This window comes from Roseivirga sp. YIW32 (assembly GCF_057219245.1).
In genome coordinates, this window is sequence record NZ_JBXVVG010000001.1 from 687,226 (window position 1) to 802,568 (window position 115,343).

A 115,343-nucleotide genomic window follows, 5' to 3' on the forward strand; every position below is an offset into this window, starting at 1 on the left:
TCTGCCGATAGGCAGATTCTTCTCCTGATAGCTATCGGGACGTCCTTCTTCCTCCTTCTGAATGACAGATTGATACGAAATCAGGTGAATGATTGAAATGTAAACCCCGACCTTGTTGGTCTTCTTGACCAACAAGCCAATGCACTTTAATACCCGTTGGTGAACAACCCGCCTTTGCCATACCTCCGGCAGATAAACCGGCAGGCAGGCACCAACGATTTGGCTATGGCACGTGTCCCGCAGGGCATGTGCTATAGCCGTTGTTGTGCATAGTTTTTTTAATCTTCTTCAAAAAAGTCGTTGTCTAGCTCTTTTACCTCATACACTGTTTTTACCTGGACGCCCACATTGTATTGCAACATTAGATCGACCAATTTTGCCCCATCAATCAGAATAATCGAATGGTGCGCTTCTCGTGCTTTTTTAATGGCTGAATCGTCAAAAGTGGAGGTTGTTATAAATACACCTTTGCTAGTGTCTCCACTCATAGCTCCAATGAAATTTCTAATATCCTTTTCTCTGACTTTATTTTCATTGTAGCGCTTCGCTTGAGTGTAAATTTTTTCAAGACCTAATTTGTCTTCGTTAATTATACCATCAATTCCACCGTCATTTGATTTAGTGGTTTCAACGAAATCTCCATAGCCCATTCTTTTGAGAAGAATCAGAATCACCTTTTCAAAATAGTAAGGATCAATTTCTTTTAATCTTTCAAGCAGATTTGTCTTTACTTCGGTTTCAATGGAGGAGAAACCAAAATCAATGAGGTCTTGAGGTGAAGCGTTTTCAACATTTACTGATTGAAGTTCTATTTCATTTTCTTTTTCGCTTTTAACCGATTCTCTATGGGTTACAAAGTCTTCATCATTTTGCAAGTCTTGGAGCGGTAAACGTCCAGTAACTAACTGTTTCTTTCCTTTCTCTGTGATTTGTACCATTCCCCTTTTGGGGTATGCAACAAACTTTGCCATTTTTAGATATGACTTTCCCCATAGAATTCTGTCAAGCAGTACGTTAGCTCCAGAGCTCGTTTTCTGATTGAGTAGTTCCTGAGGTAAATCCGAATAGTAAACATCACGAACTTTTGAGGCTAATTCACGACTTTTTAAAGAATCAACAGTATTCAGGATCTCCAATATTGGAATGAAAGTCTCGTGATATTTTGGTAGTTCCATTTTGTCTATTTCAAATTATGCACAACGTATGCTATCGCTTATAAAAGTGAGCGATATATCTCTTATAATTACTTAAAAAATGCGATTAAAGCCACTGCATGCGGTTTTTTATTTTGCGAATGTGCGCTTTGTTATCCGTTTGTAAGCGTTTACCAACGTTTAAAAACGGATAATTCTTAGGGCCTTTTAGGAGGGTTTCGTCTAAGATCTAACTTCAAGCCTCAAGCACCACGCACCACGCCTCAAGCATTGGTAATCCGATCAGCAACGGCTTGTGCGTCTTTATGGTATTGCTCTTCACCTTCCAAGGTCCATGTACCAGTGGTATCGATGTAATAACGCACCGTTTTTTCTACTACCTCGGTATAACCTCCATGAGACTTGAGTAGGGCCTGTACTTCGCGTAAATAGTCTTTTTGATTGAGCTCTCCCGCCTTGAACAGATCCCACTGGCGGTTAATGCGTTTCAAGTCCTCCTTGTATTTAGGGTCCTTGTTTTTGTAAGCCATTAAAAAGAGGGATAAGGCCTTCGCTTCTGGGCTGGGCTTTTCACTGGGTTTGTAAGTGCGTTTTTTCATGGAAGGATTTTTATCAACTCTTACGAAGATACGAGGAGCGATGGAAAACGCCGGTTTATTTTAGAAATCGTTTATTGCATTTATCATGGACCAGGAACTCAACCCCAATTCCTTAAGCATGGCCGTCTTTTCTAAATAGCTTGGGAAAGGTAAATGTGCAATTTTTGATGTAACCGATTAGGGAGATTCCCTTTCGGCTTTCCCACTTTTTTGGCATCTTCAAGCATTACAAATCAACCCGTTATGAAATACTTACTTCAGCAGCATATACGTACATTTTTCACTTTACTTCTCGTATTCTCGCTAGTGGCATGCGGAGGAACTGATACCTCAGAGTCCGGCAATGCCATTTCTAAAGCAGAGATCCGAATGACCGACGAAGGTTACCAGCTATTCGTCAACGACGAACCTTTCTTTATCCAAGGAGCTGGATTAGAATTTGGCAGTATCCCAAAATTGGCGGAACACGGCGCCAATTCCATGCGCACCTGGAGAACGGACAATGGGCAGCGCTCAGGGAAAGATGTGCTTGATGAAGCGCACGAATATGGATTGAAAGTCACCATGGGAATAGATGTAGGCCGCGAACGCCTGGGTTTTGACTATGACGATGAGGCAGCGGTTGCTGCACAATTGGAACGCATTAGGGGAGAGGTCATGGAACTCAAAGATCATCCAGCCTTGATCATTTGGGGAATTGGCAACGAATTGAACCATCATTCAGAAAATCCGAAAGTGTGGGATGCGGTGAATGAGATCTCCAAAATGATCCATGAGATCGACCCGAACCATTTGACCACCACTTCTTTGGCAGGTATGAACAAGGAATACGTCGACTTGGTAGTTGAACGAGCTCCAGACCTCGATATCTTAAGCGTCCAGATGTATGCCGAGATCGAGATCTTGCCTCAGCGTATCCAGGAATCAGGTTATGATGGTCCCTTGATGGTCACAGAATGGGGGGCAACAGGCTACTGGGAGGTAGGAAATACGGAATGGGGCGCGCCGCTTGAAAACAACAGTTCGGTCAAAGCCGACTTTTACAGAAGCCGCTATCGCAAGTCGATCGAATCGCAAAAAGGACAAGTGATCGGTTCGTATGTTTTCCTATGGGGACAGAAGCAAGAGCGTACACCTACTTGGTTCGGTATGTTCATGCCCGATGGAAACGAAACAGAGTCTGTTGATGCCATGCATTACATTTGGAATAATGCCTGGCCAGAAAATCGAACGCCGCGACTGAATGATTTCATGCTGGAAGGCAAAAAGGCCACCGATAACATCAAACTCAAAGCGGGACAATCCTACAGCGCCATGGTGGATGTGACGGACCCTGAAGGAGACGCGCTTACCTACCGATGGGAGATCATGCGCGAAAGTACCACCAACGCCACAGGTGGTGATGCAGAAGAGGTGCCGGAAGCGATTCAAGGATTGATCACCACAGCGCCAGGTGCGGAAGTATCATTCAAAGCGCCAGGACCTGGGGCCTATCGCTTGTTCATCTCAGTGGACGATACACAAGAGCATACCGCGCATGCAAATATTCCATTTTGGGTGGAAAAGTAAGGCACTCTTCTTATTGAAAAAGCATAGAGGAAGGCATCGCGGAAAGGGATGCCTTTCTTTTTTTGACTTCTTGAGCGATTGTTATTGCATAGCGAAAAGCCACATAGGCCTATTGGCTACCCAAGAACGTACGAAAAGCGCTTCCCCATTGGTTATTGTTCAAGTCATTTGGCTGGCCTTCTTCATTGAGCAAAGCATTCTGATCGGCTGCTTCTTTCTTCCATAAACAAGCCATGGTGCTAACGCCTTCTTGTAGCGCTGCATCGAGAAAAGCTTGGGGTTCCATGAGTTCTGCAACATTCCTTACCCCGATTTCACCGATAAGAAAGGGGATTCCTTGATTCTGCAACCGCTCAAACCGTTGAGCAATCTGGTCATAATCAGCGTTATTCAACCATTTTTCATAGGCATGCAGGTCGAAAAGAAGGTTGTCGAAACGACTCAATAATTCTTTTCCATGGGTGAGCACAGCATCTTCCGACTGACCCTGTTCATTACCCGGAACAACTAGGATGTTGTTAAATCCCTTGATCGTTCTGAGGTTTTCGATCATTTCGATCATGTCCTCTCGCCAACGGGCGTGTGAATAATTATTGGCGTTGTTCCAATGATAGGGTTCATTCCATAGTTCGAGCCAGACGTCATCTTGCCCGGCAAAATAGCTAGCGATCTGAGTCATTTTGATCAAATAGTCGTTGTAGAAGACTTGATCTGTGGGATTGAGACCAGTGAAGAGGACTTGTTCTCCCTGGTTGTCTACCCATCCGAAAGGGCAGAGGATGGTCACCATTCCCGCCGCTCGGTTTCGTGCTACGATCTCTTTAAGTGGATGTAACCAGCTACCATCAGCACCTTGCAATGGGGATCCTTCGATGGGCTGCTCTCTTAGGTTTCCAATGAATTCACGCACAATGGTCACTTGCCAGCTTTGCATCAGACCCAACTCCTCTAAACCAAAAGTATGCAAGGCATTGACGCCATTCAGTGTGATGGGCTCGCCATTAAAAAGGATTGATCCTTTTTCAATTGCATAACCTTGTTGAACAACTCGCTCACTGTCATCAGACTGACAGGCGGAAAGAAGAACAAAAGGGATGACAAGTAAGCGGAGGAGTGTTTTTTTCATCGGATACAGCTACAATACAATTGTGATCCTGTTCTCCCTAATCAAAAACAGGTTAATCTCGGCGCTCTGATTATTTCAAAATGATCTTTCCGCCCTCCTTGGTCTTCTTCACCAACGAATAGTAGGAGTAAAATCGAGATCTTGTTGGTCAAGAAGATCAACAAGGGCAGGATTATGATTTGGTCACAACGTCTCGTGCGATCTGGTCTTAGCGAGACGCTAAGACGAGTTGAGAGCTAAGCAATAACTACTTTTCGTATTCGATCTTTTGAATCTTCCAGGTAAAGGTAGCGGCGGGCGTCGTCACCTCTGCCGCTTCACCAACGGTTTTATTGAGCAATGCCTGTGCAATAGGAGAGTCGATAGAGATGTAGTCCTTATTGCCAATGAGTTCTTCATAGCCCACAATGCGAAGTCTTTTTTTCAAGCCTCTGTTGTTTTCAATTTCTATCCAGGCCCCAAACATGACTTTGCCTTCTTGATGGGGGTGGTATTGAACCATTTTAAAGTTGTCGATGCACCTGCGCAGATAGAGCAGCCGGCTGTCGATCTCTCGTAGACGTTTTTTGTTGTAGTGGTAATCGGCATTCTCTGAGCGATCTCCGAGACTAGCCGCCCACGAAACTTTTCTCGTGACCTCGGGACGTTCAACACGCCATAAATGATCAAGCTCTTCCTTTAGCTTTTCCATTCCCTCTGGGGTGATCATTGGAGTTCTCATAGCTTTTGACCAATTGATACTAGTGATGCATTCGGCATTGGGAGAATGTAATCAATACCTCCAACTCTTTAGGTCTGCGCCTTTAGGAGCAACTTTGGCTACTTTTTCCACATATTTTTGGATGAACATCTGGTGATAGCGCAACCTGCTGATGTGGTTGCCATTGTCAGGATCGCCATTCCAGCAATGCTCAGCGCGGTCTCCATAGGCTACCTCACCATTGTAATAGGGGTCAGAGGTTTCTTCCAGCATCTCTTCTGCCAAATAGACCGCATTATTGAGGTAGTAATTATCCATATCGCCACAATACAGATGAATCTTGTTCTTCCAATCCTTACCATGTTTGTCCCAATCTCTTTTTAGTATATAGGATAGGTCATAATTCTCTTTCCAATAGGCGGCTACTTCTTTGTCTATCTCACCAGTGAGTGGGTCCCAGATTCTTTTAGGGTAGCCTTCGTCGTCCAAGGGGGAGTAGGTGGCTTCCCAAATATCCCATTGCTGCCCTGATCGACCTTTCGAGCCTAACACCAACTCTCGATAGTTCATGTCTCGTAAAGTCGCATCCACATTACCCAAATAATCCCTGTGTCCAGCTACGAGTGTTTTCCTGAAGGTGCCTTCATGGTAATAAGCATTCTCATCTTCGTAAATGTTGACCAATGTATAAGCCCTGAAATCAATTGGGTCAGGACATGCGGCGAAGCACATGCCGTACTCCTTTGGGTATTTGACTTGTACGGCCAATGATTCCCATCCACCCGTACTTCCACCGTAGACAAAACGCGACCAGCCTTCACCAATCCCTCTAAATTGTTCCTCGATGTAAGGGATCAGCTCGTAGGTAATGGCATCGCCGTATGGACCTTGCGCTGCACTATTGACTGCGTAGGAGTCGTCGTAATAGGGTGTAGGGTGCTGTATTTTGATCGCAATGACTCTCGGGAAATCAGGTCCAGTCCAGGTTTTGTAGAAGTCGTATGCCTCCTGTTCGACAATGATGTTGTAGCCGTCGACTCCAAATCGCTCGCTGTAAACAGGTTCCAAATCCGGGTCCGGTGGGCTGGTGCTAAAACCACCAAAATCGCTTGGGAAGTGCCCGTGCATAATGGCCAAGGGATACTTGACATTTGGATGGGTGTCCCAGCCTTCAGGCAATAGCACATGCGCTCCTAAGTACATGTCTCGTCCCCAAAATTCACTAAGTAACTCACTTCTTATCTTGATATGTTTGATGTATTTGGTGTCCTCTGGTTCAGCAATTGGAGGAATTTTCTGATCCAATGTGACGCGTAAATTAGGGAGCTGCCCTTGCTTGATCGTGATCTTTTGAGGGGTAGAATAGAGGTTGCCGGGTGCTCGATTCCATTGCTGCCCTTCGCCTCTGTCCATGGGAAGTTTGACTACATGGCCATCTGCGCGATTGAAGGTTTCGTATTTATGAAAAACGACCTGGAGCGTGTATTCGCCTGATGGCAGGTCTTCAAAACGCTGAACTGGATATCCGAATGATTCCTTATCAAATTGTACAGCTTCGTTGGGTTGCCAATTCTCAATATCCATACCGAAACCTTGACCAGTTTTGGCATCATCTTTTAGCATAAACCGAGGTTCCGTACCTTCCTGGTCTGAGATCAATACGATCAATCTGCCATCCAGCGCTTCTTCATAATGTTCTGATGGGAAGAGCACTTGGAGCGGTGCTGAATTCTGAGCGTTCGTACAAGCGAAAATGGTGCTTAGAAGAACAAGTAAGAGTAAAAATGCTTGATGACTTAGGGTATGTGATCTGTTGGACATAGCGATGAGTTAAAAAATGCGTGCATACAATATAAAACAATCCCTGTAAAAAGAATAGACAAGCCACTATCTGCTAAACAAATCACATGAATGAGGCACAGAGCCAACTCACAACTTACACCTCACAACTCGCGCCTCGCACCTCGCACCTCACACCTCGTAACTCATAACTCACACCTCGCAACTCATAACTTAGTATCCAGCCGCCTGTCCGTCTTTGCGTGACTCCGAAGCTCCAGTAAATACTTTCCGCATGAGGTCGACCATAATGGCCTGATAGCCACCATAGATGCCTACTCCTGTGCCAATACGATGTCCCATCTTTCTCAGTTCGCGCACCGTTTTGTAGTCGAAGCCACTTTCGAGATTAAGCGTACCGCCATTGGTCATGCGCGATCCTGTAGGTTGTGAACTGCCCATATGGCGCATGCGTGGGGCATCACCAGCTTCTTGTAAGTTCATGCCGAAATCAATCAGGTTGACGACGATCTGCGCATGTCCCTGAGGTTGCACAGCACCACCCATTAAACCAAAGCTCACCCATGGTTGACCATCTTTGGTAATGAAGGCAGGGATGATGGTGTGGAATGGTCTTTTCCCCGGCGCGTAGGCGTTGGCATGATTGGCGTCTTGCACATTGAACATCTGACCACGGTTTTGCAAAACAAATCCCAGACCGTCTGGTACCATTCCAGAGGCAAATTCATAATAGATACTTTGGATCAAAGAGACCATATTGCCGTCCTTATCCGCCACAGTCAAATAGGTGGTATTGCCCGTTTCAATTTCCAAATCACCGGCAGGGTAGGTGCTGGCTGCTTGATTGGGATCGATCAATGCTCTGCGCTCAGCAGCGTACTCTTTTGAGATCAACTCGTCCACAGGGAGTTTGCTGAATGCGGGGTCAGCGTAGAATTTGGCACGGTCTTCATACGCCAATTTCTTTGCTTCTGTCAATACATGTAAGTATTCAGGACTTCCAAAGCCCATGCTTCTGATGTCATAGCCTTCAAGGATGTTCAGCATCTGCAAGGCTGCGGTACCTTGGCCGTTAGGGGGGAGTTCCCAAACATCATACCCTCTGTAATTCGTGCTGATCGGTTCTACCCATTCGCCTTCATGGGCTGCGAGATCTTCATAAGAAAGAAAGCCCCCATTCCTTTTCATATAGGCATCTATGGTACGGGCGATATCTCCTTTATAGAAAGCATGTCGACCTTCTTTGGCAATCAACTCATAAGTAGTGGCAAGGTCTTGGTTCACAAATACTTCTCCTTTTTGCGGAGGTCGTCCATTGGGCAGGTAGGTTTCGGCAAAGCCGGGAAAGTCTACTTTGTTTTCATAATTGGTGGCCATCTCGTAGGCGATCACCTCCGATACCGGGAAGCCTTCTTTTCCATATTTTATGGCAGGAGCGAGAATGTCCGTCATGGGAAGTTTACCGAATTTCTCATGCATCATGAACCAGCCATCTACGGTTCCGGGAACAGAAACGGGAAGGGGACCAAACAATGGTATACCATTCATTCCTTTTTCTTTGAAGTAGTCGAGGGTGAGGGACATGGGTGATCTCCCACTACCATTGAATCCATAAAGTTTTTCTGTTTTGGCATCCCACACAATCGCGAAGATGTCGCCGCCAATGCCACAGCTCGCAGGCTCTACCAGGCCCAATACGGCATTTGCAGCGATGGCGGCATCCATTGCTGTTCCACCTTGCTGTAAGATCCTGAGGGCCGCTTGTGTCGCTAAGGGTTGACTTGTTGCGGCCATGCCGTTCTTGCCCAGCACCTCAGAACGGGTGGTGAAGGACTCACCTGTCAAGCGATCTTGCGCGTAATGAGTGAAAGTGATCGATAAAAAACACAATAGAGTGAGGAGCTTCTTCATGACGATTTTCTTTATGACCTGAAACTACACAGGAGGGAAGCTTGTTCGAATGGGTTTTCTATTAGCGGGAATGCGAAGTGATGGAAAGTGGAACGTTTTTACAATGGCCTTCTTTAGTCATTTTTTACTTTTGCTTTACCCTCCAATAATACCAATTGGATCCTTCCATTCCCGTAGGTTCCGACAATGTACTTGTATTCGTTCTCATTGACATATTCCCATTTGTCACAGATTGTCTGTCCTTCATAGGTGTAAATGTATAGCAGGTCTTTGCCTTCAATCGTTATTTCTCCCTCGGTAAAACCGCCAAATACATCGTATTCGTAGAATTTTAGTTTTTGAGCTTCAGCATCATAGCGTCGTATGCCATGGTTGCGGTCTCCCCATTGGGTTTGCCCTTCATTGATATAGCCTTTCGACTCAGCAATGATCAGGTTACCTTCTAAAGCCTTTCGGAATGTGGTTTCCTGTTTAAAATCCATTGCATTTCCCCATTTCCCTTCTATTTGCCACGTTTTATTGAGGAATGGATCAAATGCTTTGAGTTGGTCTTCTTGTGTCAGTGTAGCAACGTGCAAGAAAAGCAGAATGAAGCTTACAGCGAATCGAGCCATTTCGGTTGTTGTTTAATGATGAGAGATTGAATAGGGCAGTCGTCGTCATGAGCGCCTTTGAGATAGCTCGTCGCCATTAAGAATTCCTTGGTGGTTTCCTTCCCCATGAATTTGAAGTTCTTTTTGAAGAGTTTGACCCAATCGACGATGGGTAAGGGATGATAAGCATCGAGCCATGCCATAAAACTACCATGAGAAGTTTGCAGCTCCTGAATCCTTTGCGCATTCGCGATAGCAGCAAGCACCTTTGCTCTCATTCGAATGATGCCTGGATTGAGCAGCATTTCATCGACCATGGAGTCGTCAAATTGAGCCACTGTTGCAACGTCAAAATCTGCGTAAGCTTCGCGTATGGTGTCTTTTTTCTTTAAGACAATGTCCCAGGATAAACCGGCTTGATTCATTTCCATGAGCATCTTGCCGAACAATTCATTATCGTCTTTAGGGGGGAATCCATAGCTTTCATCGTGGTAAGTGCGATGCAGCAAAGGAAGGGAATTCGTTCTAACCGCTGTGCAATAGGAGCTCATGTCAATAAAACCAGGCCAATGTGGAAATATACCAAGCTGTTAAAAGAATGGGCCAAAAAAGTAGTTTCATCCGTAGGTTATCGTGCTTGAAAAATCGAGCCTTTGATCCACGTAAAAAGGAGGCTGTTAAAATGGTTTGTAAAACGATAACGCCATAGATACAGAAGTAATAGAGTTCGATGTAGGTGATTTCAGGTGTTTGGGTTCTACTTCGTTCATTCACTTGCGAAACAATCAAAATGAATAAAAAGCCAGCCGCACTTTGTACGACATTCATAACGGTCATACCCGAGTTGTGTTCTTCCTTACGCGAGGAGATGTAAAGTACCAAAAACATGATTAATGCGACGACCATGATGGGAATAATATTGGCGATGATCGGGCTTACAAATAGGCGTTTGATGACTACCGTATAAACAAGATTTGGCCGCGGGCCAATAGGAAGTCCTGAGCCGAAATTTGTTCTTGAGCCAAATTCTTCAAAACTGAAAAATGTCGATACCGTTTTAAATGCGGGAGTATTCAAGTCGCCTTTGAGTCCGGGTTTTGCCGACGGATTTAATACGTCGTAACTTTCTAGGTCAGGTACAAACAGAATGTTTTTGCTGGGGTCTGGATAAATGAAGGACACATTCAATTGATTCTCCTCAAAAGGGAATTGTTCATAGGAGAAGTCTTCTTCTAAGGTTACTCTGAAGTTAAATTCTACCAGTAAATGGTCGCCTTTATCGACTTCATAGGTTTTTGTAATGATGATGGGTCTAATGTCAATTGCTGAACCATTATTGATATAGATATCTACTGGAGCCTCTTTAATGAGTTCCTTTGGATACTTGAGCCAAAGTTTACCATTCAAGCTTCCTTCAAATGATGTTTTGATCTCAAAGGATTCTATGTAGACACCTAGAGGCACTGTGGTGTATTTGCTTCTGGAAGTGCTCAATTCCTCTTCGTTGAAACTTTCTACGTACTTTTTGATAACGGATGGGTTGACCAATCGTTCATTATCACTTTCTAAAAGGGAAAAGTCTGTTACTAAATTGAGGTGACAGATCAGTACAATATTGCCTACCATTACCAATGAAAAACCCGTTGAGGCAATCCATAACTTTTTCTTATTGACCTGTTTCATTCTCAAAATGAGCAGGAGAATTAGGGTAGCAGCTAAGCCGAGCACAAGTCCCAATTGGATAGTTTTTTTACGAAGGAAGTCCGAGTTTCCTAATAGGTCTGCCTCCGCCAACACCATGATGCATTTCCATCCGGTTTGCTTAGAAGTGCTAAAAAAGAATAACGACTCATTGAATGTGTAGGAACTAACGTATTTGGTTACCCCCTCGGTGTTGTTCTTGTACGTGCTGGCGACCTGACTGCTGCGGTTTCCAGCGGGTTCATATAGGCTCAGCAACAGATTCTCTTTATTGGGGTGAGACATAATTATGCCTTTTTCATCCGCTAGAAATCCGTAGCCTGATTCCCCTAGGGTTAGCCCCTGGACAAGATTGGTCACGGTATTCAGGGCAATAGAGAAATCTAATACACCTACATTTTCACCTTTAACTTTTATTGGAAGGGTATAGTCGATCACCATTTCATCGGCTCCCTGGGCATAATAAGGCTGAGACCATTTTCCTTTTTCAGATAAAATTCCTTCCGTATACCATTTGGCCGAAGCTAAGGCCGTATCGGTATAATCATACACTTCCTCGATAAAGATGACGGTGTCTCGGGCATTGTCATAAAATGGAGCGAAACGCTCCTTTCCATTAAAAAAACCAGGCTTGAAAGCGGCTGTGACACCAAAGATATACCGATAATCTGTTCGTATAGATCTTAAATTGTTGATGAGGTCCTTGTCGGTATTGAATGCAATTATTTGTCGTTTCGCAAGTTCTGCCCGTTGAACAAAAGTTGAAACTAGGCTATCAATCTCTTTGGTAAGTGTATTCACTGCCTCCGTTCCTATGCTGATGCTCGTCTCGTCTCTCTTTATCTCAAACCTCTTGTATTCGAAGAAAAAGTAAGCACTTAGCACCAAGGATGTGCACAGCAACGTAATGATGGTTTTTTTGTACGGCATTTCAATAATTACCTCTGAATATAAAAAAAAAGCCTCTACCCTTAATTCAGGGAGAGGCTTTTATTTGTACTGTTTTTATGAAGTTTAGGCCATTGCGCCGTCTAACTTATTGGTTAAAACATTTTTTGGAACCGCACCGATCACTTGATCAACTACTTCGCCACCTTTAAAGACCAATAAAGCGGGGATGGAACGAATACCGTACTTCACAGACAATTCTTGATTGGCATCAACATCTACTTTTCCAACCACTGCTTTGCCATCGTACTCGCCGGCAATTTCTTCAACAACAGGGCCTACCATTCGACACGGACCACACCAGGCTGCCCAAAAATCCACCAATACGGGTTTATCTGAATTTAATACTACTTCCTCGAAGTTACTCTCATTGATCTCTACTGCATTCGCCATTTTACTGATATAAGGTTAAGTTTTAGATTCTTACTGAAAATTAAGACAACAAAACTACTTAAAAAGTTCATTATTTTTTCGTTGTTCCTGTCAGTTAGACTGTCATTAATTGAGCATGGTCAGTCAACGCTTGTAGTTCCTTGATCAATTCATTGTTCGGTTCCACCTTGACTCGCCTTGACATCAAATCAACGCTTAAGTTTTCTCCCTTGTCAAACAATTGGATCTTTAAGTCTGTGTTGCCTTCATGCGTTTTCATGAGCTGCTCTAGTTTTTCGATCATTTCTTGATCCACTAGTTTCGCATTGATCCTAACTAAAATGCCTTTGCCTAGTTTTTCACGGAGTTCGCTCAAAAGTGAAATACTAGCCACTTGAAGCTCCCAATCTTCTGGACTAGGCGTCAATTTGGGATTTTCATTGATCTCCTTTTTCTTTCTCCAGTTCAATTCCACTTTACCTCTAATGAACAAGAACTCACCTGGACGCAAATAGGCAGCAAAATTCATGCATTTTTCACCGAGCAGGAAGAGGTCAGTAGTGGCGTGATAATCTTCAATGCTCAGGACAGCGAAAGGTTTTCCATTTTTCGTTTGACCATTGCGAACTCCATTCACAATGCCACCAATAGCGATCTCCTGATTGGGAAAGCGGTTGATCTCTGAGATGGGTTTGCAAAAGCTTTCGATCTCGATATTGAACTGATCCAAGGGGTGGCCTGAGATGTAAAAGCCAACGATCTCCTTTTCTAGTTTCAGCTTTTCCATTTGCGTAAAGGGTTCCATGTCTGGCACCTTAGGCAGGGGAGTGGCCACAGCGCTGTCACCACCAAACAAGGAAACCTGAGCGGCATCCTTTTCGGCTTGTTTGGAATTGGCATACCGAATGACCTTCTCGATCAAACTTTGCTCTCCCTCGGGCGCATAGAGGTACTGTTTGCGGTGGTAGGAATCAAAACAGTCGAAACCACCGGCTTGTGCCAAAGATTCAAAGTTCTTTTTATTGACTGCTCTCAAATTGACTCGCTCGGCAAATTCAAAGATGTTTTGGTACAGCCCGTTCTCTTTCCGTTCCGCAATGATGGCTTCAATTGCCGCTTCACCGACTCCTTTGATGGCACCCATTCCAAAACGGATTTCACCTTGTAGATTCACCGTGAACTTATAGTTGGATTCGTTGACATCGGGCCCTAGTACCGGGACGCCCATGCGCTTACATTCTTCCATGAAAAACGTCACTTGCTTGATGTCGTTCATGTTGTTGCTCAATACAGAAGCCATGTATTCAGCAGGATAATGGGCCTTTAAATATGCGGTCTGAAAGGCAATGTAGGCATAGCAGGTAGAATGTGATTTGTTGAAAGCATAGGAGGCAAATGCTTCCCAGTCTCGCCAGATCTTGTTTAGTTTTTCTTCATCATGTCCTTTCGCCTTGGCTTGTTCAATGAACTGAGGTTTCATTTTGTCCAGTACATCGCGTTTCTTTTTCCCCATGGCTTTTCGCAGCACATCTGCTTCGCCTTTGGTAAAGTCTGCCAACTTTTGAGAGAGCAACATGACCTGCTCTTGGTAAACTGTGATGCCATAGGTCTCTGCCAGGTACTCTTCCATCACCGGCAAGTCATAGGTAATGGGCTCATCTCCATGTTTTCGTTTAATGAAGGATGGGATGTACTCAAGAGGGCCCGGCCTATACAGTGCGTTCATGGCTATGAGGTCGGCAAACTCCGTGGGCTTTAATTCTTTCATGTACTTTTGCATCCCTGCAGATTCGTACTGAAAGATTCCGACGGTTTCTCCTCGCTGGAAAAGCTCATAAGTCTTTTTATCATCGAGTGGGAAATCATCGGGGACCAAGTCAACATCATGCCGTTCTTTCACATTTTTGACGGCATCTTTGATCAGAGTAAGGGTCTTTAAGCCAAGAAAGTCCATCTTCAACAAGCCGGCGTCTTCCACCACGGCGTTGTCGAATTGTGTACACCACATGTCGGAATCCTTTGCTAAAGCAACGGGTGCAAAATTGGTGATGTCGTCCGGAGTTATGATCACGCCACAAGCATGGATGCCGGTGTTTCGAACAGATCCTTCCAAAACGCGGGCTTGATTGACCGTTTTCGCTTCTAGCGTATTTCCCTCAGCCACTTTCTTCAATTCTTGGGCCAATACGATCTGTTCTGAGCGCAGTTTGTTTTTTAGTTCCTTGTCTGAAAGACTGAATAGCGCTGCTAATTTGATGTCGGGCACCAGTTTGGCTACTCGATCGGCATCGGGTAAGGGGAGCTCTAAAACTCTGGCGGTATCTCTTATCGATGACTTTGCAGCCATGGTGCCATAGGTGATGATCTGGGCGACCTGATTCTTGCCATATTTGTCGATCACATAATCGATTACCTTTTGGCGGCCCTCGTCATCAAAATCAATGTCAATATCTGGTAACGACACCCGGTCAGGGTTCAAGAAACGCTCAAAAAGGAGGTCGTACTTGATAGGGTCGACGTTGGTAATGCCAATGCAATAGGCCACAGCACTACCCGCTGCTGAGCCACGCCCTGGTCCCACGGAAACGCCCATTTCAGTGGCTTTATTGGTGAAATCTTGTACAATTAAGAAATAGCCCGGATAACCTGTTCGTTCAATGGTTTCCAGTTCAAAGTCGAGCCGTTCCTTGACCTCATCAGTGATTTCTCCATAGCGTTTTTCCGCTCCCTGATAAGTTAAATGCCGGAGGTAGGCGTTTTCACCTCGTTTGCCACCGTCTGCTTCATCTTCAGGATGTATAAATTCTTCGGGAATGTCATATTTAGGGAGAAGAACATCTCTTGCTAATTCATACTCTTCGACCTTGTCGACAACCTCATTGGTGTTGCTGATCGCTTCAGGGATATCTGAAAAGAGCTTTTTCATCTCTTCAGGGGACTTGACGTAGAATTCGTCATTCGGGAATCCGTAGCGAAATTCTCGTCCTCTTTTGCCAATGTATTTTTTCGGTTTGTTTACAGATTCGGCATCCTTCACACAGAGCAATACATCGTGAGCGGTTGCTTGCTCTTTTCTGGTGTAATAGGTGTTGTTGGCAGCAATGGGTTTGACCTCGTACTTTTTGGCGTACTGAAGTAGGATCTCGTTCACATGATTCTCTTCTGGAATTTGGTGACGGTTTAGTTCTACATAAAAGTCCTCTCCGAAGTGTTCCTTCCACCAGACGAAGGCTTCTTCTGCCTGGGTCTCCCCAACGTTCAAGATCTTGTAAGGAACCTCACCCCATAGGCCCCCGGTAGTGACCATTAGGTTCTCCTTGTATTTCAGTAAGTCGTTCTTATCAATACGAGGAACATAATAGAAACCGTCCGTATAGGCGATCGATGAAAGTTTGACGAGGTTGTGATACCCTGCACGATTCTTAGCGAGAATGACGGTTTGAAAACCATTGTCCTGAGTTTTCTTATTGCTTCGGTCGGCGCAAATATTGAATTCACAACCAACGATCGGTTTGATACCGGCTGCCAGGGCGGCACGCACAAACTGAAACGCAGCCATCATGTTGCCGTGGTCGGTCAACGCAATGGCTGGCATCCCCATCTCTTTGGCGGCACTTACCAGATTATTCACCTCTGATACGGCTTGGAGTATAGAGAATTGTGAATGCACATGGAGATGTGAAAAGGAAACATCTTCGAGATCTTCAAGGCCTTCCTTGTCAATTTTGCCAGTATCTGCTGCTGCTTTGAGTTCCTCAGCTTTGGCAAAATTAGCCTCATCAAGCTCTGGAGCCTCATAACGGATGTCGACAATGGAGACGCCTGGTGCAGGAGGAATAACCGACTCCTTTAGGAGGCCGAAGAAACACTTGGCCGTAGCATCTACATCGTAAGCTGCATCGTGCGCCTCTTTAAACGAATGACCAAACAGCTTCACATGAAGTTCTGTCAGCGTGGGCCATTTGAATTGACCTCCTCTGCCTCCAGGGATGGCACAAAAGTCGGTGGCCACTAATTTGGTGTCCAATTGAGGAAGTGGCTCCAACGCGTTTTCTAAATCCACGCGCAAGTACTCACATCCGATAATGTTGTAGTCGAACTCAATGTTATGTCCGATGCCATGCTGTGCTTTGCCAACGACTTCTCTGAAGAGCCCTAAAGCCTCCTTTAATTCGATTCCTTCCTCTTGCGCCCTTTCGGTTGTGATCCCGTGGATCTGGACCGAATTGTAGGGTATGGTAAAACCATCGGGCTTGACGATCAGGTTATTTGCCTCGAGAAGGTTCCCTTTCTCATCATGCAGCTGCCAGGCCAGTTGTACGAGCCTCGGCCAGTTATCAAAATCAGTTAAAGGCGCATTGTAATTACCCGGTAAACCTGTGGTTTCGGTGTCAAAGATCAGATACATAAAGACTTAGTTCGATGAGATGAAATTCAATTCACATCCTTGAACTAAAGTACGTATTTGCACCTAAACAGGGAAGCTTAATTGCGCTAAATCAAAAAGACCCTGGCCAGAAAAACGCCAGCGAAAAGTACGGCTAAACCAAAAAGGGTAAAGAAGAAGAACAGATTGACTCTTCGTTGTTTTTGATCGGCATGATTAACGATCATTTCCGATCGCTCAATGACCGAGTTGAGGCGTCGCGAATTGTTTTCATGCGGGCCCGTGATGGATGTTGTGGAATGTCTGAAGGAGTAATTCCCCTCAGGCTCATCATCTAAAGATGATTCAGTTTGTTGTAATGGTTGAAAAGTTGACATATAGGGTTAAACTATGTCCATAGGTCGATGTAGGGTAAATTATGACTAACGGTGCTGGGAACTTTTAAATGAGACCAGAAGAGGTCTGTTAAAAAGTGAGCGAGCGCGAAGAGTAAGCTGTCCCGAAAGAAATGAAAGTGCTGGCAAGGCTTAATTGAGCAGAAGCTTATCTATTAAGGCAATGTTCCTTTTTTCGATATCGGTTAATTTTTCGCTGACCTCACCAATGGGGGTGTACCAACTCTGTTCTTCGAAGTATTCTTGAATGCGCTTCGACTCAAAGATCTGCCCATAAGAGGCTAAGATCTCGTTTTTGATATCTTGCAACTCACTTCTGCTATATTCCGAGAGATCTTCTTCCACTAGTAGTTCCATCGAGGCAAAACCATATTCCCGATCTTCATGAGAGGTCTTAGGAGCGCTCAGCTCCATCAGGAAGCCATCCGATTGAATTTCGAAATACTGGAAGTACAGCAGCAACTCAGTTTCGGCATTGTCCAATGTAGCCGAAGTGTCGCCACGGTCGATCACCGTTTCTTCCTCTCTTTGTATGATAACTATGTTGCCCATCAAAGAACCTTCGCTTGTGGTATGACGTTGGGCTTCAAGATCGATCTCACAAAGGTCAGTGGTTTGAGCAAAATCGATCATAAGTCCGGTGGGATCGAGGGTCACGAAATAGCCAATTTGACAATCTTTTTCGTTCTCAAAACCAAGCAAAAGGCCATAGTAATTGGCGGTTCAGTAGTAGTAGAACAACTGCAGGTCATTTGAATCTTCCAGCTCTTCTATTGCGGTGATCTTAACGAAATCCTTGACCAATGAGGGAATTAAGGTGTTTTCTTTTTCAATGCTATTGATCAAGCGTTTAAAAGCCTCGGTCTGTCCATAGCTAGTGGAAAAACACAAACAGACAAAGAGGAGAGTGGATAAGAATTTTGCCATCTATTTTTTGGTTGAAACAAAAGATAGACAAAGCTACATCGTCTATGAAATAAAACTAGTGAGTTTCGAAAACCATTTCCGGTTCTTCCACATCCACGGTTCCGCGCTCATTGATGCGGCTGAGGAGGACATGCTTACATTCATTGATCAACAAAGGATCGTATTTAGCCGATACTCTTACGTAGTTCTCTGTAAAGCCATGCATCATCCCATCTTCCACATCGTCTTCGAAAAGCACTTCATGGGTGCTGCCTATCTGCGATTCATAAAAGGCTCTTTTCTTTTTGTCTGAGAGAATTCGGAGCATTTTGGAACGACGTGTGCGTTCTTTTTTCGGAACGACTTCCGCCATGTCAGCCGCTGTCGTGTTCGCTCTTTCCGAATAAGTGAAAACATGCAAATAAGACACGGGCAACCCATTGATGAAATTATAGGTATCCAAGAAGTCCTCCTTGGTTTCACCGGGAAAACCAACGATCACGTCAACGCCAATAGCCGCTTGCGGCATCAGCTGCTTGATTTTATTTACCCGGTCCTCGTAGAGTTCTCTAAGGTAACGTCGCCTCATGGCCCTCAAGGTTTTGTTATTTCCAGATTGCAAGGGAATGTGGAAATGCGGGACAAAACGCGCTGACGTACTCACAAATTCAATGATCTCATTCGTCAAAAGATTCGGTTCGCAAGATGAGATCCTGAACCTGTCAATTCCCTCTACCTTATCTAAGGCTTTCACGAGGTCGACAAAGCGCTCCTTTCTTTTGCCTTCTTGGATACCGAAATCGCCGATATTCACACCAGTCAATACTACTTCCTTTTGCTCAGTAGCGGCGATCTCTTCAGCTGACTTTATGATGTTTGCGATACTATCGCTTCTGCTTTTGCCTCGGGCTAGGGGAATAGTGCAAAATGCGCAATGGTAATTACAGCCATCTTGAACCTTTAGAAAGGTACGCGTCCGATCGTTGATGGAGTATGCATTAACAAAGGAATTGGCCTCACTCACTTCTGAAGCCATCACATGCGTTTGCGCTGGTTTTTTGAAGTCATCGATGAGGTCGAGTAGCCTAAATTTTTCGGCGGCTCCAAGTACGGCATCTACACCGGGTATTTCTGAGATCTCTTTTGGTTTCAACTGGGCATAACAGCCAATGATGGCAACAAAGCCATTAGGGTTGATCTTTTGGGCCTCCCGAACAATTTTACGACACTTTTTATCTGCGTTATCGGTAACACTACAGGTATTGATGAGAAAAATATCAGGACGCTCAGAGAAGTCCACCTTCTGGTAGCCTTTCTCTTCAAATTGACGTGAGATGGTGGAGGTCTCGGAGAAATTCAATTTGCAACCCAACGTGTAAAATGCTACCTTCTTCATTACTCAGTTGTGAGTCGGCAAAGATAAGTAAATCACTACCGCAAGTTCAATAAAACACCCATAACTCTTCCATTTTTGTGGTTTCCAGAAGTGTTTTGTTTCAAAATGACCTTCAAAAGGGTTGAAGAACGTAATTTCAATCGAATTCAATAAAAAAATAACCCTGATATAGGATGGATTACGTATTTATTCTACTTTTGACCTGTCTTTTAAACATTATTTCATAAAAATATGTCGAACCAACGTCAAAGAGCATTAAACATCGTACAGCAACGTACGACGGACAGAGTTTTTGCGCCAGCTGATAAGATTTCAGACTTCTTCGCAGACGATGTCTTTACCATCGATAAAATGAGAGCCACTTTGGCTCCGGAAACCTTTAAGAAAGTGCATTCTGCCATTCAAAAAGGTAAAAAGATCGATACGGAAGCAGCCAATGAGGTGGCATCAGCCGTTAAAACTTGGGCCATTTCTAAAGGAACCACCCACTACACGCACTGGTTTCAGCCGTTAACCGGTTCCACTGCAGAAAAACATGATTCATTTTTCGATGCCCATAAAGGAATCGAAGTATTCAAAGGTTCAGCTTTAATTCAGCAAGAGCCCGATGCTTCTTCTTTTCCAAATGGGGGCATTCGATCTACTTTCGAAGCCAGAGGATATACTGCATGGGACCCATCATCTCCCATCTTCATCTGGGGGAGAACACTTTGCATTCCTACCATCTTCGTTTCCTATACTGGTGAAGCCCTCGATTATAAAGCGCCTTTGTTGAAGGCTGTTGAGGCTGTCGATAAAGCAGCGACGAAAGTATGTCAGCTTTTCGATAGAAATGTGAACCGTGTCAGCGCTTCTTTAGGTTGCGAACAAGAATATTTTGTGATCGACCGTGCCTTGTATAACGCACGTCCTGACCTGGTGATGGCCGGCAGAACAGTTTTTGGTCATCATCCGGCAAGAGGTCAGCAGTTGGACGACCATTACTTTGGTTCTATTCCAAGCAGGGTCTACAACTTCATGAAGGATTTTGAGATCGAGTGTTTGAAATTAGGCATTCCTGTGATGACGCGACATAATGAAGTTGCGCCCGCACAATTTGAGGTTGCACCTGTTTTCGAAGACATTAATGTCGCAACGGATCACAATTCCTTGATGATGGATGTGATGAGCCGTGTAGCGGAGCGTCATGACCTGGCAGTCTTGTTCCATGAGAAGCCATTCGCTGGCTTGAATGGAAGTGGAAAGCACAATAACTGGTCGTTGATCACATCTACAGGGATCAACGTATTCCAGCCGAGCACTAGCGCTAGAGAGAATCTGCAGTTTTTGACCTTCTTGGTGAATACGATCATGGCTATTCATGACAATGCAGGGCTTCTTAGAGCAAGTATTGCGTCTGCAGGAAATGACCACAGATTGGGAGCCAATGAAGCGCCTCCAGCGATCATGTCGGTGTTCTTGGGTTCAGAACTTTCTGCAGTTCTTGATGAGCTTGAGAATAACGGGAACATTACCGTTGACAAGGGGGATAACATGTACATGAAATTAGGAATCGATAAGATTCCTCACATTATCCTTGACAACACGGATAGAAACAGAACATCTCCGTTTGCTTTTACGGGTAATAAATTTGAGTTCAGAGCAGTGGGTTCAGACCAAAATGTGGCAGAGCCAATGACTGTACTGAACTTGATCATGGCGAAGCAGTTAAAGCAATTCCATGCGACCGTCACTGACCGTGTGGCAAAAGGGGAGGACAAAAAACTTGCCATTGTCAATGTCTTGAGAGAATACATCAAAGCGTCGAAGCATGCGAGATTTGAAGGAGATGGATATTCTGCAGAGTGGGAAAAGGAAGCGGCCAAACGTGGTTTGCCAAATGTAAAGGATACGGCAAGAGCATTGGACGCTTACATAACGGATGAGGCGAAGAAAACCTTTGAAGAATTCAATGTGATGTCAGCCATCGAATTGGAGGCGAGAAATGAAATTCAGCTTGAGAATTACATTCTGAAGTTACAGATCGAAGCCAGGTTGATGAGCGAGATGGCCATGACACAAGTAATTCCTGCAGCCATCAAGTACCAAAACAAGTTGATCAACAATGCGAAAGGCTTAAAAGAGTTCGGATTAGCAGTCGATCATGTTTCTGCCGTATTGGATAAGGTGAATGGCTACATGGGCACCATCCAATCTGCTGTGGATGCCATGAATAAGGAGCGTGGCACTGTCAACAATATCGAAGATATTAGAGAGAGAGCCATTGCTTACTGCGATAACATCAAAGGGAAATACTTTGATAAGATCAGGGAAGCAGTAGATAAATTAGAGGTGATCCTTGATGATGAGGATTGGCCACTATTGAGATACCGTGAAATGTTGTTTTTAAGATAGTCTTTGAAAAAAGACAAAAGAGAACCACCCTTTGCCAGGGTGGTTTTTTTATGTTCTTTAGTCTGCTAGTTTATCTATTTTTTGCAGGATTTCGTCAGCTTCAGCCGTTTTACGATCACTGGCCGCTCTATCGGAATGAGATAATTTATAGGCTTCTTCGATCAGTTTTTTATATTGTTCTTGAAGCTTTTCTTTTTCGGATTTCTTTTTGAATAAACCAAACATGCGCTTTTTTCTAATCGAACAGTTCTGCAGCGCTCAATGTTTAAAAAATGGAAAGAGAATGCGGGAGCTTACTCGCGTTCTTCCTGTAATTCACCATTGATGTAGCGTTCTCGATCAATGATGTTGCCTGATCTGGAGAAGATCGACCATAGCCCTTCTTTTACCCCTTCTTTTAGTATTCCTTCGGTGAGTTTTCTTCCTCTTTCGTCATAAAAGACCCATTTACCTTCAGGGTATCCGTTTTCGTATTGGCCCTCTGAGAATTTCTTGCCATTCGGTCTATAGTTGATCAAAAGACCATTTCCATTCTTCAAGGTGCCATTTTGGATAACATTTCCTTCTTCGTCCGTATACGGGGTGATCTCGAGAAGTTTTCCTTCCGCCCAGGTTTCTTCTTTCATTACCGTTCCATTCTCATGGAAATATCCCCAAAGCCCGTCCTTATTGCCATTTTTAAATGCACCAATCGATTCAAGCTGACCTGTTCCATAATAAAAATACCATTGTCCAGATTCTTTGTCATTGTTGAATTCTCCTTCAGCGATAAGGTTACCTCTGTCGTTAAAATATTTCCAGATGTCGGTTTTAAAATTGGCTGCGTAAAGACCAAAGTGAGAGATCATTCCATTGTCATGAAAGAACTTCCAGATCCCTGTTTTGATACCTAAGTCGTAGATACCCTCCAAGGCTTTTGCTCCATTGGGGAAATACTCCACATATACACTGTCGGGGAGTCCCAGCCGGTAATGCGTAATGGAAGCAGTGTTGCCATCTTCGAAATAATCAAAGGCAGTTCCGACGGGTTCATCGTCTACATAAGTAATTTTAGAGGCGATCCTTCCGTTGAAATGAAAGGCTTTCCAATCTCCGGTTTTCTTTCCATTGTCATAAAACTCAATGGCAGCTGTATTACCGGGTGCATTGAAGTATTCCCAGCGACCGTCTCGATTGCCTTTTTTCATTTCACCCACTTCAATGGGGATTTCTACATAGAAGTCGTATTTGACCCATTTCCCATCGAGTAAACCGTCTTTATATGTCGTTTCAAGAAGCTTGGCTCCGAATTCATCATATTGCTCATAAGGGCCATTCAATTTGCCGTCCTCGTATCGAGCAGTAATGGCGCGCCGTCCATTGGGATGCATGGTCAGCCAGGTACCTGTTTTGTTTCCATTCTCGAATTCCCCATCGTCTAATGGACTTCCATCTTGGCGGTAGGAAGCCCAATCTCCATGCAGTAGCCCTGCTTCGAAGTTTGCATTCACTGCAATGTTGCGGTTTTTATGAAATAACACATAAGGTCCGTTGAGTGTGTCATTTAAAAAGAGCATCCTTGCTTTTTCGATCTTATTGACGAAGACGATCCATGCCCCTTCCTTTAGGCCCATTTTATATCTGCCTACCTGAACAAAGCTGCTGTCTTCGGTGTGGCTTGACCAAAGACCGTCACGAAGTCCATTCTTGAGTTGTCCCTCAGCTTCTAGTGAAGAATCATCCACTAAAGGGAAAATGAGCTCAAACTGTTCGTCTTGAGCCTTAAGGCTTATGGCAGTAATGAAGAAGAAAAGCGAAAAACGTAGTAAGCGTTTAAAGGGCATAAGTTTATTGCTGGTCACAAGACTTGAACAAATATTAAGCCAAGTCCTTCTTCTTAACGTGAGTTAAAACAAGAAGTTCATTGGATCACCAATCAATTAAAGCAGATGCCCACGTAAAGCCACTACCGAAGGCGGCAAGACAAACTGTCATCCCTTCTTTTAGCAGTCCTTTTTGATTGGCTTCGCTCAAGGCTATTGGTATCGATGCTGCTGTCGTGTTCCCATAGTGCATGATGTTGTTGTACACTTTGTCGTCCGGTAAGTTGAAGTGTTTTTGGACGAAATTACTAATGCGTAGGTTGGCTTGATGTGGAACCAAAAGGTCTATGTCGTCAACGGTACGGTCATTCTTGGCTAATGCTTCATTGATCACTTCTGCAAATCGACTCACGGCATGTTTGAAGACGGTATTGCCATTCATGGTCAAGTTGAAGGTCTTACCTTCTAATAATTCCTTGGATAAGCGGATCTTTCGGCTTGAGCCGGGGTCTTTTACATAAAGTTCTTCTGCATAGTCCCCATCGGCATGCAAGTGGGTGGAAAGAATGCCCTTTGGTTTATCCGTTGCTCTTAGGATCGCTGCACCAGCGCCATCAGCAAAAATCACAGAACTAGAGCGTCCTTCAGTCGACTTATCTAAAGCCGAGGATTGAATCTCCGCGCCGATGACTAAAATGGTTTTGTACGTTCCGGCTTTGATGTACTGCTCCGCTACAGAAAGCCCATAAATAAAGCCAGAACATGCATTCCGGATATCCAAGGCACCGATGCCTTGCAAACCCAGCTCGCGTTGCAATAAAACTCCTGACCCTGGGAAAAAGTAATCGGGAGTGATCGTTGCAAAAACAATGAACTCAATTTCTTCCACGGCAATGTCTGCGTCCTTCAGCGCCATCTCTGTCGCTCTTTTTGACATGTTCGCCACTGTATCTTCACCAGGAGAAAACCAACGACGTTGCTCAATACCTGTCCGTTCAATGATCCACTCATTAGAAGTGTCCATTATTTTTTCCAGATCGGCATTGGTCACAATGTTTTCAGGTACATAATGGCCCAAGCCAATGATTTCCGCGTTCTTCATGCAATCGATTTAAATCCGTCACCAAATAAATAGGTTTATTTGGGTTTTCCGACGAAATACTCAGCTAACATGCGTATTTTTCTGATCAGTGACTGAATAGCTTCCAGAGTTTTCAAGATATTGGTCACCTCAACAAATAAAAGTAACCCTATTGAAATGCGTGCGTATGCAAAGGATGGAAAAGGCATGATGGTGTATTTGAAGTCTTTTAACGTATTGTTCTTGTTGTCCGGTTTGCTGAGCATAGCGGCTTGTGCCCCAAAGGAGGAAGGCCTGACTGCAGATGAGGTTATTCGTAAAGCAATAGAAACGCATGGTGGGGAGCGATATGACAACATGTTGCTCGAATTCGACTTTCGAAATCGTCACTTCAAGGTGAGGATTGAAGATGGAGCCTACGTTTATGAGCGTAGTTTTCAATCAGATGAAGGTTGGGTGCGTGACATTTATCAAAAAGACTCTTTTCAACGCATTGTGAATGAAAAGAGAATTCTGCTGAGTCAGGAGAACAAACAAAACTACCAGAACACGACCAATTCGGTGGTGTATTTTGCCTTACTGCCTTTTCATTTGGATGATCCAGTGATCAATCGACAATTGATGCGTTCTGTCAAAATTAAGGACAATCCCTACTACAAGGTGGAAGTCACTTTTGGTGAAGGAGGAGGAGAGAACTTTGAAAGCACCTACATCTATTGGATTCACCAGAAAAACTTTACTGTAGATTTCCTAGCCTATAGTTTCAACATCAATGGCGGAGGAGTGCGATTCAGAGAAGTCTCTGATGTACAGACGATAAAGGGTGTCCGATTCCAAAATTACCGCAACTACACCATCAATGAAGACTACCCGGCGCATGAATTAGATCGTGCCTTTGAAATGGGGAAACTAGACCTTGTTTCGGAGATCGAACTCGAAAACATTCAGGTCAACTTACTAAAGGATTAATTGAAAAGGGTCAAATTGCCGAATTGGTCTGCTGGAGGCACTTCTTTCCAAAGCTCTTCTTTGTTGAATTCAGGGTCCTTGAGCCGAGGGTTGATCGGATAGGAATGGAAGCGTTCAATTTCTTCGTTCTTAAGAAAATCGAGTAGACTGCCGTCTTGGGTGTCTGGGTTCAACCATTCAATTAATAGATTATCTGTTAAGATCACCGGAACTCGGTCAGCCACATTGGCCATTTTTCCAGTTGCGTTTGTCGTAATGATCATGAAGGTCGAGTGCATTTCATCTTCGTCCGACGTATACTCATTCCAAAGTCCAGCCATCGCAAAGGGTTCGTTTGCGGGAAGTGCAGTACGATAGGGGGTAAGTCCCTTTTTGGAGATGGTTTTCCATGAATAAAAACCATCGGCAAGAACCACGCAGCGTTTGGTTTTGAGGCTATTGCTCAAGGAGGCTTTATGAGGAATATCCGCTAATGGTGCATAAAGCAATTTATCACTAACCGCTTTATTCCGCGTAAAGTCTCCGATTATGCCCCAGTTGAATACGGTCAATTGATCTGGATGTTCACTGGTGATCACCGGAAGGGCTTGGGTAGGTTGTGCGTTGAAGTTGGGTTCGAATGCCTGGAGTTCGTCTAAGAAATACTTTTCTTTTAAAACTTCAGGTGATGTGGTAATGGAGTAGTTAGCAATCATTGGTCGTTGGTCAGTGAGGTTCAAGTTCGTTAAAAAACCAAACCATCCCAAATATGGTAATTTTTCAATAATCTGCTGCAATTCAACAGGTTGTTATTTCACTACTTGTTTAGACAATTTATTAAGTATTGCATTAGTTTGAATATCGTTTTAATCGGGCTATTTTTGGTCGAATAATTTTAGAAAAGCATGGCTGAAGTTGTAAAAATGCCCAAAATGAGTGACACCATGGAAGAAGGTGTGATCGCAGTATGGCATAAAAAAGTTGGAGATAAAGTAGAGTCAGGGGAATTGATGGCAGAGATCGAGACCGATAAGGCCACAATGGATTATGAATCCTATCACGAAGGCACGGTACTTTATCTGGGGGCTGAAGAAGGAGAAGCAGTAGCCGTTGACGGCGTTTTGGCTGTCGTAGGAGAAGAAGGAGAAGATTACCAGTCTCTACTCGGAGGTGCATCTGAACCAAGCAAATCAGCAGAACCAGCAGAAGAAAAAGAAGAAGAAACCACCACAGTTGCAGAAGAAGCTGTTGATACTTCATCCATCAATGCTGAGATTGTTCGTATGCCGAAAATGAGCGATACCATGGAAGAAGGGGTTATTGCGGCATGGCATAAAAAAGTGGGAGACACGGTAGAATCCGGTGAATTAATGGCCGAGGTAGAAACCGATAAAGCCACAATGGAATATGAATCCTACCATGATGGAACAGTGCTTTTCCTCGGTGCTGAAGAAGGCGAATCGGTCAAAGTAGATGGCATACTTGCCATCGTCGGTGAGGCCGGAGCAGATTATCAGGCCTTGATCAATGCGGAAGCGCAGGGTGGTAGTAAGCCTGAAAAGAAGGCGACAGCGACACAGGCAAAAGCCGAACCTCAGGAGGAAAAGACTTCGGCACCAGCAACGACTACTGCCGAGGTAAGCACATCAAATACTGGAAGTTCAGACGGTCGAATAAAAGCGTCGCCACTTGCTAAGAAATTAGCTTCAGAAAAAGGCATTGACATTGCACAAGTAAATGGTAGTGGAGAAGGAGGAAGGATCGTCAAGCGAGACATTGAAAACTTTGTACCGGCCGCTGCACCTGCTCAAGTGTCGACGGCCAATGTGGAAGCTCGCGCCGAAGCCGCCGCTATCGAATTGCCTCAAATCGTAGCCGAGGAAAGCTTCGAAGAGGTGAAAGTTTCGCAGATGCGCAAAACCATTGCCAAACGTCTGGCTGAGAGCAAATTTACCGCTCCTCATTTCTACTTGACCATGGAGATCAACATGGACAAGGCCATTGAAGCCAGAAAAAGCATGAATGAAGTGTCACCTGTAAAGATCTCTTTCAATGACATGGTGATCAAGGCCGTGGCAGCTGCTCTTAGAAAACATCCTAAGGTGAATTCTTCTTGGCTAGGCGATCGTATCCGATTGAACAAGCACATTCACATTGGTGTCGCGGTGGCTGTTGAAGAGGGTCTTTTAGTACCTGTGGTTAGATTTGCAGATAACAAGACCTTATCTCACATTTCAGCCGAGGTAAAGGACTTAGGAAATAAAGCAAAAAATAAAGAATTACAGCCTCAAGATTGGGAAGGCAATACCTTCACCATCTCCAACTTGGGTATGTTTGGTATCGAAAAATTTACGGCCATCGTCAATCCACCAGATTCTTGTATACTTGCCGTTGGGGGCATCAAGCAAACGGCCGTGGTGAAAGACGGTCAGTTGGCTGTCGGCAATGTGATGAAGGTGACCATGTCTTGCGACCATAGGGTAGTGGATGGTGCGATCGGCAGTGCTTTCCTACAAACCTTCAAGCAGTACTTAGAAGATCCAATACGGATCCTTGTTTAACCAAAATTCAAAAGTCCCGTTCATTAATGGGACTTTCTTTTTATACAATGACAAAAATTAGATCAACAACTGTTTTGGCAGTTAAGCATAATGGATCCATTGCTATAGGGGCAGATGGCCAAGCTTCAATGGGAAATACGGTAGCGAAGAGTAATGTAAAGAAGATTCGTAAGCTCCAGGGGGGTAAGATCGTTACGGGTTTTGCTGGATCGACTGCCGACGCCTTCACGCTGTTGGAGCGCTTTGATGAAAAGTTGAATACCTATGGTGGTAACATGAAGCGCGCAGCGATCGAATTGGCCAAAGACTGGAGAATGGATCGCTACTTACGCAAATTGGAATCCATGCTGATCGTCGCCGATAAGGAGGATATCCTCATTCTCTCCGGAACGGGTGATGTATTGGAACCGGATAAGGGAATAGCTGCTATCGGATCAGGCAGTATGTATGCACAGGCGGCAGCGGAAGCATTGGTAAAACATGCAGCACACTTAGACAGTCAGCAAATTGTGGAAGAAAGCCTGCACATCGCGGCAGATATCTGTATATACACCAATCATAACTTAATTGTCGAGAGAATTTCGTAAATTGTATAGGCTGTAAGACCTATTTCTCACGTGAAAAGTAGGGTATATTCATGCTATCATGTAATGACACTGATGAAACACTTCACTAAACTGTTCGCACTTTTTCTGATCGTCATAGTGGTCGGGTGTAACTAATCGACTGTGGTGAATTACCAGGAGCCTTCTGAAGGCAGGTTGCTGTTAGGTGCCACTGTGCATTTGGGCAACGGGGAATTTGTTGAGAATGCGGCTTTGGGTGTGAAGGACGGTTATGTTACCCTCTTGGCAGACGATGCCATCAAGAAATTAGACTTGAAGAAGTTTCAAGTTGATCGCCTAGGACCGGAAGACCACATTTATCCATTTAAGAAAATTGCGGCGTCTCATTCCGGTATTGTATTGGCCCGAGCTGATGCAGATCCGATCAATATTGCCATTAGAGAAAACGAGGTAGAAAAGTGCATTACCATCGGTTGTGAAGCGCAACTTCTCATTTGCCTTGGCAGCATTGAAGACATGGACAAATTCAGAGTCGATTATGTAGTCATGGGCACGGAGAAGGTAAAAATCCTGAAGCAGAGTGACTACGGTGGCTTTAGGGATATTAAATGACACTCCGCTTTTATGAAGAAATTGACCGATGTGAGCAACATCGGTTTTTTTTATGCCTTTGATTTTTCCTTTCAAGCAGTGCTTACCAGCGTAGATCTTTAGATGAGGTTATTTAAACGAACCGATTGATCGGGCTCTTTAAGCACCAATCTTCAATCTAGCGCTTCAGCAATTGACGCATTCAACAGATCAGCAGCTTTGGCCAATTCTTCATAGGTCATGTTAATGGGGGGAGCTAATCGAAAGCTTTCTGGGCAAGACAGAAACCAAAATGGAATGAGGCCATTTGTTAAACAGGTCTCAACGACTTGCTGAACTGTTTCCGCGGAATCGAATTCTACGGCGAGCATTAATCCTTTTCTTCTGATCTCCTTGATGGCCTTGTGCTGAAGCTGTTCTGCTAAAAACTGTCCTTTGGCCTCAACCTCTTCAATCATGTGCTCATCCTCAATGGCCTGAATAGTGGCCAAGGAAGCAGCGCACGTGACCGGGTGGCCACCAAAGGTGGTAATATGTCCTAAAATAGGGTCATGGGTGAGCCTATTCATGTATTCTCGTTTACTAATAAAAGCACCCATGGGCAATCCTCCTCCAAATGCCTTGGCAATCGCGATCACATCGGGTACGATACCGTAATGCTCAAAAGAAAACCATTTACCTGTTCGTCCAAAACCCGTTTGTATCTCATCGACCACGAGTAAGGTGCCGGTGGCTGTGCACCTGTCTCTCAATGCCTGAACATATTCCTGATCGGCTATTCGAACCCCGGCATCTCCTTGAATCAATTCAATGAATACGGCGGCGGTTTTTTCAGTAATGGCCTCTAGGTCTTCGGTAAAATTATGGGTAATGAATCGAACATCGGGGAGCAAGGGGCGATGCCGAAATTTTTTCGTTTCGTTTCCAGAAATGCTCAGCGCACCGTGTGTACTACCGTGGTAAGATTTACGACAAGAGATGAATTCTGTTCTACCGGTTACCCGTTTTGCGAGTTTCATCGCACCTTCAATGGCTTCTGCTCCACTATTGACGAAATAGCTTGAATCCAATTGGGCGGGTAATAGTTGGGCTAATTTAAGTGCCAGTTGGTTTTGAGGCGTCTGGATGAACTCTCCATAGGCCATGACATGCATGTATTTATCCAATTGGTCCTTTATTGCTTTCACCACCTTTGGATGCCGGTGGCCTATATTGGTGACTGCAATGCCTGAGATCAGGTCCAAATAAGCTTTTCCCTCCTTATCATAAATATAGCTGCCTTCAGCCTTCTCCACTTCGATCATCAAAGGGAAAGGAGAGGTTTGTGCCACATGCTCAAGAAAGACTTTTTTAGCATCCATGCACAAATGTAATTAAAGATAAAATTAGGTCTAGATTCTAGATATACATTAGATTTGGAAAATGATAGGGAACCAAAAGTTGGGCAATGCTGAAAATAGGGCGCTGATTTTTGGAGTAGGCTTACTTGTTTTTGCTTTTTACTTTCATCTCGGAATCTATCCCCTTTCGTTGGAAGAACCACGAAGAGCGCTCATTGCTCTGGAAATGATGCTCCATGATAACATTTGGGTGCCTACACAAGCAGGCGAATTGTATCACCGAAAACCACCCGTTTATAATTGGGTATTGATTGTTGCCTATCAGCTGTTCGGTCAAGCCAGTGAGCTGGCCGTCAGGTTTTTTTCAGTTTTTAGTCACCTGATTAGTGGTGTCTTGATCTTCATCTTTGTTCGGTGTTATGTCAAGAAAGAGTTGGCTTTACTGACCGCTTTCAGTTTTCTCGTATCAGTCGACATATTGACCTACTTTTCGGCTCTAGGTGAGATCGATCTGTTCTATGCGTTGATCACATCTTTGTCCATATTTTTGATCTACTATTTTGGTGAACGAAACCAGAATTGGTGGCTTTTTTCACTGGTCTATGTCCTAACTGCCATTGGATTCCTAACCAAAGGACTCACCTCTCTGCCATTTACAGCGATTAGTTTACTGGTTTATTTCATCCATCGCAAAAGGTTTAGGCAACTGATCAGTCTGCCCCATACCTTCGGAATTCTAGTTTTTGCAGGCTTGGTCACTGGGTATTTCTATCAGTACGGCAAATATGCAGAGGTAAGTGCTTGGTGGACCACCTTGCTATCGGAGTCCACTGATAAAGCTACCGGTGGTGGTATTTCATCTTTTCTCAAACAGCTCATCACCTTTCCGCTCGAGACCGTGAAAATATTACTTCCGGCCTCGCTTTTTTTGCCGTTGGTCATGTTGAAAAGTGTACGGAATACGTTAAAAGCACAGCCGTTTGTCTGGTTTTGTACTCTCATTTTCCTTTTTAACTTCCCTATCTATTGGTTTTCGACGGGGGCGAAGGCTAGGTACATATATCCCTTGGTGCCCTTTGGTGTGATTGTACTAAGTTTCCTTGGCGCTTCGGTTCAACACCAACGACTCGATCGCTTCATCAAGGTGTTAAGCGTGATCATTCTAGTGGTCTTATTCCTTGCGTTTATCGCCGTTCCTTTCTTACCCGATTTAGTACCGGTTAACGATGCATTTGCGTATTCCTCAATTTTGTTGCTACTCGTGCTCATCCTTCTTTATGTTCAAATCAAGCGTATTTGTAGCCCATACGTGACCTTATTATTGGCGCTGGTCGTCTTGAAGCTGGGGATTTCCTCTTTTGTACCACAGATCAGAAGAGACACTGCAGATTCTGCTGAGAATAAACGCATTGCGCTTGAGTTAGCAGAAATGACTGCCGGTTCAGATATTGGGCGCTATGATGACTTACGTCTCTCTTTAGGGATGGTTTTTTATTTGGAAAGAGAAAAGAAACGAGTGCTCTACAGTACCAATGAATTGAATAGAGGATACTTCCTTATCCTTCCTGAAGCATTGAATGGCGAAGAGACCAGCTATCAAGTACAGAAAAAGTTTACCTACAGAAATCAAGAGATCTGGTTGATCAAGGTGGACTAGCTTTATGGCAAAGGCATAAAAAAACCCGAGATTCCCCGGGTTTTATTGGTGTTGGTGAGGCGGGCCTATTTTCTTTTGAGCACGCGGTTTACTGCTTTCACAATATTCTTCGCATCAATTCCATATTTTGTCATGAGCTCGTCAGGTGTACCACTTTCTCCAAAGGAGTCATTCACAGCGACCATTTCTAAAGGTGCAGGGTGACGCAAGGCCAGTGTTTGTGCAACTGAGTCTCCCAAACCTCCATTCATTTGATGCTCTTCGGCCGTTACAACTGCACCCGTTTTCTTCACAGAAGCCAAAATGGCCTCTACGTCGAGGGGTTTGATGGTATGAATATTAATGACCTCAGCAGAGATTCCGGCTTTGGCCAGTTCGGCTTCGGCCTCAATGGCTTCCCATACCAAGTGGCCGGTTGCAAATATGGTAACATCTGACCCTTCAATCAGGTGCAAGGCCTTCCCAATTTCAAAGCGTTGACCTGCAGGAGTAAAGATGGGCACTTTCGGACGGCCAAACCTCAGGTACACAGGTCCATGGTGATCGGCAATGGCGATGGTTGCTGCTTTGGTTTGATTGTAATCACAAGGATTGATCACAGTCATATTCGGCAACATCTTCATCATGCCAATGTCTTCTAAAATCTGATGCGTGGCGCCGTCTTCACCTAAGGTTAACCCTGCATGCGAAGCACAGATCTTCACGTTCTTGTCAGAATAGGCGATGGACTGCCTGATCTGGTCGTATACTCGGCCAGTGGAAAAATTGGCGAAAGTTCCGGTGAAAGGAATCTTGCCACCAATTGTTAAGCCAGCGGCTAAGCCCATCATATTGGCTTCAGCGATTCCTACCTGAAAGAATCGATCAGGGTTTTCATCGATGAAGTCTTGCATTTTCAATGAACCGACCAAATCGGCACACAGTGCTACTACGTTTGGGTTAGATCGCCCTAATTCTGCCAGTCCCGCACCGAAACCAGAACGAGTATCTTGTTTTTCTGTAAAAGTAAATTTCGTCATGATTGTCGGTTTAGTAGTCTCCTAAGGTTTCTTCTAGCTGACCCAAAGCGTCAGCAAGTTGTTCGTCGTTTGGTGCCACACCATGCCATTTGTGTGTTCCAACCATAAAATCGACCCCATAACCCATCTCGGTCGTCATCAAATTAAGGATCGGCTTTCCTTTACCGGTGAGGGACTTGGCCTTCTCCAGACTTTCGATCAGCGACTCAATTTGATTCCCGTTGCTTTCGATCACTACCCATCCGAATGCTTCCCATTTCGCTTTCAGGTCTCCCAAAGACATGACTTCATCCGTTGGTCCATCGATCTGTTGCCCATTGTAGTCAACTGTTGCAATAAGGTTGTCGATCTTGTGATGGGCCGCGTACATTGCAGCTTCCCATACCTGACCTTCTTCTAATTCGCCATCACCCATGAGGGCGTAAACCAAATTCGATTCCCCATTCAGTTTTTTCGCCTGGGCGGCACCACAGGCAACCGATAGGCCTTGGCCTAAGGAGCCTGAAGCCACTCGAATACCGGGCAGTCCTTCTTCCGTAGCTGGGTGGCCTTGTAAGCGGCTATTGATTTTTCGAAAGGTAGCAAGCTCGGATACATCGAAGTAACCGGCCCGAGCGAGTACGCTGTACCATACAGGAGAGATGTGACCATTGGACAGGAAGAAGAGGTCTTCTCCATTACCATCGGGGTCGAAACCCTCTTTTCGATCCATTGTATGGAAATAGAGCGCTACAAAAAAATCGGTGCAGCCTAAAGAGCCACCCGGATGACCGGAATTGACTGCATGCACCATGCGCACAATGTCGCGGCGGACCTGCGACGCAATGCGTTTGAGCTCGGGTATAGTTGCTTTGTTCACGTTAGTTGCTTTTGTTATTTCAAAATTTGAGCAGTGTGCTCTTTTGTTTTCACTTTTTCGATGATGTCTTGAATGACGCCATTTTCGTCGATGATAAAGGTAGTTCTTGCTGTCCCCATATATTCTCTACCATACATCTGTTTCTTCACCCAGGTGCCAAATTGTTCATGAATTGATTTATCTTCATCGGCAATGAGTGGAAAGGGGAGTTCGTATTTTTTGATAAAGTTTTGGTGCTTTTTTGCGGAATCCGAGCTGATGCCTACTACTGCGTATCCTGCATTGAGCAACGCCTCATAGTTATCGCGCAAGTTACAGGCTTGTGCCGTACAACCTGGGGTATTGTCCTTTGGGTAAAAATAAAGGGCTAATTTCTTGCCTTTAAAATCGGCTAATTTGACGGGGTTCTCATCCTGGTCGATGCCTTCAAAAGCAGGCGCTTTATCTCCAACTTGTAAACTCATAATTCTCCTAATTTTAATTCGTAAATGGTTTGGTTTCCGGCATTATCTGCCACTACCAATTCAACCGTCCCTTCAAGTGGTTTGTTTTTGTTCAAGCGCTCACTCCAGATCAAATTTCGTTTTGGTTCATAGTGCATCAAGAGCCATTCACCATTGATCTTTGCTTCAAAGGAACTGATGCCTGAAAGATCGTCTTTTATTCGGAAAGATACCCGATTATTCGCGGTAGAAATCAGTTCAACAAGGGGCTTCTTATCATCCTTCAACAAGGTGAATTTACCAAAGCTGGAGGTCCTGAAGATGAACTTGTTCTCTTCAAAAGAGCCTCCCACGAAACTCGGGTACCGGTTATTGTTGACCTGATACACCTGATAGTTTTCGAGGCTGTCATAAGCAGCCATGGGTTGCCATTCGATCTTTATGGCGCCTTTCAACGGGATATTACGTTGTCCGATCTCTAAAAAGTCATTTTCTTCTGTCCATTCATGCATGGCTTGCACATAGAGGGTGTCAAATAAGGAGCTTTTGTCGAAGGTGAGCGAGTAGGTGTCAGAAAGAAAGGCATGTTGTGTCGACGCTGGAATTCGGTCAGCGAAGTTGTAGGTTTTGACATTGCCTTGTCCAAAGTCGATGCGTAGTGGCAAAAAACGTTTCAGATCGATCAGGTAGAAGTGTTCATCCTCCATGGAATAATCAGGTTCAATGACCGTGGAACCTTCTTTTTCGTAGATGGTGATCTTTTCCTGATTGTTGCTAACGGGTTGGTGTACGATCAGTGTGTTTTCGAGCACAAAATAGTCTTGCTTTGACGTCACAATGGGGTTTTGGACTGTTTCGTTCACCTGTCCAACGATCTGGAACGCTAAGGTGGATCGGTTTTGATTGGCATCCTCCAAAACGACCCGAACATTCACAGTGTCGCCCTCTTCGACTTGAATGAGACCGTTTTCTTCGTTGTTGACGTCATAAAAATCCAATGCATTGCCATCGTCTACGTACAGCTTACCGAATCTGGTTTTGGTCGCACTGATCAACTGATAATTGGAGTGTACATTGATGTTTTTCTGATAGGAAAAGTTGATGCTGTCGATGTCTTGTGTGAAATGCAGCTCGTCATCCAAGTAAACTTTAGTGAAGGGTACCCCATTGCGGTTGCTAGCACCATTTTGTCTATCGAAGCTATACAATTCAAGGCCGATGGTACCGATGGCGTGAATGGTTTCGGTGGTGTAAAGCCCGGTGCGCAATGTTGATGTTTTGAATGTTGCATAACCAAATTGCCCGTTTACGCGCGAAGAGGTGTTCATGGTTCTAACGCCAAGCGATGCGGCAACAGGTTTGATGTCGTCTACTACTTCATCAAAGCCAATACGAAGCGGGTCTAAGACCTCCTGGTCAATGCTTCGAATTTCAAAATGGAGGTGTGGGCCAGTTGAGGAACCACTATTTCCGGATTTTGCGATAACCTCTCCCTTTTTGAACGTGAACTGCCCTTTTTTCGGAAAAAGATTCATGGCATACGTTTGTCTCTTGTAATGTTGCTTGAGTACATAATCAGCGATTTCTTCAGAAAATGCTTCCAAATGAGCATAAACGGTAGTGGTGCCGTTGGGGTGATTTATGTATAAGCAATTGCCATAGCCGCCGGGCCCTACGCGGATACGGCTGACATAACCCTCTGCCGCTGCATGCACATTAAGGCCTGTTTTACCTTCCGTTTTAATGTCTAGCCCTGCATGAAAATGACCCGCACGCAATTCTCCCATCGTACCAGAAAGTAAATTGATCTGATCGGGTTTGATAGGAAAGGTGTAATAGCCCTTTTCTATGCCTTCATACTGTCCGAAGAGGTTGAGGGCAAAGCAGCTACTTAATACCAATAAGAAAATACGTTTACTTGATTTCAACACGCAACATTTTTTCATCTTCTATGAAGGCTTCCAATTCATCACCAATGGCAATAGGGCCGACTCCTTTCGGAGTTCCTGTAAATAGAATATCTCCTTTCTTTAAGGTAAAGAACTGCGACACATAAGCAATGATTTGATCGAAAGTATATAGCATCATACTAGAATTTCCTTGCTGTTTGGTGGTTCCATTTTGTTTTAAGGAGAAGTTGATGTTATCTAATTCAAAATCACGTTTACTGACAAAATTGGAGATCGGGGCCGAGCCGTTGAATCCTTTGGCCTTTTCCCACGGCAAGCCGTTCTCTTTTAATTGGGTCTGCAGATCTCTGGCTGTAAAGTCAATTCCTATGCCAATTTCGTCGTAGTATTTGTGTGCGAATTTTTCTTGGATGAATTTTCCCTCTTTGCTGATCTTCAAAAGTAACTCTACCTCGAAATGAATGTCGCTTGAAAAATCAGGATAATAAAAGGGTTGATCATTTCGGAGTACCGCCGTATCAGGTTTCATGAAGATAACAGGCTCAATTGGGCGCTCGTTGTTCAATTCTTTGATGTGTTCGGTATAATTCCTTCCGATGGCAATGATTTTCATCCCGCTTTTCTTTTTAAATGAAATAATATCAAATTTAACACCTGAACGGTAAAGTCGCGTGTCTTCCAGAAGGCAAAATTACCTTTCAGCAAAATTTGACAAACATGAAAACTACTACTATCAAAACCGGTCTGCTTTTCTTTTTAACCATTGCGCTTTTTTGGGCATGCACGAAAGTTCCTTTCACCAATCGGAAACAGGTGACAGGAATTTATGGTACCGATCAGATCCTACAAATGAGTTATCAGGCGTATGGACATGTCCTCGATTCTGTGCAGTTATCGACCGATGAAGAGAAAGTAGCCATGATCAAAAGAGTTGGCGCAAATATTCAGGCGGCGGCAGAATAGTTACTCGCTGAAAAAGGACAGAGCAATGCATTGGCAGGTTTTGAATGGGATTATAATTTGATCGAGAATGATACGCTTGTGAACGCATGGTGTATGCCCGGTGGAAAAGTAGCTTTTTACACGGCAATATTGCCTATTTGTCAAGACGAAACAGGTGTTGCCGTGGTGATGGGGCATGAGATCGCCCATGCCATCGCCAAGCACGGACAAGAAAGAATCAACCAAGGGGCCATCTCTAATACGGCGCTCAATATTGGTGCTGTGGCATTGGGACAGAATCCTTCGTTAGGAGAGAAATTGATCTTTTATGGAATAGGGTATGGGTCACAGTTTGGGATGTTGGCCTATTCAAGAACGCACGAGTCAGAATCGGACGAAATAGGACTGTATTTAATGGCTGCTGCCGGGTATGAGCCCAGAGAAGCGCCTAAGTTTTGGGAGCGGATGTCTGGAGGAGGCGCCGAACCCCCTGAATTCATGTCCACTCACCCGAATCATTCCACGCGGGTAGAACAGCTAGAACAACTGATGCCAAAAGCAATGGAATACTACGAGGCCAGTCAGAAATGATCATTCCTTGATCAATGCCAACAGAGCTTTGGCTTTGATGAAGCATTCTTCGTATTCATTGGCAGGTAGGGCATCGTAGGTGATGGCGCTACCGACATGAAAACCATACTTTTTCGTTGCCAAATTGAGGAAAAGGCTGCGAATCAAGACATTGAAGTCAAAATCGCCATTGGGATCAAAATAACCGGCTGCTCCTGAAAAGGCACCTCTCTTGCTGCGTTCATACACCTCTGTGAGTTCCATTACCTTCTTCTTGGGTGCGCCTGTCATGCTACCCATCGGGAAGGCATATTGTATGGCTTTTAAGGCAGTGGTCTCTTCTTTCATTTCTGCCCTAATGGTGGAGATCATTTGATGAACATGCTCGAAGGTATAGATGCCAAACATTTCCTCGACGATCACAGACCCGGCTTTGGCATTTCTTGCCAAATCATTTCTGACCAAATCAACGATCATCATATTTTCGGCCAATTCTTTTTCGTCGTTGCGCAGAGCGACCTTGAGCGCTTCATCCTCTGCTTGCGTTTTGCCTCGTGGTTTTGTGCCCTTAATGGGTTGAGAGATCAATTGCTGCCCTACTTTTTTCAAAAATCGCTCAGGTGAAGCGCAGAGTATGGCATGTTGCTTAAACTTTTGCAAACATGAAAAGGGTTTAGGCGACAGCGTATTTAATCTCGTATAAAGTGAGGCGAGATCGACCCTTTCGAACTCACCAAAAAAGCCCTGACAGAAATTGATCTCATAAAAATCACCTTCAACGATGTGTTCGATGAGTCGATTGACCGTCTCGATGTAGCTTTTCTTGTCAAACTCCGGCGAGGCCTTACCAAACACGGACGAAGAAGCGGGCACATTATGGGCATTGATCTGCTCGAAGATTTGGTCATCCCCAAGCAATAATTCTGCCTGGTCGCCATCGATTTCGATCAGGTAAGAAGGTCTGAAAAAATTGAGGTCAGGAAAAGCGAGCCTGTCTTGATTGGTGCTGGTTAAACCGTGTAATTCATTTTTCAAGTCATAGCCTAGGTAGCCAAAACACCATTCATTCAAAACGAATTGTTCAAGATCTCCAAAGCTGTTTTGGGGTGACTGCAGTTTTTCTCGAGCACCAATGGCCAGCAGATGTCGGTATCCGTTGTGGGGATACGCCGTGTCATTGTGTTGATGGTAAGAAAAGTAATCGAAATGCGTGTCGGCATAACTGATGGCTTGGGTAATCCACTCTTTTGAAATGATCATGCGTTTCACGGATTTCGAATGGCTGTAAAAATAGTAGATTAAGAGGGTACAAAAAAAGCCTCACCGGTAGGTAAGGCTTTTGATTAATTTCCTCCTTTGCAATTACATAGTTGCCGCTTGCGTTCCAGCTTCTAATTCGAAACCAACGTTGACCGTGTTGTAGATGAACTTATCTTTCGCTTTGTCAGCTACTGAAGACTCATCTTGGTACATTAGTTTCCAATCCGTTCTGTTGATGTTGAAGCTTGCTTTGGCCTTTACCACACCATTTTCTAGGCTCACCCATGCTGGGAACGTAATGTTCTTCGTTACGCCTCTCATGGTCAGGTTACCAGAAATGAAATGTGTTGGGTTTTCCACCATGATCTCACTCAAGGATGCCGGAGCAAATTCTGTTGCGAATTCTTCTTTGTCGTTACCCAATTGCGCTTGTGCAAAAGGTGTAGCACCAGTGATCTCAAATTGAGCAGATGGGAAGTTCTCGGCATCAAAGAAATCGGCAGACATCAAATGACCTCTTAGTTTCTCATTCCATTCTGAGTCAGCGGGTAAATCAAGAACAACCAATGAACTGATGTCGATGTCAAAAGAACCTCCGACAACGGCATCGTTCTGAACCAATACTTCACCACCAGCAACGCTAATGGTTCCGTTGTGCTTACCTGCAGGCTTAGATCCTATCCAAGTCACCACAGAGTTCTCTGCATTTACAGAAATTGAACGAGCATCTTCGGTTTCAGTGACCTGTTGTGCTTCAGAAGTTTCTACAGTATTGCTGTTCGATCCGCATGACCAAACAATTGCTAGCATAGCTAGTAGGGCGAAAGTTGATTTTAAAGTTTTCATATCGAGTATAATTATGTTTTCTTAGGATAAATTTTAATTCAATGCAGTTCTTTTTGTCAAACCACTGTGGTAACTAATGGTTTGAATAAAAAGTTCATGTTGGTACATATAAATTTTTAAATGGCACTGATCAAAGGAGTAAAAGGAGTCAAGCCACGAATCGACAGCACCTGCTGGTTAGCCGATAATGCTACGGTCGTAGGGGATGTGACAATGGGAAAGCACAGCAATTTATGGTTCAATACCGTCATAAGAGGAGACGTATGCAAAATTCAACTTGGTGAGAACTGCAACATTCAAGACAATGCAGTGATTCATGGTACGTTGAATCATTCAGAAACCATTTTAGGGAATAATGTTTCCGTAGGGCATAGTGCCATCATCCATGGCTGTCAGATCGAGGATAATGTGTTGATCGGCATGGGAGCAATTGTGATGGACAATGCCATCATTAAAAAAGGGGCAATGGTTGCCGCGGGTGCCGTGGTCTTAGCCAATACGGTTGTGCCCGAAAACACCCTGTTTGCCGGGACCCCTGCCAAAATGGTCAAGGCTATTGATGAGCGATTAAGAAAAGTAATTGATAAAACGCCCGAGCATTACATCATGTATACGGGTTGGATAGATAAAGACTAGTCAAATGATCAACCTTCCTCATGCGCATGAATATAATGCCTTCTATGCCGGCTATGTACAGGCTGTAGGGGAGCAAGACGTTCTGGTGGCTTTAAAAAAGCAACTAAAATCTGTACCGGACCTGTTGTGGTCTATCAAAAAAGACAAGCAGGACTATGCATATGCACCAGGCAAGTGGACCATCAAGCAGTTGCTACAGCATCTAAATGATGTAGAGCGCGTGTTCACCTATCGAGCATTTTGTTTTGCCAGAGGCGACAAACAGGCTCAGCCTGGCATGGACCAAGACCTTTACCTCATGAATGTTGATCTACGCGAAGTGCCTTTTGCGGGGATGATCGACGAGTTCGTCTCGCTACGCGTTGCTACGATTTGCTTATTAGAACGATTGAGTGAACTTCAATTGGATCAGGTAGGGAAGGCTGATGGACAACCGATCACCGTACGTGCGCTGGCTGCGATCACCGCCGGACATGTTCAGCATCACATCACAATATTGAAAGAACGCTATCTTCCATGAGTATTCTCGATACCAGTAAACAATACGCAACCGAAACCAGATCGCGCACCATCATTCGTTTTCAAGACTGTGATCCGCTTCAACATTTGAATAATGCGAAATATTTCGACTACTTTTTCAATGCACGAGAAGACCAGGTACCTAAACTTTATGGAGTAGAGATCCGCGACCTAATTGCCAAGTTCGATGCCATTTGGGTCGTTTACAACCACCACATTGCCTACCTCAGGTCGGCCATGTTAGGAGAGTGGGTAAGCATTAGAACACGCTTAATTTGGTATAACGAGGACACTGTCGTTGTGGAATACCTGATGTTGGACGAGCAAGAAACGCACTTGAAAACAGTGCTTTGGACAACATTGAAATATGTTAGCATGAAAACTAGCAAGAAAACGGCCCATTCGGAAGAACTTACTGAGTACCTGGAGATCATCCGGCATAAAGGAGTCGATTACCACCCGCAACGCTTTGATGATCGCGTTAAGCAGCTAAAACAAGAGCTGAAAAATGGCTTTTGAAAGAATGATGAATTCTGTTAACTTATTTCACGAAATGAAATACCATTAGTATGTCCGCAAATTTAGGTTTTGATGCACAAGAGATTGAAAAGCTCAAGGAAGAGATGCAAGCTGCCGGTCAATCGTATGTTGTCATAGAGTCAGAAGACAACAATGACGACTTCATGAATTTTTATTTTGTCGGAGTTTATGAAGGGCGCGAGGTGATCTATGATGCGGCACTCTATACCTTGAAGATGCAGCACAATAGTGAGGTGTTTGAATTGGCGCAGCATAAGGTGGCCAAGAAATTTCCCAACTACAAAGAGATCGATTACCAAGAAGACGAAAATGGCGACATTGCTCCTTTAGATGATCTTGACGAGGAGATCGGCCTATACCTCACAGAGGTGATGGATGAGTTAGAGGAAGAGGAAGCCGTGAAGGTTCACGAACACGTAGACGTGGATCCAAAAATTGACTACGGGATTGGCATAGACGCCGGATTGAACGTAGAAGCCATTACACCCGAGGTTATCGAAGGGTTTATTACGGACTACAACAATGCCTCACTCAAACTAGACCCCACACATTATTCTTTTCAATTTCAAGAAGATAACTGATCTCGTAAACAATTCTTCTTTGTATTGATTAGCATGATATGCTAAAAATTGCCTGGGCACCGATTTATGCACACCCTTTACCGAAGAACCATCGCTTTCCGATGGAGAAATACAATTTGCTTCCTGAACAGCTACTTTATGAAGGCACCATCACAGAGGAGAATTTTTTTGCTCCTGAACCGCTCGCTGAAGCCTTGGTTATCCGCACGCATGATGACAAGTATTGGGAAAAGCTGAAGGGGCTGTCGCTGGATAGAAAAGAAGAAAGACGAACGGGTTTTCCTCTTTCAAAGCAATTAGTCGATCGAGAGATTGTCATCATGAATGGTACATTGCAAGCCGCTCAGTTTGCTTTAACTCATGGTGTAGCAATGAATATCGCAGGGGGTACGCATCATGCGTTTACGGACCGAGGCGAAGGGTTTTGTTTGTTGAATGATATTGCCATCGCCTCTCATTATTTATTGGACAATCAGCTAGCCAAGAAAATCCTTGTCATAGATCTGGATGTTCACCAAGGAAATGGCACCGCACAAATATTTGCAGAAGATGGCAATGTGTTTACGTTTAGCATGCACGGCGAAAAGAACTATCCCATGCACAAAGAGCAATCTGACCTAGACATTGCTTTGCCCGATGGCATAACAGATGGTCCCTATTTATCTTTACTTGATCGGCACCTGAAAAAGTTGCTGGACGAACAGCAACCTGACTTTATCTTTTTTCAAAGCGGTGTCGACGTCCTTGCCACTGATAAATTGGGCCGTTTAGGGCTCAGTATAGACGGTTGTAAACTGCGCGACGAACTGGTGCTCTCCCTGGCAAAGGCCCATCAAATTCCCATTGTCGCCAGCATGGGTGGTGGATATTCAGAGAAGATCGCGCACATTGTTGAGGCACATGCCAATACTTATCGTTTGGCGCAATCCATTTATTTTTAGGGATGGAAAGGACAAAAAGAAATTGGTTACTGTTTAGCGCCAGCGGCCTGGCCACCATTGGTTTCGGGCTGAGTCTGATGGGGGAAGCCCTGATTCGCAAATATGAGGCAGTTAGTTGGCATGATTGGTTTTGGATTGGTACCCTGGCTTTGGTCATTGTAAATTCTGGCATCGCCCTATTCGGCAAAGCCATAACACTTCGTGTTCGATTAGACCAGGAAGAGAACAAATAACTTTTTTTCATGGCTTAACGTATTTTATAGGTTGTGATGCTAACTGGTCTCATGCAAATTTCAATATTTGTGTAATAATTTTATTCCCAAGGAGTTTCTTCAATATGCTGAGTAGAGTCTTGGCCCTCGTGGTCTTAATGAGTTTTGTTTTTCAATTATCAGGGCAAGAGCTCATGCATGATAAAATTGACAGCATTAACTCACCCTATGACGAGTTTAACCCGGCTGTTTCACCAGATGGCCAAACCATCTACGTGACCCGAGGCGGACATGCTCAGAATATCGCCGGTGTGATTGATATGGGTGATATTTGGTATGCCAATAAAACAGCTAACGGATGGACACGTCTCAAACACGGAGGATCTATCTTAAATCATCAAGGGTTAAACGGCGTAGTTGGATTTTCAAGCGAAGGAGAACGGATGTATTTGCTGAATTATTTTGATCCGGACGGCAACGGCGGAGGTAATTTACGCAATGGCATAGCGGTTAGCCAACGAGTGAATGGAGAGTGGTCTACTCCTGAACGACTTTCAATTCAATACTTTCAAAATAAGTCCAGCCACTTGAGTGCAACGATTTCAAGAGATGAAAATGTGTTGATCATGGCCATGGAATCTTACGTCTCCGAAGGAAACGAAGACCTCTACGTCTCCTTCAAACAAGAGGATGGCACATGGACTCAGCCTCAAGGTTTGGGCCCTGCAATTAATACCTACGGTCAAGAATTAACGCCTTTTTTGGCGGACGATAATCGCACGCTTTATTTTTCAAACAACACACGAGATGGTTTAGGTGGGCGCGATATTTACATGAGTGTGCGAGAAGAGGGAAGTTGGACAAATTGGTCGGAGCCCATGAACCTTGGGCCTGCACTAAACACTGAAGGCATTGAACGTGGCTTTTACCTACCCAAAGGCAGTTTGACCGCCTATTTTTCAACTACGCAGAATAGTGAGGGGCGTGGTGATATCTTTACATTTGCGCTAGGACAACCACATCAAGTAGAAGAAGATTCCGTGGTATTAGTTGCAGAAGAAGCATCTTCAATGGTTCTGAAAGATAGCCTTTTGCTTGAAGCCGCTCGTGAGGATTCAGTACCCAAACTCCAACCAACAGTACCTGAAATAGTTGAACCCACACCTCCGATGGTTGTGATGACCTTCCAAGTGCTCGATACCGAAACCGATGAGCCGGTGAATGCCACCGTCACCTTATCAGGCAAAGGCGATAAGGTGACCTTCGAGACCGATCAACTCGAAGGTGATCAGAAGTTCATGAAGGCTTTTCCAGAAGGGGATACCATTGTGGTGGACATCCAAGCAGCAGGGTATCTCGATTACAATGAGAAATTCATTGCTGCCGCAACCCCAAGAGGCTTGGATAATGAGTTTGGTACAGCTGTTGAAGCCTTTCGCATGACGCGCAAGCAGGTAGGCACAGCAGTGAAGATAGAGAATGTATTTTTCAAAAGGGGTAGTGCGAGCTTTCTTGAACCCGATATCGCCCATCAGCAGATCGATGAATTGGTTACGTTGATGAATAAGAACCGTGATGTCCATATCCGATTGGAAGGACATACGGACGCCAGCGGAGACGAGAGTCTATTGAAGGCTTTGTCTGAAGCTCGCGTTAAGACTGTGAAACGATATATGGTCAGTCAAGGGATCGAGGAGAATAGAATTGAAGTCGTGGGTTTGGGAGGCACGCGTCCTGTTGCATCAAATGACACAGCGGAAGGCCGTGAAATGAACAGACGCGTAGAGTTTGTGATCATTCGCTAGACTCATAAAACGAGTCGACCATTTCCTGAGGACACCTTACGGGTTTATTATTCTTTCGATCAAGCATGACCCAAACGGTGCGGCATGTGCAAACCAGTACGCCACTATGCTGGTGATAGATTTCCACAACACGGTTGCTCTTTACTCCATCAAATGAATTAATGTAGGTGCGCAAGGTCAGCTGATCGTTAAGAAAAGCTGGTTTTTTATACTCGATATGATGACTCAAAGCAACCCATACATAGTCCATCAACCAGCTGGGCTTTGCTTCTTCTTCCCAATGTGCCTTGGCAACATCTTGAACCCATTGCAGGTATTGTACATTGTTGACATGCTGATTTTCATCGAGGTGTTTGTGTTCCACGACGACGGGCATTTCGAAAACCTTCACTTTGGACATCTCTAGTAGCTTATTTTCCTGATTTCTTCCCGAATGGCGATGCCATTCTCATAAGTGATCTTTTTGATCCAATTCTTGTGTGAATCGTAGCTGTAGAAGGTGGCAAAACGATTCACCTTCGTGCCGGCAATCGTTCTGGATTCATATTCAATTAGGTCATCATAAATGAAGATTTCTCGAAACCGGGACCTGAATTTAGAAGAATCATTCTGCTCATAATAGCCCTTGATGTTGACGCGTAAGGAGTCTGAGATGATTTCAAATTGCAGCTCAGCGGGTGAGCCATCTTGCTCATAAATGATCGTTCGCTGAATGGTGGAGTCCGGATAATTGGAATAGATGATCTTCCTGAGTAACTGATCGCCTTGATAAACATTCACTTCTTTGTCACCCGGTGATTCTTGTTCATAGCGATTGACAAATCGTTTTTGGCTATTCAATTGGTCTTCTCTCGAGTAGTATGATTCTTCGATCAGATCGCCCTGTTGATCATAGGCAAATTCCCAATAATGCTTAAGTCTTCCTTCACCGTGAAATTCACTTTTTTTGATTGGTCGAAAATCGGAGTTATAAGTGACAACTACCTTTGAATGCACCTGGCCGTTTCGCCTGAAGTTGGTCTCAGTGGCAATTAAATGGTCGTCATCATAGGCATAGACCGATTCAACTAGCGGGCTGTTTTTCCTGACCTGCTTTTTTATTCTTCCGTGGTCGTCGTATTCATAGGAAAGAAAGAGATCGTCATTCGCGAAAAAGTTGATCTCATGTTGACGGTCATTCCGGAGTTGAACTTGAATAGACAATTCATCCTTCACAAGTTTGCTCTTGGCCTTGTCATAATTCCTGTAGCTGATCAGATAAGCATTCGGTTGATCATAAAGCTTGCTGTCGAAGGAGAATTCTTCTAAGTCCTCTGCAGGAAAGGAGGGGAGTTGCTCAGAAAAACATAGATGGCAAAGCATTAGGCCTAGCCATAAATAATGACATCGCATGATTAAATATAATCAGAATCCTGCAGCATTGTCGTCGCCCCTTGGGTCAGCGCCCCCTTCGAGGCGGCCATCTGGTAAAACCAGAATAGCATCTACTCTGCCTATGGCGCTTCGTTCAAAGAATTGATGGCCCATTTCTACTAATGTACCTCTTACTTCGGGTGAAAAACCATTGCGCTCGACTGAAATTCCATCAGGAAGCCATTGATGGTGAAACCTCGGCGCGTTTACCGCTTCCTGCATGCCCATGTTCCATTCTACCACGTTCAAAACAGTTTGGAAAACGGAGGTAATGATGGTAGAACCTCCCGGCGTTCCGACAACCATAAAGAGCTCACCGTTTTTGGTGATGATGGTTGGTGTCATGGAGCTGAGCATTCGCTTTTCAGGAGCGATGGCGTTGGCTTCACCACCAACGAGACCGAACATGTTTGGTGTGCCTGGTTTAATGCTAAAATCGTCCATTTCGTTATTCAGCAAGAAACCTGCTCCACCAACATATACTTTACTGCCCATTCCTCCATTCAAGGTGGTCGTAACAGATACTGCATTGCCCATCGGGTCGACCACCGATAAATGTGTGGTTTCGTTGCTTTCGTAGAGTGCGGGATTTCCGGCACCAATAGCGTCACTGGAAGTGGCTCGATTCGGATCAAAGTCGTTCATGCGTTCCAGCATGTAAGCTTTATTCATTAAGCCTTCCTTTGGAACGTCGTAGAAGTCTTCATCCCCCAGATGTTCCGCTCTGTCGGCGTAGACTCTTCTCTCTGCTTCGGCGATCAAATGCATGCTTTCCACTCCATGAAAATCCATGCTTGACAGGTCGTAATCCTCTACAGCGTTGAACAGCTGGCTCAAGGCAATTCCACCACTGGAGGGGGGAGGCATTGAGATAAATTCGTATGCTCTGTACTTCCCTTTGATCGGATCGCGCCATTTCGCTTCATAGCTTTTCAGGTCTTCCAAGGTAATGATGCCTTGCCCTCTTTTCATTTCCTCTACGATCAAGCGTGCGGTTTCTCCCTCATAGAAGCCATCTCTTCCGTTGTCCCGGATTCTTGTCAATGTGGCGGCTAGTTCGGGTATACTGACCACGTCACCTTCTTGCCAAGCAGTGCCTTCTTCTGCGATGAAAAAGTCAGGCTGGACGGTATTGTAGGTGATCAAGGCTTCTCGGTTTCTGTTCAGATTGGCGGCTTCTCTTGCGGTCAAGGCCCAACCATTTGCGGCAAGGTCAATGGCCGGCTGCACTAGCTTTTTCCAATCCATGCTACCGTATTTGAGGTGGGAAGCATAAAGACCTGCAACAGTGCCTGGCACACCCGCGGCAAGGTGCCCCCGAATGCTCGCATCCTCGATCACTTCTCCTTCTTCATCGAGGTACATGTCTTTTCGGCTGTTGAGCGGGGCTTTTTCTCTGTAGTCAAGGGTAGCGATCTCACCGTTGGCCATACGAGCGACTAAGAAACCACCGCCACCAATATTGCCGGCGCCGGGATAGACCACGGCCAAGGCGAATTGGGTGGCAATGGCTGCATCGACGGCGTTCCCGCCTTTTGCCATGATTTCCTTCCCCACAGCACTTGCCAAAGGATGAGCCGAAACGACCATCGCTTTTTCACTGATAAGCCCTCGCTCATTCTTCGGGCTACATGCATACATAAAAGCGCTTAACATGGTCAGGAGGATCAGTTGCTTCATAGAGTAGAATTAATCTTGACCAATGGTCGTTTCAAATAATTTTAAAATGCGTTTGTATTCGTCTGTCCAGCTACTTGGGGTAGTGAAACCGTGGTTTTCGACAGGGTATAAGGCCATTTCCCAATTGTCCTTACCTAGCTCGATCAAGCGTTGAGCAAGACGGACCACATCTTGGAAATGTACATTGGTGTCAACCATGCCATGGGCGATCAAGAGATTTCCTTCTAAACCTTCTGCAAAATAAATCGGTGAGCTTCTCTTGTAGGCAAGAGGATCTTCAATGGGGCTGTTCAGAATATTAGCCGTATAGCCGTGATTGTAGTGCGCCCAATCGGTGACGCTCCGCAAAGCAGCACCTGAGGAGATCACATCCGGATGATTGAACATGGCGAAGAGCGTGATGAATCCGCCGTAAGAACCGCCGTACATGCCTATTCGGTCAGGGTCAACTCCATGCTCACGGATCAGGAATTGTGCACCGTCAATTTGATCAGAGAGGTCTTTACCTCCCATGTGTCGGTAGATGCCCGTTCTCCAATCTCTGCCATAACCGGCGCTAGCTCTATAGTCAATATCCAAGACCGTATACCCTTTGGCCATCAGTAAGTTGTTGAACATAAATTCTCTGAAATAGCTGCTCCACCAATAATGGACATTTTGCAAATAGCCGGCACCATGTACAAAAATTACTGCTGCGCCATTAGGGTTCTCAGGCTTATAAAGCCTTGAGTAAACTTCTTCTCCGTCTTCAGCAGTAAAGGTAGTGACCTCAGGTTGATGCCAGTCGTATTGTTGAAAACCTTCTTTGAGACTTTCAGTCAGTTTTTTTGGCTCCGTATTTGGTTTATTTTCCTGCACATAGAGCTCCCAAGGTTGGTCGATGTATGAGTAGCGAATGGCCAAATGCGACTCGTCTGGAGAAAGGCTTACTTCATTATTGCCATCCATGGTGGTGAGTTGAGTGATTTTGCCGCCTTTGGCTGGCATCGAGTAGAAATGTCGGATACCCGGATGTTTCATGTTGGCCGTGAAATACCATTTTTTACCATCCTCGGAGAGAAAGGGGTCATATACCTCGTAATTGCCTTCGGTCAATTGTTTTTTGACACCACTGGAGAGATCATAACTGTACAAATGTGAATATCCACTAGCTTCTGATTGAAAGTAGATGGTCTTGTTGTCTGGCATGAAACCCAAGGTGCCTGAGCCATATTCACTGCCAATGCCCGGTCCGGCGATCCATGCTTCGTCACGCTGTCGATCAAGGGTAATCAATTCTCCAGTTTCGGGAACCAGGCGCATGATCCAACGATCTTTGTTATCGAGTGAAGCAAAATGGGCAACGGCATATTGGCCATCAGCAGACCAAATGATATCGTTTGCTGAAACGATACGGTCTTTTTTCTCCCATTCCTTATCCGGGTAATCTGAGACATAGTCCGGCAGGTCTTGGATACCTGGTAATTGGCTTTGGTCCAGTAGATAAAAGGAATCGGCTTCAATGTGGTAGATGCCCATCTGGAAAACGCCCTGGTCGCCACCTACTTTTGATCTTGCGTTGAGGTCTGTTGTGTAGCCACTTTGTGTTACGTAGTTGGGTACAATGGTACGTTTTGCGGGATTTTCTGGGGCCTTATAGACGCGAAAACTAACAAATTGACCATCTGGCGATAGCTGGATTTGGCTGGCATTGTCTACCTCGATTTGACTGAGGTAGTCACCTCTGTCATTCATGAAGCGAGAAAAATTCCTTCTTCTTCCACCGCCATCTCGTTGCTCTTTGAGATGTGCTGAGGTTAAGGCTTGGTCTCTTCTAAGCCAATTGTCTTGTTCGCTATTGCCTCCTGAGGAATTGTTATTCTCTCTTTCTCCCTCTTCTTCAGGGAAATTGAAGTTGGTCAGCTGGCGGGTTAAATTTTGGCTCAAGTTGATCAAGAAGAGGTTGTTTTCTGCGATAAAGGTGATCTGATCGTCCTTGTGAAATGCCGGGTTATTCTCAGACGCGTTAGTGGAGGTAAGTTGGGTTTCTTTTCCCGATTTGATGTTCTTGATGAACACATCACCGCCTCTTTCGAAGACAATCTGCTCTTTTTTTGAATCCCAACGGTAGTTAGAGGGCCAACCTTCCAAACGATCATCAGATTTTTCGGCAGTTCCGCCTTTTCTATCGATCACATACGTTGAGGAAGAACGTTCATTCGCTGGGTTCCAGTTAAAGAAAATGCGTTGGCCATCTTTGGACCAGGTTATATTAGACGGAGACGTCCCGATGAACGAATCCGGATCTTGCATGATCTCTTCTACTGTTAGTGCAGTTAAGGGTTTTTGTTGACCATAGGCAACGTGGAATGCAATGATTAAGAGTAAACAGGTTAATAGGTTTTTCATGAGCAGGAATTATATCATCAAACATAGTACAACTTCCTTTTTTTCAAAGTGGCATTTATATGTTTGGTGATGAGAATTTCTAAAAATGGGAATTCTTGTCCCGAAAATGAAGAGAAAAATGGTTGCCTCCCCGGGATATCCATGAAAACAGCCTTTTTCGTCACTAGAACAAGGCTTTGTTAGTTTGCCGCGTATTGGCATTGCTTTGGCCATGGATTGAGAAACGGCTGTCCATGAAAAAGCGAATTTTAGTTATTGACGATGACCTTTCAACGCGTCTCATCCTTCATCAGGTTTTGAACGAGAGGTATGAATTGACCACCTTGGCTAATGGGAGAGAAGCCTTAGAATGGTTGTTGGAAGGAAATGTAACAGATCTTGTGGTCACTGACTTGGAAATGCCTCAGCTGTCTGGAAATGACTTCATCAAGGCCTTATCCGGACACCCTTTGCTAGAGCATTTGCCAGTTATTGTGTTGAGCGGTTGCCCGAAGGTTGAACTAGAGCATTTTGCTGCATCCAGTAGGGTACAGGGTGTCATCTCTAAACCTTTTCATTAGAAGACACTACTTTGGCATATTGCGGTAGCCCTAAAGGTTGAGCTTTCGGCCTAGTTATCCTCCATCTCTTTCAGGTAGCGATAAATGCTTGATTTACCGATATCGAGCTTCTCAGCTACTTTTAGGACATTGTCGTCGTATTTGTCCAAGTAAAAGCGAATGATCTTGAAGGTGTAATCGCGCAAGGTCATTTCTTCGAGAAGGAATTGTCCTTCTTTTCGAAGGTGCTGAAGGTTGATGTCTTCCGCTTGGATGAGACTGTCCTCCGCCATGACGGTGGCCAACTCAACCACCGACTTCAATTCTCTTATATTTCCTGGCCAAGAATAATTCATGATTTTTTCTTGAGCTTCTGGGCTCAGTTTTGCCTTGGGCAGGTTGTTTTCCTTTGCAAAGGCGTCTAAGAAGTGTGTTGCTATGCGCAGTATATCTTTTTCTCGGTCTCTCAAGGGCGGAAGCTCAATGGGGATTCCCAACAGCCGATAATAAAGGTCCTCTCTGAAATTTCCATTCTTTACCTCTTCGGCCAGGTTTCTGTGGGTAGCAACTAAGACCCGCACGTCAAACTTCATGACCTCATTGCCTCCTATGCGCGTTAGTTCTCTCTCTTGAAGTACGCGCAGTAACTTGGCTTGTAGGCTGATGTCCATTTCACCGATTTCATCTAAAAATAAGGTGCCCTCATGCGCTTCTTCGAATTTACCTTTTCTACGCGCTAAGGCTCCAGTGAATGCACCTTTTTCATGTCCGAATAGTTCACTTTCCAACAGTGTTTCGGGAATGGCAGCCACATTTACAGCAACGAAAGGTTTTTGTTTCCGATCTGAGTTGTAGTGGATTGCCTTAGCAACTACTTCCTTGCCGGTTCCGGTTTCACCAGTAATGCTCACCGTGATGTTCGTCTTCACCGCTTTTTGCATCAGCTTGAAAACCTTCTGCATGGCTTTACTATCGCCTATGATGCTTTTTTCAAAGTCGTATTTTTCACTGATCTCCTCACGCAAATGAACGATCTCTTCTTTCATAGAAGCATGCTGCTTTGCATTATTGATCGAATTGAGGAGGCGATCTTTGGTTTCATTATCCTTGGTGATGTAATCGTATGCGCCGAATTTCAATAAGCCTACAGCTGTGTTGATGCTTTCCTGAGAAGAAACGATGATCACTTTGATCTCGGGGTTATATGAAAGTATGGCTTGCAGCACTTCTTCGCCGGGCAGATCGGGCAGTGAGTAATCCAAGGTCACCACGGCAGGGTTTTCATGGAGCCTTGCAAGACAGTCCCTTCCATTTTGAAAAGTTTCAACGACGTGGTCAGGGTTTAATTCTACAATGTACTTGACCATTTTGAGGTAGACGGGGTCGTCTTCTACTATAAAGATCTTGACTTCCTCAGGGGTGTACTCCATGTTCTAGGGCTTAAGTTTTAGATGAATTTATCAATTAATCATTCTTTTAAAAATCGTATCGGGCGCAATCGCGTCGGGGAATTCATTATTTTCGGTCATGTCATTCGCTCACCTCAACATTTTTGATTCATCTACCTTGAACAGTCTGCTTCAAGTGAGAAAAGGTGAGCATCGTTTAGGTCAGCGCGTCAGGCTTTTGGATAGAAAAGTGGAGGACCTACCGGCCTTAGTAAAAAAGGGTGTGCGGTTTGCGATTTTAGGAATTCCTGAATGTATTGGTCCACTGGGCAACGGAGGGAAAGCAGGTGCGGAGAATGCTTTTCGTGCATTCTTGCCCTATTTATTGAATGTGCAGAGCAATCGTTTTTTAGATGGCAAGGAACTAGTGCTTTTAGGCGAAGTAGACTTGGTCGATCTACAAACTGAAGCGCTTCAATTAGACCCCAACTCGGATTACTATTTCCAAAAATTGCACCTGATGTGTGAGCAGATCGATGAACGGGTTCAGCCAATCGTTGAGCAGATTGTAGCACACGGAATAATTCCGATCATCATCGGTGGCGGACACAATAATGCGCTGCCCATTATTTCTGGTGTTGCAGCTCAAATAGGTCCTGTTAATGTGCTGAATTTTGATGCGCACGCAGATTTTAGAGCCCTAGAGGGAAGGCATAGTGGAAATGGATTTTCTTATGCCATGCAGCGGAAGGTGTTGAACGCCTATGCTGTATTTGGTCTTCATCAGAATTACAATTCCGAGAACATGTTGAAGTCAATGGATTCTTCACAAGGAGTGAAGTATACCTTTTTAGAGGACATCCAGTATACTGATAAATTACTGCTTTCTTCCATTGAATTCTTGCAAAGCAGAGATTGTCCCATTGGTTTAGAGGTAGATATGGACGCCATTAGGATGATGCCGAGTAGCGCGCTTTCCCCAAGTGGTTTTTCTTTGGAACAGATGCGCTATTTTGTGAGAAAGACTACAACTGCCTTAAAACCAGTTTATCTGCACTTGGCAGAAGCGGCTCCAAAGACAAAGGAAGAGGAGTTAGTGGCAGGAAAATCTTTGGCTTATTTGGTCACAGATTTTATAAAAAGCAGCTAAAAAAAAGCCTCTTTTGAGGCTTTCTGTTAGTTTTCGTGAATCACGATCTTTTCAATTTTATCCCCTTGCTTGATATCGTCGATGACGTCTAAGCCCTCTACAACTTTTCCAAAGCAGGTGTGGTTTCGATCTAAATGAGCCGTATTGTCTCTGCTATGGCAGATGAAGAATTGGGAACCCCCTGTGTTTCTTCCTGCATGGGCCATGGAAAGCACACCTCTGTCGTGGTATTGGTTGTCGCCATCTAGTTCGCAATCTATAGAATAGCCGGGCCCACCAGCACCGGTGCCATCGGGGCAACCTCCTTGGATCACGAAGTTGGGAATGACCCGGTGAAAGGTCAATCCATCATAAAAACCTTTTTTAGAGAGGTCTGTGAAATTTTTTACCGTATTCGGCGCGTCATTTTCATAGAACTCTACAGTCATTGTCCCTTTTTCTGTTTGAATTTCTGCTGTCATTCGATTATTCGTTTTCTTTGGTCAAAATTAAGCGAATCTTCCGGATGTTCAGAATCTCAACTAGAACAAAACTCAAACTCATCAATTTTTATCCGCCCTTTCTCGGTGCAGGCATATGGGTAAAAAAGATCAGTGAAGATGGTCGTCATATTCAGGTGATCATGAAGATGCATTGGTGGAACAAAAACCTCTTCGGTACTCATTTTGGTGGTTCATTAGCCTCGATGACAGACCCTTTTTATGTGTTTATCTTAATGATGAATCTGGACAAAGGCTATATCGTTTGGGACAAGTCTTCTAAAATCGAGTTCATAAAACCAGGTAAGGGCACCATGTATTGTGACTTTAAGCTCAGTAGTACCCAAATAGAGGAAATCAAGCAAAAAGTGGATCTAGAAGGTAAATACTTACCCATTCTTTCTACTGAAATAAGAGACAAGGAACAGGCACTGGTGGCAAAAGTGCAAAAGGAATTGTATGTAAGAAAAAGGTGAACTATTTCTTGAAATGGTAGAGAAAAATGAACTCCCCGGTAAAGGCAGGTTTCTTTTGGTCTTTCACTTCCAATGCCACATTCAATTGACATTTTGAAATGCCCCTGAGATCAGCCAAGGAAGTCAACAGCACTCGAAGACGGACTTCACTGCCAACTACTACCGCCTGGTTAAATTTTAATTTTTCTATGCCGTAATTGATCATCATTTCGATGTTTCGAATTTCTGCGATCTGTTGCCAGAGGTAGGGTAGCAACGATACGGTCAAGTAACCATGTGCAATTGTTCCCCCAAACTTGCCTTCTTCTTTGGCCCTTTCTTCGTCCAAGTGAATCCATTGATGATCAAGTGTAGCGTCTGCAAACGCATTGATGCGTTCTTGATCGATGCGTAAATAGTCAGAGACACCAATTTCTTTTCCAATGTATGATTCAAACTCTTTGTGGCTCGAAATGATGACTTTTCCCATAAGATGTGATACAAGTGAACGCCTAATTTCTACTTAGTTCATTAGAATTCCAAAGTAAGTTGCAGCTCGGAAGGCACAGGTTTCGGAACTTCTTCGTCAAAGTTTGAAAGTGTAATGCCCAAAAGCCGAACGCCCTCGGCAAATTCTGACCATTGGATATCGCGTAAAAGGCTTTCGGTCAGTTCCATTATCTTTTGTTCAGACGTGATGTGCTCCTCTATTGTCATGCTCCGTGTGATTTGCGTGAAATCCTTGAATTTCACCTTAAGCGTGAGTGTTTTTCCATGTTTTTTGGCATTTGCTGACCTTCTTTGTACTTCTTCTGCAATGAGCGAAAGATTTTCCAACATGGGGCTCAGTTCGGTAAGGTCTTCATCAAAGGTTCGCTCAGCGCCAAGCGATTTTCTACTGCGGTGAGGATTCACAGGTCGATTATCGTTACCTCGAACAATATCATAATAGGAGAGACCGGATTTTCCAAACTTCAGGTAAAGTCCTTCCTTAGACCATTCTAACAGGTCGGATCCTTTATAGATGCCTAGATCTTCCATTTTTTTGGCGGTCACCTTGCCTACGCCAAAGAAATCTTTAATGGATAATTGTTTGAGAAAGGAGTGCACCTTCTCCGGGCCGATCAAGGTCAGCCCGTCGGGCTTGTCGTAATCGCTGGCGATTTTTGCCAAGAACTTGTTGATCGATATACCGGCAGATGCTGTCAAACCAAGTTCTGTTTTAATGCGTTGCTTGATCTCTTTCGCAATCAACGTCGCAGAGGGAATTCCTTTTTTATTCTTGGTGACATCGAGGAAGGCTTCGTCCAAAGAAAGAGGTTCAACCAGGTCCGTATAGTCATAGAAGATCTCCCTGATTTGCTCCGATATCTCCTTGTAACGTTCGAATTTAGGTTTGACAAAGATCAAATCGGGACACAATTGATAGGCACGTTTAGAAGACATGGCCGAGTGAACACCGAATGTACGAGCTTCATAACTTGCTGCAGCCACTACTCCTCGTTCTCTGCTTCCTCCCACAGCAATGGGTTTTCCGAGTAATTCCGGATCGTCTAATTGCTCAACTGAGGCATAAAAAGCATCCATGTCTACGTGAATGATTTTTCTAATTGTCGCCTCCTTCTCCATTTTTCTTGAAAATAGTACAGATTTCTCGAACTTTATGAGGAGAAATAGATTTCACTACACATGAAGCGGTCAAAAAAGGTCTTTTTGATAGTCGCCGTACTTTTTATCGCAGCCACCATTTTTGTGGGCTATGATATTGCGACAAAAACGTCTTTTCCAGGTTCAAAAACATACATGGAAGAGTCGATCGTTCCAGAGAAACAGGATTCCCTTAAGGATAAAGAAAAGCAAATTGGCACAGAAGAAATCAGGTAAAAAAATAGATATCGACCAGATCGATATGGAGCGGATGGAAGAAATGACCACGGAGAATCCGGGGATCATTCCATTCCCACACACTGTAGGTGGTGCAATGATCAAACCCGAGGACAAAGGGAAGATCAAGGGAAGGTCTCTTTCTGCCATGTATGAGCAGACGGAGCTTGACATGAAGCAGATCTACGAACAGATGCAGCTTTTGGCAAAGCAAGCGGAAACCATCCAAACAAGAGTAGAAGTTTCTGAGAGGATATACCAAGCCAAAATGACTTTTCAGCCCTTGATCGGTAAAATCTATCACCTTTACACCAATAAGAAGGGAGAAGATGTGTTGTCGATGGTGGCACCTGCAGAGTGGGGGAATAGCTTACCTTTTCAGGCGTTTATCTGTACGGCTAAATTGCTGTCAGACCATACTTGGGAGATCATTGAAAAAGGAGAATAAAAAATGTCCCGAAAAAATAAGCGGGACGTAGTGAGATAAAAAAGTAGAGTTATTTAATGCCTCAAAGGTAGGTTGCTTTTTTATCCTATTTTATGACTTAGCTCAGCTTATGAGAATAAACTGTTGAGTTCATAATTGATCTTTTCTACAATGAATGCAAAATCTTCGATGCGGCTGACAAAATCCAATTCATTGACATCAATTGTCAACACTTTGCCTTCCTTGTAATTGCTGATCCACTCGTCGTAGCGTTCATTGAGGTGTTTCAAGTATTCGATTCGGATCAATTCCTCATAAGACCGGCCTCTTTTCTGAATATTGGCTACGAGCTTAGGGATATCTGCTTTCAAATAGATCAATAAATCAGGAGGGGTGACATGTTTGATCATGGAGTGATAAAGCTCCAAATAATTTTGATGATCTCGTTCGGTCATATGCCCCGACTGGTACAAGTTTTTGGCAAAAATCTCACAGTCCTCATAAATGGTCCTGTCTTGGATTGAACCGTTGGGAGAGGCATCGATTTTGGCCACTTGATTGAATCTGCTATTAAGAAAATAGACCTGCAAATGGAAAGACCACCTGCCCATGTCTTCATAAAAATCCTTTAAGTAGGGATTGTCTTCCACCGATTCCAGTAACACTTCCCAACCAAATTGCTTTCCGAGCATTTTAGCCAAAGTGGTTTTTCCAGAACCAATATTGCCAGCAATTCCTACGTGCATTGCCATAATTCAAGAGGATTATCGTTGAAATTAAAATTTTACCCGCAAAGATAAGCTGGCATTGAAACCTGGCGCACTAATTCCTGAAGAATATGGACGATAATGTGTATCCAATAAGTTTTCGAAATTGAGGTTAATGCTGAGCATATCGTTGAGCTGATATGAGTTAAGCAGATTGAGTGTATACCAAGCCAATGCGCCATCACTTGTGTAAAGGTGAGGCTTATTCTGTTCTGAAGGGGCTAGGTCTTCGAAAGCAATTCCACCACTAAATCGCATCACAAAGCTGGAACGGAATTTACTTCCCTCATAGGCAATGCCTGTTTGTCCAAAGACGGGAGCGACATGTCGCAAAGGAAGGTCCTCTACCGTGTCTCGCCCTTGTGTATAAGTCACATTTCCGTGAACAGCCAACCCATTGGACAAACGATAACGAAGCCTAGCGCTAAGCCCCCAAATGTAGGCTTCACCGACATTGACCTCAGCAAATACATCACTTAACACTCCGTCATACAGCAGTTGACTTTGGCCATCGAAAGTAAATGGTCTTCTGACCATGGCATTATCGAGTACTGAATAGTAGTTGACCACACCGAATTCGAAACCGTTGTCGAACTGCGCATTGATTCCATATTCAAAATTGTAAGAAGTTTCAGGTTTGAGCTCGGGATTTGGAACAATGACCACACCAGGTTCAGAATCAAAAACCTTTCCAATGTCGTCGATGTTTGGTGAGCGAAATCCGCTGGAGACCAAGGCATTGAGCTTCCAGTTCTTATTGGGTAAATACACTAGACCAAGACTTCCATTCAGCGCACCATTGGCTAAATCGATCTCATCGTAAGGAAAATCATAAAAACTCCGATCTTCGAATTTCGAATTGATCTTAACGAAACTATAGCGCAGTCCAGAAGAAAAGATGAGTTTTTGGCTCAATTCATTCTTTAGACTCAAATACGCTGCCGCCGAATTATAGGTGCTTCCTCCATCAGGGTATCTTGTGCTTTCTGAAGAAACCTGACCTGACACGATGTTTGTTGATTTTGCTCTTGAATCGACTTGGTTTCCAACCAATTCCACTCCATAGTAAAGCTCATTATTGAATCCAAAGGAGCGTTCAAAGTCGATATTCAATGAAAGAACATCTACAAATTCTTCTCTGGTTCTCAGCTGATCACGACCAAATCGCCGGTCGTTTCGACTTTCTTCTACTTGTTGATAGGCCGTAACGACCTTCATTTGATCGAAAAGTTTTGTTGGATAGAAATAGCGCATTTGCAATGAATGCATTTGCCACAATTGAGGGCCATAGTACCATTCTGCACTCCTCAGGTTGCCCTGACCTGTTCTTTCGATCAATCGTTCGTAACGTGGGATATCAGAGGAGTTCGAGTAGTGAAAAGAATAGGTGAGGTCTGAAAAATTGCTTGTTTTCCATCGGAATTTCTGAAGAAAATTGAATTGATCATATCCTGAATGTATTTGTTCGTTGATATTTGAATTGGTCACTACGACGTCTGTATCACCTTGTCTTTGAACGTATTCAAATCGTTTACCAAAATCTGGAAATTCTTCCGTTCTGTTGCTGCCTGTTCTAAGGTCACCAAAGGTTGAGTAGGTAATGCCTGTAAAAGAGCTGAATTTTTTGGTCCCAATTTGAAAATTGAGGTTGCCTGTGACGGCATCCGCTGCTGAGGCATAACGAACGAAACCACTTCCTGTAAAGGCTAAACCGGAGTCGTTGAAACTGGGTTCTATCGTATGAAAATCCATCACACCGCCCAAGGCATCACTTCCGTAGATCACAGAACCAGGGCCGTACACGACTTCCGCTTCTCGAAGATTGTTTGGATCGAGTGTGATAACATTTTGAAGGTTGCCGCTCCGATAGATGGCATTGTTCATCCGTACTCCATCCACAACGATGAGAACGGCATTCGCTGCAAAGCCTCTGATCATTGGGCTTCCACCGCCTAATTGACTTTTTTGAATAAATACTTCACTGTTCATACCGAGCAGGTCGGCTGTGGTCGGCGGTTCGGCATAGGTGATTTCCTTGGCTTCAAAAACTGCGATCTCTTGTGGGATTTCACGTTTATTCTGTTCCCATTTGTTCGCTGAAATGACCACTTCTCCTGTTTCCGTAATGGATTCAACCATAAACAGCCTGAACTCTTGGGCAGCAAGCTTTTGCATGCTCAACTGTACAGGTTTAAAACTCGGATGTCTAAAGATCAAAATACTCCCCGCATCGAAATTGCCTAAGCTGGCCTTACCAGAAGCGTCAGTGACCGCACCGCTATCAGATCCTTTTTCTTGAATAGTGACCTGATAGATCGGTTCGTTGGTTGATTGGTTCAAGATCAAAACGGTCTGTCCTTTCAGAGAGACCAGGGCAAACGAAAATAGAAAGGCTATGAATAGGCGGTTGCTTGTCATCATAAAATCTACACTCACTTTTCAACTAATACTTGTTCTTTTCGAGGGTTTTTGTTCCTTGCGCTTGAATATAGTGTACGAAAATGCCTCTACTCGAAAGTAATTATAAGGGACCGCCATTTTATTATTTGAATGGACATTTTGAAACCATTTTGCCTAGCATGTTCAGAAATGTGAAAGGGGTGGCTTATGAACGAGAACAAATTGACACACCTGATGACGACTTTCTCAACATCGATTGGTTAAGAGCTGGTCATAAGAAGCTGCTCGTGATCTCTCATGGCTTAGAAGGAGGTTCGGATCGACATTATGCAAGGGGGTTAGCCAAGCTTTTTTATGCCAAGGGCTGGGACGTTGCCGCATGGAACAACAGAAGTTGTAATGGTGAGATCAATAAACAAAAGATCCTGTATCATCATGCCGCTAGCTATGACCTACGGTCTGTGATTCAACATGTGGAGAAAGCCAATGCTTATGAAGAAATTGCATTGGTTGGAATTAGCATGGGAGGGGGGCAAACCCTGAGGTACCTGGGCGAGGAAAGTAAGTTTCCCGTACCTGATAGCATCAGAAAAGCCGTTGTGATCTCAGCACCTCTGAGTTTGATCGAAAGTGCCAAAACGCTGAATTACAAAGAAAATAAAGTCTATGAGCAGCGATTCTTAAAAAAGCTGAAAGTCAAGATCAGAGCAAAGGCGGCGCAATTCCCCGAAATTGATATTGAAGGGTTAGACGAGATGTCAACATTGCAAGCATTTGATGATAAGTATTCAGGTCCATTGCATGGATTTAAAGATGCCAAGGCGTTCTACGAGTTTTGTGACCCATACCCTTTTCTTGAGAAGATCTCTAAGAAAGTGTTGATCTTAAATGCCCTCAATGACCCATTATTGGAAGGGAATTGTTTCCCCTATGATCTAGCCAAAAAGTCACAAAACATTTATTTAGAAGCACCGGAAAGGGGAGGCCATGTCGGCTTTGTTCAAAGCGGAAAAGAGTTCACTTATGCTGAACAGCGCACATTAGACTTTCTTAATGCGAACTAGTGGATTCACTCTCGACTTTGCCTGCACCGATAGGAATATTCAATTTGAGAAATAGCCCTCTGTTGTAAGAGTCAATAGACTCATATACACGGCTGAGCCCGTGATGATAGCTAAATCCAATGCTCATGCCTTTCGGGCCAGGTTGGAGTTTATAACCGATGCCAGCCGCCAAGCCGAATGCAAAGGTGTTGATGGCTTCTTTGTTGTAGTCTTTGATGCGAATTTCTGGATCGTCACTGCTTGATTCAAACTCAACAAAAGCTTGGTGCATAAGTCCAAGCTGTGGCCCCGCTTCTACATAGATCCGATTAGGAAAATGATACCTCAGAAAAAGTGGGACTAGAAAATACCTGATCTCTTGATCATAGCTCCCCGGGTCGGGATTAGGAGTGCTTCCTACGGTGACCAGATCATTAACCGTTAAATTTCCGACCCCCATACTTGCTTTGACCAAGGTTCCTGTGTACAGCGACCAAGAGTCTTTTATGCGTATATCAAAATAAAAACCAAGGTTGAATGTGCGATTATAATCATTGGTTTCTAGCCCAGTGACTTGACTCCAGTTGAACCCCCCTTCAAGACCAAATTCCAATCCATCCGAATTCAATTTATCGCCAAGGAGTAATGAGATCAACACTTGCCCTTTCGCCATGTTCAGGCTTGAAAGCAACAGGGAGGTTACCAAAAGATATTTTGATAGCTGTTTCATCCTTGCGAAGATAAATAAAAAACCCGCATTTGCGGGGCTTCTACTTTAGACCAACAGAAGGTAGTCTATGATTCGGGTAGTTGTTCCGATTTCTTTGTTTTTGAGGCATTGAACTTTACTTCTGACTCGGTCATTAGGCGAGTTCTAGCGATAAATCGATAGCCTAAGGGGACTTCTAACGAAAATGCACTGCCTTTTCCTTCGATAATGTCTAGATGGATTTGGCTATAACGCATATACTCAAATAGGTTGGATGACATATAGAATGAGCAATCGCAAACAGTGCCCAATAAGACATCGCTTTCATTGATCATAAAATCTTCAATGGATAAGCAGCTCGGAGCCGAACCATCACAGCAACCGCCACTCAAATGGAAAAGTAATTCTCCATGGGAGTGACGTAATTGCTCAATGGTGGCTTGGGCTTTTGCTGAAGCCGTTACTCTTGAAGTCATTAAAAGAATCCCAAGGCTTTCTTGTCATAGGAGATCAGCATATTCTTGGTTTGTCGGTAGTGAGAGAGCATCATTTTATGTGTTTCTCTACCGATTCCTGACTGCTTGTATCCTCCAAAAGGTGCATGTGCTGGATATGCATGATAGCAATTTACCCAAACACGTCCTGCCTTTATGTTTCTAGATATTTGATAAGCCTGATGCATGTCTCTTGTCCATACTCCTGCGCCTAATCCATAGGGCGTGTCATTAGCAATTTCCAGTGCCTCTTTTTCGTCTTTAAATGAGGTGACACACAACACAGGACCAAAGATCTCTTCTTGGAATACCCGCATTTTATTGTTCCCTTTCAAAATGGTAGGCATGATATAATAACCACCCTCAAGTCCTTCATTATATGCCGCTTTACCTCCTGTTAATACTTCACAGCCTTCCTCTTTTCCAATGTCAATGTAGTTCATGATCTTCTCAAATTGCTCATTTGAAGCTTGAGCACCCATCATGGTTTCAGGGTCTAAAGGATGACCTAATTTGATAGCCTCTGTTCTTTCCACCACGCGTTCGATAAAAGCGTCAAAGATGCTTTCTTGTACCAACAGTCTGGAAGGACATGTACATACTTCTCCTTGGTTCAACGCAAACATGGTTGCTCCCTCAAGGCATTTATCAAAGAATTCATCGTCGGCTTCCATGATGCTCTCAAAGAAGACATTTGGTGATTTACCTCCTAATTCTAACGTTACCGGTTTGATGTTTTTTGCAGCGTACTGCATGATCAGCTGGCCTGTAGTGGTTTCTCCCGTGAAGGCTACCTTTTCTACTCTTGGGCTGGATGCCAATGGTTTACCGGCTTCAATTCCAAATCCATTGACTACATTTAGTACACCTGCGGGAAGGATATCTTCGATCAATTCCATCAAGATCATGATGCCAACGGGTGTTTGTTCTGCTGGTTTCAATACCACGCAGTTTCCTGCTGCTAGCGCCGGAGCCACCTTCCAAGCCGCCATCAATAAAGGGAAATTCCAAGGAATGATCTGTGCGACAACACCTAAGGGTTCCAGCACGTTCATCGAGACGGTCTGGCTATCCAATTCACTCACAGAGCCTTCTTCGGCACGAATGACCCCGGCAAAATACCTGAAGTGGTCAATGGCGAGAGGTAAATCTGCTGCTCTTGTTTCTCTCAAGGCTTTGCCGTTATCCCATGTTTCGGCTCTCGCCAAAACCTCTAAATTTTCTTCCATGCGATCGGCAATTTTCAATAAGATATTGCTGCGTTCTGTCGCGGAAGAAAGGTTCCATGTTTTGGCAGCCTCCCAAGCTGCATCAATTGCTTTTTCGATATCTTCTTCAGTTGACCTGGCTACTTTAGTAAAGGCATTGCCATCGACGGGCGATGCATTTTCGAAATACTCACCTTTGGTAGGTGCTACCCATTTTCCACCAATAAAATTGTCGTATTGGTCTTTGAAAGTTGGCTTCTGTAATACTTCAGCTGTTGTTGTTAAAAAATCACTCATAACTATCTGTTGTTTTAAAAATGTTCTTTAGTCTTTAGTAGAGTTTAATTTTTTGAAAGACTCGTTTTGTAAAATTAAATGGAAGTGCAATCGTTTTCTTGACCAATTCTCTCATTGACATGAACGATTCTACCATAAGAACATGACATAAGTCAGGAATGCTCTAACCACTTCATTGTAAGTTGGTTGCTCATTTTATTGTAGAACATGAACCTGCCTGAGAATTTTTTAAAGGGGCGACGACTTGAAACGCTCGTAGAAAACCAGACCACGTATTCTTTATCAAATGCCGAAATGCATGTGTTTGAAACGCATCAAGAAGCGGAACGGGTGCTATTGCAATTTCACCATACGGTACTCGCCAGTATGTTGATGGGGAAAAAAGTAATGCATTTGAATGACAATGAACCCTTTGAGTTTTTACCGGGGGAGTCGCTAATACTGCCGAAAAATGAAGTCATGTGTATTGACTTTCCCGAAGCCCAGCTCAATAACCCCACCAAATGCTTAGCTATGACCATTTCTGAGGATAAGATCAGTCGGACGGTTGATCTGATCAATGAGCATTCACCTAGAGTGGAAGGAAAGGAGTGGCGTTTTACGGATTATAATTTCCATTTCACAAATGATCTGGCGGTGCATCAGATCATCAATAGGCTGCTTTTTCTCTTTACTGAAAATCATCCATCCAAAGACCTGTTTGTTGATATGAGTCTTCAGGAACTTATCGTCAGATTACTTCAAACAGAGAACAGAAGAATCTATGATCAGGATGCGATACAGTTGAGCAGTTCGAACCGGCTCGCTTTTGTGATTCGATACATCAGAGAACACTTGGATGAGGACTTGACCATTGAGGAGTTAAGTGATAAGGCGTACATGAGTGAAAGTAATTTCTACCGTGTCTTTAAGAATGAGTTGGGCTTATCACCAATCGCGTTCATCAATAATGAACGACTAAAAAAAGCTTCTAGCCTTTTGAAAGACCAACACATCCAAGTGAAAGAGGTGTATATGGCCTGTGGTTTTAACAGCTTGTCTTATTTCAATCGTGTATTCAAAAAGGCTTTTCAAATGTCGCCATCGGCTTATCAAAAACAAGCCTTACTCCCGACTAATTAAGCTTTACACGCACAAGCACCGGAAGATGATCCGAGATATGACGATTGTTGGCCCTTCTGTCATCGATCACTCGGTAAGAAGTAAAACGGACGCCTTTGCCAAAAATATAATCGATTCGTCGGTCTGCTAGTGCAAGCGGATCGAAACCATAAAAGGTGCCAATCGGACCATACACTTTCGAACTGTTTAGGTAGGAATCCTTGAGGTTGTTATTCAGCAGTTTGATAGGAGGGGCACTGGGTTCGCTATTCAGATCTCCAAGAAGCAAGACTGGATTTTGACCAATGTTCATTGCATTGATCTTTTTCACGATCAAAGCAGCGGAATTTACCCGCGCAATTTCACCTACATGATCAAAATGGGTGTTAAACACCCAGAACACATTTTCCGTCTTGCGATCACGAAATAAACCGTAGCTACAGATTCTTGGTAATTCAGCATCCCAACCTTTGGAGATTTCATCGGGAGTGGTCGATAACCAAAAAGTGCCCTCATCTAAGAGAAGCACACGCGTGCTGTCATAGAAGATGGCGGAATACTCCCCCTGTTCGGCACCATCATCGCGACCAACACCAGTAAAGGTATAATCGACTAGTGTGCTATCGAGGTAGCTCATTTGGGCAGACAAAGCCTCTTGCACCCCAATGATCGCAGGTGCATAATAGGAAATCAATTCACTCAATTCTTGCTTTCGGACTTCCCATCGGTCTTCTCCATCATTGGGGTTGTCGTAACGAATATTGAACGACATGATGTTGAACTCTTGTGCATATCCGGTGAATGTAAGAAGGCAAAGAAAGCAAGTGATTATTCTTTTCATTAGTTGAATCGTTTCAAGGCCAGTTCAGCCACGGTTGCACCGATAGAAAGTGAAGAGGTTGCTGCTGGCGAAGGCGCATTGCACACGTTAATGGCTCCCGTTGTTTCAACGATAGCGAAATCGTCTAATAAGCCACCCGTTCGGTCACAGGCTTGTGCACGTACTCCTGCGCCCCCTGCAATTAAGTCATCTTCCTGGATTTCAGGGATCAGTTTTTGCAAAGCTTTGGTGAAAGCCGATTTGGAGAATGAGCGATATAGCTCTCCAAAACCTGTTCGCCAATATTTGGTAGCTACTTTTTGGAACCCAGGCCACATCAGTGTTTCCAGTAGCTCCGGTACATTGACCTGTGTTTTTTTGTATCCCTCTCGTTTGAAGGCTAATACCGCATTCGGTCCTGCCTCTATGCCACCATTGATCATGCGCGTGAAGTGAACACCAAGAAAAGGGAAGTTGGGGTCCGGTACAGGGTAGATCAGGTGTTTGACCAAATACTGTTTTTCAGGTTTCAACTCAAAGTATTCCCCTCTGAAAGGAATGATCTTTAAATCGATTTCGTCTGTCGTTTTTCTTGCGATCTTGTCCGAATACAGACCCGCGCAGTTGATCATGAGTTTGCACTCGTAATTGCCTTGCGTTGTGTTGATCACATGATGTCCATTCCTTTTTTCAATGCCGATGACCTTCTCGTTCAGTTTGATCTCTCCACCAGCAGTGCGGATCTTGTCTGCATAGCGCTCTGCCACAGCGACATAGTCAACAATTCCGGTGTAGGGAACTTTGATGGCTTCGATGCCTTTGACATGTGGCTCGATCTCTTTGAGCTCGTCAGCCGTTATTTTGGTGATTTGATCTAATCCATTTTGCAAGCCTCTTTGATAGAGGTTTTCTAATAAGGGCTGTTGGAAGGCATCTGTTGCCACCACCACTTTACCACAAAGCTCAAAAGGGATGTCTTCCTTTTGACAAAAATCGATCAATTGGTTGTATCCATTGATGCAATTGGTGGCTTTCAAACTGCCGGGTTTGTAGTATAGCCCTGAATGGATAACGCCACTGTTATTCCCTGTTTGGTGTTGACATAGGCTGCTTTCTTTCTCAATTAGCGTGATGCTTAGGCTTGGGTTCTTCTCCAATATGCGGTAGGCAGTGGCTAGTCCAACAATGCCCCCGCCAACTATAATTATATCATTCATAAAATAAACTAAAATGGCAAGTCGTCAGAATCATCAGCGCTCAGCCAATCGGGTTCGTCTGTCGCTGCCGGTAAAGGAGCATCATTTCCAGCACCCGACGCCCCTTGATCTTGCGACTCAGGGGTGATTCGCCAGGCTTGGAGGGAGTTGAAGTATTTAACCTCTCCTTTAGGGTCAGTCCATTTTCTGCCTTTTAAGTTGAAGCTCACGTTCACTAGTTGCCCTTCTGCAAATTGGTCTAGTTGATCACATTTGTCTTGAATGCATTCAAATTTGATCACCTCCGGGTATTGTGGGTTATCGGCGTATTCAACCACAAACTCTCTTTTTCTAAACGACTCTTTGATCTGCTGTGTGGGAAATATTTTCTCGATCTTCGCTTTGATCTCCATTTGTTCGATTTTTTATTCAAAGCAAAAAAACTATGAACCAAGAAGCAAATATTCTGCTTTTAACATGCACAAAGAGTTAAACTTTTCGTTGAACACTGTGTCAAAATATAAACGGTTTCCGTTTTTATTTGTGACAGATGGACATAATTTAGGCGACTATTTCAATTTACCTGAGGCTAGAGCAATACTTGAAACGACTATTCTTCATCTTAGCGCTTGTTTTAAGCGCCACTACGGCGTATGCTCAGACCACTGAGGGTACTGAATTTTGGTTTGGTTACATGGAAAACCTCACCAATGGCGAAACGGTGACTTTGGAATTATACCTAAGTGCCAAAACGGAGGCCAATGTGGAGGTAGTGGCCCAAGGTTTCAATGATCAGTTTACCATACAACCAGGAAATACCGTTCGCGTTGTATTACCCATCTCATTAATGGCCACAGGGGAGGGTTCCTCCAATAAGGCAGTTCAAGTGCGCTCGGATGAGCCCATCTCCGCTTATCAATTGAATAAAAGACGATTCAGCGCGGATGCGGCTGTATTGATTCCAGTGTCTGCACTCGGAAGAGAGTACTACATTACTGCACATTGGGAAAGTCCAACAAGTAATCCAGAAACCCCAGGTTTTTCAGAAGCGATGATTGTCGCGACGGAAGACAATACACGAATCGAAGTGACACCAACTGCACGCACCTTTGGTGGTCGGGCCGCAGGCGCTACTTTTGTGATCACCTTAAATGCCGGTGAGGTTTATCAAATTCAGTCGTCTGGTGATCTGACAGGTACTTATGTTCAAGCCGTAAGCGATAATGAAGAGGACTGTAAGAATATTGCGGTTTTTGGTGGGAGTTATTGGGTGAATGTTGGACAATGTGGTGGTTTTAGAGATCATTTGGTTGAACAGATGTTTCCCTTGTCTACCTGGGGAGAGAATTTTGTCTACGTGCCTTACGAATCCAGATCCGGAGGAGATCTAATCAAGATCATTGCCTCGGAAGACAACACAGAAGTAACCATTTCAGGTTTACCGCCGATTCAACTTAATGCGGGCGAGGTTTTTACGAATCCTGCACTTCGAGATGAAAGAATGATTACCGCGAACAAGCCCATCAGTCTGGCGCAGTTTAGTCGAAGTTCGCAATGTGATGGCGTGGCTGCAGACCCTTTTATGATCATCGTGCCACCCATTGAGCAACGAATCAAGGAGGCTAATTTTAGTGCCTTCACTGTAGCAGAAATCGATCAATATTATTTGACACTGATCACAGAACAAAGTGCATTGATCGCTGGAGTTGAGCTAGACGGGGTTAATGTCAATGCAGAATTTCTTCCTATTGGCAATTATGCGTATGCGAGCATTCGGATTAGTCAGGGTAATCATAACGTAAAGGCTCCGGAAGGAGTAATTGCCTATGTTTATGGTTATGGCCAAGCCGAGTCGTTTGGTTATTCAGCTGGGGTAAGTTTAGAGAACCTCAACCTACAAATTGTGGGTGAAGATGAATTCATCGGTGAAATTGCCGAAGAAGCCTGTGTCAATGCTTCTATAGATTTCGATGCCACATTTGAAATAGAACCTGGTGAAGAACCGCGTTTTGATACCTTCTCATGGGTGTTGGGTGATGGTGCTGTAGCGGAAGGTCAGCAAGTAACCCATACCTACACTAGTCCAGGAGAGTATATCATCACATTGACTGCATCTAAAGGAAATCCAAGCTGTGGTAATGCAGAGACATTCTCTAGGGAGATCACCATCATCGATGTGGAAGCAGATGCCATTCAAGGTCCTGCTTCCATCTGTCCCGATGTATTTGGGGTGGCCTACAGCATCAATGGTCCGGCTGGTAATACCTACGAATGGGAAGTAGTCGGTCAAACGGGCTTTACTGGGCAGGGTACGAATGAGATTTTGGTCGATTGGGGTGCTGCTCGACCTGATGCACTGATCCGTGTGACTCCCATCAATAGTCTCGGCTGTCGAGGTGAGGTCATCACTCTTCCTGTTGTCATCAATAAACGCCTGGAGCCGGCAGACCCTTTGGCATCGAGTCCAACACCTACTGAGGTGTGTTTTTCAGATAGAAATAGTATGCGCTACTTCACGCCTCAAACGAATGGATCAGAGTACGAATGGTTCATTGAAGGAGGAACATTCACCAGCAGCCCCTATAACAATGAGGTAATGGTCGATTGGGGCACAAATACAGCGGGTAGAATCTGGTATCGAGAATTTAATCCGGCCATCTCCGATTGCGAAGGCTTTTCTGATACCTTGAACATCACGATATATCCTGAAATTACAGATTCGGCGGTGGTGACCGATGCCTTATGCCTAGGCGATGCGAACGGAAGCATTTCCTTGTCTGTGCAGGGCGGAAAAACAGGTGGTTATACTGCCGACTGGAATAACGGCATGACCGGTCTCGAGATCTCTGGTCTGATCGCTGGTGATTATACAGCGACCATTCGCGATATCCTCGGTTGCGAAGTCATGTCGCAAACCTACACGGTCAATGAACCGGACGAATTGGTGATCCTAGGCTCGCCGGTACCAACACCCGTGCGTTGTTTCCAAGAAGCGAATGGACGAATAGATCTGGTGGTACAAGGAGGAACTGCGCCTTATACCTTCAATTGGGTGGGTGAGACTACTGATAGAAGTACGTCGGTTCCGCAAATCACTGGGCTTAGGGCAGGTAGCTATCGAGTGATTGTCACGGATGCTAATGGTTGCCAGACGAGTTTCGATAATATTGTGGTCGATGAGCCGCTGCTCCTAGAAGCCGATTTGAATACCTTGATCAACGATCCGGTTTGTCCACAAGCTTCAGATGGAATTGCGTTCGTGGATGCTAAAGGAGGTACGCCTGATTATCAGTTCTTCTGGAGCAATGCCCCAAACGACGATAGCCGAGAAGCCAGCAACCTATCGGAAGGCGAGTATACCGTGGTCATTCAAGACGCCAATGGGTGTACCTCAACGTTGACCATTGAAAAGGGAGAGCGACGACCCAATGTCTTTGTTCCTAATGCCTTCAGTCCGAATGGCGACGGAGTAAACGACGAATTCAAAGCGGTCGCTGATTGTGATGTGGTCTATTCCTTACAGATCTATAACAAATGGGGGGCTATTGTTTTTTCAACGAATGATGTTAATGAAGCATGGGACGGTAATTTTGAAGGTGGTCCTGCTCCTGATGGCAAGTATTCTTATGTGATCTTTTGGGCTGCAGAGATCAATGGGGTGAATATTGAACAAAATATTCGAGGCACCTTGAACATTTATCGCTAGAGAGATTTTTCTATCGCTCGGCTTTCCTTAATTTCAGTTTTCACTGAATCACATACCCATTGGCACTTACGGTTTACAAAGCTTCCGCCGGATCCGGCAAAACGTTCACCTTGGCAAAGGAATTCATAAAGCTCCTGATCAAGCAGCCTCAGGATTACAAACATATCCTCGCGATCACCTTCACTAAAAAGGCAACCGAGGAAATGAAAACACGCATCCTTGAAAATCTTCAAGAGTTGGCGCGAGGAGAAGAAACCGTGATGTTGCAGGCGCTGCTCAATGAACTCGGTAGTGAATTTGACGCACAGAAAGTAAAGCGAAGAGCGGATGAAGCTTATGAGTTGATCATCCACAACTACAGCCGCTTTGAGGTGTCAACCATCGATAGTTTCTTCTCTCGGGTGCTGAAATCATTTGCCCGAGAACTTGACTTGCCATTGAGTTATGAGGTGGAAATGAATCAGGATTTGGTACTGAATGAGAGCTTGGAGAATCTTTACCGCTCACTGGATGAAAAACCGGAACTTCTGAGGTGGCTCTCTCAATTCGCCAAATCAAAGATCGATCAAGACAGAACCTGGAATCTAGATGATGACATCAAAAAATTGGGAAAGCGGCTCTTCTCAGAGGATTTTCAGGAAAACTTTGAGAAAGCAAAGATCTCCTTATCATCATTAGAAAAGGTGATCGACGACCTGAATAAGGAGATCAAAGTATTTGAGAATACCGCCAAGCGTTTTGCTGAAAGGGCTTTTAAGGTCTTAGAAGATAATGGATTGGTTCAGGCAGACTTTAACTACGGTAGTAATGGAGCATTTTCCACTTTCAATGCAATAGAAAAGGGTGATTATGACATCACTACTAAAAAACGTTTCATGCAATCCCTCGAGGGGTCAATGCAATGGGGGGCTAAGAAAAGCCCACATTACGACAAAGCGTGCGAGGTAGGAGAAGCATATTTGGCTGAAATCGGAAGTGCAACCTTGAATTACATAACCCATCAACTGCCGGATTACTTGACCGCTTCGGCGATTGTCAAGAACATCTACACTTTTGGCTTGCTCGAAGCACTATATCAAGAAGTGAAAGCCTATCGTGATGAGCACAACATCTTGATGATCTCAGATACCAATAAGATCCTTAAAGATGTCTTGGAGGTCGCTGATGCTCCCATCATGTTCGAGAAACTTGGAAGTACCTACAAACACATCATGGTAGATGAGTTTCAGGATACGTCCAGTTTTCAGTGGATCAATCTATTCCCCTTGATCGAAAATGCGCTTTCGCAAGGACATGAAGTGTTGATCGTGGGCGATGTAAAGCAATCCATCTATCGTTTCAGGGGCGGAAACATGAAATTGCTTCTCTATCAGATCAGACAAGACCTGAAGGGCTTTTATTCGGAAGAAACGGATAAACATCTTGAGAGCAATTATCGCAGCCTGAACAAGGTGGTGGAGTTTAACAACGCTTTGTTCGACAGATTACCACAAACGCTCAATGGGTTGGACCTGCTTGAAGAGAGCAGCCTCTTTCAATTGGCTTTTGAGGGACATCAGCAAAAAGTAGAGCATGCAGCAGGCGGATTAGTGGAAGCGACCTTCTATCATGATGAGCAATCTTGGAAAACGCAGGCCATCGATCACCTGATCAACCAGATCAGATCGAATGAGCAGCAAGGGTATGGCTTTGGCGACATGCTCATCCTTGTCGATCGAAATAAGGAGATCCCTGACATCGTCATGCGCTTTATGGAGGAGAATATACCCTTCGTCAACGGGGAATCTTTGCGGTTGACACAAAGTGAATTGGTCGTTTTCCTGATCGAGTTGTTGCATTTTCTCCGATCGGAAAAAGATGAGGTCGTGCAACTTAATCTCATTGTCCTTTACCAACGATTGACAAATAGGACTGCCCAAACGGCTTATTTGCGCACAAAAGGAGATCGCTTGACCTTAAAGGAATCGGGTTTTCCTGAAGCTTTTTTAAAGGAGTATCAAAACCTCAAGCAGCTGTCTTTGGTGGATCTGTTGCATCAGCTGTTGCTCCTTTTCGACCTGAAAGACAAGGCGGACATCTACCTGCAGCAGTTCATGGATATTGTGTTGGAGCAAAGCCAACGCGGTCATCATTCCATCACTACCTTTTTGGATTGGTGGGAAAAAGAAGGTGCTGATGAAACCATCAATACGGCAGAGATCAGCAATGCGATTCGAATCCTGACAATTCACAAAGCCAAAGGACTCGAAGCTCCCATTGTCTTTATTCCTTTCGCGAGTTGGAGCTTTTCACCGAATGCACGACTACATCAATTCTGGACAAATCAACTCCCTGACACCTACAAGCAGCTGTCTTATATCCCATTGGACTTTAGTCGGAGTAAGCTTCAGGGCTCATTTTTTGAAAAGGCACTCAGGCAAGAAGCGGAGGAACATGCCTTGGATATTTTGAATAAGACCTATGTGGCCTTCACGAGACCACGGGAGAAATTGTATTTGTCGGCACCTCAAAAACAACGGAATAAAGGAATACACGAACAGTTGCATGCCGTTTTTTCTGATATGGAAATGAAAGAAGCGGTGGAAGAGGGGTTTACCGTTTTTACACTGGGGGAGGAGCACCACAAGTACAGCAAAAAGGAGAGGAAGGAGCAGATCAAGTCATTAAGGGTCTATCCAAGATCAAGATTCCTTGATCGACTAAGTATTCGAAACGATTCGGAGCGCTTTTTCATGCTCCAGGATACGGATCAGGCCAAGGCCATCACACTAGGCAATCAAGTACATGATGTGCTTGCCGATGTGGGTGTCAAAGAAGATCTACCCATGGTGATGAGGAAAAAGCTACAAGCTGGTGAGATCTCAGGTACAGATCTGCAAAATGTACAGTCGCAGATCGAAAAGCTCTTGACCAGCGAGGACGTGAACGAATGGTTCTCCGATGACTACGAGGTGTATAACGAGCGTGTGCTGCATTACAACGGTCAGGAACTGAAGCCAGACCGAATGCTCATCAAGGGTAAAACAGCAATTGTGGTAGATTATAAGACGGGTGAAGAGAGCGGCAAGCACATTGCCCAGGTACAACAATACATGGCCGCCATCCTAGCAATGGGGTATCAGCCAAAAGGCTATTTGCTTTACTTCAATCCCATCAAGGTAAAGGAGGTGCGTTTATGAGGAGCTTTCATCAGCAGTTGGTAGAACATGTGTCTCAAACGGTCGAGCTGTCAGCACTTAAAGACCATTGCTTTGTCTTTCCTACGAAAAGGGGCGGCTTATTCTTCAAGCGAGCCTTGATCGAAAAGTTCGACAAGCAAGACTTTATGCTGCCGGTACTGTACAGCATTGAAGAGTTTGTGGAGTCATTGACTGGAATGTCCATTACTGACGAGTTGACCTTGCTTTTTGAACTCTACAAGATCTACCAACTGGAAGAAAAGGACCTTCAGTTTGATGATTTCTATGCCTGGGGAAAGATCATTCTCAAAGATTATGATGAACTCGATCGGTACATGGCTGATGCCCGCAAGATCTACCGGTCCTTGCAGGACATCAAAGAGATCGATCATCTTTTTGGCCAGTCGGAAGAGTTTAGAGAGATCGTAGAACGTTATCGCACACTAACCGAGCGACAAGCCAAGACAGAGCTTTTGACCAAGTTCAAGCGCATCTGGGAGAATGTTGGTAAAGTCTACGAGGTGTATCAGGAGCAGCTGGTGAAGCAAGAAAAGGCCTATGGCGGCATGCTGTATAGAAATCTAGCGAATATCCTCACGCAGGAGTCGTTGGACCACCGTTTTGTTCAGTATCATTTCTGTGGATTCAATGCGTTGTCAACCTCTGAAGAACTCATCTTCGACGCCTTGCACAAGGGAGGAAAAGCACAACTCTATTGGGACGTGGATGCCTACTACCTCAATGACCCAAAGGAAGAGGCAGGTGGATTTATGCGAGAATACCTATCGAAATGGTCCGATAGTGTGGTCTTCGATGCACAGAGTTTAGCCACAGAAAAGCAGGTTGTTCTTCATGCTGTTCCACAAAGCATAGGACAAGTGCATCTGGCTGCAGAGCAGGTCAGTCAGTTGTTATTGGAGGGTGTTAGGCCCGAAAAAACAGCCATCGTATTGGCCGATGAAAAACTCCTCGTTCCGTTGCTCTATGCTCTACCTATGGAGGAGCATAAGGTCAATGTGACTATGGGATATCCGCTGAAAGCTACGGTGGTCTTCGACTTCTTACTCAGCTTTTTGGACATCATGCTCAAGTCAAGAGAAGAGCAAGGCGAAAGACTCATCCATTTATACGACCTCAAACCATTCCTTTCCAATGCCTATGCAGCCATTTTTCAAGAGGGCTTGTATGACGAGCTAACACAGTGGGCAGTAGAAGAGAAGAGGACCAAGATCTTGGCTTCTGAGCTCAACGAGATGCTCAATTCAGAAGAGTTAAAGCGTCTATTTGAAACCAAGGCCGATTGGGGCTCCATTTATACCGGAGTCAAAGCCTATTTGACTGCCTTGTTCTATCGATTCAAGGAAGAGGATAGAGGTCAAACTGACAGAGAATTCATCTACTTCCTACTGAAGTCCCTCAATCAGTTCAATGATTATTTGTCCGATAAAGGAGGTCTGAGCTTAAAGCTGATTAAGAAGATCTTGCAAGAACATTTCCGTTCGGTGAAGGTACCTTTTGAAGGTGAGCCTGTGCAAGGTGTTCAAGTGATGGGTTTTCTTGAAACCAGGACACTCGATTTTGAGCATGTGGTCGTGGTATCAGCGAATGAGGGAAAGATTCCAGCCGGTAGAAATTTGAATTCTTATATTCCGTTTGGGCTGAGAAGACTCTTCCAATTGCCAACCTTTGAGGAACAGGATGCCATCTACGCCTACCACTTCAAGCGCTTGATCCAGCGGGCCGAGAATGTTCATTTTATCTATGACAGCAGCACCTCCGGCGATTCGACGGGTGAAAAGAGCCGTTTCATTTTGCAACAGTTGAAACTCTACAAGGAACTACCCAATATTCAAGTAGAAGAATTGAAGTACGATGGTCAAGTAGATAAGTTGCCCCAACCTGTGGAGGTCACTATTGAGAAGAGTGCGGAGGTGTTGACCTTGCTGAAACGTTTTACTGTTGAAGGGGATAAAGCCTATTTATCACCCACGTCGCTATCAACCTATATCAACTGTCCATTACAGTTCTATTTACAGCACGTAGCACGTTTTAGGGAGGTTGAGGCCATAGAGGAAGATATCGATGCGCGGAATTTGGGGAATGTGGTCCACCTGGTATTGGAGCTGTTGTACAAGGAGTATGAAGGGCAGACGGTAACGGCTGAAGAGATCAAAGCACTTTCAAAAAGGATTGAGAAGCTGTTAGACGAAGCCCTGAGACAAGAAAAGATCGTACAGCGCCAGCAGAAATTGAGTGGTAAGGATCATGTGACCAAAAAAGTGATGCAGCAAGTCATTCAGAAAGTATTGAACCTGGACGCACAGGATGCACCGTTCGAGGTGGTGGGATTAGAGCAAAAAGGGTTTGAGCATTTGGTTGCTGTATCGGGAGGTTTGAAAGCCAAAGTAAGTGGTACCATTGACCGAATGGATAGAAAGCATGGCATATTGAGAATTACCGACTATAAGACCGGGAAGGCCGACTTTGTCAGTGCCAGAAACAAAGAACTAGATGAGATCCTAGACGAGTATTTCACCAACCCGAAAGTGAAATCCGGCTTTCAAGCCTATCTCTATGCGGTATTGACACAGCCTCATTTCCATGAGTCCACCCAAGTGGGCATTACGGTATTGAAGAAACTAGGGGACGGGACTCAATGGTTAAATGGCGGCAAAGCTTTAGGAGATCTTGAACTGAACGGTTTTGCACAACGGCTTGATGCGATGGTCAAAGAGATCTTTGATCCATCGGTTCCATTTCAGCAGACCGATGATCCTGAGCGTTGTCAGTATTGTGCCTTCAAGAAGATATGCAGAAGGGAATGATCCGTGGTTACTCCATTCTTGCCATGTCAGCCTCCGCCCCAATAAAGCCGAATGAAGCCCAACCATCATGAGAAAGGATCTCGGTAAAGATCTCTTTTGCCCTTTCCACATTGCCTTCGGCGAGGTGCCAGCTGCCCAAGCCATAGTTGATGGCATCATTGGCACTTAATGCGCCATCGGCTGCTGCTGTTAATTCCGCTTCTGATAGTTCTCCTTTGTAGAATAAGCACAAATTGTGGTAAGCAAAATTCTCGATGATGTCCATGTCTTTGTTTATGGATTCAAGGACTTCTTGGGCCGCTTCATCATTGCCTAATCGTCGATTGATCATGTATAGCCAATGGGAATTGGATACGATATTATCATCCATGCGTGAGGCATTCAATGACTTGGTGTAAGCATCCAAAGCAGCTTTATAATCGCCCTTTAAGTAATGCGATAAACCCAAATGATAGAAAATGTTACCATCTAAGGTGCTCACAGGAATATTCCGTGCATTTGGCATTCCATCGGGCTCAATTTCATTTTCCTTCCCCTCTCTTAGCTGAGCGGCTTTTTCAAAGTCGGCAATCGCCTTATCGAATTGTCGAGTGGAAATGTATCGATGGCCTCTATGCCTGTATAGTCTTGCGTCTTCAGGAAATTCTTCAATGCCCATGGTGTAGAAGTCGATGGCTTCTTGGTAGGCGCCTGAATAGGCAATGTAACGACCGAACCAGATCAAATTCTCGATATCGGGATCGCTCTTATAGGCTGTTTTCTTTTCCTCGAGCTGCGCTAAAACAGCTTCACTAGGTTTACTTGCATACAAGGTGTCTCCCAGTAGCGAGATGGCCTCGAATCCAACTTCTGCCTGCATTGTTGACTCCTTTGCGCTTTCCTGACATGCCATAAAAAGTAATAGGGGCAGTGCGATAAAAAATGTATAGTTCTTCATAGTTTTTTTATTTCATCATGTTCAAATGGTCAGCATTGCCGGTCATTTCCCACTGGCTCAGTGCAATCGGAATATTGCCAATGCTATTCAATTGGTCGAAGTAATCTTTTAACTCAAAAGGTTCATCATTCAATTCCTTGATCCTGGCATATTCAGCCATGATCACCTCCATCAGGTATTTACCGGTTACGTAGCTCGTGCCATAACCCGGCTGTCTCAGATACAGGTGTTGTTCAAAGATCAATAACTCTTTTTCAGTTTTCATCCAGCCCCTTGGGGTGTATTCGGAGTGAATGCCTCCGGCTTCCTCCATCGTCATTTCATTGGCATGGGCATAAAGCGAACCTAGGCCTCTGGCTGCACGCTGTGCGATGAGGATATAGACCATCTCACGCACCCTAGGTGATTCGTCGTACATGCCGGCATCCATGAACATTTCTTCGACAGCGGTTGCCATGCCTTCGTTGCGCGAGTCGAAGATGTTATATAACACAGCATTTCTTCTGATCGGGCTCGGGTTGGGCTCGTTGACCATTCTCGCCAGTTCGAACCAATGATAGAAGTGAGAGTAGAGTGGGCGAGGATCGTAGTGCATGGTGATGTAGAAGAAGTTTCGAGTCTTCTTGGGCACGAAGGAGCCTAAATGCTCTCGAAGAGCCGGTTCAAAATAGTCTTTCACCGTCAGGATGTCTTCCTCTTCCAGAAAATCCATGAATTGTCTAGCCGCCTTTTGTGCCAAGCGATCGTATGCCTCCGGAGAATCCGCTTCTTCCAATTCAGGCAAGTCACGATTCCGGTGCTCTTCCAATTTGAGTGCTGACCAGGCCCTGGCCAATTCTCTTTTCAAGATCATGACCTCATCTTCCCAGGTCAGCGGTACCAAACGTACATTTTGGGTGTACCAGGTGTAATTCTCTTTACCGATACCTGAAGGCCCTGTTTTCTCACTGGATTTTTCCTCCAGCCATTCCACAAAATCAACTGTTGACTCTTTGGCCTTTTCGATCGCGGTGATCACTTCCTCATCACTGGCCAATCCGGGCAATGATTTCATATTTTCTAATACACTGGCTTGCGTCTTGATGTCACGTATCCCGGCGATCCAGAGGTCTCTGGCATTCCCGGTAAGATTCACTTTGGCTTGACTATTTAAGGAAGGGATAGAAGCCAATTCGGTAAGCATTTTATTGCGAGCCTCTGCATTCAACGGAAATTCATAGGTCCAGAGCTCTAAGGTGCCATGATGGGTTGGTCCTTCATGCGCCGGGACATCACTTTGGGAGGTCCATACGGACTTATAAAAAGCTGGATCGCGTTCCCAAGGTTTTAGTACGCGATAATTGAAGTCAAACCCATTCATCTCCGCCCAAGTGATCATCCAATCTACGCGTTGTGGAATGGGCCAGTTGGTGGTATCTATTGAAGCGAGCTCTGCTTGAAGTCCTTTAACGGCTGTGTACCTTGTCTTCATGCTTTGTGCACGGTAGTCAGGCGCGCCATTGTACAAGGTGGGTTTTTCCACATTACGCCATGTTTCAAATAGCGAAACAAGGTCTTCATAATCATTGCTGGTATAGCTTTGCGGAGCTGTGTTCTGCTCGCAAGAAAGGATCAGGACGAGACAAAAGAGTGTGAAAAATTTTCTCATAGTTGAAGATTTAGTGAAAACTACCGAATGAAAGCTTTGAAACAAAATCATTTTTTTTGACTAGTCAGTCAGGAAGATCAACAATGCCCCAACAGCAGTAGCGAATAGAATAAAGCATCTGAATAGGCGGTCATTGACCTTTTTCAATAAACGGACTCCAATGAAAAGGCCGATGAAGATGGCAGGCGTAAAGGAAAAGCTCACCGCAGCGGTTTGCCAGTTGATGGTTTCCCAACTCCAAATATGAAAGGGTACTTTGAATAAATTGATGAGTAGAAAGAGCCAGGCAGTAGTGCCAATGAAGGCGTTTTTCGGTAACTGCATGGCCAAGAAATAAAGATTGGCAAAAGAGCCAGCCAAATTACCGATCATGGTGGTAAAGCCTGCCGTAAAGCCCATGGCTCCTGCAAAACCAAGATTGTCAGGAACTGAAGTCGACTTACGTCGATCCCACCAGAACATCATGAGTACAGAAAGAAGGATGATACCCGCCATTGCTTTTCTAAACAGGGACTCCGGGATCTGATCACCTAACCAGGTGGCCACTAAAACACCAATGACCATGGGCGGAAGCAGCTTGAACAAGAAGCGCCATTGCGCATGGCGGTTGTAATAGATCACAGCAAACACATCACCTACGATGAGCATGGGTAACAATACGCCAGTAGAGGCCTTGGCTCCGAAAACAGGGACCAATAGGGCAACAATGCCGATGCTAATCCCTTTGATGCCAGACTTAGAGAGCCCTAGCAAAAAGGCAGCAAGGCTGACGATCGCCACATCTAAATAGCTGAGTTCGCTGAACACAAGGGCAAGTTAGTCGAATTATGTCAAGATCGATTTGATGCACTTCCGAACAATTTGAGTTTTCGACTGTTTTTTATGGGTCGATTGTGGTGAATGATTTTTTAAGAAGAGTATCGACGATGAATTTTTTGAACGAATGATGAAAATTGAACAAAGCCAAGTAAACCCAGCAGTGAACGCCTTTTCAGTGGATAAGGTCGCGCAAGCAAAAGAAAATCAAGCAACAAAAGAAACAAGGACTTCTGATCATGAAGAATGGTACGATGAAGACTATCGTTTGCTTGCGATGAAAACCCTGCAGTTCGAGAGCACTTTCTCGGAATAACTTTCCCGATTTGGGAATAGAGGGCTGTTAAAACCCTTTCAAAAGCCCTAGAATGGCTCTTGGAACGGTATTTGGTCTAAACCTGGCAAACAAATTCGTATGCCATGAAAAACGTAGATCGAATAACAATTTTGCCACGTGTCGGATTATACATCAATTCCGAGGGCCAATTGATTGAACCGACACAAGGGCTGGAAATTACCGGACTGCAATCGGGTCATTTGCCTGATGAATCATTTCTTCACAATGGCCAATGGGAAGACGAAGATTTTACGCGTTTGGACGGCCCATCTACTTTAAATCATTAGGCCATGAAGCAGGACATGGATTTAAAGCAAGTCATTGACCAAAAAGCGGTGGCTTCTCCAGCGTTTTCCTATCAGGAGGCTCGAGAGGACATTCGGATTTCCTTTAAAAGAGGAGGTGTGAAGATCAGTTATCTGGTAGAGGCCGAGGCAATTTGTCAGTATGATATGAGCAAAAAGGATTGGGGGATGTTTTACAAGGTGACCAGCATGGATAACCTGGACTTCTTTGTTCCTGTAGAAGAATTTAAGACCTGGCTCAAGAAACAGGTGAGTAGTGAAGCCACCTTTCAATTGGTATGATGGTGCGTTTGCCCCTGCGCTGGCCCAAGCGTCTCAACTAGTCCAAGCGTCTCGCTTGGACTTCATGCAAAGTAGTATCTTTTTTAAGTGTGAATGTTTAATGGTAATTGCCGCATGTGTTACAATTGAGCTAACTTGGTTTAATTCAAATGGAAGTCTTAGCGAGACGCTAAGACTAGAATGGGGGTGGGCTCGTCAAGGCCCGCGACCACATCGCTTTAAACTAAAAAAACCTCAGATTACTCTGAGGTTTCTAAGCGGAATGGACGGGACTCGAACCCGCGACCTTCCCGAGTTACTCGGGACAGGCATTCTAACCAGCTTCACTAATTAGTTTTTTTATAAAAGCCGCACTCTTTTGTGCTTTTACGAAATTTTCTCGCTGTATAGCTTCTTTCTTAGTGTCAAAGCTTTCTGTGTAAACGAGTTGCCAAGGTTTTTTTCTCGAGGTATAGCCTGACTTTGCTGTATTGTGTTTAATAAGACGTTTTTGTGGATCGGATGAATAGCCTACATAGAAGGAATTGTCCTTTTCACTTTGAAGAATGTAGAGATAAAACATAATGTGTGTGTTTTAAACAAAAAAAGCCCGATCATATGACCAGGCTTTTGCGGAACGGACGGGACTCGAACCCGCGACCTCCTGCGTGACAGGCAGGCATTCTAACCAGCTGAACTACCGCTCCGTTTAAGGTGATGCAAAAGTAGTGTCTTCCTTTTGATTTGCAAACATCACAATGAAAAAATCTTTAGACTTTTTTTGAGACGATTGATCCTAAACTAGGTGAATTGCCTAGCCATTGGTTTCGGTGTGCTACCTAGAGTTTCTGTGGCTTTTCTGTAGACCTTTATGATACACTGAAACAACACCGCCATGAAAAATAAGTCCAACCCTAATCAGGTGTATCCTGTGCCACAGCTCGCATTGGACGTACACCAATCCTTACCACCAAGTGGTCAGCAAGCCTACATGTACATCAACAAGACTACTCAAGAAGAGCCTGAAAAGGACACTGTCTTGAGTCGCCATGAACTCATTAACCGCATTTCGCAATTCGATGCAGAAGACACTGTAATCGAATTAGCCGAGTTGCTTAAAGATGTTGAACGTGTAGCGCACAAGAAGATCAGACTTGCTACCTACAACTCACAGTTTGATATCATTGCCGATGAAGAATTGATGGTTGAGGTACTGAAATATGTATTTGCACAAATTCCTAGCGCTATGAAGCCAGAGCTTCGATTTACGGTTGGTTTTGGAATGGGAAGCGTGCAGATCCAATTCAACGACGATTTGACCAACCATGCATCAGCTCTTGAATTGGTCGCGCTATTCATGAAAAAGGAGCGAGGTTACGTCTGGATGGTCGGCAAGACCCTGCAGTTGGTCTTCCAAGTACATAACAAACTGATGGCAGCTTGATCAGCGCAACTCTTTGTCTTCGTACCAATCACTAAAGGTCTTAGTGGTCTTGTAATTATCTGTTAAAATTCGGTAGACCATATAGATCAGTAATCCTTGGGCGACAAGGAAAGCCAAGTAAATAAATCCGAAAGCGATCTCCGTTGTGCTGAGCAAGGTGTAAAAAACAACGAATATGGTGGCAAAGTAGACGGTGAATTTTAAGGACTTCATAAAAGATAGACCAAATTGACCGCATATTGTTTTGACGATCAGCGGGTTTTCTTATTCGCTGTTCTTTTCAGGGTAATGGTGTACAAGGAATGCTCAATTTCTACTTGTTGCAAAACTTGGTCTTCATAGCGATGACTTTCTTTTTTACCATCGTGCACAAAAAAGTAGCGGTCATCGGCATCCTTCTCGATGGTCAAATATTCTCCTGAGGCAAGGGCAATGGCATGTTTGATCTGCTTGGGTTCCTCAAAGTAAAACAGATCAGCCCCTAGCAGTTCCTGATAGTTAAGTTCCGAGCGGTCTCCGTCTACGGTTAAACTGTAGGTGTCCTCCTTTTGATAGAGGCTCACTTTTGAATGCACGTGGCCATTCTGTTTTGAGACCGCCGTTGATTCTACGAGGATGCCATTTTGGTAGATCGACTCGATCTCTATATCAACCGTTAGTTTGAAAAGGAGATGGGCTTCAATGTGGGTGGTCGACAGAATACTCGTTTTATTGTCGCTGACCTCTTTTTGCACGATCATTTGACCGACTTTTTTTCCACTCAAGAAAGCATCATAAACCAATGTTTGCGCTTGCGCAGAAGAGAAAGCGAAGAGTAACAAGATGAAGAGGAATTTCTTTCCAAAGGAGAAGTTAAGCATAGTGAATGAGTTGTATAATTACAAAAGAGGTCATCAAAGCTGCTCAATACAAGCAAAGGGCTATATTTTTGTTTAGCGTAAGAAGAGTGTCTATTCCATTCACAATCAAGAGATCAGAAAACTAGTCAAGTGTGCCCGTTCATACCACTACCTAATAATGACGTGCTAACAACGAACAGGTCTCGTGCAATAAGGATTCAGCTGCTGTGGCTTGGAATTCGTGATGTACGGGCTTTTACCAAGTAGAGGACTTTAAGTCCCGCGTTGCCTTAAGAATATCGCGCCTGCTGACTTGTCCGCAAAGTTTTCCATTTTGACCTACTACTGGAAAACGTCGAAAATGCGTGTTGAGGAATTTGGATGCCACATCAAGTACATCAGCGGTTATCGGAACAGAGGAGATTTTCTCACTCATGTATTGCGAAACAGTGATCTTCCCATGGGGTAGGTTGTGATAGGCTTCGTCTACCATAATCTTTAGGCAGTCAATTTCTGACAAGATGCCTACAATGCGATCGTTTTCGTCAACAACAGGTGCTCCTGAAATACGGAGTTCAAGAAATGTATCCATTGCTTCCGCAATGCTCTGGTCAGGATGAAACGTCACCACTTCTTTGGTCATATAATCGGTAACCGGTCGGTAGCTGTTGACGGTCTTTTCTTTTTCAGGCATGGGTACTCCAGTAAAATTCATCTCTTCCTTGGTTTAATGTTAAATACAGATAGATAAAATACTGATTTATTTCATATATACAAAATTATTTATTTTCTAACTAGCAATTTATTAGTGTAAAGTTTCGTATAAAATGTTATATAAAAAATAAACTATTGTATGGAAGTGATCGTTGGTCTGAAAAACCTTTAGTTGGGATTACTTCTAAATACAATGCGAATTCTCAAGAACAATGAGTAGGGCTGAACAGAATTATGTGCCTGTAGAATTTCAAGGCCATGACAATGTTTCTTGAACAGGAGAGTAGAAATAGACATTCTTAACAATTTATGTAAACCCTGTTTTACTTTATGAGTGAGGATATTACCTTTGTCTCAAGAGATTATGATAAGAAGACATGTTCGCATGTTTTTGATTAGGTGAAAAGGAGGTGTCATGGCCTCCTTTTCTATTCCACTCATCAAAGGATTCTTGCCAATTCCTTTTCCTAGCTTTACTTCGTAAAAAAATCAATGCCATGCGAGCTATTTTACTTTCGTTTTTATTCATTCTAACAATTTCTGTTGTTCATGCACAGCAATACTTTCCGCCGAGAGGGACTTGGGAGTCACGTGTAGCGGAAGAATTAGGACTAAATGCTGAGCAGTTAGCTGCCGCTGTAGCCTATGCCGAAGCCAATGAATACAGTGGGTCAAGAGACCTTCGAATTGCCATTTTGGAGGGATTCAGGAGGGAACCTTTTCATGAAATCTTGGGCCCAACAAAAAAGCGAGGAGGGCCCGCCGGTGTCATCATTAAAGATGGTTATATCGTGGCACAGTGGGGCGACGTAGATCGCGTGGACATGACCTTTAGCGTCACAAAGAGTTATTTGTCCACGGTGGCCGGTTTGGCCGTAGACCAAGGGCTGATCGCCTCTACTCAAGATAAGGTGGATCGCTACGTGTGGGATGGAACATTTGAAGGCGAGCACAATGCAAAGATCACATGGCATCAATTATTGAATCAATCTTCTGCCTGGTCAGGAACACTCTTTGGCATCAAAGACTGGGGAGATCGTCCACCACGAGACGGTGGGATCGACGACTGGAAATTTGCCCAACCCAATGAGCCGGGGACCGTGATGGAATACAATGATGTTAGGGTCAATGTCTTGGCCTATTCACTGCTACAGGTCTGGAGAAAACCATTGCCTCAAGTATTGAAAGAACATATCATGGATCCGATCGGCGCATCCACTACTTGGCGCTGGTTCGGCTACAAGGATGCCTGGGTCACGGTAGATGGCCAACAAATGAAATCAGTGACAGGAGGCGGACACTCTGGTGGTGGCGTTTTCATCAACACCTTGGATCATGCGCGCTTTGGCTTACTTTTCTTGAATGATGGTCAGTGGAATGGTAAACAAATGATCTCAAAAAATTGGGTGGATGCCGTTCAAGTCTCCTCAGAGGCGAACCCAAGTTATGGGTACATGTGGTGGCTGAACAAAGGAAATCGGAAATGGGCAGACGTCGATGACGAGAGCATTTACTACGCTGCCGGTTTTGGTGGCAATTTCATTGTGGTTGACAAAACAAACAACATGGTGGTGGTGACCAGATGGCTAGAACCCAACCGCATTGGAGAGTTCATGAAGAGAGTACAGGCTGCGGTCAAGTAGCACTGTTCATGTTGACTAGAAGAAATAAATGGCGGTTAGTTCAAGGGCTAATGTCGCATTCGTTTGATCCGATAAAGGAGTTCTTCTAGTCCATTGATCTTGATCTCATACAAGGTTTGAAGCTGATGCCCTAATTTTCCTTGTGGAAATCCTTTTCGGGCAAACCACTCGAGATAAGCAACTGGTAGGCTCATCAACGGCTGACCTTTGTGTTTGCCAAAGGGCATCGTATTTCGAACGATATCGAGCAAAACCTGCTAGTCGGGTAGCTGCGCTGGCTCCATGATTAATTCAATTGGCCGGCTTTTGCCTTTCTGATCATTTCTGCATTGGCATAAATGGCAATTTCCACACGTCTATTGGCCTGCCTTCCCTCAGCACTCCCATTGTCACCTACGGGCTTTTCTTCCCCATAGCCTGCCGTTTCCATGCGCTTTTCTTTGATGTTATTGGCTGTTAAAAAACTCTTGACTGAGCTAGATCTTCGATCTGATAACCACTTGTTGTATTTATCTTCTCCCGTACTGTCCGTATGTCCTTCAATGAGGATGTTGGTATCCGGGTATTTTGCTAAAACACTGGCCAGATCGACTAAATTTTGTTTCGACGTTTCGCGCAAGTAGCTCGAATTGGTATCGAACAGTAGGCCGGTTTCAAATGTGACTTTAATGCCTTCGCCAATTCGTTCGACCTTAGCGTTCAATAATTTCGCCAGCTCCTCCGCTTGCTTGTCCATGTTTTGACCGATGCGTTCGCCAGCATCGCCACCAATGGTGCTGTCATCTAAAATTTCTTTGGTGTGGATGTGTCCTGTATGTGCGGCCTTGCAACCTGCTAAGAAAACGAGGGCAAGGAAAAGTAAGGTGAAGGGCTTTGTCATTTGCATAACCAAAAATAGGATTTGCCGCTTTAATTCGAAGCGATTTAGCTCATAAAACTTACCAGAATGAAATAGAAAGAGAGCAAATGATCGATTTTTACCCGACCGTGAAAAACAATGGCAAATCGAACGAACAATGTCAAAAGCAGTGGGTTTTTCAAGTATGGAGATGACAAGAGCATATTTGGACAGCATGGGCAAGATTGAGCGATTGAATCTGATCAACTCCATCACAGGAATCAAGCCTGCCAATCTGGTTGGGACTCGCTCGCCCAAGGGCATGGAGAATCTGGCGATCTTTACATCTGCCATTCATATAGGCAGTAATCCACCATTGATCGGAATCTTACTCAGGCCAACAGGCGATGTTCCTCGACACACCTATGAGAACATTGAAGCCAATGGTTGCTATACATTGAATTCCTTGCCTGCGTCGCACACACAAGAGGGGCACTATACGGCAGCTAAATTTGATGCGGATGAATCTGAATTTGCTGCTTGCGGCTTTACGCCCAGGTATCAAACAGACTTTCCGGCGCCTTTTGTGAAGGAAAGTGCCATCCAGATCGGTTTAAGGAAGGTTGATGAACAACTGATCGAATTGAACCAAACACGTCTGATCATTGGTGAGGTCGTCCATCTGCACATCGATGATAAGATCCTGACCAGCGAAGGATATTTGAATTTGGAAAAGGCGGATGTAGCCGGGATCTCTGGATTGAATTCCTATTATCGATTAAAAAAAGAAGCGGATTATCCTTACCCTAGAAAAGAGGAATGGATGAAATCGCTTCCAACTAAAGACTAAGAACAAAGGCATGATAGATCAATTAATGAATTTCATAAGAACGGGAAACGAAGCTGAAGTAGAGCAATTGTTGACCAAAGATCAATCGCTTGTCAATCAAGCCGATGCCAGAAAATTTACCCCTTTGATCATGGCGACCTATATGGGTAATCATGGGATAGCCGAATCGCTGCTTGCTGCAGGAGCTAATTTGGAAGCGAGAGATGCAAAAGGCAATACTGCCTTGATGGGCGTCGCCTTTAAGGGGGATGAATCCATGTGTAGGTTGTTGATCAATAAAGGGGCAATGCTCGACAAACAGAATTATGAAGGGGCGACTGCATTGACGTATGCCATTGATTATGGCCACTTATCCATCGTCAGCTTATTGATAGAAAAAGGCGCTGCGCTGAATACCAAGGATGCGAAAGGGAAAACTCCCCAAGACCATGCCCGAGAAAGCGGAAATCAAGAAGTCATTGACCTGTTGGCTTCTGTTTAAAATTCTGCTTCTGTGATCTTTCCTGCGAGTTGAAAAAGGAGCAATTCGGCTCTTTTCGCATCAAATTTCGCTTGTGTCAAGCCCACTTCAGCCAATAAGAGGTTTCGTTGCGCATTTCTGAAATCAATGGACGTGAGTTGCCCAAGCTTGTATTGTTCCACGCTGCGCTCAAAGTTCATCTTATTGGTTTCTAAATTGCTTTCTTGCGCCCTTACCACAAACAATTTGTTTTGGTAATCGCCCCAGGCATTCTCAAACTGCACTTGAAGATTGGTTTCCAACTGATCTAAGGTCACCGTACTGATGTTTTCATTGATCCGAGCTACCTGTGCATTGGTTCGCGTTGTTCCACCATCAAAAATATTCCAGCCGACGCTAGCGCCGTAGGTGAAGCCTGAGGAAGTACTGGTTGCCAGGAAAGACGCCCTGTTGTTATTGCCTAAGCGGTAATTCCAACCTCCATTCAGACTCACCGTAGGGTAGTAGTTTGATTGTGCTACGCGCGTCGCTGCCTTGTTCACATTGATATCCGATCTTCCGATCAACAGTTGCACGTTTTCCAATTGCATGTTCTCAAAAAAGGACTCCTTTTCAACAATATTGCTGAAGGTAACGGTCGTGTCGATCTCAAAGTTCACGTTGGCATCACGTCCTAGGATGAAATTCAGGTCACGTTTCGTGTTGGCCAGCACCTGCTTGGCATTGAGTAGGTTGATGCTATCCGTATTGACATCCACTTGGGCATTGGAGACGTCCAATCGTGAACTCCGGCCGTAATCATAGCCATATTCCGCCCGTATTAAGCGTTCTTTTGAAATGCGTAAGGTCTCTTCCAGATTGGAGACATTTTGCTGTGATTGCGCTACTTGGTAGTAGGTGCTGAACAAGGTTAAAATGGTGTTTTCTAGCGTCGCCCTAAGGTTCAATTGGCCTCGATTCAATAGTTCACGGTTGCGATCCATGTTGTATTTTCTATTGAAGCCATTGAAGAGTACGTAATTCAAGGCCAATCCCGCCGTGCGACTATTCGATTCCGCCCCAGTCAATTCCGTTTGTCGTCCATCCTGAAATTGGGCCGAAATGTTATCGCTATTGAAATTGATGCCGGCATTGCCCGAAAGCGTTGGTAAATAACCCGAATTAAAGAGTTGCGTATTGGTTTCAGCCACCTTCAGTGATTCTTTACCCAGCAAGACGTCAAAGTTGTTTTCCATGACGATTCGAAGCGCATCAGATTTACCCAGCTGTTCCTGTGAGTGGCCCAGCTGAAAAACGAATAGGATAGCTAATGCGAAAAAATAACGCTTATTCATGTGTCTCAGCATTTAATTCTATGTAGGCGCGTTCAACTTGTTCTCTCTTGACTCGCTCCCCAGTGATCAACCATTTGGTACTCACCTTGAAGGAATTGGCAATGGACAAGTACACCGGCAAAATAACCAAGGTCAAAACCGTTGCAACACCGATGCCATAAGCAATGGAGATGGCTATCGGAATTAGGAATTGCGCTTGCCTACTTGTTTCAAAGATCAAAGGAGCCAATCCGGCTATGGTGGTTAAGGAGGTCAAAAAGATCGCACGAAAACGTGATTTTGAGGCTTCGTACAAGGCTTTGTCATAGGCCATGCCTTCTTTGAGGTAATTGTTGAACTTACCAATCAAAACCAGTCCATCATTCACCATAATTCCTACCAAGGCAATGATGCCTAACCACGACAGCAGGTTGATCGGGAAGCCATGGATCCAGTGTCCCCAGGCGACTCCTATCAAACTCAATGGGATCAACAAGAGGAGTAGGAGTGGTTGTCCGTAAGACCTGAACGTAAAGGCAATGGTCATATAGATCAAGAAAATTATGATCGGTATGATCGTTGTTGCGGAGTCGGTCAATTTATTCTGTTCTCGTTTCTGTCCGTCATAAACGGCCTGCACCGATGGGTATTTGGATTGTATTTCGGGCATCACTTCGGTACGGATCTGATTCAGAATATCGGGTGCACTTTCGGAAGGACTCGAAAGGTCAGCTGTGATCTGCACCTCGCGTCTCCCATCCAAGTGATTGATGGCAATTTCTCCTCTTTCAATGGAATAGGTAGCGATCTCTGCAAATGGGACCAAGGAACCATCAGGAGCATTGACCTTCATTTCGTCTAGGTCGTTGATGCTTGACCGATTGTCCGCATCATACCGAACCCACACCCTGATCTCATCCTGTCCTCGCTGGAATCGCTGTGCCTGAAATCCGAAGAATCCATAACGCACTTGGCTCATCACATCTTGCGTATTCAGCCCCAGTAAGTAGGCCTTATCTTTTAATTGAATGTTGATCTCTTTGATTCCTTGAGGGTCGTTATCGGTAATGTCTTTTAAGGCAGCGTTGTTCTCTAGGGTTTCTTTGAGCTCTGCTTTCGCTGCTTTGAGCTCTGCGATGTTGCTGCCTAAGAGGGAGATAGAGATCGGACTGCCCCCAAAGTTACGCCCACCGCCATAGGTAAGGGCTTCAACACCGTAAACTGGCCCCATCAGCTGACGGATGGCATTGCCGATCTCGTCTGAATTGAAGTCACGGAGCTCTCCTGGTAATAAATTGATGCTCAAGTTGCCGTTGGCCGTTCCAGGCCCTAATGTTTTGATCACATTCTGGATGACCTGACGATTTCCAGTTTGCTTGGCAGTAAACTCTTCATTCACAATCCAAGCCTTCTCTTCGATCACCGTGAGAATGGAATCTGTAATGGTGACGCTGGTGCCTTCCGGCATCTTTAAGCTGATGGACACCTGATCACTCGCTAATTGAGGGAAGAAGGTTACGCGAATAACGCCGCCACCAATAGCCCCAACGGTTAGAATGAGTAGTGTAAAGGCGATGGATAAGGTTAGGAAGCGGTTCTTCAAGGCAAAACGCAAAGATTTTGCGTAGAGTTTGTCTCGAAGAAAATTGATGATCGCATCACCGATCTTATTGATCTGTCGCAACTTACTGAAGACCCTTGAAAAGGTTGTCTTCTTCTCTTCAGGATTCTCTCGGAGCAAGGCTTTAGAATGCGCAATGTGAGCAGGCAAAATGATCAACGCCTCGATCAGTGAGATCGATAGGGTAAGGATCACCACCACTGAAACTTCACCAAAGAAATCGCCAATTCGCCCATCCAAGAACAAGAACGTTCCAAAGGCCAAAAGCGTGGTAAGGATGGCCGATACGATCGGAGGGATCATTTCCATGGTGCCATCGATAGCGGCTTGTACTCGTCCTTTGCCTTTTTCGTAGTGGTGGTAAATGTTCTCCGCGATCACAATACCATCATCTACCAGGATACCGATCACGATGATCATGGCAAAAAGCGACAATACGTTGATGGTCACATCAAGGCCCGGCGCGAAGATGAACATTCCAAGAAAGGCGATCGGTAGTCCAATCGCCACCCAAAAGGCCAGGCGGGTATTCAAAAACAATGACAAAAAGATTAGCACAAGCCCCATTCCGACTAAGGCGTTTTCTGCTAACAATTTTGTTCGTTGGGTCAAGGTGATCGAAGCATCACTGATCACATCCAGTCGGACATTGGTGTAGCGTTGATTGAATTCTTCAATGTAGGCCTTCACGCTCTCAGCACTTGAGATCAGGTCTTCGTCATTGGTGTTGCTGATGCTGATGTTTACGGCCTGTTCTCCATTGAAAAAACGGGCATTTGGGCTTTCCGAAAAACGGTCGCGCACTTCTGCCACATCTTTTAACCGAATGACACTTCCGGATGGATCTGCTCGTACAATGAGATAATCCAATTCTTTTGCCACATACGAGCGGCTATTTGCTCTGATTAGGTACTCCTCTATATTGGTTTTGATGTTTCCACCTGTCACCAAGATATTCTCTCGGCTCACGGCTTGGGCCACATCGGTAAAGGATAGGTTATAAGCCAACAGGTCTTTTTCTCTAACCGCAATCTCGATCTCTTCTGCGGGAAAGCCGGAGACGGCAACCTGTGAGATGCCGTCAATGCCTCGTAAGTCATTTTCAATCTCGCGAGAGATCTCTTTTAATGTTTTTAATGGAATATCCTCTCCACTGAGCGAAAAGGAGATGGTAGGACGAACGCTTTCTTGTTTGTTGACCACAAGGGGTTCCATTCCGGTTGGATAGGAGGGCACGCGATCTACGGCGTTCTTAACCTCTTGAAGCATCAAGTCAATGTCCTGACCTTTCTCGATTTCTACCGTGATGGTTCCGGAGTTTTCATTACTCACGGACGTGACACGGTCAATTCCGATCACTCCTTTCAGGTTGTCTTCAATTTTTAACACCACCCCTTCTTCAATTTCGAGAGGAGAGGCCCCCGGATAGGCGATGGAAATGTTGATGATCTTCGATTCATTCAGCGGAAAGAATGAAGACTTCATTTTAAAGATACCCAGTGTACCAAAGATCACGATGGCAGCCATCAATACGTTGACGGCAACCGGATATTTGATAAAGTAAGCGATAATGTTCCTCATGGCTTATTGCGCTATGGTTGAACTTGAGGGAGATATTTTAACCAACATGCCGCTGTAAGCTCCGGGTACTGGACGGCTCAAGATCTTTGTGCCATCGGCCAAGCCTTTGATCACTGCTGTTCGATCGGTAAAGTAGACAGGGTTCACCTGCTTGAGGACCAATTGATCATTCTCTACCGCGAATAGCTGATTTTCATTTTGTAAAAGGTTACGAGAGATCTCGATGGCATCTTTTTCAGAACGGGCAGCAATGTTTGCTTCCATGTACATGCCTTCGATCAGGTCATCACCCTGCACCCCGATGTACACCTGCACGGTTTGAGTTGCTTGGTCTAAACGACCGTTGATGCGCTTCACCACTCCCTGCCATTCACTTTCACCGGCCAGGTCGGTCAATAAGACAGGTTCACCAACTTGCAGAATGCTAAGGAACTCTTGATTGACATCAACTTCCAGTTCAAAATCTCCAATCGACACAAACTCTCCTAGTTTTTGGCCAGAACGGATCAACGTTCCGGGATTGACTGCCGATTCTGTCAAAATACCGTCGAACGGTGCGCGCAGCTTGTACTTGCTGTAACGCTCCTCTAAATTCTTGATGTTGTAATAGGTAGAGACGATTTGTCGGCCAGTGACAAAATACTTTTCCTGGTCGTTCAGTGGCTCCGGTAATGGTTTAAGGTTCTGCTCTAGATCAAACGCTCTCAAGTAGGCATCCCAATGCGCGAAGGATTCAGGATAATCAAACCGAAGGTCTGGCATCATGGTCGTGATCAGGTCGAAGAGCGTCGAGCGTTGCGCCAACAAACTGGTATAAAATTCACGGCTATCAATGTCTAATAGAAGTTCTCCCTTGCGGAAATACTGCCCTGACTTAAAAGGTTTCTTTGACTCTTTGAAGATGCCCTGTACTTCTGAGAAGATCTCGACTTTTCGAGAGGCCACTAAATTGCCATTCGCCTTGACGACGATGGGGATCTCCGTATTCAATACATTTTGAGTAAAAACGGTCTTCACCGTTTTTGGGACTTCCCTTACAGGTTGTTGATTATTGTCTACAAGAGTTTTTGCCACAAATGCAGCACCGGCTAAAAGTACGAGGCCAATGACTGCCCCAATGATTTTCCTTAACATTACTAAAACTATTGCACTCTTAAGTGCTAAAAATTCTTTTTTGTTCAAGCCTAACGGCCTTTTTACATATTCGGTTCACTAACTGTGATGCAAAAGAGCAGGAATGGTTTAAGAGGGCTTATCACTTGTTGATGAGTGGTTAAAAGTTTATGAGAAAGGAAAAAGGACCGGTGGTCAGCCGGTCCTCAAACAACAATTAACTCAAAACAACTCGTTGGCATTGTTCATCCTTTTTCCAGATGAACTGATGCCGACATGATGATAGGTGCAATCCCCCACACCAAAAGGGGAGGAAAGCCCTGATTTTAACAAGTTTTGTGATTTGGGTCCTTTTTAGTTACCAAAACAGCTATGCACTAAGGTCGTAACACTGTGATGCGATAGATCTTGTCTTGCTCGTTGACTTCATACACCACGATCAGTTCAATGGCTTCGTCATTTCCCATGCGTCCCGTAATGCGTTCATGATCAATGACTTTATTTCCCATGGCCATTCGATTGAGGAGGGTAGAATGTAAGGCGGGACTTTCTTGGAATAAGGTGGTGTAGAGGCGCTTGACCTCTTCAAAACCTGAGGCTGAGGCATTTTGGCTGCCGAATTCAACAACACTGATGTCTTGGCTCATCACTGACATAAAACCATCAATGTCGCGCATGTTGTACGTATCGAGCTGTTTTTGGACTACTTCTGTGGGTGTGGTCTGAAATGTCCAGAGTAAACATAAGAAGGTCAATACGTTGGGCATGGCTTTTGGGTTAGTGGCGGTTAGTGGTTCGGTAATGCAATAGTCAGAGAACTATACAACCTCGTATTTGGTTATGATAATGGATTTAATCAGTAAGTGAAAGTTGCAGCCAAACGATAATTTACTATTTTGCGCTCATAGCTTTTTACCAAAGACAATTTAATGGAGAAAAAAGGAAGACCAGCCACGAGACCGCCAGAATTAAAAAGCGGGTATTACATATTAGTTAGAAGTAAAGGTGCCGCCTCAGGCATCAAGATCAGAAGAGATACCAAAAGAGAGCTTGATTTCGCGATTCAGCAGTATGAGCGCAGTAATAAAGACGTCGAATACCTCGGAGAGGTGAAAGATGGACGCTGGGTTGATGGTAAGAATGCGGGTAAAAAGACACGTTAATCCTAGTGTGATATTACTTAAGTCATTGATAATCAAATTATTAATAGGGGTAGTTTAAGCTACCCTTTTTTTTTGCCTAAACTTTAGTGTTCACTTAGATGACATTCGTCAGTTTTTTGTATGGGTAAAAGACAGCTTTCTGGCTGATGTGGCTCACCGTTGAGCCTCCGTTCAGACGGTACTTTTGAGATGTAACAAATGTTACACCAAAGTAAACCATCATGACAAAGACAATTTTAATAGCACTCATTCTTTCACTCCCCATTGTACTGAATGCTCAGCGCTTTTCCCTCGATAACTCCTCTAATATAGTCATTAAAGGCACTTCGACCATGCACGATTGGGAAAGCACTGTCGAAGAGGTAAAAGGGCAAATTGAAGTGGCTGTTGAGGGCAACCAAATCTCAGCACTGAAGGCCTTAGACTTTGCTGTAACTGTCGAGTCCATTCAAAGCGGGAAGAAGAAGATGGACAAATTGACCTATGAAGCCTTCAATTATGAAAAAAACCCTACCATTTCATTTCAACTGACCTCAGTAAAGTCATTAGAAGGAGAGCAGGCAGTGGTGGTGGGAGATTTGACTATGGCGGGGACCACCCGTTCAGTCGAGATCACAGGAACTTGTACATACCAAGAAGGTGCCGTGAAGGTCATGGCATCTCATCCAATCAATATGGTTCAGTTTGGAATGGAAAGGCCTACAGCCATGCTTGGCGCAATTAAGGTAGGAGAAGAAGTAATTATCGATTTCACACTAAACTTCACTAAATAATTTTTCAATCTAATTATCAACAATTTATAGCCATGAAAAATCTAAAACTCACATTTTTATTTGCCTTCTTGTTCTTATCTGTGGCAGGATACGCACAGTTAGACAAGAGGAAAGCAATGCAGTACTGGAGACAACCCGGTAAAATGGGCCTCAATGTTTTCGAAACCTCAAAGAACGATACCGTTAAGTTTGAAGGTATAAAAGCAAGAATAGGTGGTGACTTCGCTCTTCAATTCCAAGGACTAAGCCATGAAAATTCAATTACAGGTGATCCTTTAGTAGATCTTGGATCTAATTTCAACCTACCCACTGCCAACTTGAATATTGATGTTCAATTAGCAGACGGTATGCGCATGCACTTACGAACTTATCTTTCATCTAGACACCATACCGAGGCCTATGTAAAAGGAGGGTACTTGCAAATTGATAAGCTAGATTTTATAAAAGAAGGGTTCGCTGCTAGTTTGATGGAATTCACCAGCATTCGAGTAGGTATGGATCAGATCAATTATGGTGATGCTCAGTTCAGAAGATCTGACAACGCAGGGGCTATTTACAATCCTTTTGTTGGTAACTACATCATGGATTCTTTTACAACAGAACCATTCATGGAATTCACTTTTATGCCTTCCGATTGGATCATTGTGGCTGGTTTAACCAATGGTCGTTTGAATCAAAGCCCTGTCAAGGGAGATGATGGCTTCGTCTTCTATGGTAAGTTGGGTTGGGACAAGCAAATGAATGACGACCTAAGATTACGTTTAACAGGTTCATTGTATTCGAGCTCTGATAAAGGCACTAGAGATTATATCTACGGTGGTGACCGAGCAGGTGGACGCTACTATCAGACCTTGGCTACTGTTGCCAACGGAGGCTCTGACTTCGACCCAAGATTTAATCCACGTTATGCTTATCAGACTGCAATTCAGATCAACCCATTTGTGAAATACAAAGGCTTAGAATTCTTCGGGATCTATGAAACTGTAAACAATGGCGATGATGCTGTAGGTGGTGGCTTTACACAACTCGGACTTGAGGCCTTGTATCGATTCGGTGCTACCGAGCAATGGTACTTGGGCGGTCGTTACAACAGCGTTACTGGTGACCAAACAGATGCTGCCAATACGGATGTTGACATTAGCCGATTGAATATAGGCGGTGGCTGGTTCATGACGAACAATGTGTTGGTGAAATTAGAGTACATGAATCAAGAATACGCAGGCGGACGTTTTGCCGGTAGCAGATTCCAAGATGGTAAATTCAATGGTATCGTTCTTGAAGCAGTAATTGGATTCTAGTACAATAAGTTCTTTCTTCAATAGATGAACAAAACATTGGCTCTTCTCTTCTGTATTCTTTTTGCAAGCCCATTGGCCGGACAAGGAGAAAAAGGAGGGAAGGGCCAATCTCTTTTATGGCTCGACGCCAAAAGTACCTTGACCATTCATGTAGCAACGAACGTGAATGGTTTTCCATGTGAATTCATGAGTACCCAAAAGAGCGATGCCATTTCCATTGATTATGAAGCGATCGATCGAAATTATGTATCCATCGCCAATGCAAGACTCACCTTTCCTTTGGTGGAATTTGATTGTGGGCAATCGTTGAAGAACAAAGAGTTCAGGGAGTTTTTGAATGAAGAGGACTTTCCTAGCATTGCCATCAACCTCAACGGTTTAGAGATCTATGATCAGACTTCATCAGGAGCAATCGGTAAGTTCATTGCAACTGTGGAAGTGGCGGCAACGGAGCGCCAGGAAGACATTCAGATCACTGACATCATGAGTGATGATTTTTCCACCATCTACACAGGAAAGGTATCCATCAATGTACGGGAATATGGTCTTGAACCCCCGGTTAAATTTTTAGGCATGGTCAAGGTCAAAGAATCCGTTGAGATCGAATTTCTCTTTCGGTTCATCGGAGACGCCAATTAAGGGTTGTTCTTTTTCCCTAAATCAACTTCATAGTCATCCGGCGTACCGCTGATCGTTACCGAAATAAAGCGCGTATTTTTTGTTTCATCGCGATAAATGATGTCATCTACTTGCTCTTCGTCAATGTCTTGGCGCCTGGTGAATAAACGTTGGAGCCCGGCACGAGTGACCACTTTGACCGGAACACGCATGGTGTAATTCATATTGAGGTCAATGCCTTGGCGACCCGAGATCTCGAAATAGCCGAGGGAAGTATTGATGTTCATGTTCGGAATGATCAGCGCACCATTTTCTAGTCGCAATTGATTTTTAAGGGTGTCGAACCGAACATTATTCAAGTTCTTATCGGTAAAGTAATTTGCAAGGGCTTCAAAAGGGGTGAAGTTGACCAAGCTACCGTCCACCACTTCAATGTCCATGGTTAATTCAGAAACATCTGTCGCTGGAATAAGGTCAGGGTGCATGTGGATCTTGCCATTTACCCTTCCGCTCAGTCTTCCGTGCAGATTGTCTGAGACCAGCTGATCCTGTCCAAAGTTATCGAACTTGAACAACAGCTTATCCAAGTCGACGTTTTGAACGTACATGTCTGGACTGAAATAGATCTGGTCAGGGTTAGAGCCATTGAAATACCCTTTCATATCCATTTGGCCGCCGGCTGCTTTCAATGACAGGGTGTCAACGTAGATATAGTGATCGCTTTGCATTTTCCCCTCCAAGTTGAAGTCATCAATCAAATAGCGGTGGTAATTCAATTCGTCAATGGTCACCTCGAAATTTGCGTTCGCAAAAGGTAGATCGAACACATTGAATCCGGCTTCATGATCAATTGTTGTGGTGTCTTCAGGCGGCATCCAAGAAAATAGCTGATCAAAATCTAAGCGCTTACTGGTCAAACGAAATTCGTGAGATTTTCCTGCGGTGGAATCGAGCTGATAGGTTAAATAGGTCTTTAGTTGTGAGTTGCCGAATTGCCCTCCAAAGTCGTCAAGGACCAAGGCGGTGCTGTCCCAATGCATACGACCATTGAAGTCTTTTAGGCGCATGTCGTGGTTGGTGGCATACCCGTCGATTTGATCGATTTCCACTTCTATACTTTGTAAATCATCGACAAAGATCAATTCGCTTAAGGCATGGATCTTAATGTTCTTCAGCTGTTCACTGCGATAATCCTCAGGCACATAATTGACCCCATTGTAGGTGAATACATCCTGTAATTGGAGAAGAGAAGAGGTGAGGTCGAAATCAATTCGGGTTTTTCCTTCAGGTTTTTCCTCAAACCAGAGGTCATAATTTTCCAATCGTCCATTGAAATGAAAGTCACTCTGATCGAGCATGCCGGTAAAATCTATGACATTGAAGTCGGTCGAGTCAATGATGATGTCGGCATGAAAGTCGTGCAATCGATGGGGGTAGTTGGTCAGCTGAGCAGTTAAGCTGTCAATGAAGAACTCACCAATCGGTAGATTAGGCGATTCGGTAAAGGCTTGCGCCGAACTCTTGAAACGAAAGCCAATGCTCAGGTTGCTGAGTTGCTCGTTAAACCCGATGCTATCGGTTGCTGTTCTGGTAAATTCCTGCACGTCGATCAAGTCGGACTCCAGCTTTAAATCGACATCAACCGGAATGTTGGTGTGATGTAGGATAGCGGGGAGGTCAGAAATGCTTGCAGAGAGGGAAAGGTCGGAATTTCCCGATCTCAAGCTAAAGGTATTGATGGTGGCTTCATGACCATCCATATAGGCATCGATGTTCATCTCTTCAACGGAGAGCGAGTATTCCGGTAATTTGAAGCTCAGGTCTTCTACTTTCAAAGCGCTGAAGTAGCTTTCGTTCAGCCTCTCGATGGTTTTGGTCGGGTCATTCAAGTCGATGATATCATGAAAATTCATGTCTAAAGAGACCTTTCCAGACACGTCTTCCAATTCTTCGATCTCAAAGAAAGAGGTTAAAAAATCCAAGTTAAACTCTGAATTCAGCTGAATCTGAATATCGGGGGATGCAAAATTTTTAATCGACACATTCCCGGCGAATGAACCGGTTTCCGGAGTGGCCGTAAAATCCTCTATCGACACCGACATGGTTTCCAAGCTGTTCAATTCACCCGTTGTAAAGTGTCCCTTAAAGAAGAGCTCATCCACTTCCTTTTCTACGGCGATGTTTTCTATAAAGGCCTCTTTACAACCAAAATCGATTTCTACATGAGGGGTCTTGCCAAAAGCTGCCGAACCATTGACACGGGCATCGAAATAGACGGTGCCCCCGTTTTCATAGCGTTTCACCAAAGGACTATATTCCTCTGGAATAAAGGCTAAGAATAGGTCGAAATTGGGCTTTTCTCCACTAAAGATGAGGTCTAGTTCGGTAGCATTTGCAAAATCTACGGTGCCGTCCATAGCGAAAAGAGCTTCTTCGATCTGAAGAGACGACGCGTCGATGTCGAGGAGTCCTTTGCTGAGGTCATAATCGATTCCTGTGCTAAGCGACAAGTGTTTATCGTGAAGAAAAGAGGTGTCTCCTTGAATGATCAAGTTGAATAGAATATCGCTGGTTAATTGGGCTTTGATGTGTTCCTGACTTGTTGAAAGGCTTGCATCAAGCTCCTCAATGAAGAGTTCCGCTAGGACCTCGTTGGCCTCATTGATCTTTAATACGTCGATATTTTCCATGGAAAAGGCGTCGAGGGTAAGACTGGCCATGTCTTGGTCTGTCGAGGTGCTTTCCTTTGCATCCGATGTGCTTAAGGCATTCAATACATTCAAGCTGCCGTCGGTATGCTGGATGAGCTTCAGAAAGCCATCGCTTAACTTGATCTTTTTGACCTGAAAATCACTTTTGATGATGGAAATCAAATCGAAACCGACATATACATCTGAGATGTCGACCAGGACTTCACTCGTATCGGATTTGTATTCGTATACCTGTACTCCTTCAAGGTCGATCGAGACATAAGGGAAATTCGCAAAAGGGGAGATATGGGAATCTTTGATGACAAAACGACCCGTAAAGCCCTCATTGAGTTCGGAAATGGCTTTTTGAATGAGATTATCCTGCTTTTGGTAAGCCAAACCAATGACGGTCAAGAATGCCATTCCGATGACTAATGCCAATAGAGTAAAGCCTTTTATCCATTTCTTTCTGAGATTGGTCATAGTGTTCGATTAAAATTAGTTATCAGCTCAATGCATTAGTCACATGAAATTAAAACGAGAAAGAAGAATATGCTAGAAGTAATTGGGATGTTCCTTTTTGAAGATGCTATATGGTCTTCCTGGAGGACTACTTGCATTATTAGGTATGCTTATGCAAGCCCATGACCCAAGTGCCTCAGTTGATCTTCTTTCGTTTGAAATCATTCTCTGGTACAGATAACGGTTTTTGAATGAATAAAGCAATCGATTAGAGGAGACTTTAAACGCAACAATACGTCAATTGCCCTAGAATGTTCGTCGACATTTGATGTTAAACGATTCGATCACTTCAAATGAAAAGAATGAAACATATTTCACTCATGCTCCTTTTGACAAGCTTTTCATGAGTTGCTCAAGAGGTGCAGTCCTTCAAAACGAAATTGACAGGACCAGCCAATCTTAACTATCGAAAGGCACCTAAACGAGTTGTTATCTCAGACTTTCAAGTCAATTATCAAACAGCTCTGAGTCTAGAGGATGAAAGGAAAGGAGGCAAAATGTGGCGAGGCGGTTTGAAGAGGGATGCGAAGGCATCGCTCTCATTGATCTTAAAAGGCCTAGATTTAGATGCTTTACAACAACTAACAGATCAATTATATCAAGAGTATGTCAATAAGTAGTGATCAAAGTTTTTCATATCTTTTAGTGAATGAAAAAGCATTCATTAAGTCTATAAAAATTATATAATGAATGGTAAATCATTCAAAATAAACTATATTTGATTACTTATTTTTGAGTGGTAAATCATTCATTATAATCTAAGAGATAGTTTTATGACTGATAAATCATACAACAAATGGACTCAAATGACAGATTCAGCTTTGATAGAGACTGTCGGTGCGTTCATAAAGCATCATCGAGTGCAACAACAGCTGTCACAAGATGAGGCAGCAGCGGCGGCTGGCATCAGTCGTTCTACGCTCAGCCTATTAGAAAGAGGAGAGGCAGTTAAACTATCCACGTTGATCCAGGTATTGCGTGTGCTAGACTTGCTCCATGTTATGGATGCATTCGAGGTCAAAGAGGAGGTGAGTCCACTTGCTTATGCCAAGCTCAAAAAGCAGTCTCGTCAACGTGTAAGATCGAAAAAAACACCGGGGGATAATCAAGAGGAGCTAGGATGGTAGATGTTGCAGAGGTTTACCTATGGGGACAGTTCGTTGGGGCGGTGAGCTGGAGCGAGACAACGCAGTTGGCAAGTTTTGAGTATGCGCCTAAGTTTTTTGACAAAGGCTGGGATCTATCGCCCATCAAAATGCCCATTCGAAATGGTGCAAAGATTTATCGTTTTCCAGAGTTAAGAAAGGGTAGAGGTGACGCCTATGATACATTCAAAGGCTTGCCAGGCATGTTAGCCGATGCACTTCCAGATCGCTATGGCAATCAATTGATCAATATTTGGTTGACACAGCAAGGCAGGCCAGAAAATAGCATGAATCCTGTTGAACAGCTCTGCTTTATTGGCAAAAGGGCAATGGGGGCGTTGGAATTCGAACCGGCACAGCTGACCAACAGACAGGGAGGTTTCAAGATAGAGGTAGAGAGTTTAGTGGAAGTGGCTCATCAATTGTTGGCAAAGAAAGCGCAATTGAGTACAGTGCTACCGAAAGATCAAAAGCAAGCATTGCAACAGGTGCTGAAAGTAGGAACATCTGCCGGAGGAGCTCGGCCCAAAGCGGTCATCGCTTACAATCAATTAACAGGTGAGGTCAGATCAGGACAGGTGAATGCACCAAAAGGATTTGAGCATTGGTTACTCAAATTGGATGGGGTAAGTGATGCGCAGTTTGGCGAAAGTACAGGTTGGGGAAGAATAGAATATGCCTACTATCTAATGGCCACTAGTTGTGGCATAGACATGATGCCGTCGGAGCTCTTGGTGGAAAATGACAGGGCACACTTCATGACCAAAAGGTTTGATAGAGAGGGTAACGATACCAAGCACCATATGCAGACGCTTTGCGGTATTCAGCATTACGACTATAACTTGAGGGGGGCATATAGCTATGAGCAGGTATTTCAAACGATGCGGTTGCTCCGTTTAAGCTATCCTGAGGCAGAGCAAATGTTCAGACGTATGGTATTCAATGTGATGGCCAAAAATTGCGACGACCATACGAAGAATTTTGCCTTTATGCTGAAACAAGAGGGTAGATGGCAATTATCACCGGCCTATGATGTTTGCTATGCCTATCATCCGGAGAATTATTGGTTGAAGAACCAAACCATGCTGGTGAGGGGTAAGCAGGAGGGAATCCTGAAACAAGATTTTCTGGATATTGCCAAAGAGAATAATATAAAAAGGGCCGCTCAAGTGATTGATGAGGTCCAAACAGCAGTGGCTAATTGGCCCAAATTTGCACAGCAAGCGGGAGTGGATGAGCAAAAGATCCAGTTCTTAGAAAGTACCTTTCCAAGTATTTAATTAGATCATAAGCTCCAGCTTACGCCATTCAATAATCCACCATCCTGGGCGATTTCATTGACATTCAGAGTTACCACTGAGCGTTTAGGGAATACGTTTTCAAGAAGAGCAATAGCTTTTTTGCGTAGACCTTATTTAAGCGAACAGAATGGGTTTTTCATCCTTACTTACTTCCCGATACAAAAAGTAACTATAATTGATAATCAGTTAGTTAAAATCTTGAGGTACAAATAAGGTACAGAAACTGATAATTTCAAACCAAGAGTTAATCAAACTGGAGGAATCAATAAAGCTTCAATTGTGACAGCTTTACTAGCATAAACTTTCTAAAATTGTAAATTTAATTCTATTTCAATCATACAATGATCACTAGGACCCCAATCATGTGGGTTATTTAAGGCAGTTACTTTGATTTTATCTTTTAGTGATCTTGAAGCAAAGACAAAATCTAATTGTCTAGTAGCTGTTTCAGGTGTTTGTCTATTGTGGTAGAAAGTAGGGACATTCAAACTTTCTTTAGGAAGTTCCTTTGGCCAAGGTGAAGCTTGTCTTCCATTAGGGAATTTAGGACCCATGAAAGGCAAATCAATGGCTTCCATTCGGTCGAATATGGTTTGGTACCTTTCTTTCCAATAATTGCTTCCATGCTCACCGTGACCGTATAAAATGTTTAGGTCGCCTGATGCAATAATTCTGTGGTCTTTTTGTGAACCAATAAATGCAGAAAGGTCAGATATCAGCCTGTGGACTGATGCATCTGCATAGATCCAATTGCTTTTCGTACTCTCATGCGTTCGTAGCCATAATCCGTACAGCGAGATGAGAATAATAGGTTCTTGATTAGGGATGAAAACTCTACTCGCTGCGATTGTGCCGGGGTGACTAACAGCGAAATCTTTTATCTGGGCTTCCAATAGATTTACTGTAGGGATTTCTTCAAGCTGAAATTTATCTGAAACAGAATGTACTACTGCTTTCCAATTTCTTTTACCTACTCCATCGGTTGACCAATTACCAGAGTTGGTAGAAGGTTCAGGGTGTTGAACATCATGGATGACTTTAATCGCAAGGCAGTGGCTGTGGAAGCAGAATTTACTTTTCCTTCTATGGGAGTGATCCAAGTACTTAAAAGAGCTTTTGAAGAACATGGAAAGCCCGAGAAGATCAGAGTAGATAATGGACCAGAGTTTACTTCATTAGAACTCAGTGAATGGTGTAGAGTACAAGAAATTGAACTTCAATACATCCAGCCGGGAAGACCGATGCAGAATGGATTTATAGAACGTTTTAACAGAACCTTTAGGCAGGACATCCTGAATGCTCATCTTTTTGAAGACATTAGTCAGGTAAGGATTTTAGCAGAAGAATGGGTGAAGGATTATAACGGTCATAGACCACATGAAGCTCTGGGAGGAATAACACCTTTAAAGGCAGAAGCAGAATCTTCATCAAAGCAAGCTTGCTTTGATGAAGTAATATTTAACTAAATGAATAATGTACATTTATACCCAGTTCGATAAAAGGGAAGGTTACACCAGATGAAATCAGCAGCCCCCCCCCCTCCAAAAAAAACTCGTTTTCAGATTGAGTATGCTAGTGTGATATTATGGTATAACCTGACGCTTCAAAATTAGTAAGGTATTTGAACTCACCAATCCATTGGTTATAAATCGTACCTATTTCCTTGATCAGTTTTTTAATGTGAGTAGCAAAGTGGTTCTTTAAAAGTGTTCTTATCATCGATTGATCAGAGTACGAATTGAAATCAAAAGCCAAGCATTACGATAAGGTATAAAGTTTCTTTCTAACGTCTTATTAGGCTTCCAAAAGGTTGTGTATCAAGAGTTTGATCAACGTAGGTAACATCTGTTGTTACTCGAATTACGTTGTTATCTTTTTGATTTATGTCGTTTTTTCTATTTTTTTTTTTTGGTAGATATTTTGATATAGATTCCACATCCTTCATATTCAATAGTTAGTCATTGGAAGGAAAAATATGCTCATGAATGGAATTTAAACTAGGCACTCCTTTAATTAAAATAGAAATGAACAAATATACAAAATACCTTCTTTTCGCACTTTTCTGCTCATGCGCTGATGATGCTGATGCACCAGTTGTTGAGGAACAAATGGAAGATGATATTACATTTTACAGCAATGTAACGGTGATTGATGCTCCAAACATACCTGATAAAAAATACATTGAATCTACAATATCTGATCCTACAGGTTATACTCATTACTCATCGCCTTCGGGAGATAATTTTTTTCTGTTTTTTGGGACAATTTATGGGGAGTTTATTTTCGATTACAATAGTATTAATGATGTTGCGCCTGCTCCTAGTATTGTATTAAAAAAAGTAGATGATAAGTGGGGTTTTCACAAAGTATATTATGAATCTGAATTTTGGGCCCCGCGTAATTTTAAAGTCCTAGATAATTTCATCACTGTGGGAGATGGCAATGAGTTTGGGGATGACATTACTAAGTGGGGTGCTGACATTTGGACTGCAGAAATCTTACAAAATGGTGACCTAGATTGGAGAAGAGTAAATCAAGATGAAACTAGAGGTTTTTTTCATGGGACTACTTCAGGTGATTTAAATGGTGACGGCTTACAAGACGCTGGAGGGTCTCCAGGAATAAATCATAGCGGTATAAATATTTTTTTACAAAAGTCAGATGGCTCTTTCGAAAGAAGAGATGACATCCTGAATTTTGAAGGACCAATGCCTTTTGCATTAGATTTTCATGATTTTGATAAAGATGGTTTAGCAGAGATCGTTACCGCAGATTATGGTGGCGGAAGCATACCCGATTCAGATGACCATGAAATTAGAGTTTATAAATTTGATGTATCCACAGGAAAGTTTGAATTGTCTTTCCAAGGTAATGAGCCTAATTTTTACACTTTTGGTAAAGGTGCTACTTCTATTATCTGTAAAGATTTGAATAATGATAATAAAGATGATATAGTTGTAGCGCGAGAAGATGGGAAAAGAGGCTTTGAAGTATGGGTAAATGATGGGGATGGTAGTTTTTCACCCAAATTCTCACATGAATTTGAGAATTTGGATTTCCAAGAGTTTAAGATCTTCGATGCTAATAACGATGGGTATGATGACATTTTATTGAACGGGTATGGTTATAAAAGTGATTTGAGAATAAATCCAGAACAATGGAATCTTGAAGGTTCAATAGGAGTCAAACTTAATAAACTCATTTGGCTCAATAATGGTGATGCCACTTTCGATTATTATCAAGAAAAGGATTTAACCTTCGAAGGCCCTACTCCATCTTACCTACACCCTTATCTCGATAATAATATTCTTCATTTTTTTGGTATCTATCAAAAAAATGAATACTCAAATAGCGGTAATGCTTTGACAGCTTATACATGGGATTTTAAAATAAGTATAAATTAATATTTAGGTTCAAATCATAAGTGCAATACGCTTATTTAAAACTGATGTGGTACCTTTGAATTTTTTGGGCTTACTTGAAAACTGGCAGAATAGTTAGAAGGAATGCCTTGATAAATTCCCTTTTTTAGTCAGATTTAAATCCTAACCTCGCTTACTGCTGCTCCTTCATTAAAGAAATAATTCTTGAGATATTGTTCATTAAAACGCACAAAGCATGCTCTGCTGAGATATTTTCCAGACTCATCAATTGATATTCCGTATTTGCATCATCAAACCCATGAGCTGATTGGGATTGAAATCCTTTCTCCCTCACTTGTTACATCAGTTTTCTGTTTTGCTTTACCCATGTATTGTTCAAGTATCCAAATAGCTGCTTCTAGCCTTAATTTATCATTGCTAGAACTGTCTCGAATCTGCGCAATTGTTTGAATACTTTCATCAATGTAAGGGTCAAGTATTCTAAGCTTTTTACTCTCTTCTGTCAAAGGCTTCCTCCCTGAGCCTTCACGTTTTCCTCCTCTAGGCATGACTGATTATTTTTGATTATTCTAAAATAACAAAGCAATTAAAGAGCTCTATAACAGATGACCCAAATAAATTGAGGTAGGCAAAGCTCAACATTTCCGACACATTTAGCCCCCCTAAAAAGTCCCTGCGTGTTGGCTTGCCTGTTTTGGGGTGTGGTATGGGTGGATAAAAGTCAAGGTAAAGGCTTTTACGCCCCTCACTTATTTTCTTTTGTCTTAAACTTACTTTTGTTGCCATTATCTTTTAAGCTTTTTGGAAATCGTAAAAAAAGTGATCGCCTGAAAAAAAAACTTTTTTAGGTCAATAATTCATCAATAATCTGTTTCGGTACATAAGCGTACCAACCTTTTTTTATTTTGGGTATGCTGTTTCTTTTGATTAACTGCTGTACAGTACTTTCAGGTACCTTGTATTTGTCCCGCACCTCTGTTAAGGTGTAACAGTCTTTAATATCGTAGTGCATGGGTTCAACTTCTTTTATTTGGGGTTGGCTATTGCTTTGAAACAGTTTATCAATTTCAGAACGCTTTATCCTTGTCATTCTTTGTCCCAGATTCACGGCTGAAATGGTACCGCTTTCAATGTAGTAATATGCTGAGCGTACAGAACAGTTTAATAATTGGGCTACTTCACGAACAGTTAAAAACTCCTTTGCTTTCAGTTGTTCAATAGGTTGGCTCTTAATTCGTGTGGTTTCTGTATTTGACTGCTTTATCGTTTCGGCTCGCTTACGGGCTTTGTATGCTCTTTGGCTACACTTATGGGAACAGTATTTAGTTACGGTTGTACGGGCTGTAAATTCCTGCTCACAATACTGGCAAATACGTTGTACCTCAATTTTACTGCTCATTTGATAGCTTTAAATGTCAATAAGTATCATTAAGTGCAATTAAGCGCAAAATAAAAAGGGATAAACCCTGTCTTTTAAACCCCAGTCGCATGGAGGTACAATAAAGGTACAAATATGTACCGAATAAACGTGTAGTTTATCAAAATAAATCATAATCCTACACAACTGATAAAGCTCTTATTTCAGGGTTTAAGCAGGTTTAATATCTGTTTTATGGTTGGTTGTTTGGTGGTGGTTACTTTCCGATACAAAATTTACTGAAAATATTTGCCAGCAGATCATCCGTGGTGATCTCTCCGGTGATCTCCCCGAGGTAGTGGAGGGCCTGGCGGATGTCCATGGCCACAAAGTCATTGGTGACTTGATTGTCAATACCTTCGATGACTGCATCTAAGGAATTCTTGGTGTGTAGGAGGGAGTCGTAATGACGGATATTGGTCACCACGGTATCACCGCGTTTGAATTTGTCGAGGTTGACCAGTTCCAGGATTCGGTTTTTGAGGATCTCGACCTGTTCAGGATCTTTCGCGGATAGGAACAGCATGTCCGGATGCTGATGCTGCAGCTTGTTTACAGTTGATTCATCGACCTTGTCCAACTTATTGCCAAGTTTGAGAAAAGGTACCCCCGTGTTTTCCAGTCGATTGATCTCTTGATTCATCTCCACAATGTCGAGGTCTGCCAGATCGAACAAATAGATGATCAAAGAGGCTTCTTTCATTTTGGCTAAAGAACGCGCCACACCGATCGACTCAATCGTGTCGGTGGTCTCACGTAATCCGGCCGTGTCGATAAAGCGAAAGGCTACACCGCCAATGATGAGTTCATCTTCAATAAAGTCGCGCGTGGTGCCTGCAATGTCTGAGACAATGGCTTTTTCCTCGTTCAGCAAAGCATTCAGCAGAGTAGACTTTCCGGCATTGGGCTTACCAGCGATCACAGTAGGAACACCATTTTTGATCACGTTGCCCAGGTCAAAGGAGTGGATCAAGGCGTTCACCACTTTGAGCAATTTGTTGACCAATGCCTTCAGGTCATCTCTACTGGCGAACTCGACGTCTTCCTCGCCAAAATCGAGTTCCAGTTCGATCATGGAGGCGAAATGGATCAGTTCTTCGCGCAGCTGCTTGATCTCACCGGAAAAACCACCGCGCATTTGATTGAGGGCTGCACTATGGGCAGCTTCCGAATCGGCATTGATCAGGTCGGCTACTGCCTCCGCCTGCGCCAGGTCAAATTGGCCATTCATAAAAGCGCGCTTGGTGAATTCCCCGGGCTTGGCCGGTCTGGCCCCCTTGCGAATAAAGAGCTGAATGATCTGCTTGATGATGAAGTTGGAGCCGTGACATGAGATCTCGACGACATTCTCTTTGGTGAAGGATTTAGGCGCAATGAAGAGAGAGATCAAAACTTCATCGAGGATTTTATCGCCATCTCGGACTGTGCCAAAATGAATCGTATGACTTTCTTGCTTCTCCAGGTCTTTTCCCTTAAACACTTGATTTACAAGTCGTATGCTATCAGGGCCACTCAGCCGAATCACGCCAATGGCGCCGACGCCTTGCGGGGTCGCGAGTGCAATGATCGTGTCTTCGTTGTTCTGGAGGCTTCGCATAACGCAAATATAAGAGGAAGTGTTGAGTTGTTAAGCGTAAAGCTACAAGCCTCAAGCTTCAGGCCTCAAGCCTCAAGCCTCAAGCTCCAAGTCTCAAGCACCAAACTCTGAAGGGCACCCTTTAGGGCTGGGGTCAAGAAGTGCTAAGTGTTGAGTTGTTTAGTGTAAAGCTACAAGCCTCAAGCTCCAAGCCTCAAGCTTCAGGCCTCAAGCCTCAAGCCTCAAGCTTCAGGCCTCAAGCACCAAACTCTGAAGGGCACCCTTTAGGGCTGGGGTAGGTAGCGCTAAGTGTTGAGTTGTTAAGTGTAAAGCTACAAGCCTCAAGCTCCAAGCCTCAAGCTTCAGGCACCAAGCTTCAGACACCCCGCACTAAACTCTGAAGGGCACCCTTTAGGGCTGGGGTCAAGAAGTGCTAAGTGTTGAGTTGTTAAGCCTAAAGCTACAAGCTGCTAGCTACAAGGGATGATTCGACGGTAACTATTTCCAAACTGTACGTCATGCCGGAAAATAAATGCTTAGTAGGGAACGAGCATTCATTTATTCGTTATCACAATACACAAAATGAGATTCTGGAATGACGATTCCAAAAACAATATTTTCGCACTACGCACTACGCACTACGCACTACGCACTACGCACCATTACCCCATTAAATTCCAGAACTGGGTCACTAAGAAACACACCACAAAGCCCATGATGATAGGCAAAATGCTGGCGACAGTTGTCCACTTCATACTCCTGGTTTCCTTATAGATGGTATAAATGGTTGTGCTACAGGGGTTGTGGAGCAAACTGAACAGCATCAGGTTAATGCCTGTGAGGGTGGTCCAGCCACCAGCTTTCAACACATCGGTAGTCGCTAAGGTCGAGTCTAACTCAAACATGACGCCGTCACCATTCCCATAGCCCAATAGGTTCAAGTTGGCCACGGTCAACATCAATATCGTCGGGATAATGATCTCATTGGCCGGAATGGCCACAATGTAGGCCAGAAGGATCACTCCATTCAAACCGAGGAACAAACCGAAAGGATTCAACCAGTCGATCATTTGATCTGCCACTGTCAGTTCTCCGATGTTGATGTTAGAGATCAGCCAGATCACTGCCCCGGCCGGAGCAGCAAAAACGATCGCTCGCCAAAGAACGATCAAGGTCCGATCGATCAGCGAGGTGTAAATGGTTTGCCAAAAACGAGGTGGGCGATAGGGAGGAAGCTCCAAGGTAAAGGTGCTCACTTCGCCTTTAAGCACAGTGCGAGACAATAACCAAGAGGTCAAAAACATAAAGCCAACACCTAAGAGGGCAATGCCAATGACCGAAAAGGAAGCGATCGTATTGGAAAATGCCGGAGGTACCAAAGCCCCGATAAAGATGGTAGCGATCAAGATCTGCGTGGGCCATCGGCCGTTACAGAGCGAGAAGTTATTGGTGATGATGGCGATCAATCGTTCGCGGGGACTATCAATGATGCGCGTAGCGACGACACCTGCGGCATTACAGCCCCAACCCATGCTCATGGTCAATGCTTGCTTTCCGTGGGCACCAGAGCGCCTAAAAAGCGCGTCAAGGTTAAAGGCGACACGGGGTAAGTAGCCAAAGTCTTCCAGCAGGGTGAACAGCGGAAAAAAGATGGCCATAGGCGGCAACATAACAGAGACGACCCAGGCAACAGCCATGTAGATGCCGTCGATCAAGAGTCCATCGAGCCAAAAGGGTAGTCCAATTCCTTCGGATGCTGATTTCAATAAGGGGTAAACGGTTTCGATCAGCAGGGTAAAGAGCAAGCCGGAAGGGTAATTTGCGCCTGAGATCGTCAGCCACAAGATGATCCCTAAGAGTCCAATCATAATAGGGAAGCCCCAGGTCCTGCTTGTGACGATCCGGTCGATCTTGCTGTCGAGCGTATAGTTTCTCTCTTTACCGGGCATTTCAATGGCGGTTGATGCGATCTTCGAGGCGTCAGCATAAAGTCCCTCGGTGAGTTTGTCGTGGAAATTATCACCCAGCTTCCAGCGCAGCTCATTGGCCAATTTGATAATGGATTCCTTTTCCTGCTGTTCACTCATATCAATTCCGCTAATTCATTGTTTCTCACTGCTTCCGTGATGCGTGCATCACCCTCTAACAGGCGAAATGCCACCCATCTGCTGTTGGGAAGACCGGGAAATTGCTCTTCAATGGCCTTACTCAAACGATTCACTGAATCTTCGATCGTACCGGAAAGGCTTTTAACCTTTCTCGGTTTGCAGACCACTTTGCCGGATGCCACATCGCTGATGGTGGAAAGCAACTCCGGTATGCCTTGCTGACTTCTGGCCACCGTCTCGATCACGGGTATGCCTAGCTTTTTCGCCAATTCGCGCTGATCGATCTTGATATGGTGTCGTTTGGCTTCGTCGACCAGATTCAGGCAAAGTACCGCCTTTGTGGTGATCTCCAGGATCTGCAGCACTAGGTTCAGATTAAGCTCCAAACGCGTGGCATCGGCAACGATCACCGTCACATCGGGTTTTCCGAACAGGATGAAATCCCTAGCTACTTCTTCATCTTGGGAGGTGGAGAGGAGGGAATAGGTGCCCGGTAAGTCAATGATCTTGTATTTCTTTTCATCGTATTGATAAGCGCCTTCTGCGCGTACCACGGTTTTACCTGGCCAGTTACCCGTGTGTTGTCGCAATCCGGTCAGGGCATTGAATACCGTACTCTTACCTGTGTTCGGGTTTCCAGCTAAGGCAACGACATAATCAATGCTCGAAGTATCAATGCCTAATTTCTTCAGGATGTTTACATTATGAAATACACAATCGTCACAAGCAGCACTTGGGGTTGTCATTTTGTTTCCGTTTTAGTGATCAAGATCAAGTCAGCTAAGGTGTTCCTTAACGCGATAGATGTATTACGAATTTTGTAAGCTACAGGGTCCTGTAAAGGGCTTTTTAACTCCACTTCTATACGCGTACCAGGCAATACCCCCAGGTCCAGTAGTCTTCTTCTATTGGCTCCTCTGCATTCTGTGGAGAGACCGATGACTTCCGCTGTTTCTCCGTAAGTCAAAGAGGAGAGGCGTACGGCATTTTCTTCAAAGATCTCGTCTTCGCTCAAAGGTTCTACATGGATGTTGGCGGCAACGATGGTTGAAAATTGGTGCTTGTCTCCTTCACAAAGGAAGGTGACTTGGTTATTGTCCGTTTCCAGTACCACAATGTGCGATCCGATAAACAGTCGTTTGTCTAACAGCTGTTTGTATATGACCTCAGGCTCATCTTCTAAGTGTGCGATCTTACCAGGAGTTGCACGTGCATAAGAAGGTAAAGGCGTCCAATTGACGCGACTGATCTCACCTTGTTCATTGGGAATAGGGTCGCCGTGTGGGTCGAATAGGGGATTGCCCAGGGCGCTTTCTAAGGCCGCTGTCTGTGCGTCAGTTAGTTCATGTTCTTTTCGCTCGGCCAATTCGTGCCATTCACTGGCCTTGTGGCCTGTGCGCTCGGCTAAGTATTTTTCCCAAAGGCGGTGAATCCGAATGATCTTCAATGCGTATTGTCGACCATCCTCTGTCAAGGTCATCTGGTGATCACGTAAATTGATCAGATTCGATCTACTCATCCGTTCCACTACCGGAAGGATCTTCTTACGGGTTACTTGAAGGGCGCCGGAGAGATTATCGAGTGTAGCAATGCGCTTGCTTTGTTCCACATGATAAAGCTGTTTGAGGATGTCTTCCGTTAGCGTTTTCTGTTTTTTTAATTGGCTCTGCAACACGGTTTTGGCATTACGGGAGCGATAGAGAAGCCATGCGAGCAACACTAATCCACTAAAAACCAATAAATTAAGCAGTGCTGGGTTCATCATTCGACAACAATTGATATGTTTTCAGCCGCTACGGGTGAGATGGTAATGGATTTATCGAGCATTTCGATATCCAAGGATCCATCGAATTCATTTTTATCCACAATGGTCAGCTCTGTTCCGATGGAGATACCCACCTTGTCTAAATACTTCAAAAAGGCAGAGCTGGAGTCGTCCACGCCGATCACTGTACCTTTTGCACCTACCTCAGAAGCACTGAGGCTTTGCTTTTTGAGGGCACTGAAGTTTCCGTCTTCATCGGGAATGGGATCGCCGTGTGGATCATATTTTGGGAAGCCCAAAAAGTCATCGAGCCGCTTGATCAGTAGGGGCGACTTGATGTGCTCCAATTGTTCGGCAATTTCGTGCACTTCATCCCATTTGAATTTGAGCTTCTGCACCAAGAACACCTCCCATAAACGATGCTTCCTGATCACGCGCAAAGCCACTTCCTTGCCTTTATCGGAAACCCGCACGCCACGGTATTTTTCATAGTGCACGGCTTTCTTTTTCGAAAGCTTGCGGATCATGTCACTCACTGAGGCAGGAGTAGTGCTGAGCTCAATGGCAATCGCGTTGGTATTGACACTTTGCTTTCCTTGGTCGGAAAGATGAAATATTGCCTTTAGGTAATTTTCTTCTACGTAGGTAAACACAGGATTTAATTTGTGCAAATTTACTATTTTAGATTTACCTAAAAAAATATTTAGTACTATTAAATCAGCTTAAATACTACAAATTTAACCATTTTTCTAAGTATTCAGTGGGGTGAATAATCAATTTAGACTTATCTAAATTAGAGAAGAATGGAAAGGAGTTTACCTTCTTCGGTCGACCACAAGCTCTCGTTTGGATCTCCCTTGTCGTAGAATTGTCCCTCCTTCATGGCTTCTAACACCTCTTCTGCTGTGGTGGACGGTGAGATAATGAGTGCCGCATTAAATTGCTGACAATAGGCAATCCAGTGAGGATTGTCAATAAGCAAGATCGGGAGCTGATTAGCGGTGTATTCAAAAATTCTAGTCAACAGCTTTTCGTCATTGGTACCTTTGTTATTACGCTTTAACACGAAACCGAAGTCGGCTTTTTCTATGGCTTCGATGATTTCTTGGTGCGGTACCAGGTGGTCTCCACCATTCAATTCGATGAAGTCCAACTGGAGAATGGCTTCTTTTATGGCTTCTAATTCACTTCTGATGGCACAATAGCCCACAATGCGCAAGTGTATTCTCGAATCGAGTGCGTGGAGCTTGTTGGTCCATTCGATCGCTTCAAAGAGGCCGTTTTCTTGGCTTAGGGTGCCGGTAAACACCAGGTTGATTTGCTTAGGGTCAGGGTTTCGGTAAGCAGTTTTTTCTCCCGGGCGAGGGGCGTATTTGTTCTCAACGATGGTAAAACGTTGTCCAATAAAGGGGAGCTGTTTGGCATAGACCTTTTCTGCTAAGATGTAATGAGCAACGAAGGGGCGGCTAAGCCATTCCTTTGCTCTTACCCATGTGGCAATTGGCCACCTGAGGAGGTAGGGGAAGACTTGAGTGCTGCGGATGTTTTTCGCGTAGTTTTCACGCACATCATAGTAGATTTTAGCACCAAATATTATTCTGTAAAGGAAACTAACTATCAGTAATTCATGGGTGTTAATAATTAATAGTTGAGGCTTTACTTTAAGGTATATACTGAGGACTTTCCATGGTGCCAACAGACGTGCAAGACTCAATCTTTGAAAGCTTTTGAGTGGA

The 115,343-nt window shown here is 44.2% G+C and carries 108 protein-coding genes and 1 tRNA gene (2 of these 109 only partly in view); 41 read left to right on the plus strand and 68 right to left on the minus strand.

The genetic code is table 11. The features are described from left to right. The 3 genes from AC2D6U_RS03390 to AC2D6U_RS03400 all read right to left on the minus strand — a co-directional run. A protein-coding gene (locus tag AC2D6U_RS03390) for a hypothetical protein (protein WP_484719533.1) crosses the window boundary here: on the minus strand, positions 1-135 show its 5' portion. The gene continues 66 nt to the left of window position 1, outside the view; only the first 135 of its 201 coding nucleotides appear in the window; the start codon lies at positions 133-135; its stop codon lies off the left edge, out of view. 143 nt (positions 136-278) lie between these two features. Next, positions 279-1,175 carry a restriction endonuclease gene (locus AC2D6U_RS03395; RefSeq protein ID WP_484719534.1) on the minus strand — a complete coding sequence of 299 codons (897 nt, stop codon included), beginning with the start codon at positions 1,173-1,175 and terminating at the stop codon, positions 279-281. Positions 1,176-1,417: 242 nt separating this feature from the next. Continuing rightward, positions 1,418-1,753, minus strand: a complete 336-nt coding sequence (locus AC2D6U_RS03400) for an HAD family hydrolase (protein ID WP_484719535.1) — start codon at positions 1,751-1,753, stop codon at positions 1,418-1,420. 243 nt (positions 1,754-1,996) lie between these two features. On the opposite strand from AC2D6U_RS03400, the gene AC2D6U_RS03405 reads away from it, so the two are divergent. Next, on the plus strand, positions 1,997-3,322 hold the full coding sequence (locus tag AC2D6U_RS03405; RefSeq protein ID WP_484719536.1) for a glycoside hydrolase family 2 TIM barrel-domain containing protein: 1,326 nt from the start codon (positions 1,997-1,999) through the stop codon (positions 3,320-3,322). 109 nt (positions 3,323-3,431) lie between these two features. Here AC2D6U_RS03405 and AC2D6U_RS03410 read toward each other — a convergent pair whose 3' ends face one another. The 13 genes from AC2D6U_RS03410 to mtaB all read right to left on the minus strand — a co-directional run bounded on the left by AC2D6U_RS03410 (position 3,432) and on the right by mtaB (position 19,557). Next, positions 3,432-4,448, minus strand: coding sequence for a cellulase family glycosylhydrolase (locus AC2D6U_RS03410; RefSeq protein ID WP_484719537.1), 1,017 nt, complete (start codon positions 4,446-4,448; stop codon positions 3,432-3,434). Positions 4,449-4,695: 247 nt separating this feature from the next. Continuing rightward, positions 4,696-5,169 carry a transcription elongation factor GreB gene (greB, locus tag AC2D6U_RS03415; RefSeq protein WP_484719538.1) on the minus strand — a complete coding sequence of 158 codons (474 nt, stop codon included), beginning with the start codon at positions 5,167-5,169 and terminating at the stop codon, positions 4,696-4,698. A gap of 51 nt (positions 5,170-5,220) precedes the next feature. Further along, the gene (locus AC2D6U_RS03420; protein ID WP_484719539.1) at positions 5,221-6,969 is read right to left on the minus strand and encodes an alpha/beta hydrolase-fold protein; all 1,749 of its coding nucleotides are present in this window, start codon (positions 6,967-6,969) and stop codon (positions 5,221-5,223) included. Positions 6,970-7,161: 192 nt separating this feature from the next. Continuing rightward, positions 7,162-8,859 (minus strand): gamma-glutamyltransferase, encoded by a 1,698-nt coding sequence (gene ggt, locus AC2D6U_RS03425; RefSeq protein WP_484719540.1) that lies wholly within the window; start codon positions 8,857-8,859, stop codon positions 7,162-7,164. A 113-nt stretch (positions 8,860-8,972) separates the two neighbouring features. Then, positions 8,973-9,473, minus strand: a complete 501-nt coding sequence (locus AC2D6U_RS03430; RefSeq protein WP_484719541.1) for a hypothetical protein — start codon at positions 9,471-9,473, stop codon at positions 8,973-8,975. After that, entirely contained in the window at positions 9,455-10,003 is a 549-nt protein-coding gene (locus AC2D6U_RS03435; protein ID WP_484719542.1) for a DNA-3-methyladenine glycosylase I, read from the minus strand. The genes AC2D6U_RS03430 and AC2D6U_RS03435 overlap by 19 nt, the downstream gene beginning before the upstream one ends. Position 10,004: 1 nt before the next feature. Beyond that, positions 10,005-12,083 carry a PDC sensor domain-containing protein gene (locus tag AC2D6U_RS03440; RefSeq protein ID WP_484719543.1) on the minus strand — a complete coding sequence of 693 codons (2,079 nt, stop codon included), beginning with the start codon at positions 12,081-12,083 and terminating at the stop codon, positions 10,005-10,007. An 84-nt stretch (positions 12,084-12,167) separates the two neighbouring features. Further along, complete coding sequence (gene trxA, locus AC2D6U_RS03445) at positions 12,168-12,494, minus strand: thioredoxin (protein WP_484719544.1); 327 nt, start codon at positions 12,492-12,494, stop codon at positions 12,168-12,170. A 94-nt stretch (positions 12,495-12,588) separates the two neighbouring features. Next, the gene (gene dnaE / locus AC2D6U_RS03450) at positions 12,589-16,881 is read right to left on the minus strand and encodes a DNA polymerase III subunit alpha (RefSeq protein ID WP_484719545.1); all 4,293 of its coding nucleotides are present in this window, start codon (positions 16,879-16,881) and stop codon (positions 12,589-12,591) included. Between the two features lie 86 nt (positions 16,882-16,967). Then, complete coding sequence (locus AC2D6U_RS03455) at positions 16,968-17,237, minus strand: hypothetical protein (RefSeq protein ID WP_484719546.1); 270 nt, start codon at positions 17,235-17,237, stop codon at positions 16,968-16,970. 150 nt (positions 17,238-17,387) lie between these two features. Beyond that, complete coding sequence (locus AC2D6U_RS03460; RefSeq protein WP_484719547.1) at positions 17,388-17,957, minus strand: YARHG domain-containing protein; 570 nt, start codon at positions 17,955-17,957, stop codon at positions 17,388-17,390. A gap of 21 nt (positions 17,958-17,978) precedes the next feature. Continuing rightward, entirely contained in the window at positions 17,979-18,182 is a 204-nt protein-coding gene (locus AC2D6U_RS03465; protein WP_484719548.1) for a hypothetical protein, read from the minus strand. A 55-nt stretch (positions 18,183-18,237) separates the two neighbouring features. Then, positions 18,238-19,557, minus strand: coding sequence for a tRNA (N(6)-L-threonylcarbamoyladenosine(37)-C(2))-methylthiotransferase MtaB (gene mtaB / locus AC2D6U_RS03470; protein ID WP_484719549.1), 1,320 nt, complete (start codon positions 19,555-19,557; stop codon positions 18,238-18,240). Positions 19,558-19,788: 231 nt separating this feature from the next. Here mtaB and AC2D6U_RS03475 point away from each other — a divergent pair, with 231 nt between their 5' ends. After that, positions 19,789-21,951, plus strand: a complete 2,163-nt coding sequence (locus AC2D6U_RS03475) for a glutamine synthetase III family protein (protein WP_484719550.1) — start codon at positions 19,789-19,791, stop codon at positions 21,949-21,951. Positions 21,952-22,008: 57 nt separating this feature from the next. Here the strand turns inward: AC2D6U_RS03475 and AC2D6U_RS03480 are convergent, their stop codons facing one another. The 3 genes from AC2D6U_RS03480 to AC2D6U_RS03490 form a co-directional block, all read right to left on the minus strand. After that, complete coding sequence (locus AC2D6U_RS03480; RefSeq protein WP_484719551.1) at positions 22,009-22,176, minus strand: Lacal_2735 family protein; 168 nt, start codon at positions 22,174-22,176, stop codon at positions 22,009-22,011. A 68-nt stretch (positions 22,177-22,244) separates the two neighbouring features. Beyond that, positions 22,245-23,774, minus strand: a complete 1,530-nt coding sequence (locus tag AC2D6U_RS03485; protein ID WP_484719552.1) for a toxin-antitoxin system YwqK family antitoxin — start codon at positions 23,772-23,774, stop codon at positions 22,245-22,247. 85 nt (positions 23,775-23,859) lie between these two features. Then, positions 23,860-24,855 carry a 3-oxoacyl-ACP synthase III family protein gene (locus tag AC2D6U_RS03490; RefSeq protein ID WP_484719553.1) on the minus strand — a complete coding sequence of 332 codons (996 nt, stop codon included), beginning with the start codon at positions 24,853-24,855 and terminating at the stop codon, positions 23,860-23,862. 156 nt (positions 24,856-25,011) lie between these two features. Between AC2D6U_RS03490 and AC2D6U_RS03495 the strand changes: the two genes are divergently transcribed. Then, a complete protein-coding gene (locus tag AC2D6U_RS03495; protein ID WP_484719554.1) occupies positions 25,012-25,803 on the plus strand; it encodes a DUF6503 family protein in 792 nt (263 codons plus the stop codon). Here AC2D6U_RS03495 and AC2D6U_RS03500 read toward each other — a convergent pair. Next, on the minus strand, positions 25,800-26,498 hold the full coding sequence (locus AC2D6U_RS03500) for an SOS response-associated peptidase (protein ID WP_484719555.1): 699 nt from the start codon (positions 26,496-26,498) through the stop codon (positions 25,800-25,802). The genes AC2D6U_RS03495 and AC2D6U_RS03500 overlap by 4 nt on opposite strands. 189 nt (positions 26,499-26,687) lie before the next feature. On the opposite strand from AC2D6U_RS03500, the gene AC2D6U_RS03505 reads away from it, so the two are divergent. From AC2D6U_RS03505 to AC2D6U_RS03515, 3 genes are all read left to right on the plus strand, one after another. Then, the gene (locus AC2D6U_RS03505) at positions 26,688-28,343 is read left to right on the plus strand and encodes a pyruvate dehydrogenase complex dihydrolipoamide acetyltransferase (RefSeq protein ID WP_484719556.1); all 1,656 of its coding nucleotides are present in this window, start codon (positions 26,688-26,690) and stop codon (positions 28,341-28,343) included. A gap of 47 nt (positions 28,344-28,390) precedes the next feature. Continuing rightward, a complete protein-coding gene (gene hslV / locus AC2D6U_RS03510) occupies positions 28,391-28,930 on the plus strand; it encodes an ATP-dependent protease subunit HslV (protein WP_484719557.1) in 540 nt (179 codons plus the stop codon). A 141-nt stretch (positions 28,931-29,071) separates the two neighbouring features. Continuing rightward, a complete protein-coding gene (locus AC2D6U_RS03515; RefSeq protein ID WP_484719558.1) occupies positions 29,072-29,521 on the plus strand; it encodes a hypothetical protein in 450 nt (149 codons plus the stop codon). 152 nt (positions 29,522-29,673) lie between these two features. Here the strand turns inward: AC2D6U_RS03515 and AC2D6U_RS03520 are convergent, their stop codons facing one another. Next, positions 29,674-30,861, minus strand: coding sequence for an aspartate aminotransferase family protein (locus tag AC2D6U_RS03520; protein ID WP_484719559.1), 1,188 nt, complete (start codon positions 30,859-30,861; stop codon positions 29,674-29,676). A 61-nt stretch (positions 30,862-30,922) separates the two neighbouring features. On the opposite strand from AC2D6U_RS03520, the gene AC2D6U_RS03525 reads away from it, so the two are divergent. After that, positions 30,923-32,497 (plus strand): glycosyltransferase family 39 protein, encoded by a 1,575-nt coding sequence (locus tag AC2D6U_RS03525; RefSeq protein WP_484719560.1) that lies wholly within the window; start codon positions 30,923-30,925, stop codon positions 32,495-32,497. Positions 32,498-32,562: 65 nt separating this feature from the next. On the opposite strand, the gene AC2D6U_RS03530 is transcribed toward AC2D6U_RS03525, so the two are convergent. Genes AC2D6U_RS03530 through AC2D6U_RS03550 form a run of 5 tightly spaced genes read right to left on the minus strand, consistent with a single transcriptional unit; the run spans position 32,563 to position 37,341 of the window. Then, positions 32,563-33,516 carry a transketolase family protein gene (locus AC2D6U_RS03530; protein WP_484719561.1) on the minus strand — a complete coding sequence of 318 codons (954 nt, stop codon included), beginning with the start codon at positions 33,514-33,516 and terminating at the stop codon, positions 32,563-32,565. Positions 33,517-33,526: 10 nt separating this feature from the next. Further along, the gene (locus tag AC2D6U_RS03535) at positions 33,527-34,375 is read right to left on the minus strand and encodes a transketolase (RefSeq protein WP_484719562.1); all 849 of its coding nucleotides are present in this window, start codon (positions 34,373-34,375) and stop codon (positions 33,527-33,529) included. Between the two features lie 14 nt (positions 34,376-34,389). Next, positions 34,390-34,839 carry a thioredoxin-dependent thiol peroxidase gene (gene bcp, locus AC2D6U_RS03540; protein WP_484719563.1) on the minus strand — a complete coding sequence of 150 codons (450 nt, stop codon included), beginning with the start codon at positions 34,837-34,839 and terminating at the stop codon, positions 34,390-34,392. Beyond that, on the minus strand, positions 34,836-36,764 hold the full coding sequence (locus AC2D6U_RS03545; RefSeq protein WP_484719564.1) for a M23 family metallopeptidase: 1,929 nt from the start codon (positions 36,762-36,764) through the stop codon (positions 34,836-34,838). The genes bcp and AC2D6U_RS03545 overlap by 4 nt, the downstream gene beginning before the upstream one ends. After that, positions 36,733-37,341 (minus strand): fumarylacetoacetate hydrolase family protein, encoded by a 609-nt coding sequence (locus AC2D6U_RS03550; protein ID WP_484719565.1) that lies wholly within the window; start codon positions 37,339-37,341, stop codon positions 36,733-36,735. The genes AC2D6U_RS03545 and AC2D6U_RS03550 overlap by 32 nt, the downstream gene beginning before the upstream one ends. A gap of 104 nt (positions 37,342-37,445) precedes the next feature. On the opposite strand from AC2D6U_RS03550, the gene AC2D6U_RS03555 reads away from it, so the two are divergent. After that, positions 37,446-37,691 carry a hypothetical protein gene (locus tag AC2D6U_RS03555; protein WP_484719566.1) on the plus strand — a complete coding sequence of 82 codons (246 nt, stop codon included), beginning with the start codon at positions 37,446-37,448 and terminating at the stop codon, positions 37,689-37,691. A gap of 30 nt (positions 37,692-37,721) precedes the next feature. Beyond that, positions 37,722-38,261 (plus strand): M48 family metallopeptidase, encoded by a 540-nt coding sequence (locus AC2D6U_RS03560; protein WP_484719567.1) that lies wholly within the window; start codon positions 37,722-37,724, stop codon positions 38,259-38,261. On the opposite strand, the gene AC2D6U_RS03565 is transcribed toward AC2D6U_RS03560, so the two are convergent. Next, a complete protein-coding gene (locus tag AC2D6U_RS03565; protein WP_484719568.1) occupies positions 38,262-39,500 on the minus strand; it encodes an anthranilate synthase component I family protein in 1,239 nt (412 codons plus the stop codon). Positions 39,501-39,602: 102 nt separating this feature from the next. Next, positions 39,603-40,310: a YceI family protein gene (locus AC2D6U_RS03570; protein WP_484719569.1), complete on the minus strand. Its 708-nt coding sequence runs from the start codon at positions 40,308-40,310 to the stop codon at positions 39,603-39,605. Between the two features lie 156 nt (positions 40,311-40,466). On the opposite strand from AC2D6U_RS03570, the gene AC2D6U_RS03575 reads away from it, so the two are divergent. The 7 genes from AC2D6U_RS03575 to AC2D6U_RS03605 all read left to right on the plus strand — a co-directional run bounded on the left by AC2D6U_RS03575 (position 40,467) and on the right by AC2D6U_RS03605 (position 45,580). Then, positions 40,467-40,982, plus strand: coding sequence for a gamma carbonic anhydrase family protein (locus AC2D6U_RS03575; protein ID WP_484719570.1), 516 nt, complete (start codon positions 40,467-40,469; stop codon positions 40,980-40,982). A 4-nt stretch (positions 40,983-40,986) separates the two neighbouring features. Further along, complete coding sequence (locus AC2D6U_RS03580) at positions 40,987-41,502, plus strand: DinB family protein (protein ID WP_484719571.1); 516 nt, start codon at positions 40,987-40,989, stop codon at positions 41,500-41,502. Further along, positions 41,499-42,020: an acyl-CoA thioesterase gene (locus tag AC2D6U_RS03585; protein WP_484719572.1), complete on the plus strand. Its 522-nt coding sequence runs from the start codon at positions 41,499-41,501 to the stop codon at positions 42,018-42,020. The genes AC2D6U_RS03580 and AC2D6U_RS03585 overlap by 4 nt, the downstream gene beginning before the upstream one ends. Positions 42,021-42,070: 50 nt before the next feature. After that, complete coding sequence (locus AC2D6U_RS03590; protein ID WP_484719573.1) at positions 42,071-42,622, plus strand: hypothetical protein; 552 nt, start codon at positions 42,071-42,073, stop codon at positions 42,620-42,622. A gap of 38 nt (positions 42,623-42,660) precedes the next feature. Beyond that, the gene (locus tag AC2D6U_RS03595) at positions 42,661-43,563 is read left to right on the plus strand and encodes a histone deacetylase family protein (RefSeq protein WP_484719574.1); all 903 of its coding nucleotides are present in this window, start codon (positions 42,661-42,663) and stop codon (positions 43,561-43,563) included. 2 nt (positions 43,564-43,565) lie between these two features. Beyond that, complete coding sequence (locus AC2D6U_RS03600) at positions 43,566-43,796, plus strand: hypothetical protein (protein WP_484719575.1); 231 nt, start codon at positions 43,566-43,568, stop codon at positions 43,794-43,796. A 104-nt stretch (positions 43,797-43,900) separates the two neighbouring features. Beyond that, entirely contained in the window at positions 43,901-45,580 is a 1,680-nt protein-coding gene (locus AC2D6U_RS03605) for an OmpA family protein (RefSeq protein ID WP_484719576.1), read from the plus strand. Here AC2D6U_RS03605 and AC2D6U_RS03610 read toward each other — a convergent pair. Genes AC2D6U_RS03610 through AC2D6U_RS03625 form a run of 4 tightly spaced genes read right to left on the minus strand, consistent with a single transcriptional unit; the run spans position 45,570 to position 51,061 of the window. Then, a complete protein-coding gene (locus AC2D6U_RS03610) occupies positions 45,570-45,980 on the minus strand; it encodes an acyl-CoA thioesterase (RefSeq protein WP_484719577.1) in 411 nt (136 codons plus the stop codon). The genes AC2D6U_RS03605 and AC2D6U_RS03610 overlap by 11 nt on opposite strands. 2 nt (positions 45,981-45,982) lie before the next feature. Beyond that, positions 45,983-46,942 (minus strand): hypothetical protein, encoded by a 960-nt coding sequence (locus AC2D6U_RS03615; protein ID WP_484719578.1) that lies wholly within the window; start codon positions 46,940-46,942, stop codon positions 45,983-45,985. A 42-nt stretch (positions 46,943-46,984) separates the two neighbouring features. Continuing rightward, positions 46,985-48,673, minus strand: coding sequence for a gamma-glutamyltransferase (gene ggt, locus AC2D6U_RS03620; RefSeq protein WP_484719579.1), 1,689 nt, complete (start codon positions 48,671-48,673; stop codon positions 46,985-46,987). A gap of 9 nt (positions 48,674-48,682) precedes the next feature. Further along, positions 48,683-51,061, minus strand: coding sequence for a prolyl oligopeptidase family serine peptidase (locus AC2D6U_RS03625; RefSeq protein WP_484719580.1), 2,379 nt, complete (start codon positions 51,059-51,061; stop codon positions 48,683-48,685). 233 nt (positions 51,062-51,294) lie between these two features. On the opposite strand from AC2D6U_RS03625, the gene AC2D6U_RS03630 reads away from it, so the two are divergent. Beyond that, positions 51,295-51,621, plus strand: coding sequence for a response regulator (locus AC2D6U_RS03630; protein WP_484719581.1), 327 nt, complete (start codon positions 51,295-51,297; stop codon positions 51,619-51,621). 50 nt (positions 51,622-51,671) lie between these two features. On the opposite strand, the gene AC2D6U_RS03635 is transcribed toward AC2D6U_RS03630, so the two are convergent. After that, positions 51,672-53,030 carry a sigma-54-dependent transcriptional regulator gene (locus AC2D6U_RS03635; protein ID WP_484719582.1) on the minus strand — a complete coding sequence of 453 codons (1,359 nt, stop codon included), beginning with the start codon at positions 53,028-53,030 and terminating at the stop codon, positions 51,672-51,674. A 97-nt stretch (positions 53,031-53,127) separates the two neighbouring features. Here AC2D6U_RS03635 and AC2D6U_RS03640 point away from each other — a divergent pair, with 97 nt between their 5' ends. Then, on the plus strand, positions 53,128-54,138 hold the full coding sequence (locus AC2D6U_RS03640; RefSeq protein WP_484719583.1) for an arginase family protein: 1,011 nt from the start codon (positions 53,128-53,130) through the stop codon (positions 54,136-54,138). A gap of 26 nt (positions 54,139-54,164) precedes the next feature. On the opposite strand, the gene AC2D6U_RS03645 is transcribed toward AC2D6U_RS03640, so the two are convergent. Beyond that, positions 54,165-54,599: a peptidylprolyl isomerase gene (locus AC2D6U_RS03645; protein WP_484719584.1), complete on the minus strand. Its 435-nt coding sequence runs from the start codon at positions 54,597-54,599 to the stop codon at positions 54,165-54,167. Positions 54,600-54,643: 44 nt separating this feature from the next. On the opposite strand from AC2D6U_RS03645, the gene AC2D6U_RS03650 reads away from it, so the two are divergent. After that, a complete protein-coding gene (locus tag AC2D6U_RS03650; RefSeq protein WP_484719585.1) occupies positions 54,644-55,093 on the plus strand; it encodes a DUF4442 domain-containing protein in 450 nt (149 codons plus the stop codon). Position 55,094: 1 nt separating this feature from the next. Here the strand turns inward: AC2D6U_RS03650 and AC2D6U_RS03655 are convergent, their stop codons facing one another. Together AC2D6U_RS03655 and dinB are read right to left on the minus strand one after the other, a co-directional pair. Continuing rightward, complete coding sequence (locus tag AC2D6U_RS03655; RefSeq protein WP_484719586.1) at positions 55,095-55,562, minus strand: MaoC family dehydratase; 468 nt, start codon at positions 55,560-55,562, stop codon at positions 55,095-55,097. A gap of 41 nt (positions 55,563-55,603) precedes the next feature. After that, entirely contained in the window at positions 55,604-56,701 is a 1,098-nt protein-coding gene (gene dinB / locus AC2D6U_RS03660; protein WP_484719587.1) for a DNA polymerase IV, read from the minus strand. 60 nt (positions 56,702-56,761) lie between these two features. On the opposite strand from dinB, the gene AC2D6U_RS03665 reads away from it, so the two are divergent. Together AC2D6U_RS03665 and AC2D6U_RS03670 are read left to right on the plus strand one after the other, a co-directional pair. Then, positions 56,762-56,956, plus strand: coding sequence for a hypothetical protein (locus AC2D6U_RS03665; RefSeq protein WP_484719588.1), 195 nt, complete (start codon positions 56,762-56,764; stop codon positions 56,954-56,956). After that, complete coding sequence (locus tag AC2D6U_RS03670; protein WP_484719589.1) at positions 56,934-57,404, plus strand: DUF2452 domain-containing protein; 471 nt, start codon at positions 56,934-56,936, stop codon at positions 57,402-57,404. Before AC2D6U_RS03665 ends, AC2D6U_RS03670 begins: the two co-directional genes overlap by 23 nt. A 107-nt stretch (positions 57,405-57,511) precedes the next feature. On the opposite strand, the gene AC2D6U_RS03675 is transcribed toward AC2D6U_RS03670, so the two are convergent. Then, positions 57,512-58,129: a deoxynucleoside kinase gene (locus tag AC2D6U_RS03675; protein ID WP_484719590.1), complete on the minus strand. Its 618-nt coding sequence runs from the start codon at positions 58,127-58,129 to the stop codon at positions 57,512-57,514. Positions 58,130-58,159: 30 nt separating this feature from the next. After that, positions 58,160-60,571 (minus strand): TonB-dependent receptor, encoded by a 2,412-nt coding sequence (locus AC2D6U_RS03680; RefSeq protein WP_484719591.1) that lies wholly within the window; start codon positions 60,569-60,571, stop codon positions 58,160-58,162. Between the two features lie 80 nt (positions 60,572-60,651). Between AC2D6U_RS03680 and AC2D6U_RS03685 the strand changes: the two genes are divergently transcribed. Continuing rightward, entirely contained in the window at positions 60,652-61,614 is a 963-nt protein-coding gene (locus tag AC2D6U_RS03685; RefSeq protein WP_484719592.1) for a YheT family hydrolase, read from the plus strand. Here AC2D6U_RS03685 and AC2D6U_RS03690 read toward each other — a convergent pair. The 3 genes from AC2D6U_RS03690 to AC2D6U_RS03700 form a co-directional block, all read right to left on the minus strand. Beyond that, on the minus strand, positions 61,601-62,266 hold the full coding sequence (locus tag AC2D6U_RS03690; protein ID WP_484719593.1) for a porin family protein: 666 nt from the start codon (positions 62,264-62,266) through the stop codon (positions 61,601-61,603). The two genes, AC2D6U_RS03685 and AC2D6U_RS03690, sit on opposite strands and share 14 nt — an antisense overlap. 122 nt (positions 62,267-62,388) lie before the next feature. Next, the gene (locus AC2D6U_RS03695) at positions 62,389-62,778 is read right to left on the minus strand and encodes a DUF779 domain-containing protein (RefSeq protein WP_484719594.1); all 390 of its coding nucleotides are present in this window, start codon (positions 62,776-62,778) and stop codon (positions 62,389-62,391) included. Beyond that, positions 62,778-64,301 carry an aldehyde dehydrogenase family protein gene (locus tag AC2D6U_RS03700; protein ID WP_484719595.1) on the minus strand — a complete coding sequence of 508 codons (1,524 nt, stop codon included), beginning with the start codon at positions 64,299-64,301 and terminating at the stop codon, positions 62,778-62,780. The genes AC2D6U_RS03695 and AC2D6U_RS03700 overlap by 1 nt, the downstream gene beginning before the upstream one ends. 207 nt (positions 64,302-64,508) lie before the next feature. On the opposite strand from AC2D6U_RS03700, the gene AC2D6U_RS03705 reads away from it, so the two are divergent. Beyond that, positions 64,509-65,423 carry an AraC family transcriptional regulator gene (locus tag AC2D6U_RS03705; RefSeq protein ID WP_484719596.1) on the plus strand — a complete coding sequence of 305 codons (915 nt, stop codon included), beginning with the start codon at positions 64,509-64,511 and terminating at the stop codon, positions 65,421-65,423. Here AC2D6U_RS03705 and AC2D6U_RS03710 read toward each other — a convergent pair. Genes AC2D6U_RS03710 through AC2D6U_RS03720 form a run of 3 tightly spaced genes read right to left on the minus strand, consistent with a single transcriptional unit; the run spans position 65,416 to position 67,831 of the window. Further along, complete coding sequence (locus tag AC2D6U_RS03710; RefSeq protein WP_484719597.1) at positions 65,416-66,243, minus strand: endonuclease/exonuclease/phosphatase family protein; 828 nt, start codon at positions 66,241-66,243, stop codon at positions 65,416-65,418. The genes AC2D6U_RS03705 and AC2D6U_RS03710 overlap by 8 nt on opposite strands. Further along, entirely contained in the window at positions 66,243-67,439 is a 1,197-nt protein-coding gene (gene lhgO / locus AC2D6U_RS03715) for an L-2-hydroxyglutarate oxidase (protein WP_484719598.1), read from the minus strand. Before lhgO ends, AC2D6U_RS03710 begins: the two co-directional genes overlap by 1 nt. Positions 67,440-67,447: 8 nt before the next feature. Further along, positions 67,448-67,831, minus strand: coding sequence for a DUF3127 domain-containing protein (locus AC2D6U_RS03720; RefSeq protein WP_484719599.1), 384 nt, complete (start codon positions 67,829-67,831; stop codon positions 67,448-67,450). Positions 67,832-68,019: 188 nt separating this feature from the next. Between AC2D6U_RS03720 and AC2D6U_RS03725 the strand changes: the two genes are divergently transcribed. The 3 genes from AC2D6U_RS03725 to AC2D6U_RS03735 are packed head-to-tail and all read left to right on the plus strand — an operon-like array spanning position 68,020 to position 77,128. After that, positions 68,020-71,124 carry a T9SS type B sorting domain-containing protein gene (locus AC2D6U_RS03725; protein ID WP_484719600.1) on the plus strand — a complete coding sequence of 1,035 codons (3,105 nt, stop codon included), beginning with the start codon at positions 68,020-68,022 and terminating at the stop codon, positions 71,122-71,124. Between the two features lie 59 nt (positions 71,125-71,183). After that, positions 71,184-74,303, plus strand: a complete 3,120-nt coding sequence (locus AC2D6U_RS03730; RefSeq protein ID WP_484719601.1) for a UvrD-helicase domain-containing protein — start codon at positions 71,184-71,186, stop codon at positions 74,301-74,303. After that, positions 74,300-77,128 carry a PD-(D/E)XK nuclease family protein gene (locus AC2D6U_RS03735; RefSeq protein ID WP_484719602.1) on the plus strand — a complete coding sequence of 943 codons (2,829 nt, stop codon included), beginning with the start codon at positions 74,300-74,302 and terminating at the stop codon, positions 77,126-77,128. Before AC2D6U_RS03730 ends, AC2D6U_RS03735 begins: the two co-directional genes overlap by 4 nt. Before the next feature lie 7 nt (positions 77,129-77,135). Here the strand turns inward: AC2D6U_RS03735 and AC2D6U_RS03740 are convergent, their stop codons facing one another. Genes AC2D6U_RS03740 through AC2D6U_RS03750 form a run of 3 tightly spaced genes read right to left on the minus strand, consistent with a single transcriptional unit; the run spans position 77,136 to position 80,520 of the window. Next, entirely contained in the window at positions 77,136-78,065 is a 930-nt protein-coding gene (locus AC2D6U_RS03740) for a tetratricopeptide repeat protein (RefSeq protein ID WP_484719603.1), read from the minus strand. Between the two features lie 7 nt (positions 78,066-78,072). Next, entirely contained in the window at positions 78,073-79,713 is a 1,641-nt protein-coding gene (locus AC2D6U_RS03745; protein ID WP_484719604.1) for a hypothetical protein, read from the minus strand. A 60-nt stretch (positions 79,714-79,773) separates the two neighbouring features. Beyond that, a complete protein-coding gene (locus tag AC2D6U_RS03750) occupies positions 79,774-80,520 on the minus strand; it encodes a sulfite exporter TauE/SafE family protein (RefSeq protein WP_484719605.1) in 747 nt (248 codons plus the stop codon). A gap of 136 nt (positions 80,521-80,656) precedes the next feature. Here AC2D6U_RS03750 and AC2D6U_RS03755 point away from each other — a divergent pair, with 136 nt between their 5' ends. The 3 genes from AC2D6U_RS03755 to AC2D6U_RS03765 all read left to right on the plus strand — a co-directional run bounded on the left by AC2D6U_RS03755 (position 80,657) and on the right by AC2D6U_RS03765 (position 81,453). Next, positions 80,657-80,845 carry a hypothetical protein gene (locus tag AC2D6U_RS03755; RefSeq protein WP_484719606.1) on the plus strand — a complete coding sequence of 63 codons (189 nt, stop codon included), beginning with the start codon at positions 80,657-80,659 and terminating at the stop codon, positions 80,843-80,845. A 104-nt stretch (positions 80,846-80,949) separates the two neighbouring features. Continuing rightward, a complete protein-coding gene (locus tag AC2D6U_RS03760) occupies positions 80,950-81,153 on the plus strand; it encodes a hypothetical protein (protein ID WP_484719607.1) in 204 nt (67 codons plus the stop codon). A gap of 3 nt (positions 81,154-81,156) precedes the next feature. Further along, positions 81,157-81,453, plus strand: coding sequence for a hypothetical protein (locus AC2D6U_RS03765; protein ID WP_484719608.1), 297 nt, complete (start codon positions 81,157-81,159; stop codon positions 81,451-81,453). Positions 81,454-81,766: 313 nt separating this feature from the next. On the opposite strand, the gene AC2D6U_RS03770 is transcribed toward AC2D6U_RS03765, so the two are convergent. Together AC2D6U_RS03770 and AC2D6U_RS03775 are read right to left on the minus strand one after the other, a co-directional pair. Beyond that, the gene (locus AC2D6U_RS03770; RefSeq protein WP_484719609.1) at positions 81,767-82,015 is read right to left on the minus strand and encodes a GIY-YIG nuclease family protein; all 249 of its coding nucleotides are present in this window, start codon (positions 82,013-82,015) and stop codon (positions 81,767-81,769) included. Between the two features lie 50 nt (positions 82,016-82,065). Beyond that, positions 82,066-82,139 (minus strand) — tRNA-Asp (locus AC2D6U_RS03775). A gap of 188 nt (positions 82,140-82,327) precedes the next feature. Here AC2D6U_RS03775 and AC2D6U_RS03780 point away from each other — a divergent pair. After that, positions 82,328-82,876: a hypothetical protein gene (locus tag AC2D6U_RS03780; RefSeq protein WP_484719610.1), complete on the plus strand. Its 549-nt coding sequence runs from the start codon at positions 82,328-82,330 to the stop codon at positions 82,874-82,876. Here AC2D6U_RS03780 and AC2D6U_RS03785 read toward each other — a convergent pair whose 3' ends face one another. The 3 genes from AC2D6U_RS03785 to AC2D6U_RS03795 all read right to left on the minus strand — a co-directional run bounded on the left by AC2D6U_RS03785 (position 82,877) and on the right by AC2D6U_RS03795 (position 84,430). After that, positions 82,877-83,089 (minus strand): hypothetical protein, encoded by a 213-nt coding sequence (locus AC2D6U_RS03785; protein ID WP_484719611.1) that lies wholly within the window; start codon positions 83,087-83,089, stop codon positions 82,877-82,879. Between the two features lie 38 nt (positions 83,090-83,127). After that, positions 83,128-83,736, minus strand: a complete 609-nt coding sequence (locus AC2D6U_RS03790; RefSeq protein WP_484719612.1) for a DUF6134 family protein — start codon at positions 83,734-83,736, stop codon at positions 83,128-83,130. A 235-nt stretch (positions 83,737-83,971) separates the two neighbouring features. Then, positions 83,972-84,430, minus strand: a complete 459-nt coding sequence (locus AC2D6U_RS03795; RefSeq protein ID WP_484719613.1) for a CBS domain-containing protein — start codon at positions 84,428-84,430, stop codon at positions 83,972-83,974. A gap of 496 nt (positions 84,431-84,926) precedes the next feature. Between AC2D6U_RS03795 and AC2D6U_RS03800 the strand changes: the two genes are divergently transcribed. Next, a complete protein-coding gene (locus AC2D6U_RS03800; RefSeq protein ID WP_484719614.1) occupies positions 84,927-86,072 on the plus strand; it encodes a serine hydrolase domain-containing protein in 1,146 nt (381 codons plus the stop codon). 47 nt (positions 86,073-86,119) lie between these two features. Here the strand turns inward: AC2D6U_RS03800 and AC2D6U_RS03805 are convergent, their stop codons facing one another. Further along, on the minus strand, positions 86,120-86,323 hold the full coding sequence (locus AC2D6U_RS03805; protein WP_484719615.1) for a DUF3820 family protein: 204 nt from the start codon (positions 86,321-86,323) through the stop codon (positions 86,120-86,122). A gap of 35 nt (positions 86,324-86,358) precedes the next feature. Next, complete coding sequence (locus tag AC2D6U_RS03810; RefSeq protein ID WP_484719616.1) at positions 86,359-86,952, minus strand: YiaD family glycine zipper/OmpA-like lipoprotein; 594 nt, start codon at positions 86,950-86,952, stop codon at positions 86,359-86,361. A gap of 136 nt (positions 86,953-87,088) precedes the next feature. Here AC2D6U_RS03810 and AC2D6U_RS03815 point away from each other — a divergent pair, with 136 nt between their 5' ends. Together AC2D6U_RS03815 and AC2D6U_RS03820 are read left to right on the plus strand one after the other, a co-directional pair. Continuing rightward, positions 87,089-87,760: a flavin reductase family protein gene (locus AC2D6U_RS03815; protein ID WP_484719617.1), complete on the plus strand. Its 672-nt coding sequence runs from the start codon at positions 87,089-87,091 to the stop codon at positions 87,758-87,760. A gap of 10 nt (positions 87,761-87,770) precedes the next feature. Next, complete coding sequence (locus tag AC2D6U_RS03820) at positions 87,771-88,241, plus strand: ankyrin repeat domain-containing protein (RefSeq protein WP_484719618.1); 471 nt, start codon at positions 87,771-87,773, stop codon at positions 88,239-88,241. Here AC2D6U_RS03820 and AC2D6U_RS03825 read toward each other — a convergent pair. The 4 genes from AC2D6U_RS03825 to AC2D6U_RS03840 form a co-directional block, all read right to left on the minus strand. Continuing rightward, entirely contained in the window at positions 88,238-89,554 is a 1,317-nt protein-coding gene (locus tag AC2D6U_RS03825) for a TolC family protein (RefSeq protein ID WP_484719619.1), read from the minus strand. The genes AC2D6U_RS03820 and AC2D6U_RS03825 overlap by 4 nt on opposite strands. Beyond that, on the minus strand, positions 89,547-92,735 hold the full coding sequence (locus AC2D6U_RS03830; RefSeq protein WP_484719620.1) for an efflux RND transporter permease subunit: 3,189 nt from the start codon (positions 92,733-92,735) through the stop codon (positions 89,547-89,549). Before AC2D6U_RS03830 ends, AC2D6U_RS03825 begins: the two co-directional genes overlap by 8 nt. 3 nt (positions 92,736-92,738) lie before the next feature. Continuing rightward, positions 92,739-93,869: an efflux RND transporter periplasmic adaptor subunit gene (locus tag AC2D6U_RS03835; protein ID WP_484719621.1), complete on the minus strand. Its 1,131-nt coding sequence runs from the start codon at positions 93,867-93,869 to the stop codon at positions 92,739-92,741. A gap of 356 nt (positions 93,870-94,225) precedes the next feature. Beyond that, positions 94,226-94,615 (minus strand): nuclear transport factor 2 family protein, encoded by a 390-nt coding sequence (locus AC2D6U_RS03840; RefSeq protein ID WP_484719622.1) that lies wholly within the window; start codon positions 94,613-94,615, stop codon positions 94,226-94,228. Between the two features lie 162 nt (positions 94,616-94,777). Between AC2D6U_RS03840 and AC2D6U_RS03845 the strand changes: the two genes are divergently transcribed. The 4 genes from AC2D6U_RS03845 to AC2D6U_RS03860 all read left to right on the plus strand — a co-directional run bounded on the left by AC2D6U_RS03845 (position 94,778) and on the right by AC2D6U_RS03860 (position 97,721). Then, complete coding sequence (locus AC2D6U_RS03845) at positions 94,778-95,011, plus strand: hypothetical protein (protein WP_484719623.1); 234 nt, start codon at positions 94,778-94,780, stop codon at positions 95,009-95,011. Positions 95,012-95,232: 221 nt separating this feature from the next. After that, positions 95,233-95,784: a YceI family protein gene (locus AC2D6U_RS03850; protein WP_484719624.1), complete on the plus strand. Its 552-nt coding sequence runs from the start codon at positions 95,233-95,235 to the stop codon at positions 95,782-95,784. A 32-nt stretch (positions 95,785-95,816) separates the two neighbouring features. Continuing rightward, complete coding sequence (locus AC2D6U_RS03855) at positions 95,817-97,082, plus strand: hypothetical protein (protein ID WP_484719625.1); 1,266 nt, start codon at positions 95,817-95,819, stop codon at positions 97,080-97,082. A gap of 24 nt (positions 97,083-97,106) precedes the next feature. Next, complete coding sequence (locus AC2D6U_RS03860) at positions 97,107-97,721, plus strand: hypothetical protein (RefSeq protein WP_484719626.1); 615 nt, start codon at positions 97,107-97,109, stop codon at positions 97,719-97,721. Here AC2D6U_RS03860 and AC2D6U_RS03865 read toward each other — a convergent pair. Next, positions 97,718-100,873, minus strand: a complete 3,156-nt coding sequence (locus AC2D6U_RS03865) for a hypothetical protein (protein WP_484719627.1) — start codon at positions 100,871-100,873, stop codon at positions 97,718-97,720. The genes AC2D6U_RS03860 and AC2D6U_RS03865 overlap by 4 nt on opposite strands. A gap of 812 nt (positions 100,874-101,685) precedes the next feature. Here AC2D6U_RS03865 and AC2D6U_RS03870 point away from each other — a divergent pair. Together AC2D6U_RS03870 and AC2D6U_RS03875 are read left to right on the plus strand one after the other, a co-directional pair. Beyond that, a complete protein-coding gene (locus AC2D6U_RS03870; protein WP_484719628.1) occupies positions 101,686-102,039 on the plus strand; it encodes a helix-turn-helix domain-containing protein in 354 nt (117 codons plus the stop codon). After that, positions 102,033-103,337: a type II toxin-antitoxin system HipA family toxin gene (locus AC2D6U_RS03875; RefSeq protein ID WP_484719629.1), complete on the plus strand. Its 1,305-nt coding sequence runs from the start codon at positions 102,033-102,035 to the stop codon at positions 103,335-103,337. Before AC2D6U_RS03870 ends, AC2D6U_RS03875 begins: the two co-directional genes overlap by 7 nt. Before the next feature lie 326 nt (positions 103,338-103,663). On the opposite strand, the gene AC2D6U_RS03880 is transcribed toward AC2D6U_RS03875, so the two are convergent. Further along, positions 103,664-104,251: an exonuclease/endonuclease/phosphatase family protein gene (locus AC2D6U_RS03880; RefSeq protein ID WP_484719630.1), complete on the minus strand. Its 588-nt coding sequence runs from the start codon at positions 104,249-104,251 to the stop codon at positions 103,664-103,666. A gap of 96 nt (positions 104,252-104,347) precedes the next feature. Between AC2D6U_RS03880 and AC2D6U_RS03885 the strand changes: the two genes are divergently transcribed. Both AC2D6U_RS03885 and AC2D6U_RS03890 read left to right on the plus strand, forming a co-directional pair. Continuing rightward, positions 104,348-104,824: a transposase gene (locus AC2D6U_RS03885; protein ID WP_484720577.1), complete on the plus strand. Its 477-nt coding sequence runs from the start codon at positions 104,348-104,350 to the stop codon at positions 104,822-104,824. A gap of 519 nt (positions 104,825-105,343) precedes the next feature. Continuing rightward, positions 105,344-106,762 carry an FG-GAP repeat domain-containing protein gene (locus AC2D6U_RS03890; RefSeq protein WP_484719631.1) on the plus strand — a complete coding sequence of 473 codons (1,419 nt, stop codon included), beginning with the start codon at positions 105,344-105,346 and terminating at the stop codon, positions 106,760-106,762. Positions 106,763-107,031: 269 nt separating this feature from the next. Here AC2D6U_RS03890 and AC2D6U_RS03895 read toward each other — a convergent pair whose 3' ends face one another. From AC2D6U_RS03895 to AC2D6U_RS03930, 8 genes are all read right to left on the minus strand, one after another. Then, positions 107,032-107,289, minus strand: a complete 258-nt coding sequence (locus AC2D6U_RS03895) for a hypothetical protein (protein ID WP_484719632.1) — start codon at positions 107,287-107,289, stop codon at positions 107,032-107,034. A 296-nt stretch (positions 107,290-107,585) separates the two neighbouring features. Then, on the minus strand, positions 107,586-108,140 hold the full coding sequence (locus tag AC2D6U_RS03900; protein ID WP_484719633.1) for a helix-turn-helix domain-containing protein: 555 nt from the start codon (positions 108,138-108,140) through the stop codon (positions 107,586-107,588). A gap of 235 nt (positions 108,141-108,375) precedes the next feature. Next, a complete protein-coding gene (mnmE, locus tag AC2D6U_RS03905) occupies positions 108,376-109,755 on the minus strand; it encodes a tRNA uridine-5-carboxymethylaminomethyl(34) synthesis GTPase MnmE (protein WP_484719634.1) in 1,380 nt (459 codons plus the stop codon). A gap of 641 nt (positions 109,756-110,396) precedes the next feature. After that, the gene (locus tag AC2D6U_RS03910; RefSeq protein WP_484719635.1) at positions 110,397-111,821 is read right to left on the minus strand and encodes a nucleoside recognition domain-containing protein; all 1,425 of its coding nucleotides are present in this window, start codon (positions 111,819-111,821) and stop codon (positions 110,397-110,399) included. After that, entirely contained in the window at positions 111,818-112,588 is a 771-nt protein-coding gene (locus AC2D6U_RS03915; protein ID WP_484719636.1) for a FeoB small GTPase domain-containing protein, read from the minus strand. Before AC2D6U_RS03915 ends, AC2D6U_RS03910 begins: the two co-directional genes overlap by 4 nt. After that, positions 112,585-113,607, minus strand: coding sequence for a metal-dependent transcriptional regulator (locus AC2D6U_RS03920; protein WP_484719637.1), 1,023 nt, complete (start codon positions 113,605-113,607; stop codon positions 112,585-112,587). The genes AC2D6U_RS03915 and AC2D6U_RS03920 overlap by 4 nt, the downstream gene beginning before the upstream one ends. Continuing rightward, positions 113,604-114,278, minus strand: coding sequence for a metal-dependent transcriptional regulator (locus AC2D6U_RS03925; RefSeq protein ID WP_484719638.1), 675 nt, complete (start codon positions 114,276-114,278; stop codon positions 113,604-113,606). The genes AC2D6U_RS03920 and AC2D6U_RS03925 overlap by 4 nt, the downstream gene beginning before the upstream one ends. Before the next feature lie 122 nt (positions 114,279-114,400). Further along, positions 114,401-115,343, minus strand: the 3' portion of a protein-coding gene (locus AC2D6U_RS03930; protein ID WP_484719639.1) for a glycosyltransferase family protein. The gene runs 164 nt beyond the window's last position; 943 of the gene's 1,107 nt are visible here — the last part of the coding sequence; the start codon falls outside the window, past its right edge; its stop codon occupies positions 114,401-114,403.

Excerpts from the sequence above, each read along its gene's own strand:
- AC2D6U_RS03395 (WP_484719534.1), bottom strand. The coding sequence starts at position 1,175 with ATGGAACTACCAAAATATCACGAGACTTTCATTCCAATATTGGAGATC.
- AC2D6U_RS03400 (WP_484719535.1), bottom strand. The coding sequence starts at position 1,753 with ATGAAAAAACGCACTTACAAACCCAGTGAAAAGCCCAGCCCAGAAGCG.
- AC2D6U_RS03405 (WP_484719536.1), top strand. The coding sequence starts at position 1,997 with ATGAAATACTTACTTCAGCAGCATATACGTACATTTTTCACTTTACTT.
- AC2D6U_RS03410 (WP_484719537.1), bottom strand. The coding sequence starts at position 4,448 with ATGAAAAAAACACTCCTCCGCTTACTTGTCATCCCTTTTGTTCTTCTT.
- greB (WP_484719538.1), bottom strand. The coding sequence starts at position 5,169 with ATGAGAACTCCAATGATCACCCCAGAGGGAATGGAAAAGCTAAAGGAA.
- AC2D6U_RS03420 (WP_484719539.1), bottom strand. The coding sequence starts at position 6,969 with ATGTCCAACAGATCACATACCCTAAGTCATCAAGCATTTTTACTCTTA.
- ggt (WP_484719540.1), bottom strand. The coding sequence starts at position 8,859 with ATGAAGAAGCTCCTCACTCTATTGTGTTTTTTATCGATCACTTTCACT.
- AC2D6U_RS03430 (WP_484719541.1), bottom strand. The coding sequence starts at position 9,473 with ATGGCTCGATTCGCTGTAAGCTTCATTCTGCTTTTCTTGCACGTTGCT.
- AC2D6U_RS03435 (WP_484719542.1), bottom strand. The coding sequence starts at position 10,003 with ATGAGCTCCTATTGCACAGCGGTTAGAACGAATTCCCTTCCTTTGCTG.
- AC2D6U_RS03440 (WP_484719543.1), bottom strand. The coding sequence starts at position 12,083 with ATGCCGTACAAAAAAACCATCATTACGTTGCTGTGCACATCCTTGGTG.
- trxA (WP_484719544.1), bottom strand. The coding sequence starts at position 12,494 with ATGGCGAATGCAGTAGAGATCAATGAGAGTAACTTCGAGGAAGTAGTA.
- dnaE (WP_484719545.1), bottom strand. The coding sequence starts at position 16,881 with ATGTATCTGATCTTTGACACCGAAACCACAGGTTTACCGGGTAATTAC.
- AC2D6U_RS03455 (WP_484719546.1), bottom strand. The coding sequence starts at position 17,237 with ATGTCAACTTTTCAACCATTACAACAAACTGAATCATCTTTAGATGAT.
- AC2D6U_RS03465 (WP_484719548.1), bottom strand. The coding sequence starts at position 18,182 with ATGGCAAAATTCTTATCCACTCTCCTCTTTGTCTGTTTGTGTTTTTCC.
- mtaB (WP_484719549.1), bottom strand. The coding sequence starts at position 19,557 with ATGAAGAAGGTAGCATTTTACACGTTGGGTTGCAAATTGAATTTCTCC.
- AC2D6U_RS03475 (WP_484719550.1), top strand. The coding sequence starts at position 19,789 with ATGTCGAACCAACGTCAAAGAGCATTAAACATCGTACAGCAACGTACG.
- AC2D6U_RS03480 (WP_484719551.1), bottom strand. The coding sequence starts at position 22,176 with ATGTTTGGTTTATTCAAAAAGAAATCCGAAAAAGAAAAGCTTCAAGAA.
- AC2D6U_RS03485 (WP_484719552.1), bottom strand. The coding sequence starts at position 23,774 with ATGCCCTTTAAACGCTTACTACGTTTTTCGCTTTTCTTCTTCATTACT.
- AC2D6U_RS03490 (WP_484719553.1), bottom strand. The coding sequence starts at position 24,855 with ATGAAGAACGCGGAAATCATTGGCTTGGGCCATTATGTACCTGAAAAC.
- AC2D6U_RS03495 (WP_484719554.1), top strand. The coding sequence starts at position 25,012 with ATGCGTGCGTATGCAAAGGATGGAAAAGGCATGATGGTGTATTTGAAG.
- AC2D6U_RS03500 (WP_484719555.1), bottom strand. The coding sequence starts at position 26,498 with ATGATTGCTAACTACTCCATTACCACATCACCTGAAGTTTTAAAAGAA.
- AC2D6U_RS03505 (WP_484719556.1), top strand. The coding sequence starts at position 26,688 with ATGGCTGAAGTTGTAAAAATGCCCAAAATGAGTGACACCATGGAAGAA.
- hslV (WP_484719557.1), top strand. The coding sequence starts at position 28,391 with ATGACAAAAATTAGATCAACAACTGTTTTGGCAGTTAAGCATAATGGA.
- AC2D6U_RS03520 (WP_484719559.1), bottom strand. The coding sequence starts at position 30,861 with ATGGATGCTAAAAAAGTCTTTCTTGAGCATGTGGCACAAACCTCTCCT.
- AC2D6U_RS03525 (WP_484719560.1), top strand. The coding sequence starts at position 30,923 with ATGATAGGGAACCAAAAGTTGGGCAATGCTGAAAATAGGGCGCTGATT.
- AC2D6U_RS03530 (WP_484719561.1), bottom strand. The coding sequence starts at position 33,516 with ATGACGAAATTTACTTTTACAGAAAAACAAGATACTCGTTCTGGTTTC.
- bcp (WP_484719563.1), bottom strand. The coding sequence starts at position 34,839 with ATGAGTTTACAAGTTGGAGATAAAGCGCCTGCTTTTGAAGGCATCGAC.
- AC2D6U_RS03545 (WP_484719564.1), bottom strand. The coding sequence starts at position 36,764 with ATGAAAAAATGTTGCGTGTTGAAATCAAGTAAACGTATTTTCTTATTG.
- AC2D6U_RS03550 (WP_484719565.1), bottom strand. The coding sequence starts at position 37,341 with ATGAAAATCATTGCCATCGGAAGGAATTATACCGAACACATCAAAGAA.
- AC2D6U_RS03555 (WP_484719566.1), top strand. The coding sequence starts at position 37,446 with ATGAAAACTACTACTATCAAAACCGGTCTGCTTTTCTTTTTAACCATT.
- AC2D6U_RS03565 (WP_484719568.1), bottom strand. The coding sequence starts at position 39,500 with ATGATCATTTCAAAAGAGTGGATTACCCAAGCCATCAGTTATGCCGAC.
- AC2D6U_RS03570 (WP_484719569.1), bottom strand. The coding sequence starts at position 40,310 with ATGCTAGCAATTGTTTGGTCATGCGGATCGAACAGCAATACTGTAGAA.
- AC2D6U_RS03575 (WP_484719570.1), top strand. The coding sequence starts at position 40,467 with ATGGCACTGATCAAAGGAGTAAAAGGAGTCAAGCCACGAATCGACAGC.
- AC2D6U_RS03580 (WP_484719571.1), top strand. The coding sequence starts at position 40,987 with ATGATCAACCTTCCTCATGCGCATGAATATAATGCCTTCTATGCCGGC.
- AC2D6U_RS03585 (WP_484719572.1), top strand. The coding sequence starts at position 41,499 with ATGAGTATTCTCGATACCAGTAAACAATACGCAACCGAAACCAGATCG.
- AC2D6U_RS03590 (WP_484719573.1), top strand. The coding sequence starts at position 42,071 with ATGTCCGCAAATTTAGGTTTTGATGCACAAGAGATTGAAAAGCTCAAG.
- AC2D6U_RS03595 (WP_484719574.1), top strand. The coding sequence starts at position 42,661 with ATGCTAAAAATTGCCTGGGCACCGATTTATGCACACCCTTTACCGAAG.
- AC2D6U_RS03600 (WP_484719575.1), top strand. The coding sequence starts at position 43,566 with ATGGAAAGGACAAAAAGAAATTGGTTACTGTTTAGCGCCAGCGGCCTG.
- AC2D6U_RS03605 (WP_484719576.1), top strand. The coding sequence starts at position 43,901 with ATGCTGAGTAGAGTCTTGGCCCTCGTGGTCTTAATGAGTTTTGTTTTT.
- AC2D6U_RS03610 (WP_484719577.1), bottom strand. The coding sequence starts at position 45,980 with ATGTCCAAAGTGAAGGTTTTCGAAATGCCCGTCGTCGTGGAACACAAA.
- AC2D6U_RS03615 (WP_484719578.1), bottom strand. The coding sequence starts at position 46,942 with ATGCTTTGCCATCTATGTTTTTCTGAGCAACTCCCCTCCTTTCCTGCA.
- ggt (WP_484719579.1), bottom strand. The coding sequence starts at position 48,673 with ATGAAGCAACTGATCCTCCTGACCATGTTAAGCGCTTTTATGTATGCA.
- AC2D6U_RS03625 (WP_484719580.1), bottom strand. The coding sequence starts at position 51,061 with ATGAAAAACCTATTAACCTGTTTACTCTTAATCATTGCATTCCACGTT.
- AC2D6U_RS03630 (WP_484719581.1), top strand. The coding sequence starts at position 51,295 with ATGAAAAAGCGAATTTTAGTTATTGACGATGACCTTTCAACGCGTCTC.
- AC2D6U_RS03635 (WP_484719582.1), bottom strand. The coding sequence starts at position 53,030 with ATGGAGTACACCCCTGAGGAAGTCAAGATCTTTATAGTAGAAGACGAC.
- AC2D6U_RS03640 (WP_484719583.1), top strand. The coding sequence starts at position 53,128 with ATGTCATTCGCTCACCTCAACATTTTTGATTCATCTACCTTGAACAGT.
- AC2D6U_RS03645 (WP_484719584.1), bottom strand. The coding sequence starts at position 54,599 with ATGACAGCAGAAATTCAAACAGAAAAAGGGACAATGACTGTAGAGTTC.
- AC2D6U_RS03650 (WP_484719585.1), top strand. The coding sequence starts at position 54,644 with ATGTTCAGAATCTCAACTAGAACAAAACTCAAACTCATCAATTTTTAT.
- AC2D6U_RS03655 (WP_484719586.1), bottom strand. The coding sequence starts at position 55,562 with ATGGGAAAAGTCATCATTTCGAGCCACAAAGAGTTTGAATCATACATT.
- dinB (WP_484719587.1), bottom strand. The coding sequence starts at position 56,701 with ATGGAGAAGGAGGCGACAATTAGAAAAATCATTCACGTAGACATGGAT.
- AC2D6U_RS03665 (WP_484719588.1), top strand. The coding sequence starts at position 56,762 with ATGAAGCGGTCAAAAAAGGTCTTTTTGATAGTCGCCGTACTTTTTATC.
- AC2D6U_RS03675 (WP_484719590.1), bottom strand. The coding sequence starts at position 58,129 with ATGCACGTAGGAATTGCTGGCAATATTGGTTCTGGAAAAACCACTTTG.
- AC2D6U_RS03680 (WP_484719591.1), bottom strand. The coding sequence starts at position 60,571 with ATGATGACAAGCAACCGCCTATTCATAGCCTTTCTATTTTCGTTTGCC.
- AC2D6U_RS03685 (WP_484719592.1), top strand. The coding sequence starts at position 60,652 with ATGCCTCTACTCGAAAGTAATTATAAGGGACCGCCATTTTATTATTTG.
- AC2D6U_RS03690 (WP_484719593.1), bottom strand. The coding sequence starts at position 62,266 with ATGGCGAAAGGGCAAGTGTTGATCTCATTACTCCTTGGCGATAAATTG.
- AC2D6U_RS03695 (WP_484719594.1), bottom strand. The coding sequence starts at position 62,778 with ATGACTTCAAGAGTAACGGCTTCAGCAAAAGCCCAAGCCACCATTGAG.
- AC2D6U_RS03700 (WP_484719595.1), bottom strand. The coding sequence starts at position 64,301 with ATGAGTGATTTTTTAACAACAACAGCTGAAGTATTACAGAAGCCAACT.
- AC2D6U_RS03705 (WP_484719596.1), top strand. The coding sequence starts at position 64,509 with ATGAACCTGCCTGAGAATTTTTTAAAGGGGCGACGACTTGAAACGCTC.
- AC2D6U_RS03710 (WP_484719597.1), bottom strand. The coding sequence starts at position 66,243 with ATGAAAAGAATAATCACTTGCTTTCTTTGCCTTCTTACATTCACCGGA.
- lhgO (WP_484719598.1), bottom strand. The coding sequence starts at position 67,439 with ATGAATGATATAATTATAGTTGGCGGGGGCATTGTTGGACTAGCCACT.
- AC2D6U_RS03720 (WP_484719599.1), bottom strand. The coding sequence starts at position 67,831 with ATGGAGATCAAAGCGAAGATCGAGAAAATATTTCCCACACAGCAGATC.
- AC2D6U_RS03735 (WP_484719602.1), top strand. The coding sequence starts at position 74,300 with ATGAGGAGCTTTCATCAGCAGTTGGTAGAACATGTGTCTCAAACGGTC.
- AC2D6U_RS03740 (WP_484719603.1), bottom strand. The coding sequence starts at position 78,065 with ATGAAGAACTATACATTTTTTATCGCACTGCCCCTATTACTTTTTATG.
- AC2D6U_RS03745 (WP_484719604.1), bottom strand. The coding sequence starts at position 79,713 with ATGAGAAAATTTTTCACACTCTTTTGTCTCGTCCTGATCCTTTCTTGC.
- AC2D6U_RS03755 (WP_484719606.1), top strand. The coding sequence starts at position 80,657 with ATGATGAAAATTGAACAAAGCCAAGTAAACCCAGCAGTGAACGCCTTT.
- AC2D6U_RS03760 (WP_484719607.1), top strand. The coding sequence starts at position 80,950 with ATGAAAAACGTAGATCGAATAACAATTTTGCCACGTGTCGGATTATAC.
- AC2D6U_RS03765 (WP_484719608.1), top strand. The coding sequence starts at position 81,157 with ATGAAGCAGGACATGGATTTAAAGCAAGTCATTGACCAAAAAGCGGTG.
- AC2D6U_RS03770 (WP_484719609.1), bottom strand. The coding sequence starts at position 82,015 with ATGTTTTATCTCTACATTCTTCAAAGTGAAAAGGACAATTCCTTCTAT.
- AC2D6U_RS03780 (WP_484719610.1), top strand. The coding sequence starts at position 82,328 with ATGAAAAATAAGTCCAACCCTAATCAGGTGTATCCTGTGCCACAGCTC.
- AC2D6U_RS03785 (WP_484719611.1), bottom strand. The coding sequence starts at position 83,089 with ATGAAGTCCTTAAAATTCACCGTCTACTTTGCCACCATATTCGTTGTT.
- AC2D6U_RS03790 (WP_484719612.1), bottom strand. The coding sequence starts at position 83,736 with ATGCTTAACTTCTCCTTTGGAAAGAAATTCCTCTTCATCTTGTTACTC.
- AC2D6U_RS03795 (WP_484719613.1), bottom strand. The coding sequence starts at position 84,430 with ATGAATTTTACTGGAGTACCCATGCCTGAAAAAGAAAAGACCGTCAAC.
- AC2D6U_RS03800 (WP_484719614.1), top strand. The coding sequence starts at position 84,927 with ATGCGAGCTATTTTACTTTCGTTTTTATTCATTCTAACAATTTCTGTT.
- AC2D6U_RS03810 (WP_484719616.1), bottom strand. The coding sequence starts at position 86,952 with ATGACAAAGCCCTTCACCTTACTTTTCCTTGCCCTCGTTTTCTTAGCA.
- AC2D6U_RS03815 (WP_484719617.1), top strand. The coding sequence starts at position 87,089 with ATGTCAAAAGCAGTGGGTTTTTCAAGTATGGAGATGACAAGAGCATAT.
- AC2D6U_RS03820 (WP_484719618.1), top strand. The coding sequence starts at position 87,771 with ATGATAGATCAATTAATGAATTTCATAAGAACGGGAAACGAAGCTGAA.
- AC2D6U_RS03825 (WP_484719619.1), bottom strand. The coding sequence starts at position 89,554 with ATGAATAAGCGTTATTTTTTCGCATTAGCTATCCTATTCGTTTTTCAG.
- AC2D6U_RS03830 (WP_484719620.1), bottom strand. The coding sequence starts at position 92,735 with ATGAGGAACATTATCGCTTACTTTATCAAATATCCGGTTGCCGTCAAC.
- AC2D6U_RS03835 (WP_484719621.1), bottom strand. The coding sequence starts at position 93,869 with ATGTTAAGGAAAATCATTGGGGCAGTCATTGGCCTCGTACTTTTAGCC.
- AC2D6U_RS03840 (WP_484719622.1), bottom strand. The coding sequence starts at position 94,615 with ATGCCCAACGTATTGACCTTCTTATGTTTACTCTGGACATTTCAGACC.
- AC2D6U_RS03845 (WP_484719623.1), top strand. The coding sequence starts at position 94,778 with ATGGAGAAAAAAGGAAGACCAGCCACGAGACCGCCAGAATTAAAAAGC.
- AC2D6U_RS03850 (WP_484719624.1), top strand. The coding sequence starts at position 95,233 with ATGACAAAGACAATTTTAATAGCACTCATTCTTTCACTCCCCATTGTA.
- AC2D6U_RS03855 (WP_484719625.1), top strand. The coding sequence starts at position 95,817 with ATGAAAAATCTAAAACTCACATTTTTATTTGCCTTCTTGTTCTTATCT.
- AC2D6U_RS03860 (WP_484719626.1), top strand. The coding sequence starts at position 97,107 with ATGAACAAAACATTGGCTCTTCTCTTCTGTATTCTTTTTGCAAGCCCA.
- AC2D6U_RS03865 (WP_484719627.1), bottom strand. The coding sequence starts at position 100,873 with ATGACCAATCTCAGAAAGAAATGGATAAAAGGCTTTACTCTATTGGCA.
- AC2D6U_RS03870 (WP_484719628.1), top strand. The coding sequence starts at position 101,686 with ATGACTGATAAATCATACAACAAATGGACTCAAATGACAGATTCAGCT.
- AC2D6U_RS03875 (WP_484719629.1), top strand. The coding sequence starts at position 102,033 with ATGGTAGATGTTGCAGAGGTTTACCTATGGGGACAGTTCGTTGGGGCG.
- AC2D6U_RS03890 (WP_484719631.1), top strand. The coding sequence starts at position 105,344 with ATGGAATTTAAACTAGGCACTCCTTTAATTAAAATAGAAATGAACAAA.
- AC2D6U_RS03895 (WP_484719632.1), bottom strand. The coding sequence starts at position 107,289 with ATGCCTAGAGGAGGAAAACGTGAAGGCTCAGGGAGGAAGCCTTTGACA.
- AC2D6U_RS03900 (WP_484719633.1), bottom strand. The coding sequence starts at position 108,140 with ATGAGCAGTAAAATTGAGGTACAACGTATTTGCCAGTATTGTGAGCAG.
- mnmE (WP_484719634.1), bottom strand. The coding sequence starts at position 109,755 with ATGCGAAGCCTCCAGAACAACGAAGACACGATCATTGCACTCGCGACC.
- AC2D6U_RS03910 (WP_484719635.1), bottom strand. The coding sequence starts at position 111,821 with ATGAGTGAACAGCAGGAAAAGGAATCCATTATCAAATTGGCCAATGAG.
- AC2D6U_RS03915 (WP_484719636.1), bottom strand. The coding sequence starts at position 112,588 with ATGACAACCCCAAGTGCTGCTTGTGACGATTGTGTATTTCATAATGTA.
- AC2D6U_RS03920 (WP_484719637.1), bottom strand. The coding sequence starts at position 113,607 with ATGATGAACCCAGCACTGCTTAATTTATTGGTTTTTAGTGGATTAGTG.